Origin of the sequence: Carnobacterium sp. FSL W8-0810, assembly GCF_038007125.1 — a bacterium.
In the GTDB taxonomy this organism is placed as follows: Bacteria; Bacillota; Bacilli; order Lactobacillales; family Carnobacteriaceae; genus Carnobacterium_B; species Carnobacterium_B inhibens.
In genome coordinates this window covers 2,142,645-2,257,987 of sequence record NZ_JBBOWO010000001.1, presented here as the reverse complement: position 1 = coordinate 2,257,987, position 115,343 = coordinate 2,142,645, and the positions used below count along the sequence as shown (strand labels likewise).

The 115,343-nt window shown below is 34.2% G+C and carries 119 protein-coding genes, 1 tRNA gene, 1 other RNA gene, 2 pseudogenes and 4 other annotated features (2 of these 127 cut by a window edge); of the genes and pseudogenes, 99 read left to right on the top strand and 24 right to left on the bottom strand.

Features of this window, described 5'->3' with window-relative positions; genetic code table 11:
• The 14 genes from NST49_RS10910 to NST49_RS10845 all read left to right on the top strand — a co-directional run.
• Positions 1-861: the 3' portion of a cell division protein FtsQ/DivIB gene (locus NST49_RS10910; protein WP_023177389.1), read on the top strand. It extends 102 nt beyond the left edge of the window; only the last 861 of its 963 coding nucleotides appear in the window; its start codon lies beyond the left edge, outside the window; it ends in the stop codon at positions 859-861.
• Positions 862-994: 133 nt separating this feature from the next.
• Positions 995-2,326 (top strand): cell division protein FtsA, encoded by a 1,332-nt coding sequence (ftsA, locus tag NST49_RS10905; protein ID WP_023177391.1) that lies wholly within the window; start codon positions 995-997, stop codon positions 2,324-2,326.
• 36 nt (positions 2,327-2,362) lie between these two features.
• Positions 2,363-3,622, top strand: coding sequence for a cell division protein FtsZ (ftsZ, locus tag NST49_RS10900; RefSeq protein ID WP_023177393.1), 1,260 nt, complete (start codon positions 2,363-2,365; stop codon positions 3,620-3,622).
• A gap of 2 nt (positions 3,623-3,624) precedes the next feature.
• Positions 3,625-4,299, top strand: a complete 675-nt coding sequence (locus NST49_RS10895) for a YggS family pyridoxal phosphate-dependent enzyme (protein WP_023177395.1) — start codon at positions 3,625-3,627, stop codon at positions 4,297-4,299.
• A gap of 47 nt (positions 4,300-4,346) precedes the next feature.
• On the top strand, positions 4,347-4,835 hold the full coding sequence (locus NST49_RS10890; protein WP_341048547.1) for a cell division protein SepF: 489 nt from the start codon (positions 4,347-4,349) through the stop codon (positions 4,833-4,835).
• A 20-nt stretch (positions 4,836-4,855) separates the two neighbouring features.
• A complete protein-coding gene (locus NST49_RS10885; protein ID WP_023177398.1) occupies positions 4,856-5,143 on the top strand; it encodes a YggT family protein in 288 nt (95 codons plus the stop codon).
• A 20-nt stretch (positions 5,144-5,163) separates the two neighbouring features.
• Positions 5,164-5,946: a YlmH family RNA-binding protein gene (locus tag NST49_RS10880; RefSeq protein WP_034536419.1), complete on the top strand. Its 783-nt coding sequence runs from the start codon at positions 5,164-5,166 to the stop codon at positions 5,944-5,946.
• 82 nt (positions 5,947-6,028) lie between these two features.
• Positions 6,029-6,715, top strand: a complete 687-nt coding sequence (locus NST49_RS10875; RefSeq protein WP_341048543.1) for a DivIVA domain-containing protein — start codon at positions 6,029-6,031, stop codon at positions 6,713-6,715.
• Positions 6,716-6,720: 5 nt separating this feature from the next.
• Positions 6,721-6,944 (top strand) — a binding site (T-box leader).
• A gap of 122 nt (positions 6,945-7,066) precedes the next feature.
• Complete coding sequence (gene ileS, locus NST49_RS10870) at positions 7,067-9,850, top strand: isoleucine--tRNA ligase (RefSeq protein ID WP_341048540.1); 2,784 nt, start codon at positions 7,067-7,069, stop codon at positions 9,848-9,850.
• A 109-nt stretch (positions 9,851-9,959) separates the two neighbouring features.
• Positions 9,960-10,949, top strand: a complete 990-nt coding sequence (dapF, locus tag NST49_RS10865) for a diaminopimelate epimerase (protein WP_023177404.1) — start codon at positions 9,960-9,962, stop codon at positions 10,947-10,949.
• 156 nt (positions 10,950-11,105) lie between these two features.
• Entirely contained in the window at positions 11,106-11,306 is a 201-nt protein-coding gene (gene cspD, locus NST49_RS10860) for a cold-shock protein CspD (RefSeq protein ID WP_023177406.1), read from the top strand.
• Positions 11,307-11,601: 295 nt separating this feature from the next.
• Complete coding sequence (locus NST49_RS10855; protein WP_051932611.1) at positions 11,602-12,042, top strand: MarR family winged helix-turn-helix transcriptional regulator; 441 nt, start codon at positions 11,602-11,604, stop codon at positions 12,040-12,042.
• A gap of 28 nt (positions 12,043-12,070) precedes the next feature.
• Positions 12,071-13,849 (top strand): ABC transporter ATP-binding protein, encoded by a 1,779-nt coding sequence (locus NST49_RS10850; RefSeq protein ID WP_301425825.1) that lies wholly within the window; start codon positions 12,071-12,073, stop codon positions 13,847-13,849.
• 37 nt (positions 13,850-13,886) lie between these two features.
• On the top strand, positions 13,887-15,653 hold the full coding sequence (locus tag NST49_RS10845; RefSeq protein ID WP_034538566.1) for an ABC transporter ATP-binding protein: 1,767 nt from the start codon (positions 13,887-13,889) through the stop codon (positions 15,651-15,653).
• Positions 15,654-15,725: 72 nt separating this feature from the next.
• On the opposite strand, the gene NST49_RS10840 is transcribed toward NST49_RS10845, so the two are convergent.
• From NST49_RS10840 to NST49_RS10830, 3 genes are all read right to left on the bottom strand, one after another.
• On the bottom strand, positions 15,726-15,974 hold the full coding sequence (locus tag NST49_RS10840; protein ID WP_007724863.1) for a GlsB/YeaQ/YmgE family stress response membrane protein: 249 nt from the start codon (positions 15,972-15,974) through the stop codon (positions 15,726-15,728).
• A 165-nt stretch (positions 15,975-16,139) separates the two neighbouring features.
• Positions 16,140-17,360 carry a toxic anion resistance protein gene (locus NST49_RS10835; protein WP_023177412.1) on the bottom strand — a complete coding sequence of 407 codons (1,221 nt, stop codon included), beginning with the start codon at positions 17,358-17,360 and terminating at the stop codon, positions 16,140-16,142.
• A 19-nt stretch (positions 17,361-17,379) separates the two neighbouring features.
• Positions 17,380-18,084 carry a 5-bromo-4-chloroindolyl phosphate hydrolysis family protein gene (locus tag NST49_RS10830; RefSeq protein WP_052326507.1) on the bottom strand — a complete coding sequence of 235 codons (705 nt, stop codon included), beginning with the start codon at positions 18,082-18,084 and terminating at the stop codon, positions 17,380-17,382.
• 269 nt (positions 18,085-18,353) lie between these two features.
• Between NST49_RS10830 and NST49_RS10825 the strand changes: the two genes are divergently transcribed.
• Genes NST49_RS10825 through NST49_RS10815 form a run of 3 tightly spaced genes read left to right on the top strand, consistent with a single transcriptional unit; the run spans position 18,354 to position 19,904 of the window.
• Positions 18,354-18,902, top strand: a complete 549-nt coding sequence (locus NST49_RS10825; protein ID WP_034536422.1) for an NUDIX hydrolase — start codon at positions 18,354-18,356, stop codon at positions 18,900-18,902.
• Between the two features lie 22 nt (positions 18,903-18,924).
• Complete coding sequence (gene macP / locus NST49_RS10820; protein WP_023177419.1) at positions 18,925-19,176, top strand: cell wall synthase accessory phosphoprotein MacP; 252 nt, start codon at positions 18,925-18,927, stop codon at positions 19,174-19,176.
• A gap of 35 nt (positions 19,177-19,211) precedes the next feature.
• Positions 19,212-19,904, top strand: a complete 693-nt coding sequence (locus NST49_RS10815) for a 5'-methylthioadenosine/adenosylhomocysteine nucleosidase (protein WP_034536423.1) — start codon at positions 19,212-19,214, stop codon at positions 19,902-19,904.
• A gap of 72 nt (positions 19,905-19,976) precedes the next feature.
• On the opposite strand, the gene NST49_RS10810 is transcribed toward NST49_RS10815, so the two are convergent.
• Positions 19,977-20,456: a GNAT family N-acetyltransferase gene (locus tag NST49_RS10810; protein WP_023177423.1), complete on the bottom strand. Its 480-nt coding sequence runs from the start codon at positions 20,454-20,456 to the stop codon at positions 19,977-19,979.
• A gap of 223 nt (positions 20,457-20,679) precedes the next feature.
• Here NST49_RS10810 and NST49_RS10805 point away from each other — a divergent pair, with 223 nt between their 5' ends.
• Entirely contained in the window at positions 20,680-21,240 is a 561-nt protein-coding gene (locus NST49_RS10805; RefSeq protein WP_341048522.1) for a GNAT family N-acetyltransferase, read from the top strand.
• A gap of 22 nt (positions 21,241-21,262) precedes the next feature.
• Here NST49_RS10805 and NST49_RS10800 read toward each other — a convergent pair whose 3' ends face one another.
• The gene (locus NST49_RS10800) at positions 21,263-21,706 is read right to left on the bottom strand and encodes a YueI family protein (protein ID WP_251166147.1); all 444 of its coding nucleotides are present in this window, start codon (positions 21,704-21,706) and stop codon (positions 21,263-21,265) included.
• Between the two features lie 625 nt (positions 21,707-22,331).
• On the opposite strand from NST49_RS10800, the gene NST49_RS10795 reads away from it, so the two are divergent.
• Entirely contained in the window at positions 22,332-22,988 is a 657-nt protein-coding gene (locus tag NST49_RS10795) for a YktB family protein (RefSeq protein WP_341048520.1), read from the top strand.
• A gap of 38 nt (positions 22,989-23,026) precedes the next feature.
• Here the strand turns inward: NST49_RS10795 and NST49_RS10790 are convergent, their stop codons facing one another.
• From NST49_RS10790 to NST49_RS10765, 6 genes are all read right to left on the bottom strand, one after another.
• Positions 23,027-23,491, bottom strand: coding sequence for an S-ribosylhomocysteine lyase (locus NST49_RS10790; protein WP_023177430.1), 465 nt, complete (start codon positions 23,489-23,491; stop codon positions 23,027-23,029).
• A gap of 125 nt (positions 23,492-23,616) precedes the next feature.
• Entirely contained in the window at positions 23,617-23,787 is a 171-nt protein-coding gene (locus NST49_RS10785) for a hypothetical protein (RefSeq protein WP_156098836.1), read from the bottom strand.
• A 715-nt stretch (positions 23,788-24,502) separates the two neighbouring features.
• The gene (locus NST49_RS10780; protein WP_023177434.1) at positions 24,503-24,724 is read right to left on the bottom strand and encodes a glycine zipper family protein; all 222 of its coding nucleotides are present in this window, start codon (positions 24,722-24,724) and stop codon (positions 24,503-24,505) included.
• Positions 24,725-24,803: 79 nt separating this feature from the next.
• On the bottom strand, positions 24,804-24,983 hold the full coding sequence (locus NST49_RS10775) for a hypothetical protein (protein WP_023177436.1): 180 nt from the start codon (positions 24,981-24,983) through the stop codon (positions 24,804-24,806).
• Between the two features lie 418 nt (positions 24,984-25,401).
• Positions 25,402-26,007 carry a 30S ribosomal protein S4 gene (rpsD, locus tag NST49_RS10770; RefSeq protein ID WP_023177437.1) on the bottom strand — a complete coding sequence of 202 codons (606 nt, stop codon included), beginning with the start codon at positions 26,005-26,007 and terminating at the stop codon, positions 25,402-25,404.
• 220 nt (positions 26,008-26,227) lie between these two features.
• A complete protein-coding gene (locus NST49_RS10765; RefSeq protein WP_023177439.1) occupies positions 26,228-26,695 on the bottom strand; it encodes a GAF domain-containing protein in 468 nt (155 codons plus the stop codon).
• Between the two features lie 225 nt (positions 26,696-26,920).
• Between NST49_RS10765 and NST49_RS10760 the strand changes: the two genes are divergently transcribed.
• From NST49_RS10760 to NST49_RS10625, 28 genes are all read left to right on the top strand, one after another.
• The gene (locus NST49_RS10760) at positions 26,921-28,642 is read left to right on the top strand and encodes a septation ring formation regulator EzrA (RefSeq protein WP_341048513.1); all 1,722 of its coding nucleotides are present in this window, start codon (positions 26,921-26,923) and stop codon (positions 28,640-28,642) included.
• Between the two features lie 167 nt (positions 28,643-28,809).
• Positions 28,810-29,949, top strand: coding sequence for a cysteine desulfurase family protein (locus NST49_RS10755; RefSeq protein WP_023177442.1), 1,140 nt, complete (start codon positions 28,810-28,812; stop codon positions 29,947-29,949).
• Positions 29,950-29,981: 32 nt separating this feature from the next.
• Entirely contained in the window at positions 29,982-31,199 is a 1,218-nt protein-coding gene (thiI, locus tag NST49_RS10750) for a tRNA uracil 4-sulfurtransferase ThiI (protein WP_034536428.1), read from the top strand.
• An 87-nt stretch (positions 31,200-31,286) separates the two neighbouring features.
• Positions 31,287-32,882: an amidohydrolase gene (locus NST49_RS10745; RefSeq protein ID WP_341048510.1), complete on the top strand. Its 1,596-nt coding sequence runs from the start codon at positions 31,287-31,289 to the stop codon at positions 32,880-32,882.
• A 166-nt stretch (positions 32,883-33,048) separates the two neighbouring features.
• The gene (locus NST49_RS10740; RefSeq protein ID WP_043945596.1) at positions 33,049-33,708 is read left to right on the top strand and encodes a redox-sensing transcriptional repressor Rex; all 660 of its coding nucleotides are present in this window, start codon (positions 33,049-33,051) and stop codon (positions 33,706-33,708) included.
• A 126-nt stretch (positions 33,709-33,834) separates the two neighbouring features.
• Positions 33,835-34,326, top strand: a complete 492-nt coding sequence (gene tpx, locus NST49_RS10735) for a thiol peroxidase (RefSeq protein ID WP_023177449.1) — start codon at positions 33,835-33,837, stop codon at positions 34,324-34,326.
• 52 nt (positions 34,327-34,378) lie between these two features.
• Positions 34,379-34,615 (top strand) — a binding site (T-box leader).
• A gap of 73 nt (positions 34,616-34,688) precedes the next feature.
• Positions 34,689-37,334 carry a valine--tRNA ligase gene (locus NST49_RS10730; protein ID WP_341048509.1) on the top strand — a complete coding sequence of 882 codons (2,646 nt, stop codon included), beginning with the start codon at positions 34,689-34,691 and terminating at the stop codon, positions 37,332-37,334.
• A 196-nt stretch (positions 37,335-37,530) separates the two neighbouring features.
• On the top strand, positions 37,531-38,835 hold the full coding sequence (locus NST49_RS10725; protein WP_301425830.1) for a bifunctional folylpolyglutamate synthase/dihydrofolate synthase: 1,305 nt from the start codon (positions 37,531-37,533) through the stop codon (positions 38,833-38,835).
• An 18-nt stretch (positions 38,836-38,853) separates the two neighbouring features.
• On the top strand, positions 38,854-39,522 hold the full coding sequence (locus NST49_RS10720) for an HAD family hydrolase (RefSeq protein ID WP_023177453.1): 669 nt from the start codon (positions 38,854-38,856) through the stop codon (positions 39,520-39,522).
• A gap of 64 nt (positions 39,523-39,586) precedes the next feature.
• Positions 39,587-40,279 (top strand): RadC family protein, encoded by a 693-nt coding sequence (gene radC, locus NST49_RS10715; RefSeq protein WP_023177454.1) that lies wholly within the window; start codon positions 39,587-39,589, stop codon positions 40,277-40,279.
• 158 nt (positions 40,280-40,437) lie between these two features.
• Positions 40,438-40,638: a cold-shock protein gene (locus NST49_RS10710; protein WP_013710476.1), complete on the top strand. Its 201-nt coding sequence runs from the start codon at positions 40,438-40,440 to the stop codon at positions 40,636-40,638.
• Between the two features lie 356 nt (positions 40,639-40,994).
• On the top strand, positions 40,995-41,195 hold the full coding sequence (locus tag NST49_RS10705; protein ID WP_013710476.1) for a cold-shock protein: 201 nt from the start codon (positions 40,995-40,997) through the stop codon (positions 41,193-41,195).
• A gap of 252 nt (positions 41,196-41,447) precedes the next feature.
• Positions 41,448-41,648 carry a cold-shock protein gene (locus NST49_RS10700; protein WP_013710476.1) on the top strand — a complete coding sequence of 67 codons (201 nt, stop codon included), beginning with the start codon at positions 41,448-41,450 and terminating at the stop codon, positions 41,646-41,648.
• Positions 41,649-41,863: 215 nt separating this feature from the next.
• Positions 41,864-42,064: a cold-shock protein gene (locus tag NST49_RS10695; protein WP_023177456.1), complete on the top strand. Its 201-nt coding sequence runs from the start codon at positions 41,864-41,866 to the stop codon at positions 42,062-42,064.
• A gap of 351 nt (positions 42,065-42,415) precedes the next feature.
• Positions 42,416-43,429, top strand: coding sequence for a rod shape-determining protein (locus NST49_RS10690; protein ID WP_023177457.1), 1,014 nt, complete (start codon positions 42,416-42,418; stop codon positions 43,427-43,429).
• Positions 43,430-43,575: 146 nt separating this feature from the next.
• A complete protein-coding gene (gene mreC, locus NST49_RS10685) occupies positions 43,576-44,427 on the top strand; it encodes a rod shape-determining protein MreC (protein ID WP_023177458.1) in 852 nt (283 codons plus the stop codon).
• On the top strand, positions 44,428-44,949 hold the full coding sequence (gene mreD, locus NST49_RS10680; RefSeq protein WP_034536432.1) for a rod shape-determining protein MreD: 522 nt from the start codon (positions 44,428-44,430) through the stop codon (positions 44,947-44,949).
• Positions 44,950-44,990: 41 nt separating this feature from the next.
• Entirely contained in the window at positions 44,991-45,689 is a 699-nt protein-coding gene (locus NST49_RS10675) for a septum site-determining protein MinC (protein ID WP_023177460.1), read from the top strand.
• Positions 45,680-46,474: a septum site-determining protein MinD gene (gene minD / locus NST49_RS10670; protein WP_023177461.1), complete on the top strand. Its 795-nt coding sequence runs from the start codon at positions 45,680-45,682 to the stop codon at positions 46,472-46,474. The genes NST49_RS10675 and minD overlap by 10 nt, the downstream gene beginning before the upstream one ends.
• Before the next feature lie 24 nt (positions 46,475-46,498).
• Positions 46,499-46,744 (top strand) — a binding site (T-box leader).
• A 98-nt stretch (positions 46,745-46,842) separates the two neighbouring features.
• Positions 46,843-47,640 (top strand): amino acid ABC transporter substrate-binding protein, encoded by a 798-nt coding sequence (locus NST49_RS10665; RefSeq protein ID WP_023177462.1) that lies wholly within the window; start codon positions 46,843-46,845, stop codon positions 47,638-47,640.
• 60 nt (positions 47,641-47,700) lie between these two features.
• Positions 47,701-48,492, top strand: a complete 792-nt coding sequence (locus tag NST49_RS10660; RefSeq protein ID WP_034536435.1) for an amino acid ABC transporter substrate-binding protein — start codon at positions 47,701-47,703, stop codon at positions 48,490-48,492.
• A gap of 29 nt (positions 48,493-48,521) precedes the next feature.
• A complete protein-coding gene (locus NST49_RS10655) occupies positions 48,522-49,157 on the top strand; it encodes an amino acid ABC transporter permease (protein ID WP_211251475.1) in 636 nt (211 codons plus the stop codon).
• A 14-nt stretch (positions 49,158-49,171) separates the two neighbouring features.
• On the top strand, positions 49,172-49,846 hold the full coding sequence (locus NST49_RS10650) for an amino acid ABC transporter ATP-binding protein (protein WP_023177463.1): 675 nt from the start codon (positions 49,172-49,174) through the stop codon (positions 49,844-49,846).
• Between the two features lie 108 nt (positions 49,847-49,954).
• Positions 49,955-50,026, top strand: a sequence feature (ribosomal protein L21 leader region).
• Between the two features lie 15 nt (positions 50,027-50,041).
• Complete coding sequence (rplU, locus tag NST49_RS10645) at positions 50,042-50,350, top strand: 50S ribosomal protein L21 (protein ID WP_013710487.1); 309 nt, start codon at positions 50,042-50,044, stop codon at positions 50,348-50,350.
• Between the two features lie 17 nt (positions 50,351-50,367).
• Positions 50,368-50,703: a ribosomal-processing cysteine protease Prp gene (locus tag NST49_RS10640; protein WP_013710488.1), complete on the top strand. Its 336-nt coding sequence runs from the start codon at positions 50,368-50,370 to the stop codon at positions 50,701-50,703.
• 28 nt (positions 50,704-50,731) lie between these two features.
• A complete protein-coding gene (gene rpmA / locus NST49_RS10635) occupies positions 50,732-51,016 on the top strand; it encodes a 50S ribosomal protein L27 (RefSeq protein ID WP_023177465.1) in 285 nt (94 codons plus the stop codon).
• Between the two features lie 280 nt (positions 51,017-51,296).
• Positions 51,297-52,304: a class I SAM-dependent methyltransferase gene (locus NST49_RS10630; protein WP_023177467.1), complete on the top strand. Its 1,008-nt coding sequence runs from the start codon at positions 51,297-51,299 to the stop codon at positions 52,302-52,304.
• Positions 52,305-52,329: 25 nt separating this feature from the next.
• Positions 52,330-53,520 (top strand): acetate kinase, encoded by a 1,191-nt coding sequence (locus tag NST49_RS10625; protein ID WP_023177468.1) that lies wholly within the window; start codon positions 52,330-52,332, stop codon positions 53,518-53,520.
• 67 nt (positions 53,521-53,587) lie between these two features.
• Here the strand turns inward: NST49_RS10625 and NST49_RS10620 are convergent, their stop codons facing one another.
• The 4 genes from NST49_RS10620 to NST49_RS10605 all read right to left on the bottom strand — a co-directional run bounded on the left by NST49_RS10620 (position 53,588) and on the right by NST49_RS10605 (position 56,161).
• Entirely contained in the window at positions 53,588-54,046 is a 459-nt protein-coding gene (locus NST49_RS10620; protein WP_023177470.1) for a universal stress protein, read from the bottom strand.
• A gap of 133 nt (positions 54,047-54,179) precedes the next feature.
• Complete coding sequence (locus tag NST49_RS10615; RefSeq protein WP_341048494.1) at positions 54,180-54,461, bottom strand: hypothetical protein; 282 nt, start codon at positions 54,459-54,461, stop codon at positions 54,180-54,182.
• Positions 54,462-54,596: 135 nt separating this feature from the next.
• A non-coding RNA gene (ssrS, locus tag NST49_RS10610) (6S RNA) lies at positions 54,597-54,784 on the bottom strand.
• A 90-nt stretch (positions 54,785-54,874) separates the two neighbouring features.
• Positions 54,875-56,161, bottom strand: a complete 1,287-nt coding sequence (locus tag NST49_RS10605; protein WP_341048493.1) for a replication-associated recombination protein A — start codon at positions 56,159-56,161, stop codon at positions 54,875-54,877.
• 229 nt (positions 56,162-56,390) lie between these two features.
• Between NST49_RS10605 and NST49_RS10600 the strand changes: the two genes are divergently transcribed.
• The 8 genes from NST49_RS10600 to recD2 all read left to right on the top strand — a co-directional run bounded on the left by NST49_RS10600 (position 56,391) and on the right by recD2 (position 66,812).
• Entirely contained in the window at positions 56,391-57,524 is a 1,134-nt protein-coding gene (locus NST49_RS10600; protein WP_341048490.1) for a hypothetical protein, read from the top strand.
• A 41-nt stretch (positions 57,525-57,565) separates the two neighbouring features.
• On the top strand, positions 57,566-58,090 hold the full coding sequence (locus NST49_RS10595) for a haloacid dehalogenase (protein ID WP_034536444.1): 525 nt from the start codon (positions 57,566-57,568) through the stop codon (positions 58,088-58,090).
• Positions 58,091-58,092: 2 nt separating this feature from the next.
• Positions 58,093-60,393 (top strand): bifunctional glutamate--cysteine ligase GshA/glutathione synthetase GshB, encoded by a 2,301-nt coding sequence (gene gshAB, locus NST49_RS10590; RefSeq protein ID WP_341048487.1) that lies wholly within the window; start codon positions 58,093-58,095, stop codon positions 60,391-60,393.
• 88 nt (positions 60,394-60,481) lie between these two features.
• Complete coding sequence (locus NST49_RS10585) at positions 60,482-61,630, top strand: cysteine desulfurase family protein (RefSeq protein ID WP_034536446.1); 1,149 nt, start codon at positions 60,482-60,484, stop codon at positions 61,628-61,630.
• A 180-nt stretch (positions 61,631-61,810) separates the two neighbouring features.
• The gene (locus tag NST49_RS10580; protein WP_034536447.1) at positions 61,811-62,152 is read left to right on the top strand and encodes a cysteine desulfurase; all 342 of its coding nucleotides are present in this window, start codon (positions 61,811-61,813) and stop codon (positions 62,150-62,152) included.
• Between the two features lie 181 nt (positions 62,153-62,333).
• Positions 62,334-63,458, top strand: a complete 1,125-nt coding sequence (gene mnmA, locus NST49_RS10575; protein ID WP_034536448.1) for a tRNA 2-thiouridine(34) synthase MnmA — start codon at positions 62,334-62,336, stop codon at positions 63,456-63,458.
• A gap of 145 nt (positions 63,459-63,603) precedes the next feature.
• Entirely contained in the window at positions 63,604-64,290 is a 687-nt protein-coding gene (locus NST49_RS10570; RefSeq protein WP_341048484.1) for a tetratricopeptide repeat protein, read from the top strand.
• Between the two features lie 62 nt (positions 64,291-64,352).
• Entirely contained in the window at positions 64,353-66,812 is a 2,460-nt protein-coding gene (gene recD2, locus NST49_RS10565; RefSeq protein WP_341048725.1) for an SF1B family DNA helicase RecD2, read from the top strand.
• Positions 66,813-66,865: 53 nt separating this feature from the next.
• Here the strand turns inward: recD2 and NST49_RS10560 are convergent, their stop codons facing one another.
• Complete coding sequence (locus NST49_RS10560; protein ID WP_251166121.1) at positions 66,866-67,816, bottom strand: diacylglycerol/lipid kinase family protein; 951 nt, start codon at positions 67,814-67,816, stop codon at positions 66,866-66,868.
• A gap of 172 nt (positions 67,817-67,988) precedes the next feature.
• Between NST49_RS10560 and NST49_RS10555 the strand changes: the two genes are divergently transcribed.
• From NST49_RS10555 to NST49_RS10495, 13 genes are all read left to right on the top strand, one after another.
• Complete coding sequence (locus NST49_RS10555; protein ID WP_023177491.1) at positions 67,989-68,864, top strand: YitT family protein; 876 nt, start codon at positions 67,989-67,991, stop codon at positions 68,862-68,864.
• Between the two features lie 352 nt (positions 68,865-69,216).
• Positions 69,217-71,865, top strand: a complete 2,649-nt coding sequence (gene alaS / locus NST49_RS10550) for an alanine--tRNA ligase (RefSeq protein ID WP_341048479.1) — start codon at positions 69,217-69,219, stop codon at positions 71,863-71,865.
• A gap of 179 nt (positions 71,866-72,044) precedes the next feature.
• A complete protein-coding gene (locus NST49_RS10545) occupies positions 72,045-72,311 on the top strand; it encodes an IreB family regulatory phosphoprotein (protein ID WP_023177495.1) in 267 nt (88 codons plus the stop codon).
• A complete protein-coding gene (gene ruvX / locus NST49_RS10540) occupies positions 72,311-72,733 on the top strand; it encodes a Holliday junction resolvase RuvX (RefSeq protein ID WP_341048477.1) in 423 nt (140 codons plus the stop codon). Before NST49_RS10545 ends, ruvX begins: the two co-directional genes overlap by 1 nt.
• 67 nt (positions 72,734-72,800) lie before the next feature.
• Entirely contained in the window at positions 72,801-73,115 is a 315-nt protein-coding gene (locus tag NST49_RS10535) for a DUF1292 domain-containing protein (protein ID WP_023177498.1), read from the top strand.
• 175 nt (positions 73,116-73,290) lie between these two features.
• On the top strand, positions 73,291-74,442 hold the full coding sequence (gene mltG, locus NST49_RS10530) for an endolytic transglycosylase MltG (protein WP_034536454.1): 1,152 nt from the start codon (positions 73,291-73,293) through the stop codon (positions 74,440-74,442).
• An 86-nt stretch (positions 74,443-74,528) separates the two neighbouring features.
• The gene (gene udk, locus NST49_RS10525; protein ID WP_023177502.1) at positions 74,529-75,179 is read left to right on the top strand and encodes a uridine kinase; all 651 of its coding nucleotides are present in this window, start codon (positions 74,529-74,531) and stop codon (positions 75,177-75,179) included.
• Positions 75,180-75,382: 203 nt separating this feature from the next.
• Positions 75,383-75,856, top strand: coding sequence for a transcription elongation factor GreA (gene greA / locus NST49_RS10520; protein ID WP_023177504.1), 474 nt, complete (start codon positions 75,383-75,385; stop codon positions 75,854-75,856).
• Positions 75,857-76,020: 164 nt separating this feature from the next.
• Positions 76,021-76,755 carry a cell wall-active antibiotics response protein LiaF gene (gene liaF / locus NST49_RS10515; protein ID WP_034538572.1) on the top strand — a complete coding sequence of 245 codons (735 nt, stop codon included), beginning with the start codon at positions 76,021-76,023 and terminating at the stop codon, positions 76,753-76,755.
• Positions 76,752-77,837, top strand: coding sequence for a sensor histidine kinase (locus tag NST49_RS10510; protein ID WP_341048475.1), 1,086 nt, complete (start codon positions 76,752-76,754; stop codon positions 77,835-77,837). The genes liaF and NST49_RS10510 overlap by 4 nt, the downstream gene beginning before the upstream one ends.
• Positions 77,830-78,462 (top strand): response regulator transcription factor, encoded by a 633-nt coding sequence (locus NST49_RS10505; RefSeq protein ID WP_023177510.1) that lies wholly within the window; start codon positions 77,830-77,832, stop codon positions 78,460-78,462. Before NST49_RS10510 ends, NST49_RS10505 begins: the two co-directional genes overlap by 8 nt.
• 70 nt (positions 78,463-78,532) lie before the next feature.
• On the top strand, positions 78,533-79,192 hold the full coding sequence (locus NST49_RS10500) for a potassium channel family protein (protein ID WP_023177511.1): 660 nt from the start codon (positions 78,533-78,535) through the stop codon (positions 79,190-79,192).
• Between the two features lie 119 nt (positions 79,193-79,311).
• Positions 79,312-79,608 carry a HesB/YadR/YfhF family protein gene (locus NST49_RS10495; protein WP_034538573.1) on the top strand — a complete coding sequence of 99 codons (297 nt, stop codon included), beginning with the start codon at positions 79,312-79,314 and terminating at the stop codon, positions 79,606-79,608.
• Positions 79,609-79,658: 50 nt separating this feature from the next.
• On the opposite strand, the gene rnjA is transcribed toward NST49_RS10495, so the two are convergent.
• Complete coding sequence (gene rnjA, locus NST49_RS10490; protein WP_023177515.1) at positions 79,659-81,329, bottom strand: ribonuclease J1; 1,671 nt, start codon at positions 81,327-81,329, stop codon at positions 79,659-79,661.
• Positions 81,329-81,544 (bottom strand): DNA-directed RNA polymerase subunit epsilon, encoded by a 216-nt coding sequence (locus NST49_RS10485; RefSeq protein ID WP_023177516.1) that lies wholly within the window; start codon positions 81,542-81,544, stop codon positions 81,329-81,331. Before NST49_RS10485 ends, rnjA begins: the two co-directional genes overlap by 1 nt.
• A gap of 500 nt (positions 81,545-82,044) precedes the next feature.
• Between NST49_RS10485 and NST49_RS10480 the strand changes: the two genes are divergently transcribed.
• The 4 genes from NST49_RS10480 to NST49_RS10465 all read left to right on the top strand — a co-directional run bounded on the left by NST49_RS10480 (position 82,045) and on the right by NST49_RS10465 (position 86,887).
• Entirely contained in the window at positions 82,045-83,775 is a 1,731-nt protein-coding gene (locus tag NST49_RS10480) for an ABC transporter ATP-binding protein (protein ID WP_023177517.1), read from the top strand.
• Positions 83,772-85,547 (top strand): ABC transporter ATP-binding protein, encoded by a 1,776-nt coding sequence (locus NST49_RS10475; protein WP_341048472.1) that lies wholly within the window; start codon positions 83,772-83,774, stop codon positions 85,545-85,547. Before NST49_RS10480 ends, NST49_RS10475 begins: the two co-directional genes overlap by 4 nt.
• 405 nt (positions 85,548-85,952) lie before the next feature.
• The gene (locus NST49_RS10470; protein WP_341048471.1) at positions 85,953-86,732 is read left to right on the top strand and encodes a Cof-type HAD-IIB family hydrolase; all 780 of its coding nucleotides are present in this window, start codon (positions 85,953-85,955) and stop codon (positions 86,730-86,732) included.
• A gap of 84 nt (positions 86,733-86,816) precedes the next feature.
• A tRNA-Ala gene (locus tag NST49_RS10465) sits at positions 86,817-86,887 on the top strand.
• Positions 86,888-86,989: 102 nt separating this feature from the next.
• On the opposite strand, the gene NST49_RS10460 is transcribed toward NST49_RS10465, so the two are convergent.
• On the bottom strand, positions 86,990-88,138 hold the full coding sequence (locus tag NST49_RS10460) for a tyrosine-type recombinase/integrase (protein ID WP_341048469.1): 1,149 nt from the start codon (positions 88,136-88,138) through the stop codon (positions 86,990-86,992).
• Positions 88,139-88,214: 76 nt separating this feature from the next.
• Positions 88,215-89,093: a helix-turn-helix domain-containing protein gene (locus NST49_RS10455; protein WP_341048468.1), complete on the bottom strand. Its 879-nt coding sequence runs from the start codon at positions 89,091-89,093 to the stop codon at positions 88,215-88,217.
• Positions 89,094-89,222: 129 nt separating this feature from the next.
• Between NST49_RS10455 and NST49_RS10450 the strand changes: the two genes are divergently transcribed.
• The 21 genes and pseudogenes from NST49_RS10450 (at position 89,223) to NST49_RS10350 (ending at position 104,707) form a co-directional block, all read left to right on the top strand.
• Positions 89,223-89,426 (top strand): helix-turn-helix transcriptional regulator, encoded by a 204-nt coding sequence (locus NST49_RS10450; protein ID WP_341048464.1) that lies wholly within the window; start codon positions 89,223-89,225, stop codon positions 89,424-89,426.
• Positions 89,427-89,467: 41 nt separating this feature from the next.
• Positions 89,468-89,746, top strand: a complete 279-nt coding sequence (locus NST49_RS10445) for a helix-turn-helix domain-containing protein (protein ID WP_341048462.1) — start codon at positions 89,468-89,470, stop codon at positions 89,744-89,746.
• A gap of 45 nt (positions 89,747-89,791) precedes the next feature.
• Complete coding sequence (locus NST49_RS10440) at positions 89,792-89,953, top strand: hypothetical protein (protein WP_341048460.1); 162 nt, start codon at positions 89,792-89,794, stop codon at positions 89,951-89,953.
• Positions 89,954-90,042: 89 nt separating this feature from the next.
• Positions 90,043-90,330 carry a hypothetical protein gene (locus NST49_RS10435; protein ID WP_301426698.1) on the top strand — a complete coding sequence of 96 codons (288 nt, stop codon included), beginning with the start codon at positions 90,043-90,045 and terminating at the stop codon, positions 90,328-90,330.
• A 9-nt stretch (positions 90,331-90,339) separates the two neighbouring features.
• Entirely contained in the window at positions 90,340-91,239 is a 900-nt protein-coding gene (locus NST49_RS10430; RefSeq protein WP_341048458.1) for a primase alpha helix C-terminal domain-containing protein, read from the top strand.
• A complete protein-coding gene (locus NST49_RS10425) occupies positions 91,236-92,723 on the top strand; it encodes a DNA primase family protein (protein WP_341048456.1) in 1,488 nt (495 codons plus the stop codon). Before NST49_RS10430 ends, NST49_RS10425 begins: the two co-directional genes overlap by 4 nt.
• A 282-nt stretch (positions 92,724-93,005) precedes the next feature.
• On the top strand, positions 93,006-93,194 hold the full coding sequence (locus NST49_RS10420; protein WP_341048454.1) for a hypothetical protein: 189 nt from the start codon (positions 93,006-93,008) through the stop codon (positions 93,192-93,194).
• Between the two features lie 19 nt (positions 93,195-93,213).
• Positions 93,214-93,609 (top strand): hypothetical protein, encoded by a 396-nt coding sequence (locus NST49_RS10415; RefSeq protein WP_341048453.1) that lies wholly within the window; start codon positions 93,214-93,216, stop codon positions 93,607-93,609.
• 33 nt (positions 93,610-93,642) lie between these two features.
• Positions 93,643-94,170 carry a hypothetical protein gene (locus NST49_RS10410; RefSeq protein WP_341048452.1) on the top strand — a complete coding sequence of 176 codons (528 nt, stop codon included), beginning with the start codon at positions 93,643-93,645 and terminating at the stop codon, positions 94,168-94,170.
• Positions 94,167-94,454 (top strand): hypothetical protein, encoded by a 288-nt coding sequence (locus NST49_RS10405; protein ID WP_341048451.1) that lies wholly within the window; start codon positions 94,167-94,169, stop codon positions 94,452-94,454. The genes NST49_RS10410 and NST49_RS10405 overlap by 4 nt, the downstream gene beginning before the upstream one ends.
• Before the next feature lie 23 nt (positions 94,455-94,477).
• Entirely contained in the window at positions 94,478-95,092 is a 615-nt protein-coding gene (locus NST49_RS10400) for a hypothetical protein (RefSeq protein WP_341048450.1), read from the top strand.
• Positions 95,092-95,484 (top strand): hypothetical protein, encoded by a 393-nt coding sequence (locus NST49_RS10395; RefSeq protein WP_341048449.1) that lies wholly within the window; start codon positions 95,092-95,094, stop codon positions 95,482-95,484. The genes NST49_RS10400 and NST49_RS10395 overlap by 1 nt, the downstream gene beginning before the upstream one ends.
• 280 nt (positions 95,485-95,764) lie before the next feature.
• The gene (locus NST49_RS10390; protein ID WP_341048447.1) at positions 95,765-96,286 is read left to right on the top strand and encodes a hypothetical protein; all 522 of its coding nucleotides are present in this window, start codon (positions 95,765-95,767) and stop codon (positions 96,284-96,286) included.
• Between the two features lie 281 nt (positions 96,287-96,567).
• Positions 96,568-97,020: a hypothetical protein gene (locus tag NST49_RS10385; RefSeq protein WP_341048445.1), complete on the top strand. Its 453-nt coding sequence runs from the start codon at positions 96,568-96,570 to the stop codon at positions 97,018-97,020.
• Positions 97,021-97,395: 375 nt separating this feature from the next.
• Positions 97,396-97,758, top strand: coding sequence for a hypothetical protein (locus NST49_RS10380; RefSeq protein ID WP_341048444.1), 363 nt, complete (start codon positions 97,396-97,398; stop codon positions 97,756-97,758).
• A 277-nt stretch (positions 97,759-98,035) separates the two neighbouring features.
• Positions 98,036-98,374 (top strand): helix-turn-helix domain-containing protein, encoded by a 339-nt coding sequence (locus NST49_RS10375; RefSeq protein ID WP_341048442.1) that lies wholly within the window; start codon positions 98,036-98,038, stop codon positions 98,372-98,374.
• 324 nt (positions 98,375-98,698) lie between these two features.
• On the top strand, positions 98,699-98,872 hold the full coding sequence (locus tag NST49_RS10370; RefSeq protein ID WP_341048440.1) for a hypothetical protein: 174 nt from the start codon (positions 98,699-98,701) through the stop codon (positions 98,870-98,872).
• Between the two features lie 8 nt (positions 98,873-98,880).
• Positions 98,881-99,492 carry a GNAT family acetyltransferase gene (locus NST49_RS10365; protein ID WP_341048438.1) on the top strand — a complete coding sequence of 204 codons (612 nt, stop codon included), beginning with the start codon at positions 98,881-98,883 and terminating at the stop codon, positions 99,490-99,492.
• 548 nt (positions 99,493-100,040) lie between these two features.
• Positions 100,041-101,836: pseudogene (gene spxB / locus NST49_RS10360) on the top strand (pyruvate oxidase).
• 758 nt (positions 101,837-102,594) lie between these two features.
• Entirely contained in the window at positions 102,595-104,358 is a 1,764-nt protein-coding gene (locus NST49_RS10355) for a DUF2075 domain-containing protein (RefSeq protein WP_341048436.1), read from the top strand.
• 7 nt (positions 104,359-104,365) lie between these two features.
• Entirely contained in the window at positions 104,366-104,707 is a 342-nt protein-coding gene (locus NST49_RS10350; protein WP_034536461.1) for a nucleotide pyrophosphohydrolase, read from the top strand.
• A 63-nt stretch (positions 104,708-104,770) separates the two neighbouring features.
• Here NST49_RS10350 and NST49_RS12690 read toward each other — a convergent pair.
• Both NST49_RS12690 and NST49_RS10340 read right to left on the bottom strand, forming a co-directional pair.
• Positions 104,771-104,878: pseudogene (locus NST49_RS12690) on the bottom strand (SEC-C metal-binding domain-containing protein); the annotation flags it as partial.
• A gap of 1,140 nt (positions 104,879-106,018) precedes the next feature.
• Positions 106,019-106,723, bottom strand: coding sequence for a GntR family transcriptional regulator (locus NST49_RS10340; RefSeq protein ID WP_034536464.1), 705 nt, complete (start codon positions 106,721-106,723; stop codon positions 106,019-106,021).
• Between the two features lie 224 nt (positions 106,724-106,947).
• Between NST49_RS10340 and NST49_RS10335 the strand changes: the two genes are divergently transcribed.
• A complete protein-coding gene (locus NST49_RS10335; RefSeq protein WP_034536465.1) occupies positions 106,948-108,390 on the top strand; it encodes a 6-phospho-beta-glucosidase in 1,443 nt (480 codons plus the stop codon).
• A 134-nt stretch (positions 108,391-108,524) separates the two neighbouring features.
• Here NST49_RS10335 and NST49_RS10330 read toward each other — a convergent pair whose 3' ends face one another.
• Complete coding sequence (locus NST49_RS10330) at positions 108,525-108,665, bottom strand: hypothetical protein (protein WP_156098838.1); 141 nt, start codon at positions 108,663-108,665, stop codon at positions 108,525-108,527.
• 88 nt (positions 108,666-108,753) lie between these two features.
• Complete coding sequence (gene def / locus NST49_RS10325; protein WP_034536466.1) at positions 108,754-109,317, bottom strand: peptide deformylase; 564 nt, start codon at positions 109,315-109,317, stop codon at positions 108,754-108,756.
• Positions 109,318-109,530: 213 nt separating this feature from the next.
• Between def and gdhA the strand changes: the two genes are divergently transcribed.
• The 5 genes from gdhA to lpdA all read left to right on the top strand — a co-directional run.
• The gene (gene gdhA / locus NST49_RS10320) at positions 109,531-110,877 is read left to right on the top strand and encodes an NADP-specific glutamate dehydrogenase (RefSeq protein ID WP_341048433.1); all 1,347 of its coding nucleotides are present in this window, start codon (positions 109,531-109,533) and stop codon (positions 110,875-110,877) included.
• A gap of 552 nt (positions 110,878-111,429) precedes the next feature.
• Positions 111,430-112,539 carry a pyruvate dehydrogenase (acetyl-transferring) E1 component subunit alpha gene (pdhA, locus tag NST49_RS10315; protein ID WP_023177533.1) on the top strand — a complete coding sequence of 370 codons (1,110 nt, stop codon included), beginning with the start codon at positions 111,430-111,432 and terminating at the stop codon, positions 112,537-112,539.
• A 2-nt stretch (positions 112,540-112,541) separates the two neighbouring features.
• Positions 112,542-113,519: an alpha-ketoacid dehydrogenase subunit beta gene (locus NST49_RS10310; RefSeq protein WP_023177535.1), complete on the top strand. Its 978-nt coding sequence runs from the start codon at positions 112,542-112,544 to the stop codon at positions 113,517-113,519.
• A gap of 126 nt (positions 113,520-113,645) precedes the next feature.
• Positions 113,646-115,250 (top strand): 2-oxo acid dehydrogenase subunit E2, encoded by a 1,605-nt coding sequence (locus tag NST49_RS10305; RefSeq protein ID WP_341048432.1) that lies wholly within the window; start codon positions 113,646-113,648, stop codon positions 115,248-115,250.
• A 12-nt stretch (positions 115,251-115,262) separates the two neighbouring features.
• Positions 115,263-115,343, top strand: partial view of a dihydrolipoyl dehydrogenase gene (gene lpdA / locus NST49_RS10300; RefSeq protein WP_023177539.1) — the 5' end (the start) only. The gene runs 1,326 nt beyond the window's last position; 81 of the gene's 1,407 nt are visible here — the first part of the coding sequence; the start codon lies at positions 115,263-115,265; its stop codon lies beyond the right edge, outside the window.

Here is a 115,343-nt window from a genome sequence, read left to right as displayed (position 1 = left end):
TCTGTTAACAAAAAGAAAGAGCAAGTAAGTAAAAAGCCTCAATCATTAGAGCACACGTTACCAAAATTAAAAAAGCAACGTCAAAAAAATCTTCTTACACGGTTGATTACGCTTATTTTATTATTTTCATTTGCAATTTTAATAGTTGTATATTTTATAAGTCCTTTAAGTAAGGTAGACATGGTATCTGTTAGTGGTACAAAAGAAGTAGCAGATCAAGAAATAATTGATGTCAGCCAGATTAAATCCGGGAAAAATCTATGGGGAATTTTCTTCGAAAGAAAAAATATCTCTAAAATGGTCTTAGCTGATTTGCCACAAGTAAAAGCTATGGAGATTTCTTTGAGTGGATTAAATGACTACACTATAAAAGTTGAAGAATATAAAACAGTGGCTTATTTAGCTGAAGACAATAAGTATTACAATATTCTAGAAAATGGCAAAATTGTAAATGAAAGTAGAAAAGTATCAATAGGAAATCCTCCAATATTCAAGAACTTTGAAGAAAATAAAGCTTTAATTTTAATGATTGATCAATATAAAGCGATTAATGAAACGACTCAAAATAGTATTTCAGAAATTGAGTATACTCCTGACGATATTGATGACTATCTTATTAAAATCTACATGAACGATGGAAATGAAGTAATTGCTTCTATTCCTTCTTTTGCTGAAAAAATGGTTTATTATCCTGATATGGTGAAAAAAATTGGGGATCAAAAAGGAACTTTTAATATAGAAGTAGGCGCATATTTTTCTCCTTTTCAATACAATGACAAGAAAAAAGATGAAGAGAATGCTCAAAAAACAACTCCTGAAGAAAATAGCGTTGAAATCGATTTAGAAGAAGCAGGAGAGTAGCATTAAATAACGAAATTTCTTTTGTATAATTACAAAAAAATACTGAAATACTTCGTAAATTGAGAATGCATATGGTAAAATTAGTATTAATTATAGTTTTTAATAAAAAAGATGATACAGGAGGTTTCAATGAATGGGAAATACTGAAATGTATGTAAGTCTAGATATTGGAACCACTTCAATAAAAGTAGTTGTAGCTGAATACATCAATGGACAAATGAATATTATTGGAGTAGGAAATGAAAAATCAGAAGGCTTAAATCGCGGAATTATCGTAGACATCGATAAAACTGTACAATCAATTAATAAAGCTATTAAACAAGCTGAACAAAAAGCTAATGTGGATATTTATAATGTTATTGTTGGAATTCCAAGTAATTCTGTTGAAATAGAAGCTTGTCACGGAATGATAGCAGTATCAGGAGAAAATCGTGAAATCACTGAAACAGATGTCCAAAATGTTTTGGCAGCTGCAATGGTCAAATCGGTTCCTCCAGAAAGAGAAATTTTGACTATATTACCAGAAGAATTTATTGTTGACGGATTTGATGGAATCAAAGATCCAAGAGGAATGATTGGCGTTCGATTAGAAATGCATGCTATCATGATCACTGGACCAAAGACCATTTTACATAACACAAAACGTTGTGTTGAAAAAGCTGGTTTAAACATTCAAAATATTGTCTTACAACCTTTAGCTGCTAGTAGTATAACAATGTCTAGCGGAGAAAGAGATTTTGGTACCATCCTTGTTGATATGGGAGGCGGTCAAACAACTGCTTCAGTTATGCATGATCACCAATTGAAATACACTTATGTAGATCAAGAAGGCGGAGATTACGTAACAAAAGACATATCCGTTGTATTAAATACTACTGTTGAAAACGCAGAAAGAATCAAGCGTGATTATGGATACGCTTTGCCAGAAGAAACTTCTCAAGAAGAAAAATTTCCAGTAGAAGTGATTGGCAAGAACCAACCAGTAAAAATTGACGAACGCTACTTATCAGAAATTATTGAAGCTCGGTTGGTTCAGATTTTTGAAAAAATCAAGACTGAGTTAGATAAAGTAGGAGCAAGAGAATTGCCAGGGGGACTTATTATAACTGGTGGAGCTGCTGCTTTGCCTGGTATAGTAGAACTGGCTGAGGATATTTTTGAAATCCCAGTGAAATTATATATACCAAATCAAATGGGTATGCGTTACCCTACATTTACTACAGGAATAGGCTTGATTCAACACGAAGCTAATTTAGATGAAATTCATCAGATAGTGAAAGAATATCAATTAGGAATTGCTAAAAATGAAGATACATCTCATCATACTAAATTAGAGTATCCTTCAGACCATATTGAAGATAGTTCTTTAGAATTTGAAAAAGTAAAACCTATCAAAAAAGAAAAGAAAAGTGAAGACAAATGGAGTTCTAAAGCTAAAAGCTTTATCTCAAATTTCTTTGATTAAATAAATGCATTCAAATTGTAGTAGGAGGAAAACGGAATGGACTTAGAATTTGATACAAACCCAGCTAATGGAGCAATCATTAAAGTAATAGGTGTTGGTGGAGCTGGTAATAATGCTGTAAACCGCATGATAGATGAAAATGTACAAGGTGTAGAATTTATCGTAGCAAATACTGACCTACAAGCTTTAGCAGGTTCAAATGCTGAAGTTAAAATCCAACTTGGGCCTAAATTGACTCGTGGATTAGGAGCTGGTGCAAATCCTGAAATCGGACGTAAAGCAGCTGAAGAGAGCGAAGAACAAATTGCTGAATCATTGCGTGGAGCTGATATGATTTTTGTAACTGCTGGTATGGGCGGCGGTACTGGTACTGGTGCTGCGCCAATCGTGGCTCGAATTGCTAAAGAACAAGGGGCTTTAACAGTTGGGGTCATTACTAGACCATTTACTTTTGAAGGACCAAAACGTGGACGTTTTGCTGCAGAAGGTGTAGCACAAATGAAAGAACACGTAGACACTCTAGTGATTATTTCTAATAATCGCTTATTAGAAATCGTTGACAAGAAAACGCCGATGCTTGAGGCTTTCCATGAAGCGGATAATGTTTTACGACAAGGTGTACAAGGAATTTCAGATTTAATTACTGCACCTGGATATGTAAACTTAGATTTTGCCGATGTAAAAACGGTTATGGAAAACCAAGGTTCAGCATTGATGGGAATCGGTATGGCTAGTGGTGAAAATCGTACAGTTGAAGCGACTAAAAAAGCTATTTCTTCTCCTTTATTAGAAGTTTCAATCGATGGAGCAGAATCTGTATTGTTAAATATCACTGGGGGATCTGATTTAACATTATTCGAAGCTCAAGATGCTTCAGACATCGTTTCAGCAGCCTCTACGACAGAAGTAAATATTATTTTTGGTACTTCTATTAATGAAAACTTAGGTGATGATGTTATCGTAACCGTTATTGCGACTGGGATCGATACAACTAAAGCAAAAGAAGTAAAACCACAAACAAGTGATAGAAACAGAAATGCTTCTACACAAAGAATTGTGCCTGAAACATCAGCTACACAATCTGACCAAACAAAAGATCCATTTGGCGACTGGGATATTCGCCGTGAACCTAGTTTGCGTGAGCAAAGAGCCAAAGCTCCATCAGATGACCTAACTCAGCAAAATGAAAAACCTGAATTTGATATTTTTAAACGTGAAGAAAAGCAAGAACAAGATAATCACTCTGAAGAAGATAATCTTGATACTCCACCATTCTTTAGAAGACGCCGTAAATAAAAATGAATTCTGTTAAAGAAAATTGTGGTGAAATCGAACGCAAGTTAGGTTTATCATTAAAAAGAGTTGGTCGCGAACGTTCTAGTGTACAAGTTATAGCAGTAACTAAGAGCGTCTCCAGTAAACAAACAAGAGCTGTAATTGAAGAAGGGTATATTCATCTTGCAGAAAATCGTCCTGAGGGCTTAGCATTGAAGCAAGAAGAAATCGACGATGACTGTCTGATCTGGCATTATATTGGGAACCTTCAGACCAGAAAAGTAAAAAAAGTAATCAATTCTATTGATTACTTTCATGCTCTTGATCGTTTGTCGTTAGCAAAAGAAATTGAAAAAAGAGCTCAAAAGACAATTTTTTGTTTTGTTCAAGTAAATGTGACGGGCGAAGATTCTAAAAGTGGGGTAAGCCCAGATGAATTGACTGAATTTATTGTCAGCCTTTCACAGTATACTAAGATAAAAGTAGTCGGCTTAATGACTATGGCACCGTTGGATGCTAGTGAGACAATTATCCGATCAGCTTTTATTCAATTAAGAGAATTACAGGAAATGATTAAAAAAAAGAATCTTTCGTATGCACCTTGTACTGAACTTAGTATGGGAATGAGTAAAGATTACACAATTGCTGTTGAAGAAGGAGCAACTTTTGTTCGAATTGGAACGTCTTTTTTTGACTAATAATCGATTTCGATAAAATTGGAATTGATTTAAAAGGAGGACTTTGAATGGGTATGTTAACTAATTTTTCTCAGTTTTTTGGCTTAAACGATGAGGAAGAATTCGAGTTAGAACCAGTAGCTGATCATCAGCAAGAAAAAGTATTAAATAAAGCAAAGAAAAATGAATTAAAGCAAGAAGTAAAGAATCAAAAAGCATTTAATACTCGACGTGAACCAGCAGCAACAAATAAAGTTATTTCAATGAAAAATCCGGATATTTCACATCAATCAAAAATTGTTGTTTTTGAACCAAGAGTGTATTCTGAAGTTCAAGAAATTGCTGACTTATTGCTTGCTAATCAATCCGTTGTATTAAATTTCACTCGTATTGAAGAAGACCAAGCTAAAAGAATCGTTGACTTTTTGACAGGTACGATTTATGCCATTAATGGAGACATTCAACGTATCGGAGACGAAATTTTCCTTTGTACACCTAAGAATGTTGAAATCGATGGAATGCTATCGGATATTACGCAAGAAAAAGATTTTTATTAAAGAAAAGAGGAAAAAGAATAGTGGTTGATTTTATTTCATTACTTTATGTTGTGCTTGTAAAAGCAATAGATATTTATTCTACCCTCATTGTTGTTTATATCTTAATGTCTTGGTTACCTGGAGCTTATCAATCAAAATTTGGCCGTTTATTAGGAACGATATGTGAACCTTATTTAGGCTTTTTTAGAAGGTATATTCCACCAATTGGAATGTTCAGTATTTCAGGAATCGTTGCACTGGTGGTTTTAAATCTAGCTAAAGGTGGATTATTTTCACTCTTTAGACTAATTTTGAATGTTCTATATTAAATGAAGGAGGTGTTTTTCTTATGATTGAAAATGTTTATCAACATTTTAGAAAAGAAGAGCAACCCTTTATTGATACAGTCATTGGTTGGATAAGAAGCGTAGAAGATCAGTATACTCCTTATTTAACAAATTTTTTAGATCCTCGTCAATTGCATATCGTTAAGACAATAGTTGGAAAAAATAATGAGATTACAATTCATTCTTTTGGTGGATATGAAGCGGCAGAGAGAGTAAGAGCTTTTATCTGTCCTGCATATTTCACACCAACACAAGATGATTTCGAAATTAGTATTTCTGAAATACGGTATCCTACAAAATTTGCAACGTTATCACATGGCAAAGTATTAGGTACCTTACTTTCAACGGGACTAAAAAGAGATTACTTTGGTGATATTGTTTCAGATGGGGTACGTTGGCAAGTATTTGTTGAAAAAACTACTATTAATTATGTAGAACAACAAGTTATCAGTATTGGTAAGGTTTCGGTCCGAATGGAAGAAAAAAAATACACGGATATTTTAATACCGATAGATAATTGGACTATTGAAAGTGAAACAGTATCATCCATGCGTTTGGATACGGTCGTTTCTAGTGTGTTTAAGATTTCTCGACAACGAGCAAAACAAATGATTGAATCTGGTAAAGTAAAATTAAATTGGGTAGAATTAAGTCGTCCCGATTTTGAGATTGGTTTATTAGATATTGTTTCAGTTCGCGGGTATGGACGATTACAGGTACAAGAAATTGAAGGTAAAACTAAAAAAGATAAATGGCGTCTTCAATTAGGCGTTTTGCATAAATAAGGATGAACTCATTTACTTGTAATAGAGTTTATGATAATTTAGTAGTAAAGCACGTTAAATTAAAAAAATGGAGGTGTCTTATATGGTGTTGACTCCCTTAGATATACATAACAAAGAGTTCCCTGTCAAGATGCGAGGCTACGATCAAGATCAAGTAAACGATTATTTAGATCAAATCATTAAGGACTACGAAATGGTTTTAAAAGAAAAACGTGAGTTAGAAAAAAGTTTGCAATTTTCTGAAGAAAAAGTAGGACACTTCAATAATTTGCAAGATGCCTTAAACAAATCAATTATCGTCGCACAAGATGCAGCGGATAGATTGAAAGAAAATGCAGCTAAAGAAGCGAATATTATTCGTCTTGAAGCAGAAAAAAATGCGGATCGTTTATTAGATGAAGCTGTTTCGAAAGCTAGAAAAATCACATCTGAAACAGATGAATTGAAAAAACAAAGCCGAGTCTTTAAACAACGATTACAAATTATGATAGAATCACAATTAGAAATGGTCAAAAATTCTGAATGGGATGATCTATTAAGACCTACTGAAGAAGAGACCCTTAATATTCCTACCTTGAAAGAAATATTATCTAGTGTGAATCAGGCTGAAACTCAATCAACAGCTACGGATACTGAACCAAGTAATGAAGTAAATGATGAGTCATCTGAAGTGGTAAAAGTAGTTAGCACTGATGGAACAGAAGACAATAACGATGCACAAGAATCTTCAATTGAAGGAACATTGCCAGCAATTGAATTACCTAAATAAATAAAACTAAAGCAGAGAATGGAACAGAAAAACGATAGAATACTAAACTAAGCGAGTTAGCGAATAGTGAAAGCCTAACAGTCCCTTCTATTTGTAAGATCCTCCATGAGTGTCAATTTGAATTAAAGTAAAGTTGACCGTTTAATTGGCGTTACACAATTACTTAAGAGAAGAAAAACTTATTTTTTCTTCTGAATTTGGGTGGTACCACGAAGATTTCGTCCCTCTGGGGAAGGAGTCTTTTTTTTGTGGAATGAAGAAAAGTTGCAATTGGCCCATCTCAGCTGTATGATGAGCTTGATATTTTTTTAGGACAGATATAAATTATAAAGAATAAGGGGTAGATCTTTGATGAAAATGAAAGAAACATTACAATTAGGCAAAACAAAATTCCCAATGCGTGGAAATTTACCAGTACGCGAGTTAGAATGGCAAAAAAACTGGGAAGAATTAGATATTTATGGACAACGTCAAAAAATAAACGAAGGCAAACCAACATTCGTCTTACATGATGGCCCACCTTATGCAAACGGGAACATTCATATCGGACATGCGTTAAATAAAATCAGCAAGGACATTATAGTTCGTTATAAATCAATGTCTGGATTCCGCTCTCCTTACGTTCCTGGTTGGGATACTCATGGTCTGCCAATTGAACAAGCATTAACAAATAAAGGTGTAAAACGTAAAGAAATGAGTATTTTTGAATTCCGTAAACTATGTGAAGAATATGCATGGGAACAAGTGAATAAACAAAAAGAAGATTTTAAACGCTTAGGGGTTGCTGGCGAGTGGGATCATCCATACGTAACACTTACTAAAGAATATGAAGAAGCACAAATTCGAGTATTTGGAAAAATGGCTGAAAAAGGTTATATCTATAAAGGTTTGAAACCCATTTATTGGTCACCATCTAGTGAATCTGCTCTTGCAGAAGCCGAAATCGAATATAAAGATGTTAAATCAGCTAGTATCTATGTAGCATTTAAGGTAGTTGACGGCAAAGGTCTAATTGATGAAGACACTTCTTTTGTGATTTGGACAACGACTCCATGGACTATTCCATCAAATCTTGCCATTACTGTTCATCCTGAATACGATTATTCAGTTGTTGTAGCTGACGGGAAGAAATATGTTGTAGCAAAAGATTTGATTGAAACAGTGACACAAGAAATTGGTTGGAATCAAGTTGAGACGATTCAAGAATTAAAAGGAAAAGAATTGGAATATATGACAGCTCAACACCCAATGTATGATCGTACTTCTTTAGTGATCCTTGGAGATCATGTGACGCTCGAAGCTGGTACAGGACTTGTTCACACAGCTCCAGGACATGGGGACGATGACTTTATCGTTGGACAAAAATATAAATTAAGTGTATTGTCTCCAGTTGATAATAAAGGATGCTTTACAGATGAAGCACCAGGATTAGAAGGTATTTTCTACGATGATGGTAATAAAGTAATCACAGAGTGGTTGAAAAAAGAAGGGGCATTATTAAAATTAAACTTCTTTACTCATAGTTACCCGCATGACTGGAGAACTAAGAAACCGGTTATTTTCCGTGCTACACCGCAATGGTTTGCTTCTATTGATAAGTTCCGTGGAGACATCTTAGAAGCTGTTGAAGGGGTCGAATGGGTTCAAAAATGGGGTATGCAACGCTTGTATAACATGGTTCGTGATCGTGGAGATTGGGTTATTTCGCGTCAACGTGCTTGGGGAGTACCGTTACCAATTTTTTATGGTGAAAATGGCGAAGCCATCATTACGCCTGAAACGATTGAACATGTAGCTTCTTTATTTGGAGAATTTGGTTCAAATGTTTGGTTTGAACGTGAAGCAAAAGACTTATTGCCAGAAGGTTTCACTCATCCTTCAAGTCCAAACAATATTTTCACAAAAGAAACAGACATTATGGATGTTTGGTTTGACTCTGGATCATCCCATGAAGCTGTCTTAAGAGCAAGAGAGAATTTAACTTTCCCAGCAGATATGTATCTTGAAGGATCAGATCAATACCGTGGATGGTTCAATTCAAGCATTACAACCAGTGTTGCCATCAATGGAGAAGCTCCTTATAAAACAGTTCTCTCTCAAGGAATGGTTTTAGATGGTGACGGCCGTAAAATGAGTAAATCTATTGGCAATACGATTGCACCAAGCAAAGTTATCAAACAAATGGGAGCTGACATTATTCGCTTGTGGGTCTCTAGTGTAGATACTCAAGCAGACGTGCGTGTCAGTGATGAAATTTTGAAACAAGTATCTGAAGTGTACCGTAAGATTCGTAATACAATGCGTTTCTTATTAGCAAATACAGCTGATTACACACCTTCAGAAAATAGTGTTGTTTTTGAAGATTTGCGTTCAGTAGATAAATATATGATGATTCGTTTAAATCAATTGGTTGAAAAAGTAGAAGGACATTATGAAAAATATGAATTTTCTTCTATCTATCAATTAATCAATAACTTCTGTACAGTTGATTTATCTCAGTTCTACTTGGACTTTGCTAAAGATGTGGTTTATATCGAAGCTGAAGATGCTTACGAACGTCGTGCAATGCAAACTGTCTTCTATGAAGTATTGGTAAAATTAACAAAATTATTAACACCAATCTTACCTCATACAGCTGAAGAAATTTGGTCATTTTTAAGTGAATCAGAAGAGTTTGTTCAATTAGCTGATGTGCCTGCTATTGACAGCTATGAGAATGAAGCTGAATTAATGGATATGTGGAATGCATTTATGGATGTTCGTGATGTGGTTCAAAAAGCACTTGAAGAAGCACGTAATGAAAAAATCATAGGGAAATCTTTTGAAGCAAAAGTGACCCTTTATCCTACAGAACAAACAAAAGATCTATTTGTTTCATTGAATAGTAATTTAGCTCAATTATTGATTGTTTCAGATTTAGAAATAGCAGAATCGATTGATAAAGCACCAAGTTATGCTACCCGTTCTGAATCTGTCGCAGTAGTTGTAGAACATGCCCACGGCGAAACTTGTGAAAGATGTCGTGCAATTAAAGAAGATGTGGGTTCTAATCCAAATGCTCCTACACTTTGTGCTCGTTGTGCAGCAATCGTTGAAGAACATTTTCCAGAAGCATTAGTTCCAGAAGCTGAATAAAATTTATATGAAAAATGTGTATTCAAGAGATTGTCCTTGAATACACATTTTTTATTGTATTTTAAAATGAGGATGGGTAAAATAAGAAAAAAGCAGGAGGTACAGTTAAATGGAATTAGAGTTGATCAAGGTACATGGATCAGAAAACGAATTTTTTATTTTAGATGAAACAGTATTAGAAAGAACATTGAGCGAAGATGAGCTGGTTTCTTTAACTAAAATTATTACAGATCGCAATGAAGGACTTTTAAATGGAGCAGATGGTGTTCTTTTAGTCGGGGCTGCAAAGCATAAAGCAACTGGCGAAAGCATGAGAGTTATCAATTATGACGGCAGCGAAGCCAGCATGTGCGGCAATGGATTAAGAACTGTTGCTCGTTATCTTTCTGAAAAACACAACCAAGATGAGTTGGTGGTTGAGACGATGCATGCAGATCTCCATGTAAAAAAAGCAGAAGACTTAGGAAAAGATATTCAAACTTTTCAAGTAGAGATTTCCCCGGTATCTTTTAATGTAGATGCATTGCCTTTTAATTGGGCAGATGAAACTTTTATTGATCAAGAACTGCCTGAATTAGCACCTGGGCTGCGTTTTTCTGCCGTAGCAGTACCAAACCCTCATTTAATTAGTTTTGTCGATCATAAAACAATGGAAAGCTCACAGCTTAAAGAACTAGCGACTTATTTAAATGGAGCAAATCCTTATTTTCCTGATGGAGTTAATGTTAGTTTCGTCGAAGAACTAGGCAATCAAAAAATATTTGTTCGTACATTTGAAAGAGGAGTAGGTTTTACAAATGCTTGTGGTACAGCAATGGCAGCCAGCAGTTTAATGTATGTATTATTAAAAAGCGGTAAATTAGAAGAAAAAGTTCAAGTGACTAATCCGGGTGGCATGGTTCAAACAATCGTTCATCAAAAAGAGGATGGAACTTATTGGATGGATCTAATTGGCAATGCAACGTATCTTAGCAAGATTTCTATTTCACTAAAAGATATTTTAAATCATCAGCTAGCCAACAATAAACAAATAAGGTTAGATGAAAATAAAAATTACCATGATTTTATAAAGCATATTTCCGATATTAATATAAAGTGATTCATTTCTGAAAATGTCTCTGTTAAAGCAAAGTAAACCCTTGCAAAAAGAAAAACCCTGAGTTATAATAATTTTGTAATCGATTTTATTACTTTAAGAAAATAAGTAGTCAAAAAAGAATCAATTGCAAAATGAATTAGCGGAGGTACAGGAATTATGGAAAAAGGTACAGTTAAATGGTTTAATAGTGAAAAAGGTTTTGGATTTATTGAAGTTGAAGGCGGAGACGATATATTTGTACATTTCAGTGCAATTACAGGCGACGGCTTTAAATCATTAGAAGAAGGCCAAGCAGTTGAATTTGACATTGTTGAAGGAAACCGTGGAGCTCAAGCTGCAAACGTTGTAAAACTATAAGTCAGCTAATGATAATTCTTTGTTATAAGTGTAAACGATAAAAAAATTGTTTTTAAATAATAGAGAGTATATTAAAGCACCAACAGATTTTTAATCTGTTGGTGCTTTTTTTTATAAGATAAAGTGTTGAAAGGGTAATCATTTTCAGAAATTGCACAAAGTTATTGACATTATATTTGAATACATTTATTATTGTTAGCGTGCTAACAATTTTGGGTCGCTGTTATTGAGTCAATAGAAGATAGAGGTGAGATAGATTTTTACTAATGATAATAGTAAAAAAAGGGAAATAGGAATGGAAATGCGGAAGTTAATGAATTTCATCCATCGCAGAATAGAGTCGAGTAAGCCAATAGGCAATGAACAATGTACTAAGGTACAAGGGATGATCATTGCTTTTTTAGGTAGTCATAAAGAGAAAGATGTTTTTCAAAAAGATATTGAAACAAAATTTTCAATGCGACGCTCAACTACTTCAACAATGCTGAAAAGTATGGAAGAAAAAGGATTTATTGAACGCATTTCTAGTGAAAAAGATGCACGAGTCAAAAAATTACAGCTATCAGAAACAGGGAAAAGTATGGTTGAAGAAGTAAACAGTGAAATACAAAGGATCGAAAAATTGTTAACAAATGGTTTAACTGAAGAAGAGATGGATCAGTTTTTTGAAATTATCCAAAAAATGCAACAAAATATGTCTGAAGCTCAAGTTAAAGCTGAAACTGAAGATAAATGATTATTTAAAGATATGAAGGAGAACGACTATGCTGAAAATACTAAAGTATTTAAAACGAAAAGAATGGCTAATGATTTTATGTAGTGTCATCTTTATCGTTGCTCAAGTTTATTTAGATTTGGAATTACCCGAATACATGTCTAAAATTACTGAGCTTATTCAAATTCCAGGATCAAAAATGGAAGATATATTCAAAAATGGTGGATTTATGATGTTATGTGCTTTAGGTAGTTTACTAGCATCTTTTGTAACAGTGTTTTTTGTTTCAAAAGTAGCAGCAGGGCTATCACGCACAGTAAGAAAAGAAGTATTTACAAAAGTTGAAGGATTTTCAATGGAAGAAATCAATCATTTTTCTACTGCAAGTTTGATTACTCGTTCTTCAAATGATGTAACACAAATACAAATGGCTATGTCGCTAGGATTGCAAGTATTGATCAAAGCACCTATTATGGCTGTTTGGGCCATTACAAAAATAATGGATAAATCTTGGGAGTGGACTCTTTCAACAGCTGGTGCAGTAGGAGTATTATTACTTATCATCAGTATCATAGTAATATTCGCTTTACCTAAGTTTAAAATTATTCAAAATTTAACGGATAATCTTAACCGGGTTACTCGCGAAAACTTAACTGGATTACGTGTGATTCGTGCATACAATGCAGAAGCTTTTGAAGAAGAAAAATTTGGAGAAGCTAATAATAAATTAACAAAAACAAACTTATTTATTACTAGAATTATGGCCATTATGGGGCCTGGGATGTCATTGATCATGAGCGGATTAAGTTTAGCTATTTATTGGATAGGTGCATACTTAATCAATGATGTTCAACTAGTGAATCAATCAAGTGCTCTAGAACGTATCAGTTTATTTAGTGATATGGTTGTATTCTCTTCATATGCTGTTCAAGTTGTTATGTCATTCATGATGTTAACGATTGTATTCATTATTGTACCGCGTGCTGCAGTATCAGCTGGACGTATTTTAGAGGTCTTAAATACAAAAGAAACTATCAAAGATGGAAACTTAACACAATCTGATAGTGATCAAAAAGGAACAATCGTATTTGACAACGTAACCTTCCAATATCCAGATGCTACTGAGGCCATATTAGAAAATATTTCCTTTACAGCAAATAAAGGTGAAACGGTTGCTTTTATCGGTTCTACGGGTAGCGGAAAGAGTACACTCGTTAACTTAGTACCCCGCTTCTTTGACGTAACAAGTGGAGCAATCAAAATCAATGGCCATGATATTAAAGAATATACGCAAAAACACTTGCATTCTCTAGTTGGTTTTGTTCCGCAAAAAGCGTTCTTATTTAGTGGGACGGTTCGTTCAAATGTGAGTTATGGAGATGCTGGTCATGAAGTTACAGATACTGACATGAAAAAAGCAATTGAAATAGCGCAAAGTAGTGATTTCGTTGAGAAAATGGAAGGCGGATATGATGCTTCTATTGCTCAATCAGGTAGCAATGTATCTGGTGGACAACGTCAACGTTTAGCCATTTCACGTGCTATTTCACGCAAACCAGAAATCTTAGTGTTTGATGATTCATTTTCAGCATTAGATTACAAAACTGACCGTATTTTACGTGCAGCACTAAATACAGAGTTAGCAGATACAACAAAATTAATTGTTGCTCAACGTATTGGTACGATTCGTGATGCAGATAAGATCATTGTTTTAGAAGAAGGAAAAATTGTTGGAATTGGTACACATCAAGAATTGATGCAAACATGCGAAGTCTATCAAGACATTGCTTATTCTCAACTTTCTAAGGAGGAATTAGCAGGTGAGTAAAAAAACAGCAACTCCAGCAAGAGGACTTAAGGGACCTATGGCAGGAGGAAAACCAGATAATTTCAAAGAATCTATCGGTAAATTAGCCAATTATTGTAAAACATATATGTGGTATATTATCATCGCATTTATTTTTGCTATTATCGGTACAGTATTCAATTTAGTGGGTCCTGATCGTCTTAGTGAAATTACAGATGTGATCACTGAAGGTATCACAGGTGAAATCGATTTAGAAAAAATTAAAAATATTGCTTTGTTATTAGTTACATTGTACATTCTTGGAGTTGTTTTATCTTATTTCCAAGGTTTTATTATGGCAACTGTAACTCAAAATGTAACCAAAAAATTGCGTACAGACATTTCATCAAAGATTAATCGTCTGCCATTACGTTATTTTGACAGTAATAATCATGGAGATATTTTAAGCCGTGTAACAAATGATGTCGATACGATCGGTCAAACATTAAACCAAAGTTTAGGTCAATTAGTGACGGCTATCAGCTTGTTTGTTGGTTCATTGATCATGATGTTTTATACAAATGTACCTATGGCTATTGCTGCTATTTTATCAACTGTTCTAGGTTTTGCGTTAATGCTCACGATTATTAAACAATCTCAAAAATTCTTTAGCCAACAACAAAAAAGTTTAGGAGAACTAAATGGTCATGTAGAAGAAATCTATACTGGACATAATATTGTAAAAGCTTTTAATGGTGAAGAATCTGCTATTAAAGAATTTAATGAAATCAATGATACATTATTCGATAGTGCATGGAAATCGCAATATATTTCTGGTCTAATGATGCCTTTAATGAATTTCATTGGGAACTTTGGATATGTAGTTGTGTGTGTAGTAGGAGCTTATTTAGCGTTTAATGACCACATTACTTTTGGTGTGATTGTTGCCTTTATGATGTATATCCGTTTCTTTACGCAACCTCTTTCTCAGATCGCACAAGCTTTTACAAGTTTACAATCAGCTGCAGCTGCTAGTGAACGTGTTTTTAACTTCTTAGAAGAAGAAGAATTAGAAGTTGAAACAGGAAAACCAACTTCATTAGGTACGGTCAAAGGAAATGTAACATTTGATCACGTTAAGTTTGGTTACAATCCTGATCGCTTAATTATTAATGACTTTTCTCTAGAAGCTAAAGCAGGGCAAAAAATTGCAATCGTAGGTCCTACAGGTGCTGGTAAAACGACATTAGTAAACTTATTGATGCGTTTTTACGAAGTGAATAGTGGAGAAATCTACATTGACGGAACACCGATTTCTAGTGTGACACGTGGAGCTTTACATGAACAATTCTGTATGGTATTGCAAGATACATGGTTATTTGAAGGAACAGTAAGAGAAAATATCGTCTACAGCAAACAAGGAGTAAGCGATGAAGCAGTTATCAATGCTTGTAAAGCAGTCGGTGTTCATCACTTTATTCAAACCTTGCCGCACGGTTACGATACGATTTTAGATGATACAACAAGTTTGTCAGCTGGACAAAAACAATTAATGACGATCGCTCGTGCTATGGTAGCAGACGCACCATTATTGATTTTGGATGAAGCAACAAGCTCAGTTGATACACGTACTGAAATCATTATTCAAAATGCGATGGATCACTTGATGAATGGAAGAACTTCATTTGTTATTGCACATCGTCTATCTACAATCAAAAATGCAGATTTAATTATTGTGATGAAAGACGGAGATGTAGTAGAAAGCGGAAACCATGAAGTGTTATTGGAACAAAATGGTTTTTATGCTGATCTTTACAACAGTCAATTCGACCAAGAAGAAGAATAAAACACAAAAAAGCCGTTCAAGAAAAATTTCTTGAACGGCTCTTTTTTTGCTTCTTTATTAAGTTAGTTATTTTTAACCTTTACGTCTTCCAACGATAAGAGAAAAAATAAAGATTAAAATAATTGCTCCAATTAATGCTGGAATAATTGCGAAACCACCAATTATTGGACCAAAGTCGCTCAATAATGAACTACCAATCCATGAACCGATAAACCCAACGATAATGTTTCCGATAATACCTCCTGGTACATCTTTACCAACTATCATACCAGCGATAGCTCCTAAAATTCCACCTACAATTAATGACCAAATAAATCCCATGTTCTTGTCCTCCTTCAAAAAATGTTTTTCTTTATTACACTTATTAGTATAGTCACATTCTGTACACATATCAAATGATATGCACTTCACACAAATATGCATGTAGAAAAACACGAGGAACAAAAAAGTAATAGCTGTTACTTTTTGTTCCTCGTGCTTTAATTTTTAGCTTTTATCTGTAGTAAGTTCCAACAATTTATCTCGTAAAGAGGTTTCCATAACAGAAAGTTCACGTTCTGCTTCTTTTCGTTTAACACGACCGTCTTGTTGAATTTGCAGTGTCTCTTGTAAGGTCTCAATCAAATCATTTTGTGTTTGTTGTAACGTCTCAATATCAATGATACCACGTTCGTTTTCTTTTGCAGTTTCAATAGAAGAAATTTTCAGCATCTCGGAGTTCTTTTTCATCAAATCATTCGTCGTCTCAGATACTTGTCGTTGAGCAGTAACTGCATCTTTTTGACGAAGAAGAGTAAGAGCAATCGCAATTTGGTTTTTCCATAGAGGAATAGCCATATTGATAGAAGATTGAATTTTTTCTGCTAACGCTTGATTGGTATTTTGAATCAAACGAATTTGAGGAGCTTGTTGGATTGTCATTTGACGCGCTAACTTCAAATCATGTGTCCGTTTTTCTAATCGATCTAAAAATTGATTTAAATCATTAACTGTTTGTACATCCATTTGGTTAGTGCTTGTTTCAGCTTTTTTAACAGCTTCTGGAATAAGAGTGTTAAGTAATTCGTCAATTTTCAATTCCCCAGCAGCAATATAAATATTTAAGGCATCAAAATAATCTTTATTCTTTGTGTAAAGTTGTTCTAGCATTAAATTATCATTTAATAGACCAGCTTTTTCTTTATCTAATTTCACGGAAATTTTATCAATTTGAGCACCAATTTTTTGGTATTTAGCTGTCATTTCATAAATCGACTTTTTTACACGACCAAAGATTTTTTTGAATACATTGCTGTCTTCAGCTCGTAAATCTTCTGGATTAGCTTCATTCAAGCGATACATTAAATCATTTAAGGTATCGCCAATTTCTCCCGTATCTTGGTTTTGAACGTGGTTCAACATAGAATGCGAAAATTCTCCAAGTTTTTGTTGAGCAGCTGATCCATACATCATGACGGATTGAGCGTTTGTTACATCAATTTGTTCCGCTAGTGAACGAGCTTGCTCTTGACGTTCTTTAGGTAAACTATCAATTAAACGAGGTACTTGCTCTGTTTGAACCATTTCTTTTTCAATTTGTTCTTGCTTTTGTAATACAGGAGCATTTGTCGATACATCTCCAAATGGATTAGCTAATAAACTTTCTAATTCAGAATCAACTTCTTTAACTGTAGAAGGTTGATTTAGTGCTTCTTTCTCTTTGTCCATCTTACCATCTCCTTAAAGATTATAATTCTTCTGACTCAATTGATTGTGTATGTCCATTATCGCGTTCAATAGCTTTCTTTGCAAGTTCTACCTCTATGGCCATATCTTCAAAATCATCAGATTTGAAAAGAACATAATCTTCCGCAATCAATTGGCACATTTCATCAATTGTAGAGGCACTTTCGTCAAGAATATCAAATGTTGATTTATTTTTTACTTCATGTTGGCTGATTTCTAAATATTTATCTGTCAAATCTGTTAAAGAAGGAAGATGAACGTATAAAAATTTATCTACTTCATGCAAACGATTCGGTTCTTCAGTGATGCCTTTAAATAAAGACTTAGCTAATTTGATGGTATTGTTGCGTTTTTCAATTGCTTCAAGTTTTGAGACACTGTGGAGGTTTTTTTCTAAGCTTAACAATTTTAGTTTGGCAGTATGCATGGTTTCTCTAAAAAATTGAATTTCTTCTTTAGACATTCCTTTAGATTTGTAAAAAGCTTCCTTTTCAGGGGATAAACGATTTAGTTTTTTTGAAGACTTAGAATCCTCATTGACGGATTGCTTATAAATAAAGAACGCTCCTATAGCCATACTGATAACCAATGACAAGAATAAATCAAAATCGAACAGAACGTAAACAACAACGAAAATTAAAATGGTTGATAAACTGGTCAAGGTGTAATAAAAAATGTCCCCTAAATTTTTGATGTTTTTATTCATACTATTCACTCCATTAGTTTATTTTTTGTTTTTTTAAGTTTTATTTTCTTATTCTTATTTTAGCATAAATAGTTGTAAAACTCCTATCGGACCTAAGGACGATTTCTTGCTACAACTAATGCAGTGGGAAGGATCACGAAAGATCATTAGATTCATAGTAAATTGGAAGATGAGTGAGGATAAATAGCTATTAGCTTTAGACTTAATTGAAAAAAAAGCGTGAGGAAGGTATGATAAGACATAGAAAAGCTTATAAGGAGGAATGTTAAGTGGAATTTGAAGAAAAGACACTGTCCAGTCAAAGTATCTATAAAGGAAATTTAATTGACTTTGCAGTAGAGACTGTTCAATTGCCTAATGGAAAAACAGCTAAAAGAGAATTGGTCAAACATCCAGGTGCAGTAGCTATTATGGCTATTACGGATGATGAGAAAATGATATTTGTCAAACAATACCGAAAAGCTGTTGATCAAGTATTACTGGAAATACCTGCTGGGAAAATTGATTCCACAGATAAAAGCCCTTTAGAAACTGGTAAAAGAGAACTTGAGGAAGAAACAGGTTTAAGTGCTGAGATATTCGAATTGGAAACGTCATTCTTTACGTCACCAGGTTTTGCCAATGAACTAATTTATATTTATACAGCTCGTGAATTGACACAAGTTGAAACACCACGCGCACAAGATGAAGATGAATTTATTGAATTAGTCTATTTAACTTTTGATGAAGCTTGGGATGCTTACGAAAAACACTTGATTTACGATGCTAAAACAGTATATGCTCTTATTGCTTGGAAATTAAAAAAAGCAGCTGAGTAATAGAAAGGATGATTTTTGTTAGATGAATCCAAAAACGAGAGCAGAAATCAAAAAAGAAAATCAACTAAAAGAAAAAGAAAGAAAAAAAAGAGATAAAGAACGAGAACGAGTTGAACGTGAGTACCAAAAGCAAATGGAAAAAGAAGGTGTCGTGACCAAAAGTCGTAAAAGTGAAAATGAAAAAATTCGCGATAGAGGACGTAAGCTAGACAGAATCATTCTTGTAGTGGCGGCATTATTGATTATTGTTTTAGCTATTGTATGGTTTTGGTAAAGAAGTAATCATTTAGACTAGAGAGGAAATAAATAATGAGAATTGGAATTATTGGTGCAATGCAAGAGGAAGTAGCTGTATTAAAAACGAATATGAAAGACAAAAAAGAATGGACAGAGGCGAATGCCTCATTCACATCTGGGATGATAGAACAGACTGAAGTGGTTTTAGTGCAATCTGGAATTGGAAAAGTTAATTCTGCAATTGCTGCAACTTTATTATTCGCTAAACATGAAGTTGATGCTATTGTGAATACAGGTTCTGCAGGAGGGATTGGAGCAGGTCTAGCCGTAGGAGATGTTGTTATTTCAACAGAACTTGCTTACCATGACGTGGATGCTACTGTATTCGATTACGTCATCGGACAAGTTCCTCAAATGCCTGCTCGGTACCCAGCAGATCAAACTCTTGTAAAGCAAACCGTTGAGGCAGCTGAAAAAGTTGGGTTAAAAGCAAAACAGGGATTAATTCTTACAAGTGATTCTTTTGTAGCGGATAAAAAAATTGTGGATCAGATCAAACTACATTTTCCAGAAGCTCTGGCTTCTGAGATGGAAGGGGCAGCGATTGCTCAAGTTTGCTACCAATTCAATAAACCATTCGTTATTGTAAGAGCTATGTCAGATGTAGCTGACGAAGAAGCGGGTATAAGTTTTGATGAATTTATTATTGAAGCAGGTAAAAAATCTGGTGAAATGGTAATAGAATTAATCAAAAATTTAGCTTAAATCAAAAAAACGAAGAATCATGAGTTTGACGCTCATCATTTTTCGTTTTTTTTTTGAGCTATAAAATAATCATTAAGTGGTGATTGTTTTATAGGCGATTTCTGTATAAACCTCATAACCAAACTGATGATACAATTTTTTAGCAATTTCATTATTAGGCCAATAATGGAGTTCAATCTGGGGAATACCCTGTTCTTTTGCAAAGTTATCTGCAAATGCCAAAAGTTCTTTACCTAAACCATTTCCTTGGTAGGTAGGCATAATTAGAATATGGTGTAAATAAAGCCTGGTGTATCCATAACGATAAACTGTTTCAGGAACAACTTCTTCTTCCAACCAAAGATATGCAGCAATTTGTTCAGGTTCTTTTTGATCATCTACCCAAAGAAAAACCTGTTGTTTTGGATTTTTAAATAATTCCTGAAAATAGTAAACTAATTCTTTTTCATTGTAAGGTTTAAAAAAATCAGGATACATTTCTCTATGTTTGTCTTGCATCACATAGCCTAATTCTGCTAGTAGTTTTGCGTCTCTTGTTTCTATTATTTTCATTTAAAAGTCCTCACTTACATTCATTCTTTTTACTTTACATTAACAGTTTATCACGAGTAGTGAAAAAATAAAAAGGTTCTTTGCTAAATTATTAATCAAATAGAAAGAATGCGGTTGCTATAAAAATGCAAAAAAATTAAAATAAGAGAGTAGAAGAAGCAGGAAAAAAATAAAAATAGTTAGAATGAATTTAGTAGATAAATAAGCAGGAAAGAGGTTAGTTGTGGTGGATATTCTAGAGACGGAGCGGTTAGTACTTATACCCTATGAGTTATCATTTATTGAGGCTACACTAATTGGAGACGACAGATTAAGTGAGTTATCTGGCTATAGCGTGGCAAAAGAATGGCCAGGAGTAGAATTTTTCTTTTATTTACCTTATGTACTAGAATCAGTAAAAGAAGACCCAAATAAAGCAAAATGGACACACCTCATAATACTGAAAGCTGAAAATAAAATCATTGGAGAAGTAAGTGCACAAGGAAACCCTGAAATAACTGGTGAAGCGGAGTTAGGATATGGAATAGTAGAGGCCTATGCAGGAAATGGCTATGCTACGGAAGGTGCACAAGCTTTTTTAGATTGGCTTGTCTCTGAAAAAATCAAAACGATAAGAGCTAAAACTTATTTGTACCATAAAAAGTCACAACATATTTTACAAAAATTAGGATTTATTAAAACGGGTGAAGGTCTTTTTGTAGGAGATGAGCGAGTAGCCTATTTTGAATGGAAACCAAAGCAATTGACATACAATGAAAATAGACTAAACAAAAAAGCTAAATAGTTTAGCTTTTTTGTTTAGTCTATTAAGAAAAAAATTTTTTGAAAAAAGAAGGCTTTTCATTATCTTTTTCCTGATTAGGTAGTGAAGTAGGGTATTTAACTGCTACATCAACCACTTCTTCATTGACGGCATGTGCTGACACATAGATAAGACCAAATGGACTATGTTGAGCCCCTTCATCAGAGACAATACGAAACGAGCAGTCTGTGTCTTGGCTTATTTTTATATAAGGACTCAATTTACTCATGTCAATTTGACCATTTAATAGTAGTTGTTGCTGGGGATGAAGTCGGATTTCTTTTTTTAATGCATCAAGATACTCATTGGACATGAGTTGTTCAATAGTCATAGATAAATAAACACGTTCTCTTAAACTACCAAAATATTTATTTCTTTCATCGGGGTTTGTTTTTTTATTTCCATAAATGCCTTTTGATAAATAGTCTTGAGTTTCTCTGTCAGCCATGTGTAAGCCCCCTTCTTTTAGTGGAAATGAGATAAAGCTTATCCTTATAAATAAGCTTATATTAAAAATTAGTATAGCATGAACAATTGAGAATGAAAACTTTTATCAATTTGCTCATTTTCACACAAAAACAATCAAAAACGATTGCTTTTTTTAAAGATAATCTATAAAATCAGCATTAGAAATATATTTTTTTCACTGTAAGATTGCCTCAGGCAGTGAATTTACTATTAACTTGGGCACTCATCAGTTGTTGCAGGCTTATCATGAAACCATTCACGTTTTGGGTTAGTGAATGATGTTTTTGGATTTAAGTCTAGTGAGGTTACAATCGAACCTCCAATACATAGACAATCTATTTCGCCTGAATGTGTAGTTAATGAAAACCCGGATTTATTATTTGTTATCAATCGTACTTCAACGATTGGTGGAGATAAAGCAACTAATAATTTAGTATCTAATGAGTTGATCCAAAAAACTAAGTCCTTTAAAAATGATAAAATCGTTTATTTAACACCAGATATTTAGTATTTATTTGGTGGAGGAATTAAAGCTACTCAGCTAATGAACGAAGAAATTTCAATGGTTATCCAATAAAAAATAGTAGGATATCGGGAGTGAATGGATGAATAATAACACCTTTACAAAAGAAGACTTTGACGTATTTAAAATAGAAGGTTTAGAACAAAGAATGACAGCTATTCGAAATCAATTACAACCAAAATTTCGCGCATTAGGTCAAGACTTTGCTAAAGAAATAGCTGTTGAATTGAATCAAGAGATTCTTCCAGTTCATATTGCACAACACTTAAGAAGAACTAAAAATGCACCAAAAGATACTTGGTTGGCAATAGGAGGAGATAAAAGAGGGTACAAAAAATATCCGCATTTCCAACTAGGATTGTATGAGACACATCTGTTTATTTGGCTGGCTTTTATTGATAACCCTTTGCATGAAGAAAAGATGGCCTTACAAATAATCGAAGATCCATTATTACTATTTAAGATTCCTGATGACTATGTTGTTTCATGGGATCATACAAAAGAAACCGTCATACCCCTAACTGAAGCAGATTTGTTGAATGGATTGATACGTTGGCAAACGGTGAAAAAAGGCGAGTTTTTAATCGGGAGACAACTATTAGCAGAGGATCCGATTTTAAAGGATCCAAAAGCCATGCAAGAATATATACTCAATACATTTATACAACTCGTTCCTTTATATAAACAAGCTTACAGTGTATATGACTTGCAAGAGCCTGCAAATTCGTATGCAACTTAATAAAAAATTCCTTACGAATATTCGTAAGGAATTTTTTATTAAGCAAACACAATATGCCATTCATCGCGTTTTGCTAAAAAATCTTTTGCTAATTTTTGAGCACCTTCTAAGGTATGGTGAGCTGCCCATCCACATTGAGTTTCGTTGCTTGCGGGAACTTCTGTTGCCACTAAAACATCTTCCATAGTTTTTTGTAAAACTTCTAAAATCTCGTCATAGTTTTCATGATTGATGACAGTTAGATAAAAGCCGGTTTGGCATCCCATAGGTCCAAAATCAATAATATAATCAGCATGATTACGAATCAATTCAGCTGTTAAATGTTCTAATGAATGAACACTCATCATGTCCATATGTTCTTTATTAGGTTGAGAGAAGCGGACATCGTATTTCAAAATTTTATCGCCATTCAATCCCATCTTTTTATCTGCTAATCTAACATAAGGTGCTTTAACTTTAGTATGATCTAAGTTGAAACTTTCTACATTCATTTTACTTGTCATAAATGAAACACTCCTAATTCTTTTAAACATATTTAAGTCCTTATGGTTTAGTGTACCATTTTTATTACAAGACTAAAAATAGTTATTTTTAGTTATAGTAGAAAAAAACGCTGAGTGTAAAAATCTCAGCGTTCGTCATCCTTATCTTCTTCTTTTTTTTCATTGAATTTACGGACAATAAACTCATAATGTATTAGTGCATTAAAATCATCTTGATAATGGATGACTATTTTTGATTTGTTGCTTTTTAATTTGACAGCAGGACCAGTAACTTCGATTACTGTATTATTAGACACAGTATACACTCCTTCTTAGTAAAAACAATTTAGTATAAAATGATAATAGTGGATAAATATATAAGGGCAAAAACAACTAACTAACTTATTAATTAACAAAGCTTACCACAAAAAAGTGTAGATGAAAATACACTTGAACTACTTTTTTTGTTTTCTCATCAAATTCATATAAACGCCCGTAAATACCTATTGGAAACGGTTGTTAACTAAAAAAATAAACAGGTTTTTCTCTTTAAAAATGCCTGTAATAGGGAGTGGAATAGGAAAAAAGGACTTCTAACTTTAGAAGTTAGAAAATTAGAGTTGTTACAGAATAAGCCGTTTTAGCTATGCGAATAATGGAAGAGAAAAAACCCACAAACAATGAAAATGTTTGTGGGTTTAAAATGATTCTTTGTATTACAATCGGATTAACGAGAGAAGTACAATGAATCGTTTTGCAAAGCTTGCACTGTAAGTCTGTTTAAGGTGTTTTATAAAAACTTCCCCAAGAGTTTCCCCAGCTTATAAACTTTGAAAGTTAAACAATTAGTTTGGAAATTAGCTTATTTTTATTAAATTAAATAAAGAAGGTTGCAGACATGCTGGAAACACAAGCATTGCGAAACAAGATCATTATTCATCCATATGGATTTTTATGTTTAGTTAAGTATAATAATACCAATTTATATACACGAAAAGCCACTTCTTAATTGAGGCGGCTTTTTTTTGGGGTTTATTTTGATTTATTTTTAGAATTTTGACTATCCACACCTGCACCAACTGCAACACCAAGAGCAATACCTATAGCGATTCCAATAGCCAAATTATCAAACACTAGCCCTAAAGCAGCTCCAAACGCAAGACCCAAAGACATACCTAAAGCAAGATAAGATGTTTTGTCCGTCTTCTTTTCATCATTTTTCTGTTTACTATCTTTATTATTTAAGTCTCCCATAAGTAACTTCCTCCTTATGATTTAATTTTATCATATAAGGTAAGAGAGTCTATTAATCTAGTCTATAAGATAAAACTTTTTATCCAATGTTAGGATTTACAGGTCCCGTCGATTCTTCAATCCGAGTTAAAGATAACTTAATTAATTCTATATCGCCTTTAGAAGATGTAGAAGTTTCCTCAATTACATCTAGTTTTTCTGCAATATAATCAAGCTTATCATAAATTTTTTCTAATATTTTTAATGCTTTATCGTCCATACCCAACACTCCTTTATAATTTTATCTATATTGTAACCCTTATCATTTAAAAAATATATAGTTGCGTTAAAACATAACTTTATTATGTAGTAAAAGTCTATTCTTATAGTCTTAAATCTAACCAATACTCACAGGTTGCATTTTACTTCTCATAAATAAATAAGAGCTTTTTTGTGGGAAATATTTACTTATAAAGTAGTAAAAAAACCTATCTCTTAATTGAGGTAGAGTTATTTTTTTTGCGTTAAAACATAGTTTTCTTAAATGACAGTCGTCTTCCTTTATAACCCCAGAGTTCCCCAGATAAACTATTTATTACGAGTTATTCCACGTTTTGGATAAAAAAAGAAAAAACCCACAAACGTTTGTATATAAACGTTTGTGGGTTTTTAAAAGTGTTTTTCGCATTACTCAAGAATTAACGAGAGTAGTATTCAACGATGATTGTTTCGTCGATTTCAGAAGATAATTCGTCTCTTAATGGAAGACGGTTGTATGAACCTTCTAATTTTTCAACATCGAAAGTTACGTAATCAGGACGGCCAAATAATGATTCAGCAGCCGATTTAATAATTTCCATGTTTTTAGATTTTTCACGAACAGTGATAACTTGTCCAACTGAAACGCTGTATGATGGAATATCAACGCGTTTGCCATCAACAAGGATGTGGCCATGGTTTACTAATTGACGTGCTTGACGACGAGTAGTAGCTAAACCTAAACGGTAAACAACATTATCTAAACGTTGTTCTAAAAGGATCATGAAATTTTCACCATGTTTACCTTCTTTAATTTTACCAGCTTTTAAGAATAAGTTACTAAATTGACGTTCGTTCATACCAAACATGTGACGCAATTTTTGTTTTTCTTGTAATTGAAGACCGTATTCTGTTAATTTTTTACGGCTGTTCGGACCATGAGGACCTGGAGCGTAAGGACGGCGTTCGATTTCTTTACCTGTGCCAGAAAGTGAAATGCCTAGACGACGAGAAACTTTCCAACTTGGACCTGTATAACGTGACATAATGTAATTCCTCCAATAAATGTTTTTTTGGAGTAAAATAATAAGTTGAAGTTCAGTATTTCGTGCAGTCCATTTTTCAATCTTCACCTTTGCAGCCGTAGGTTACGCAATTGCACCATTACTGGCAATGAACTGTTGACGTGAATACCACTCTCACGCTGCATTATTTTACACAAACGCAATTATACGCTATAAATCATTAGTAAGTCAAGTCATTCTATTATATAATTGAGGGATCTAAAAGAATTTGGACGAATTCTTCTAAATAGTTTTGGTCAATTTCGTCAAAGCGATTAGTAATTGGAGCATCAATATCTAGCACACCAATGATACGGCCATCTTTTATCAGGGGAACAACGATTTCAGATTGGCTCGCTGCATCACAAGCAATGTGACCTGGGAATTGATTAACATCTTCTACAAAGATACTTTCTTTCTTTGCATAAGCCGATCCGCAGACACCTTTACCATTTTGGATTCTGATACAAGCTACTCTACCTTGGAAAGGTCCTAAAACAAGTTCATCTGAATTGGAATCATATAAATAAAAACCAGCCCAATTAATAGTAGGCAAATTTTCAAATAATAAAGCTGCTGCATTGCTCAAGTTAGCTATAAAATTAGGTTCGTCACCAATAACGGCACTAAGTTGTTTGTTGGTTAACGAGTAAGTAGATTCTTTTGTCATATGAACACTCCTTTAAATGCGATTAAAACTAACCTAAGTAAATAATAATATTTTCTTAGATTGAGGTGTGAGAATATTTCCTTCTATGCTATAATATACAATAGGAGTTTTTATAAGTAAATACTTATTGAAAATCGAACCCAATGAAACATTTCTACATAGATAAAAGAGTCATCTTTTGTATACGTAAAAGAAATTAGCAGTAATTCAATCGGAGGTTTTAGAATGAAACTAGAAACTGTTTTAATTGTTATAGTCGTATTAGCTATTATAGCTTACGTAACAAGTTACATTATGAAAAAGAAGCATTACCAAACAATTAATAAGTTAGAACAACAAAAATTTGAATTAATGGATATACCAATTGCTGATATTATTCACAATGTTAAAACGTTATCTTTAACTGGGCAAACAAAGAAAAGTTTTGAACAATGGAAAGACAGATGGAAACAAATTGAAATGACGGCCTTTCCAGATATAGAAAATCTTCTATTTGATGCTGAACAAGCGACTGATCGTTTACAACTAATCAAAGCTAGTAAAGCCGAAACTAAAGCCGGTGAATTGATCAAGAGCACTAATGAGAAAACAAAAGAGATTCAATTAGCTTTAAATGAATTATTAAAGAGTGAAGAAAAAAATAATCAAGCTATTAAAAAAGTTCAAGAAATGTATCAAGGTATACGAAAAAAATTGTTAACACAAAGTTTTTCTTTTGGGTTAGCACTTGATAAGCTAGAAAAACAACTGACATTTTTGGAATTGAGCTTTGCTGATTTTTCTGAGTTAACGTCTTCTGGAGATCATATTGAAGCGGAAGAAGTATTGGGGAAAGTGAGTCAAGAAACCAAAGAATTGAATGATGCAGTTACGATTATTCCAAGTTTAGTGAAAGAAATCAGTCATGAATTTCCAGCACAAATTCAAGAATTAAAAGAAGGGTATCATGAACTAAAAGATGTGCAAAAATTTATCTTTTTAGAAGATACCATGACAACGGATATTGCTGAAGTTGAAAAAGATATCAAACAAGTTGAGAAACTTCTTGAACAGTGTGAAATCGAAGAGGTTCAAAAGTTGGATGTTATCATTCAAGAAAAAATTAATCACTTATATGACATAATGGAAGCTGAAATAAATGCGAAACAACTAGTAGCAAAAGAACAACCCGTTTTAGCTGAATTTATTGCATTCGTAAACAAACGAAATAAACAATTATTGATTGAGATCGATCGTGTATCACAAAGTTATAAACTTGAAGATACAATTTTTGAACAAATAAAAGAGATCCAAGAACAAATCGATGAGAGTCAACAAAATTTTGAAACATTCACTAATGGTATGGAAAAAAACCAGGCTGTTTATACAGTTGTAGCAGAGAGTTTCGCTGAAGACGGTGAAAAATTAACTCGAATTGAGGAAAAACAAGAAGCGTTGATCACTCAATTGACGGACTTGCGTAAGGAAGAAACCGAAGTTAAAGAAAAAATTGACGATTTTGAGTTTAATATGCGAGGAATCAAGCGGTATATTGAAAAGCAACATTTACCAGGTCTGCCTGAAGAATATTTAGATTTGTTTTTTGTTACGACAGAACGCATTGAAAAATTAGCCAAAGAATTAAATAAGTTGAAGATTGATATGACTGAAATCAAAAAAATGTGTGACATGTGTGAAGATGATGTTGAACTACTGATTGATAAAACTGAAGAAATTGTGGATAGTGCATTATTGACTGAATATATGATGCAGTATGCTAATCGTTACCGCAATGATCATCCTGAAATAGGAGAGGTTATTTTAGAAAGTAACACTTTGTTCAATAAGGAGTTTCAATACAAAGAGTCGCTTGAAGTGATCTCAACTGCATTAGAAATCGTAGAACCGGGATCATTCAAAAAAGTCGAATCTCAATATTATGAAGAAAAAAGTAGAAATGCTAAATAATACCCAATAATTTAAATTAACGGCAACGGATGAAACAGAGCAGTGAGATAAGCTGCTCTGTTTCATTTTGTGAAAAAAGAGATGCCTTGTATTCAAAAGAGTTTTTGTTATAATAAGTAAGTAATTTTTTAGTACGGAACAACCTAAAAAGAAAGTGTGACGATCCAATGATCTATTTTGATAATAGTGCAACAACTAGTATTGACAAAAGCGTATTACAAACATTTGAAAAAGTAAGCCAGAGCATAAGCGGCAATCCTTCTAGTCTACACCAATTGGGTGATTATGCAGATGGGCTGCTTCAACAATCTAGAAAACAAATAGCTGATTTACTGCATGTTATGCCAGAAGAAATTTATTTTACAAGTGGTGGAACAGAAGGCGATAACTGGGCTATAAAAGGGACAGCCATTGAAAAACGACAATTTGGAAAACACATAATCACTACTGCTGTCGAACATCCTGCTGTTAAAGAATCTGTAGAGCAGTTAAAAATGTTAGGATTTGATGTAACGATTTTACCAGTTGATTCCAGTGGGAAAATTTCAGTTTCTGATTTGAAAGAGGCGTTGAGGCCTGATACGATACTTGTTTCGGTCATGGCAGTAAATAATGAAGTTGGCAGTATCCAACCATTAACAGAAATTGAAGAAATTTTAAAAGACTATCCGACTGTTCACTTTCATGTAGATGCTGTTCAGGCAATTGGAAAAATCCCTTTCTCGTTAGGGAACAGTTCAAGGATCGATTTAGCAACTTTTTCTGCTCATAAATTTCATGGTCCCAAAGGTATAGGATTTATGTATATAAAAAAAGGCAAGAAGATAGCTCCGATTCTAAGTGGCGGAGGACAAGAATCTGGCAAACGTAGTGGAACGGAAAATGTAGCAGGTGTAGCTGCTATGGCAAAAGCTTTGCGTTTGGTATTGGAAAAAGAAAAAGAGAAACAAAAGAATCAAAAAGAAATAAAAAATTACCTTATGGAACAGTTAGAGGGTTATAAAAAAGTTTCAGTGTTCTCCCAAAAAGAAGGCGCTCCGCATATCTTATGTTTTGCTTTAAAAGGGATAAGAGGTGAAGTAATGGTGCATGCTTTCGAGAAAAAAGACATTTACATTTCAACAACAAGTGCCTGTTCTAGTCGCAAGGGTACGACATCCAGTACTTTAGTAGCAATGAATGTTCCAGAAAAGATCGCTACTAGCGCAATACGGGTGAGTTTAACAGATACTAATACATTAGAAGAAGCAAAAGTCTTTATGAAAGAATTTGATTTCTTGTATCAACAATTTAAAGATATAAAATAAATCTAGATTGACAGAGAGGAAGTAAGCAACACATGCAATACGATGAAGTAATGATACGCTATGGTGAACTGTCAACAAAAGGTAAAAACAAACGGATTTTTATCAGTCAATTGGCTCAAAATGTTAAATTTGCTTTAAGCGATTTTGAAGAGCTGAAAGTACATGGCGAACGTGACCGCATGCATTTAGAATTAAATGGTGCCGATAGCGATGCTGTATTGGAAAGATTACGTTCTATTTTTGGAATTCAAACGTATTCTCCAGTTAGACGTTTGGAAAGAGATATTGAACTTGTAAAAAAAGTTGCAGTAGAAATGATAAAAGAACTTTATTCAGAAGGAAAAACATTTAAAATTGCTACTAGACGTTCAGATCATGATTATGAGTTAGATACGAATGATATGAATCAATTGCTTGGGGCAGAGATCTTTAGCCAAATCGAAGGCATAAAAGTTCATATGAAAAAGCCTGATATTACCTTACGCGTGGAAATTCGTAAAGAAGGATTCTTTCTTTCTAGCAAGACGATTTTGGGGGCAGGTGGTTTGCCAGTAGGCTCAAGTGGGAAAGGTATGTTGATGTTATCTGGAGGAATCGATTCACCAGTAGCTGGCTATTTGACTATGAAACGCGGCGTAACTGTTGAAGCTGTTCATTTCCACAGCCCGCCATATACTAGTCCGCGTGCTCTTCAAAAAGCGAAAGATCTAGCTGCTAAATTAGCTGCTTTTTCAGGCAGTGTTCAATTTATCGAAGTACCTTTTACTGAAATCCAAGAAGAAATAAAGAAAATTGTTCCAGAAGGCTATTTAATGACGGTTACACGTCGGTTGATGATGAGATTGACTGATCGTATACGTGAAGAACGAAAAGGTTTAGCGATCATCAATGGAGAATCATTAGGGCAAGTAGCTTCACAAACATTGCACAGCATGATAGCTATTAATGATGTAACAGCAACGCCTATTATTCGACCAGTTGTTTCAATGGATAAAAATGAAATTATTGAGATTGCTCAAAAAATTGATACATTTGAATTATCTATTCAACCATTTGAAGACTGCTGTACCATTTTTGCTCCACCAGCACCTAAAACACAACCTAAGTTGGAAAAAGCTCGTGAATACGAAAGCCGACTTGATGTTGAGGGATTAATAGAAAGAGCCATGAATGGTTTAGTAATTACTAAAATCACAGTGGGAGATACGTTAGAAGCACAGCAAAAAGCTGACTTTTCAAGTTTGTTATAAAAGTGTTTGTACTTTGAAAAGACTAATACACAACTTGTGGTTAGTCTTTTTTTCTATAAAAGCATATAAAAGACAGGAGGATGTAAAGTGAAGTTATGGAAAAAAGGTATTTTTTTTACAATGGAAAGAGAAAACGACACAGTTTCAGCCGTTATAACTGATGGGGAATTTATTGTAGCTACGGGCGAAGAAGAAGAATTGAGAAACCAATATCATTTAGAAATAACCGAGGAAATTGATTTAAAAGGGGAGATAGTATTTCCAGGTTTTGTAGATAGTCATTTACATTTATTATGGTATGGACAAAGTCTTGCTCGGTTAAATTTAAATCAAGCAAAAAGTAAGCAAGAAAGTTTGCGTAAGATACGAGAAAAAATTAACCAACTATCACCTGAAGAATGGTTGTTTGTTGAAGGATACAATGAAAATGAATGGCAAGATGATTCGACACCTATTACAAAAACAGAGTTGGACACTCTTACGACACAACACCCCTTGTTGGTTCGTCGAATTGATTATCATAATGTAGTCATTAATACTGCATTGATCGACAAAATTGGTCTTAAAGATGGACAAATTTATGATGGTGGTGGAGAGATACAATTAGATCTTGATGGAAATCTAACAGGAATTTTAAAAGATGAAGCGACAAATTTAGCTATAAATGCTTTTCCGGCTGCTACATCCGAAGAGCAAGAAAAGTATTTAGAATTAGCTATTGAGGATTTGTGGTCAAAAGGAGTAACTGGCGGACATTCTGAAGATTTGCATTACTTTAATGGTTTTGAAGGAACATTGCAGACGTACCACGATGTAATTGAAGGAAAAGAGATGCTCTTTCGTGTTCATTTATTGATTCATCATGAAGAACTCCATGCGTATAATCGTTCTAATGGAATCTTTTTAGATGGCAATCCTTATATCGAATTAGGCGCAATGAAAATCTTTTATGATGGAACAGTTGGTTCGCAAACAGCATTGATGAGTCAACCTTATGCCGGAACAAATCATTACGGCCTTCAAGTTCAAAAGGATGAGGTTTTTTTAAACTTAATAAAAGCAGCTCGTAAAGCGAAGTTGCCAGTAGCTATTCATATATTAGGAGATAGAGCTTTCGGAAAAGTAATTGAAACACTCAATGAATACCCTCCATTACCGGGTCAACTTGACCGTATGATTCACACTCCATGGCTAAATGAAGAATTACTAAAGAAAGCTAAAAGTTTACCATTAGTTTTTGACCTACAGCCTCAATTTATGAGTAGTGACTTGCCTTGGGCATTAGATGTTTTAGGCGAGAACCATCCGCCTTTGGTATTTGCTTGGAAGAGTATAAAGGAATCCGGTTTTCCGGTTGCAGGCGGCAGTGATGCGCCAGTTGAAATCCCAAACCCTTTTTATGGCATCCATGCAGCTGTTACTAGGACTGTGAGAGAAGGTAAAACAGCTGAACGTTATTTTCCTGAAGAAGAACTTTCTGTATATGAAGCAATTTCTTTGTACACCACTGGAAGTGCAATTGCTGGCTACAAAGAAGATTCTAGAGGAAAAATAAAACCTGGCTATATAAGTGATTTTACTATTCTAAAACAAAATCCTTTTAAAGTGAAACCAGAATATTTAAGTAAAGTGGAAGTTTCAAAAACAGTGATTAATGGAAAAATTGTTTACCAAAAAAAATAAAGTAGGCTTTAAAATTGAATACAAAGAAAAAGAAGATGAAGTTCAAATACGTATCTTCTTTTTTTGTTCAATATAATTGTGATTAATATCACAATTATATTGAGTTAAGGATAAAAAGATGATATGATAATAAAGAAATTAAAGCTTGGGAGGCAGAAATGTGGAGATGAATACGAAGATACATCAAATTCCGAATGCAACAGCACAAAGATTACCCATTTATTACCGTTCATTAAAAAAGTTAAATGAATCTGGTGTAGAGCGTGTTAAATCAAAAGAATTAAGCCAGATGACACAGATTCCTTCTGCAACGATCCGACGTGATTTTTCTCATTTTGGTGAATTAGGCAGAAGTGGATACGGCTATGAAGTTACTTATGTAACGGAAGTTTTTCGTGAGTTATTAAATGTGAATAATATCATTAACGTTGTACTTGTTGGAGCAGGAAACCTTGGGAAAGCGATATTAAGAAATAATTTTAAAAAAGAAAAAAATATCACCATCAAAGGTGCTTTTGATATTGAGTCAAGTTATTTTGGAAAGGAAATTTCAGGAGTGCCAATTTTGCCTATGGAACAGATGAAGAATTTTATTATAAAAGAACAAATTCGTACAGCCATTTGTGCCGTACCTAGTGAAGTGTCTCAAAAAGTAGTGGAACAATTAATTGATGCAGGTATCACTTCTATTTTAAACTTTGCCCCAGGTAGAATAAGAGTGCCGGATAATATTCAAATGAAGTATATTGATTTTTCTAGCGAAATTTTTACTATGGTTTATCAAAATGAAGCTCTTTATCCAGCCAGTTTAGGTGAAGAAGAGTAGGATTACAGGTAAAAAAAGTAAGCTAGCGTAATTTGCCGGGGCATTTGTTTTGTGCTGGAATGTTGCTTTAAAAAAGGATTCTTCGTATACTATTTTAAGAGGAAGCATAGAATAGGGAGTGTTCATATGGAAATAACGAAAAAAGGTACACCGTATAAGTTAAAAGGGATCCAACCAAAAGTTGGAGATAAAGCACCTGATTTTAAAGTTGAAAATTTAGCAGATGAACTAGTTAAATTAAGTGACTTTTCTGGAAAAGTTGTGTTAATCAGTGTAATCCCGGATATCGATACGCGAGTATGTGCGTTGCAAGCTAAAGAGTTTAATAAAATTGCCAGCGAACTAGATGGTGTCCAGTTGATCACTATTTCTAATAACTCGAAAGAAGAACAAGCTGAATGGTGTGCTGGAAAAGATATCTCAATGGAAATGCTGCATGACAGTAACTTGGAATTTGGGGAGGCCTATGGTTTGGTTATGGAAGAGCTTGAAAAGTTAGCTCGTTCAGTTTTTGTGATCAACCCTAGAGGTGAGATCGTTTATCAAGAGATCGTTCCTGAAATGTCTAGTGAGCCAGATTATGATCAAGCTATCAAAGCGACAAGAGCTGCACGTTGATTAAAAAAGATGCATATTGAAAAGTAGCATTTTTAATGCTACTATATAAAAATAAAAGGCAATGAACAAGAGGAGTAATTTTATTTGCTGACTTTGAGAGAATAGAACAGATGCTGAGAGTTCTTAGTCACAGTAAAATGAAGGTAGCTTGGGAGCTGACAAAGTGAAAGTAAAGTAACTTTGTTCGGAGTAACGATCCGTTAAAAATGGAACTAAGAGGTATACTTTTGAAGATAGCAGAAGTATGCAATATAGGTGGTACCGCGAGTGAACAGCATTCGTCCTAATAATAATTTATTATTAGGATGGATGCTTTTTTTGTTTTTCAGATTTATTAAGTGATATTGTAAAGGAGAGATAAAATGACAGATGAATTGAAAATGTCTACTAAATATCAACCAAATGAAGTAGAAGCTGGTCGTTATGAAAAATGGGTAGAAAAAGGACTATTTAAACCAAGTGGAGATAAAACGAAAGAAGCTTATTCTGTTGTTATTCCGCCTCCCAATGTAACAGGGAAATTGCATTTAGGTCATGCTTGGGATACGACTCTGCAAGATATTATCGTTAGACAAAAAAGAATGCAAGGATACGATACATTATGGTTGCCGGGAATGGATCATGCTGGAATCGCAACTCAAGCAAAAGTAGAAGCAAAACTTGCTGAGGATGGAATTTCACGCTATGATCTTGGACGCGATAAATTTATTGATACGGTATGGGATTGGAAAGAGGAATACGCAAGTGTGATTCGTGAGCAATGGGCAAAAGTGGGTATTTCAGTTGATTATAGCCGTGAACGTTTTACATTAGATGAAGGATTATCTGAAGCGGTTCGTAAAGTATTTGTAACAATGTACAATAAAAAATTGATTTACCGTGGAGAATACATTATCAACTGGGACCCAAAAGCTAAAACGGCTTTATCAGATATTGAAGTGATCCATAAAGATGTTGAAGGTGCTTTTTATCATATGAGTTATCCTTTAACAGATGGTAGTGGAGTAGTTGAAATCGCTACGACGCGACCTGAAACGATGTTGGGTGATACAGCGATTGCAGTTCATCCTGAAGATGAACGGTACCAACATTTAATTGGTAAAACAGTTATGTTGCCACTAATGAATCGTGAAATTCCGATTGTTGCAGATGACTACGTTGAGATGGATTTTGGTACGGGTGTAGTGAAAATTACTCCTGCTCATGATCCTAATGACTTTGAAGTTGGGAAACGCCATGACTTGCCGCAGATCAATGTGATGAACGATGATGGTTCAATGAATGAACTAGCTGGTAAATATGAAGCGATGGACCGTTTTGAAGCTCGTAAAGCTGTTATAAAAGATTTAGAAGCAGAAGGACGACTTATCAAAATTGAAAAAATGATACACAGTGTTGGTCATTCAGAGCGTACAGGCGTTGTAGTAGAACCAAGATTATCTACACAATGGTTTGTAAATATGGCTCCATTGGCTAAAGAAGCTATTGAAAGCCAAGGCACAGAAGAGAAAGTGAACTTTGTGCCAGAACGTTTTGAAAATACGTATATGCGTTGGATGGAAAATGTTCATGATTGGGTAATTTCACGTCAATTATGGTGGGGTCACCGTATCCCAGCTTGGTACCATAAAACAAGTGGTGAACTATACGTAGGAATGGAAGCTCCTGAAGATAGCGAAAACTGGGTGCAAGATCCAGATGTTTTGGACACTTGGTTTAGTTCAGCATTATGGCCGTTTTCTACAATGGGATGGCCTGATGAAGAATCTGAAGATTTTAAACGTTATTTCCCTACAAACACACTTGTAACGGGATACGACATTATTTTCTTCTGGGTTAGCCGTATGATGTTCCAAAGTCTAGAATTCACTGGGAAACGTCCTTTCAACAACGTGTTGATTCATGGTCTTATCCGTGATACTGAAGGTCGGAAAATGAGTAAATCTCTAGGTAACGGAATTGACCCAATGGATGTTATTGAAAAATACGGAGCTGATGCACTACGTTGGTTCTTGTCAAACGGTTCTGCTCCAGGGCAAGATGTTCGTTTCAGCTATGACAAAATGGATGCTGCTTGGAATTTTATTAATAAAATTTGGAACGCTAGTCGTTTTGCCTTGATGAATATGGAAAACTTTACTGTCGATCAAATTGATTTATCAGGTGAAAAAACAGTTGCTGACCGTTGGATTTTGACAAAATTAAATGAAACAGTTGAAAAAGTAACAGACTTATTTGAACGGTTTGAATTTGGTGAAGCAGGCCGTCATTTGTACCACTTTATCTGGGATGATTTTTGTGACTGGTACATCGAAATGAGTAAAGAAGTATTGTTTGGAGAAGATGAAAAAGCGAAACAAATGACCAGAAGTATTTTAGCTTATGTATTGGATCAAACATTACGTTTATTGCACCCAATTATGCCTTTTGTTACAGAAGAGATCTGGGAAAATATTCCTCATGAAGGGGAATCATTGGTAGTAGCGGATTACCCAGTTGTACACCCTGAATTATCTGATGAAGCAGCAACTAAAGGTATGGATGTGCTGATGGAACTGATTCGTTCGGTCCGTAATAGTCGTTCTGAAGTAAATACACCGCTGTCTAAAAAAATCGAATTATTGATCAAAACAAATGATCAAACCATTGAACAATTTTTGAAAGACAATACTTCTTATATTGAACGATTCTGTAATCCTGAAACATTGACGATTTCAAGTGATATAGAAGCTCCTGAAACAGCTATGGCTTCTGTGATTACAGGTGCTGAAATCTACTTGCCGTTGGCTGGTCTGATCAACTTGGAAGAAGAAATCACTCGTCTTGAAAAAGAATTAGACAAGTGGAGTAAAGAAGTTAAACGGGTTGAAGGGAAATTAGCAAACAAAAGATTTGTAGAAAATGCTCCTGATGCAGTAGTTGAAGCTGAAAAGGCTAAACAAGTCGATTATCTTGAAAAACAAGTTGCAGTAACAGAACGTATAAAAGTATTGAAAGATCAACTTTAATTTTTTTTAGAGCTATATAACTTTAAAGCGAGTAAAACCTAAGATGATTCTTAGCTTTTGCTCGCTTTATTATTGGGCAGCAATTGAAAAAACAGAATCGAAATTTAAATGAGCCCCTTTATTTTCATGGTTGAAATGACTAAGGTAGTTTATAATTAAATAATATAGGGAATAGAAAAATAGGTGGAGGTAAATGATGTTCACTACGTATGAAGAAGCACTAAACTGGATTCATGCAACTAGAACTTTTGGGAAGAAGCCAGGATTAAAACGAATGGAATGGATGTTAAGTCAAGTAAATCATCCCGAAAGAAAATTTAAATCAATACACATTGCAGGAACAAACGGAAAAGGTTCTACACTAGCTTTCTTAAGAAACATGTTGGAAGCAAATGGACAAATAGTTGGAACGTATACATCTCCATATATAGAAACGTTTAATGAACGTATCAGTGTAAATGGAGAACCTTTACCAGATAATGAAATTTTACGTTTAGCTAATAGTGTTTACCCACTTGCAAAAGGATTAGAAAAAACAGCATTAGGCGGGCCTAGCGAATTTGAAATTATAACGATGATGATGTTGATTTACTTTGGTGAAGGACGAGCAGATGTAGTTCTTGTAGAAGTGGGAATAGGGGGATTAGTTGATTCAACAAATGTCATTACCCCCATTGTTTCGGTCATTACTACGATCGGTATGGATCACATGCAGTTGCTTGGCGATACATTGCCTGAAATTGCTTTAAATAAAGCTGGCATTATTAAAGTTGGTGTTCCAGTGGTGACGGGAAAAATTAAGGATGAGGCTTTAAAAGTAATAGAAAGAAAAGCCGAAGAGCAGAATAGTTTATTATTAAAGTATGACCAAGATTTTTTTGTTACAAAATGGCAAACATTGCCTACATGGGGAGAACAATTTGTATTTGAAGATGATTTTATCCGGCTTAGTCCTATACAAATTGGAATGTTAGGCTATCATCAAGTAGAAAATGCTGCTGTAGCGATTGAAGCGCTAAGAGTTTATAGTCATGAAACAGGATTAGCAGTGAATCATGAAAAGATACTCAGCGGCTTGAAACAAACTTTTTGGCCTGGCAGAATGGAAAAAATAAATGATCAACCGCTTCTTGTGTTAGATGGTGCTCATAATGAACATGCAATGGATACGTTAGCGAAAACGATAAAAAAGAATTTTGCTCAACAAGATATTTATATCATTATGGCTGTTATGCAGGATAAAAATAGCCAAGAGATGATTGATATATTGGAGACTATACCTAATAGTTACTTGATTCTTACAAGCTTTGATTATCCTAGAGCAGCTACACCGGAAGAGTTAAAAAAATTAACAGTGAGAAATGGAATCGTGATCGATCATTGGCAAGAAGCACTAGTAGCCTCCATTAACGAATCGGATGGGAACGGTGTAGTGATCGTAACAGGTTCTTTATATTTTATCTCTGAAGTTAGAGAATTTTTTAAAGCAGCAAATAGATAATTGAAGTGGGGGAGAAGTATGCATAAAGTAGAAGCAGTCATTTTTGATATGGATGGATTGATGTTTGATACAGAAACGCTATATTATGAGGCGAATCGAACAGTAGCAAAGAAAGTAGGGTTGGAATATACTTGGGAGTTTCACGAGAAGTATATTGGGGTTTCTGATGAGGATTTTCATAAAGAACTTTATTTACACTATGAAAATAAACAAGAACAAGTTGAGTCTCTAATCCATAAAGGTGGACAAGCGTTATTGGAGTATGTAGAAGACAATGGTTTGCGTAAGAAAAAAGGATTAATTGAATTATTGGATTATTTGGATAGTAAAAAGATAAAGAAAATAGTTGCTTCAAGTAGTATAAGATCAACTGTCTCTTTGTTTTTAGAAAAAGAGCAACTTACTAGTTATTTTGATGTGATTATAGGTGGAGATGAAGTATCAAAGGCAAAACCTAGTCCTGAAATATACGAAAAAGCTTGGTTAAAGACGGCTGTTTCAAAAGAAAACACTCTTGTTTTAGAAGATTCGCTTAATGGCATCCGTGCAAGTCACGAAGCTGGGGTCCCAGTGATCATGATACCAGACTTAATAAAACCAACTAATGAGGCCAAAGAAAAAACAGTAGCTATTTTTGATGATTTACTAGAAGTTAAAAGGTTTATCGAACAGCAAAATCAACACTAAAAAAATAAAATCGGATCCTCCATTTTCACGGATAGTACTAGTGTGAAAAAGGGAGGATCTCTTTATGACTATAAAAACTATGAATTTAATCAATGAAGTTCCTATTCAGTCGAGGCCTAGAGAACGATTAGAACATTATGGAGAAAAGGCGCTATCCAATCATGAATTACTGGCTATTTTACTGAGAACAGGAACGAAAGGAACGAATGTGCTCTCTTTAGCTTTGTCGATGCTCAATCATTTTGGAAATCTTTATCATTTGAAAACGGCTTCCTGCCAAGAATTAATGGCAGTTTCTGGGATTGGAAGGATAAAAGCTATTGAATTAAAAGCCGCTATTGAATTGGGCATGCGTATTTCTCAGGCTTCCCAAATAAAGATAGGCCAGATTACTTCTAGTACCAAAGCAGGCGAGATGCTATTAGTAGAGATGAAAGGTCTGCAACAAGAACATGTGGTTGTTTTATTTTTAAATACAAAAAATGAAATTATAAAAAAAGAAACGATCTTTATTGGAGGGCTTAATTCTAGCGTTGCCCATCCTCGAGAAATTTTTAGAGGAGCTGTGAGGTATTCAGCAGCGAGAATTATTGTTGGTCACAATCATCCATCAGGCAATCCTGATCCATCTGAAGCAGATATTCAATTTACAAGAAGAATGTCTGAATGCGGAGAATTGATGGGGATTGAATTGTTAGATCATATTATCGTTGGAGAAAGTGAATTTGTAAGTTTAAAAGAAATAGGTATTTGTTAAAAGTTCTGTACATAAAGGTTGCTTAATAAAAATACCCATGCTATACTTACCTTGAGTTTTTGTTAGGTAGAACAAAGAAATGTTTCAGAACATTCCGATTCGCACCGTAAGCAAGAATATCACTATATGTGCTATAAGGCACGAGGAGGAATTTCATTATGGAACAAGGTACAGTAAAATGGTTTAACGCAGAAAAAGGTTTTGGATTTATCGAACGTGAAGGAGCAGACGATGTATTCGTACATTTCTCAGCTATCCAATCTGAAGGATTCAAATCTTTAGAAGAAGGACAAGCAGTAACTTTCGACGTTGAAGAAGGAAACCGTGGACCTCAAGCAGCAAACGTAAACAAAGCTTAATTAAAAATTAAAATTGTTTAAGGAGTCGACTTAGGTTGACTCCTTTTTTGTGTAGTTCGATAACTATTCGTAGGAATAGACTAGGTTAAATAAATATAACTGATTTTCCTATAAGAAAGTTCATTTGAAATAATTTGATTTTTGCCATCTAACTTTATTATCAGATTAATAAGATCATACAGATGATACCGAATAAAAAATGTTTTGAAGATAAGGTTGCTTAATAAAAATACCCATGCTATACTTACGTTGAGTTTTTGTTAGGTAGAAAATAGAATTGTTTCAAAACATTCCGATTCGCACCGCAAGCAAGAATATCACTATATGTGCTATAAGGCACGAGGAGGAATTTCATTATGGAACAAGGTACAGTAAAATGGTTTAACGCAGAAAAAGGTTTTGGATTTATCGAACGTGAAGGAGCAGACGATGTATTCGTACATTTCTCAGCTATCCAATCTGAAGGATTCAAATCTTTAGAAGAAGGACAAGCAGTAACTTTCGACGTTGAAGAAGGAAACCGTGGACCTCAAGCAGCAAACGTAAACAAAGCTTAATTAAAATTAAAATTGTTTAAGGAGTCAGCCTTAGGTTGGCTCCTTTTTTGTATTGTATTTGATTAGAAGATTAATTAATTATGTAATGAAAAAAATAGTTTTAGAGATAAGGTTGCTTAATAAAAATACCCATGCTATACTTACCTTGAGTTTTTGTTAGGTAGAACAAAGAAATGTTTCAGAACATTCCAATTCGCACCGTAAGCAAGAATATCACTATATGTGCTATAAGGCACGAGGAGGAATTTCATTATGGAACAAGGTACAGTAAAATGGTTTAACGCAGAAAAAGGTTTTGGATTTATCGAACGTGAAGGAGCAGACGATGTATTCGTACATTTCTCAGCTATCCAATCTGAAGGATTCAAATCTTTAGAAGAAGGACAAGCAGTAACTTTCGACGTTGAAGAAGGAAACCGTGGACCTCAAGCAGCAAACGTAAACAAAGCTTAATTAAAAATTAAAATTGTTTAAGGAGTCAACTTAGGTTGATTCCTTTTTTTTGTATAAAATAATATGCGTTTCTCTTGAAATATTAATAAATGGATGCTACAATTACTATAATGTTTTTGTTAAGGATCACGTAGAATTGTTTTACAACAGTCTGATTCGTACCGTTAGCAAGAATATCATTATATGTGCTATAAGGCACGAGGAGGAATTTCATTATGGAACAAGGTACAGTAAAATGGTTTAACGCAGAAAAAGGTTTTGGATTCATCGAACGTGAAGGAGCAGACGATGTATTCGTACATTTCTCAGCTATCCAAGGTGAAGGATTCAAATCTTTAGAAGAAGGACAAACAGTAACTTTCGACGTTGAAGAAGGAAACCGTGGACCTCAAGCAGCAAACGTAAACAAAGCGTAAGCTAATGTTTAAAAGCCTAGTGATTTTTCACTAGGCTTTTTTTGTGCACTAAAATATACTATTAAATTGGCTAAAGTGTATAAAGAAAAGTGCTGAATCATTTAGGGTCTATTTCATTTTCTTTACTTATATATGGAATTACTTAAATTTGTGTTAAAATATAAAAAATAAAGATGTCATAACTTAAAAAATACAGTATGATGGTTTCGGTTAGAGCATTCTATTCTGTTTTTTGCTATACTGTTTAAGTGTCTACCTTTCAGTGTTAGATGTTAAAGATACAATTACTGTGAATCTGAGAAATAGAACGATAAATATAAAGTTTAGGTAGATTTGAGAGGATGAAATCATTTGTTTAGATTTGGAAATAAAGATATAGGAATTGATTTAGGTACTGCAAATACGAATGTGTATGTTGCAGGAAAAGGAATCGTTTTAAGAGAGCCTTCAGTAGTCGCAAAAGATACTGTAACGGGAGAAATCGTCGCAGTTGGTGAAGATGCAAGAAACATGATCGGGAGAACACCTGGTTCCATTATTGCTATTCGTCCTATGAAAAATGGCGTTATTGCGGATTATGATACAACAGCAGCTATGATGAAATATTACATCGAAAAAGCAATAGGAAAATCAACCTCTAAACCGTTTGTCATGATTTGTGTACCAAGTGGTGTAACGGAAGTAGAAAAAAGAGCCGTTATTGATGCTACAAGAATGGCAGGAGCAAAAGATGCTTTTATTATTGAAGAACCCTTTGCTGCGGCAATTGGAGCAGGTTTACCAGTAATGGATCCTACAGGAAGTATGGTCGTTGATATTGGTGGTGGAACAACAGATGTAGCTACAATAGCATTAGGCGGAATTGTAAGCAGCCGCTCGATTCGTTTAGCTGGAGACCGTATGGATGACGTGATTATTCACTATGTCCGTAAAAAATATAATCTTCTTATAGGAGAACGCACTGCTGAACAAATTAAGATCCAAATCGGTTGTGCTTCTGTTGAAAAAGCAACAGAATACGGTGTTATGGATATTCGTGGTCGTGATTTATTGACAGGACTGCCGCAAACGATTGAAATTTCAGCTGTTGATATTGCTGAAGCGATTCAAGAAGTTGTTGAAGGAATCATTGTTGCAGTTAGAGAAACACTTGAAGAAACATCTCCCGAAATTTCAGCAGATGTTATAGATCATGGGATTGTTTTAACAGGTGGCGGAGCTTTATTGAAAAATATGGGAGACGTTATTGCTGAAGAAACGGATGTTCCAGTTTTCATCGCTAATGAACCATTAGACTGTGTCGCACTAGGGACAGGCGAGTCATTAAAACACATTGATATTTATAAAAAAAGAGCAAATAGATAAGCTAGCCTAAATAAGGTTACAAGAAGGTGCGGGAAGTTTATTTTCTTCCCGCATATTTTCATGTGAAAAAGAATGAAGTTAGACAAGTTATTTGGGTTGACTTATGTTAAAATAAAGAAAGCCTGTAAAATTAATGAGGTGATATTTTGAATCAGTTTTTTTCAAATAAAAAACTAATCATTTTATTAGTAAGTATGATTGTTTCTTTAGGTCTGATAGCCTTTTCAATCACTGGGAGTGGGAACATTCCAATTTTCCAACAGCTTACTAATGATATTACAGCAGTTGTATCTCGGGTAGTAGCAAAACCGATGAATGCAGTTGTTGATTTTTTGGAATCAGTAGATGGTCTAAAAAATACGTATGAAGAAAATCAATTGTTAAAATCAAAAATTGATAAATTGTATGAAACAGAAGTCGAAATTGCAGACTTAAAACAAAATAATGAAAAATTAAAAGAACAATTAGCCTTAACAGATACATTATCTGATTATGAATCCATTAACGGTGCGGTACTTAGCCGTAATCCTGACAGTTGGGTTGATCAAATAGTTGTAGATAAAGGAAGCCAAAGTGGTATTGAACTGAACATGTCAGTAATGTCAGGTAATGGATTAATAGGTCGAGTTGTTGAAGTAAGTCCTACTAGTTCTAAGGTTCAATTAGTCACTACTTTAGATCAAAATAACAATCGAGTTGCAGCTTCTGTTCAAACGGATGATGGAGTTGTACATGGTATTATCAATGGATATGATGCTGAAAAAAACCGATTAGTAATGAAACAAATTACAACAGATGCTGAATTAAAAGAAGGCGATCAAGTCATGACATCCGGCTTAGGAGGAGTATCTCCTAGTGCGCTATTGATTGGAACGATAGAGGAAGTTAAATTAGATTCTTTTGGTTTATCACAGGAAGCTTATATTGTACCTGCAGCAGATACGAATGATATTCGTTATGTGACATTTATTAAACGATCCGCTGAAAGTGGTGAGTAAATGAGAGAGAATTGGAAAACCGCTACTTTAATTCCATTATTGCTTGCTTTTTTCTTTTTATTAGATGGTGTATTGACTGTAGTCTTTTCAGAGTACTTTCTTGAAGGAACAAAAGTTATGACTCCTAGATTGATCATATTAGTGCTTATTTTGATGTCCTTTTATATACCAAGAAGTAAAATGCTTGTGTACAGTCTTCTATTTGGCTTAATTTATGATAGCTACTATGTTGGGATTTTAGGAGTATATGTTCTTTTATTTCCTTTAATTATTTACTTAACGGAAAAACTGAAAAAGGTTCTCAATCCTAATCCTATTGTAATTGGTATGATGGTGATCATAAATTTAAGTTTGATTGAAACTTACTTATACCTGTTTTATCAAGTATTAGGGTATACCAAAATTAATTGGACGACATTTTTGGCAGATCGTTTAGGGCCAACTTTACTCTTGAATTTAGTGTTATTTATTATTGTATTTTATCCTTTGAAAAAAATAATTGAACATATTCAGGGAGAGTAAACAACATCAATGGTGAAATCTCGGTTGAGGGAGTTGTTAAAGTGAAACAAAGTGTGACATTAAAAGGAACTAAGGGTAGCTTTGTATTGAGCTTAGATGAATCAGCTTCTTTTGTATCCGTAATGAAAGAACTAGATGAATTATTAGAACATTTGAATGGAGAACAAAAAAGATCTAAAGAAATACAAAAAGAGATCTATTTAGAGATAAAAACTGGTAATCGATTATTGTCTCAAGAACAACAATCGATATTGACTGAAGAAATAGAATCAAAAAGTACTTTCTTAATCAAAAAAATCACTTCTGATGTTGTCTCAGTTGATAAAGCTATTGAGTGGCAACAAGCAGTTAGTTTACAAATGGAAGTTCAAACGATTAGAAGCGGACAAGTTTTAGCAGCACCAGGTAATCTTCTATTTGTAGGAAAGGTTCATCCTGGCGGAATGCTTCGAGCTAATGGAAGTATCTTTATTATTGGAGAGTTGATGGGAATAGCACATGCTGGATTCGAAGGAGACACGAATGCAGTTATTGTTGCAGATTTTCATACAGAGGCTCAAATTAGAATTGCAGACAATGTACAAATCATTGAAAAAAAGAATAACCAAGATAACATTAGGAAAAACGAATTTGCTTATATAAATGATTTACATATTTTAGATTTTAATTCATTAGAGCAATTACGAAAAGCACGTCCAAATTTGGGCAAAGTGATAGGGGGATTAAACGAATGGGTATAGCAATCGTTATTACATCTGGTAAAGGTGGTGTAGGGAAAACAACTTCTACTGCAAATCTAGGTACAGCTCTTGCTCTTCAAGGAAAAAGAGTCTGTCTTATAGATATGGATATTGGATTGAGAAATTTAGATGTTATTCTTGGTCTAGAAAATCGAATCATTTATGATATTATCGATGTAGTGGAAGGTCGTACAAAACTGCATCAAGCTATCATAAAAGATAAACGATTTAATGATAATTTGTACTTGCTTCCTGCAGCACAAAATGCAGATAAAAATGATGTGAATGGTGAACAAATGATTGAAATCGTTTCTGAATTGAAAAAAGAATACGACTATATCTTAATCGATTGCCCTGCCGGTATTGAACAAGGTTTCCAAAATTCGATTGCAGCAGCAGACCAAGCAATTCTGGTAACCACTCCTGAAATATCGGCTATACGCGATGCAGATCGTATTATTGGTCTTTTAGAGCAAACGGAACTTGAACCTCCGCGTTTAATCATCAATCGTATTCGTAAACGTATGATGCAAGATGGAGAAGTAATGGATATCGATGAGATCACTAGACATTTGTCGATTGATCTATTAGGAATTGTTTTTGATGATGATGATGTCGTTCGTTCTTCTAATAAAGGAGATCCGATTGTTTTAAATCCAAAGAATCCTGCTTCTCAAGGGTACCGTAATATTGCTCGTCGTATTTTAGGTGAAACAGTTCCCTTAATGACGCTAACCAAAGAAAAACCAAATTTTTGGCAGAAAATATTTGGCAAACGAAAATAACTGTGCTATAGTATTAAAAAATGATTAAAAGCTTTGAAGAGAAAAAGTAAGTTTAGAAACTTTTAAGAGAGATTGCGGTGCTGAAAGCAATCAAGGGTCTATTCCGAACACACATCTCTGAGCTGACAGTTGAATGCTTATAAGTAAACTGATCCGGGAGTACCCGTTATAGTACTAGCGTTTAGTAGTTTTGAACGTGATGAGGTAGTTTTCTGCGAAGAAGCTACGAATAAAGGTGGAACCACGATATTGATATCAATCGTCCTTTGATTTTCTTACTAATAGAAAATCAAAGGACTTTTTTTGTTTTTAAGGACTGCAGCCTGAAGGCAAAATAAAATACAATAAAATTAAAAGGGGCGTTAAAAATGAAAAATACAATGATAAAATTAATTTTAGGATTAGGATTCACAGCACTTTTAGCAGGTTGCAGCACGAATAAAGCCAATGTAGACTCATATGAACAAATTAAAGATGAAGGAAAATTAGTAGTGGGTTTAGACGATACATTTGCTCCTATGGGTTTTCGTGATAGTAATGGAGACATTGTAGGATTTGATGTGGATTTAGCAAATGAAGTAGGTAAAAAATTAGACATAGATGTTGAGTTTCAAGCTATCGATTGGGCGCTAAAAGAAACCGAATTAAAGAGTGGGAATATTGATGTGATTTGGAATGGTTATACCATTACTGATGAAAGAAAAAAACAAGTTGACTTTAGTTCGTCTTATTTAGAAAATAGTCAAATTATTATTGTATTAGAAGACAGTAAAATCCAAACAAAAGAAGATTTAAATGGAAAAGTAGTGGCAGCTCAACAATCCTCAAGTGCGGTAGATGCTATTAATGCTGATGAATCGAATATAGTAGATTCCTTTGCAAATCAAGAAGTGGTTCTGTATCCTTCAAATAATGATGTGTTCAATGACTTAGCATCAGGTAGAAGTGAAGCTATTGTAGTTGATGAAACATTAGGACGTTATTACATGAAACAAAATGCAGATGTTAGCTATCGTGTACTAGAAGATAACTTTGGAGAAGAAGAATATGCGGTAGGCATGCGTAAAGAAGATGATCAATTAGCTGAAGCTATTGATAAAGCGTTAGAAGAATTAAAAGCAGATGGTACTTTTGATAAAATTTATGAAAAATGGTTTGCTGAATAAAACGAGAAAATCAAATAACTAAAAAAAGAAAGTTTATAGAGTTTTAGGAGGAGTAAAACCATGAAAAAAATAATGATTAGTTTACTAGCTGTTTCATTCTTTATGATGGCTTGTGGCAACTCTAAAAAAAATGCAGCTGAAGAGATATTTTTAGGAGAACCTGGGGATACTTTTGTAGTGGGACTAGATGACACATTTGTACCAATGGGTTTTCGAGATAATGCAGGAAACTTAGTAGGATTAGATATTGATCTAGCCACAGAAGTTGCTAAAAGATTAGAATTGAAAATTGAATTCCAGCCGATTGATTGGGCGATGAAAGAAACCGAATTAAATTCAGGAAATATTGATGCTATTTGGAATGGGTATTCTATAACGGAAGAACGCAAAGAAAAAGTTGCTTTTAGTACACCTTATACAAGTGGAGGACAAATATTTGTTGTTTTAGAAGATAGCCCTATAAAAACTTGGGAGGATCTAAAAGGAAAAGTAGTAGCAGGTCAACAAGCTTCTAGTACTGTTAGTTTATTGGAAACTCATGAAAGTGGCATTATGAAAACTTTTGCTAATGGGGAAATTATTCAGTATCCATCTTATAATGATGTATTTAATGACCTTGATAGTAAAAGAAGCGATGCAATTGCAGTCAGTGAATTGTATGCCCGTTATACGATGAAACAAAAAGGGGCAGAAAAGTATCGCATTTTGGATGAACGTTTCGCATATGAGGATACTGCTGTGGGTGTAAGAAAAACAGATACTCAATTTTCAGAAAAGTTAAATACTACGTTAGCTGAAATGGAAAAAGACGGAACATTAGATGAAATCAAAGATAAATGGATCACAGAATAAACTAATAGTAGGAAAAGGATGAGTATAAAATGGATTTGATTGCTGAAATAACGCCTAGTTTATTAGATGGGTTAAAAACAACATTGTTATTATTTTTAATCATAGTTATTGTAACTATCCCATTGGGGTTTTTAGTCGCTTGTGTACGAGTGTATGCTCCAAAATGGATATCTTGGATCATACAAGTTTATGTTTACATCATGAGAGGTACCCCATTGTTGCTGCAATTAATGGTCGTATTTTTCGGCTTACCACTTGTTGGAATAACTTTTGATCGCTTTTCAGCTGCCGTTTTCACATTCATCATAAATTATACAGCTTATTATGCAGAAATTTTCCGCGGTGGTATTTTGTCTATTCCAAAAGGACAGTTTGAAGCAATTAAAGTGTTGGGTATCGGGAAAATAAATGGGTTTAGAAAAATTATTATCCCACAAGTTATACGTGTTGTGCTGCCTTCTGTAGGGAATGAAGTGATTGCGTTAGTAAAAGATACCTCTCTTATCTATATCTTAGGGTTAGGAGAGTTATTGCGCGCTGGTCAAATTGCAGCTAACACATATGCATCTTTGATTCCATATGCAGCAGTTGGAGTAATTTATTTACTGGTGACAGGTATAGTGACTTTAGCATTGAATGCTATTGAGAAGAAGTCTAATTATTAAAGGAGAAGGTTAAAATGGGATTGAAAGCAACGAACCTAACGAAAAAATTTAATGGAATAGACGTGATCAGAAATTTTGACTTCACTATTGAAGCTGGAGAAATTGTGACACTTGTTGGTGAATCAGGCACTGGAAAGACTACGTTAATGAGATTGTTGAACCAACTTGAACAAGCAGACAATGGAACAATCACCATTGATGATCACTATTTATGTCGTGAAACTCCAGGAGGCAAAATAGAGTATGCCTCAAAAAAAGAACGCGTATCTTATAGCAATCAAATAGGTATGGTATTTCAAGATTATCAATTATTTCCTAATTTAACGGTTATGAAGAACTGTATCGAAGCACCATTAGATCAAAAATTGATGACAAAGGAACAAGCCATTAAAAAAGCAGAATTACTACTTAAACAAATGAACATTTTAGATAAAAAAGATGTTTACCCAAGTACATTATCTGGAGGACAGCAACAGCGTGCAGCGATTGCCAGATCGATGATGCTCAATCCTAAAATTATCTGTTTTGATGAACCAACCTCAGCATTGGATCGTGATTCAGCAAACGAAGTAGGTAAAATGATTCAATCGATTGCTTCATCTGGTACAGGTATTTTGATTGTCACTCACGACATAGAATTTGCTGAAAAATTTGGAACAAGGGTAGTATCGTCAGATACATTTTTGTAATAGGTAAAATTAAAAGACAATTGTTTTAGTAATGTGATGTTTAGCTAAAGTATTTATTGACGCAGGCAATACAATTTGGTATGATGTTAATGTTGTAAATGTGTAGCACCACAACTACAACCGCACTGGAATGAGTTTAAGTCCATAACGGCACTCATGATGGCGAGTCTAAGTCTAATAAGGAGGTGCGAAAGAATGTACGCAATTATCAAAACAGGTGGGAAACAAATTAAAGTTGAGGTTGGCCAAGAAATCTACATTGAAAAATTGAATGTTGAAGCTGGTGAAACTGTAGTCTTTGAAGAAGTTGTCTTAATTGGTGGAGAAGAAACAAAAGTTGGAGCTCCAACTATTGTGGGAGCTACTGTTGAAGGTACTGTTGAAAAACATGGTCTTCAAAAGAAAGTTACGACTTTTATCTACAAACCTAAAAAACATAGTCACCGTAAACAAGGTCACCGTCAACCATATACAAAAGTTATTATCAACGCAATCAACGCATAAGAAAGTGGTGTTCCAATATGATTCAAGCATTCTTTAAACGTAATAACAAAGAAGACATCGTTTCCTTTGAAGTTACAGGACATGCAGAGTCTGGACCCTACGGCAGCGATATCGTATGTGCAGCTGTTTCAGCATTAGTGATAGGAACAACAAATAGCATTTCTGCTTTATCAGGCGTTTCTCCATTAGTAGAAACAAATGAAGAGGTAGAAGGCGGCTATTTATATGTTGAGCTTTTAAGCGAATTAACTGAAGAACAGTCGAAAATTTCACAAATTCTTCTCGAGAGTCTACTTCTTTCCTTAACGGGAATTGTTGAAGAGTATCCAGAATATGTCAAACTTGCACAGTAAAAAAATTATAATAGGAGGTGCAACTCATATGTTAAAAATGAATTTACAATTCTTCGCCCATAAAAAAGGTGGCGGTTCTACAACTAACGGACGTGACTCAAACTCTAAACGTTTAGGCGCTAAACGTGCAGATGGACAAACTGTTTCAGGTGGTTCAATTTTATTCCGTCAACGCGGAACTAAAATTTATCCAGGTGTTAACGTTGGAATCGGTGGAGACGATACTTTGTTTGCTAAATGTGACGGAGTTGTTCGTTTCGAACGCAAAGGCCGCGACAAAAAACAAGTTTCAGTTTATCCAGCAGCTCAATAATTTAAAATGAAAAGCTCTTCTACTATTAGAAGAGCTTTTTTGACTGTTATGGTTTCACTTATCTTTAAGAAACGGAATCATAACCATTTTAATTCACACAACACGATAAAATTGTCAAAAAATAGGTGCGAAGTTCTTGAAATTAAAGTGAGCTCTTGCTTGAAACCTGGCCGTTTATTCGTTAGAATGAAAGAGTAGTGTTTTTAACTTATGACTCATTTCAATTCTTATAAACACCATCACTCAAGGGTGTAAGTAAAAAAGAAAGAGGTTGAAATTATTGTCTCAAAAAGAAATTGAACAGCTATTTAATCAATTGGATACTTCAGTCCAACTCTTGCAAAAAGAATTAGACGTTTCTTATTTAGAGGCTCTTTCGGAAACAGGAGAAAATATTCTGGCCAATAAACAACCTCATCAAATAGATGGTTTGCCTTCAGATGAAACTGTTGGAAAGTTAACTCAACTCTATCAAGATATTAAACTAGATAGTATGGAACCAGAAGAAATTCGAAAGGCTATACAGTTAGCTCTTTTGAAAGGTTCGAAAATGGATGTATTGCAACCAAACCACCAAATGACACCAGATGCTATTGGTTTCATTTTCAACTATTTGATTGAGAAATTGATCAGTGAAAAAGATAAAACGATTCGCTTACTGGATCCCGCTGTGGGGATGGGTAATCTTTTATCAACTGTTTATAATGGGTTATTATCAAAAAGTATCTCGGTAGAGGCTGAAGGAATCGATAATGATGATTTATTGATAACGCTAGCTTCTGTTAATACAGTAATGCAAAGACAAAGCGTAACATTGACCCATCAAGATGCAATACAAGATTTGCTTATAGATCCAGTTGATGTTATTGTGAGTGACTTGCCTGTCGGATATTATCCACTGGATGAAAAAGCTAGTAAATTTAAAACGGCAGCAAAAAATGGTCATTCTTATGCTCATCATCTATTCATTGAACAAAGTTTATATTACTTAAAAAATGGTGGATTTGGTATCTTTTTAGTTCCAGCTCAGTTATTTGAAACGGATGAAACACCAGCATTATTGAAAATGATTCAAGAAGAGGCTTTCTTACAAGGAATGTTAAATCTGCCAAACGAATTATTTAAGACCAAGAATTCACGTAAATCAATTCTCTTGATTCAAAAAAAAGGGGATAATGCCAAACAAGCTAAACAAGTCTTGTTAGCGCAAATTCCAGACTTTAAAAATCAAAAAGCTATGCTTCAATTTATGAAAGAAGTAGATAGCTGGAAAAAAGAGAACATTTAAAAACTTAAATTAGGAGATGGAAAATATGTCAAAAACAATTGCAATTAACGCAGGTAGTTCAAGTTTAAAATTTACATTGTATGAAATGCCAGCTGAAGAAGAAATCGCTTCAGGGATTATCGAAAGAATCGGTTTAAACAATTCAATCTTCACTACAAAATATGCAGGTGAAAAATATAAAGTTGTCGAAGATATTGAAAACCACGAAATTGCTATTCAAATGGTATTAGATAAATTAATTGAACTAAAAGTTATTGCAAACTACGAAGAAATTACTGGTGTAGGACACCGTGTAGTAGCTGGTGGAGAATTATTTAAAGATTCAGCATTAATTACGGATGAAGTATTAGCACAAATCGAAAGTTTAGCTGAATTTGCTCCACTACACAATCCAGCTAATGCTACAGGAATTAAAGCTTTCAAAAAATTATTGCCAAATATTACAAGTGTAGCTGTTTTTGACACATCATTCCATACAACAATGCCTAAAGAAAACTACTTGTACAGTCTTCCAATGGAATACTACACTGACTTTGCAGCACGTAAATACGGAGCTCATGGTACTTCACATAGATATGTTTCTGAGCGTGCAGCTGAGATGTTAGGAAAACCACTTGAAGAAACAAAAATTATTACTTGTCATTTAGGTAACGGTGGATCTATTACAGCTGTAAAAGGTGGAAAATCACTTGATACATCTATGGGATTCACTCCTTTAGCAGGTATCACAATGGGAACTCGTACTGGAGACATTGACGCATCATTGTTGCCTTTCTTAATGGATAAATTAAACATTACTGATATCAATGACATGATCTATATTTTAAATAATAAATCTGGCTTACTTGGTCTTTCTCATGTTTCAAGCGATATGCGTGATGTCGAAGAAGAAGCAGAAAAAGGAAACGAAGATGCACAAACAGCATTAGATATTTTTTACAATCGTGTTCAAAAATATATTGGACAATACTTTGCTATCTTAAATGGTGCAGATGCAATTGTCTTTACTGCAGGAATTGGAGAAAATTCTCCAGAAACCCGCCAAATTATTATTGATGGCATGAACTGGTTTGGTGCTGAAATCGATGCAGAAGCTAACAATGTACGTGGAAAAGAACGCATTATTTCTACTCCAGAATCAAAAGTTAAAGTACTATTGATTCCTACAGATGAAGAAATTATGATTGCTCGCGATGTTGAAAGATTACGTGCATAATAATAACTAAAGTAAATAAAAAAACAACCAATTGATTTGGTTGTTTTTTTATTTTGCTTTTTACTTGTTAATCTCTTTTATTTTCTAAATCAGTACGGACAATTAATACATCACAATTGGCATGTCGTATAACATATTCTGAAACGGAGCCTATAAAAATACGTTCTACAGCATTTAAACCGGTCGCGCCCAACATGATCAAGTCGATATTTTGGTCTTCTGGTATCTGTTTTGCAATCAATACTTTTGGAGAACCGTATTCGATAGAGTAAGTAATATCTTGAACACGATGATTTTTTGCATAACGTACATACTCTTCTAATGTGTTTTTAGCTTGTTCGCTTGCTTTATCAGCCATAGCTCCATCAAAAGTAGAGATGCTTTGAAATGCGCGAGTGTCAATAACATGAGCAAGAACTAACGTTGCAGAGTTTCTTACAGCAACTTGTACAGCTTTCTTAAAAGCTAACTCAGCTTCTGTTGAACCATCTACAGCTACTAAGATACGATTGTATTGTTGTAACATATGTGATCACTCCATTCCTTATAATAAAATAAATGAATTCTTCTTTCTAAGCTCATTGTACTCCAAATGTATCCATTTTCATAGAAATATGAAAGAGAGTTAGTGGTTTGCCTTTATAACAGAATAATAAAAATTACATTCGCTTGTTTAATCCAATGATAAACAAAAGCATTGTAAACACTACAAAAACTAAAACAGTGAAAGCCAACCAATTTGGATGAAAAAAAATAAGTACAAGTGAGGCAAGACCTTCAATGAAAAAGAGTACTCCATATACTTTGAAAAATGTTGCAGCTTCCATAGGAAGTTTTTTATCAGTAGTGGTTAATAATACGGCAGCTTTTCCTGTATAAAAAAAATAACCTGCATACATCAAGAGTAAGGCAAAAATAAAGAATAGTACAGATAATAGCATGACACACATCCTTCTTTCAATTATAGTATAGATTAAGAATACCATATATTTTAATTAAATTAAGTGTAAATGCGTATATGGAAAAGAAAAAAGCCATTCAATTAAGAATGACTTTAAAAGTTTTAAACTTTAAATGAGAAATCCGATGATGCCGTTATTATGCTCAGTTAGTATTGAACCCGCAGTTAGCAGGTGGGCTCCGCTGTCAAGCTTCTAACTACCAAGTGAAAAGGCATGTTATCCGTTTGAATCAGGTTGGATCCCAAGGTAATATTAATTGTTCGGTCAACACATGTTGAGCAAGACGAACATCTCAGAAATCTTATCCTTATATTAGCATAGGGAAGTATTATTGTCAATAAATAGGCTGCTCGTTTACTGATGAAAGCTAGTCAACAACGCAAAGAAAGCGGTTAATACTTATTGATGTGTTTCTTTTTTGAATTGATTGAGTCGTATTGTTTTGCTAGCGTATCTTCATATTTCCCAGTATGGTTTGGTGTATAATAAGAAGCATTTTTTATTTTTGCTGGTAAATATTGTTGATCTACCCAAGCACCTGGATAACTATGCGGATAAAGGTAATCTACGCCGCGACCTAATTTTTTAGCTCCACTATAATGAGAATCCCTTAAGTGATCTGGTACATCTCCACTTTTTCCAGCTCGTACATCTTGTAAAGCTGCATCAATCGCTACGTAAGACGAATTTGATTTTGGAGAAAGGCAGAGATCTACAACTACATTTGCTAAAGGGATCCTGGCTTCCGGAAAGCCTAATTTTTCAGCAGCCTGAACAGCGGTAACCGTTCTAGAAGCTGCTGAAGGATTTGCTAATCCAATATCTTCATAAGCAATAACCATTAGGCGTCTTGAAATAATAGGAAGATCACCTGCTTCAACCAATCGAGCAAGATAATGAAGTGCTGCATTTACATCACTTCCACGAATGGATTTTTGCAGCGCTGAGATGACATCGTAGTGAGCATCGCCATCTTTATCATGAGTTAAAGCTTTTCTTTGAACACATTCTTCAGCAATTTCTAAAGTAATCGTAATGATACCTTGTTGGTCAGGAGAAGTAGACTTGATAGCGAGTTCTAAACCATTCAAAGAACTTCTTAGATCTCCATTTGTTGCTCGTGAAAAATGCAATAAGGCTTCGTCTGTAATTGTAACTTTGTCATTGCCAAATCCTCTCTCAGCGTCATGAACTGCGTTCCATAATGCTTGTTGAATCTCTTCATTAGAAAGAGGTTTTAGTTCGAAAATTTGTGTTCTGCTCCGAATGGCTGGATTGATAGTAATATAAGGATTTTCAGTTGTAGCTCCAATCATAATGATTCGGCCGTTTTCCAAATGAGGCAATAGAAAATCTTGTTTAGGTTTATCTAGACGATGGACTTCATCTAAAAGCAAGATGACCGTTCCGCTCATTTTTGCTTCTTCCACAACAATTTGTAAATCTTTTTTTGTATCACTAGCAGCATTTAAAATTCTAAAAGCATATTTGGTAGTGCCCGCAATGGCGCTCGCAATACTTGTTTTACCAATTCCTGGAGGGCCGTATAAAATCATGGAAGAGAGCATTTTAGCTTCTACCATTCGTCGGATGATTCGGCCTTTCCCGACTAAATGTTGTTGTCCAACGATATTATCGATATGAGTGGGTCTCATTCGATAAGCTAAAGGTTGATTCATAAAGAGTATCCTCCCATCTTGATCTTACCGATAGTATACCATTGTCATTGAATGGATTCTACAAAAAGGAACGTTTGTTTGATGGTTCTGACTTACAATTGCAAAGTAATGTTATCTTTGGATTGGCTTTTCTAGGATTATTTGCGATAATGTGTAAGAAGTCATTTATTTTTGAGTTGATTCTATTCATCAAATAGAATAGTAAAGATAGAAGAAAGGAACTTTTTTAATGAGTGAAAGAAAAGTGACTGAAGTTTTAAAAAATTGTATACAAATGAAAAAGAACCATCGTAGTGCTTTAAAAAATAAATCAAAGTTGGTGTTGCATTCTTTAGCAAAAAATAAAAAAAGACAACAACAAATTTTAGATTTGAATCAGGAAGTGGCAAACGAAATGAAATCAAATGAAGTCAAGAAAATAGAAGAAGAACTTCTTCAACAAGCCAAACAAGAAGCGCAGGATCTTTTGACATTTACATTTCATGAATCAGAGAAAATGTATCAGGAGGTTCAAAGAGAAATTGTAACAGTCAAAGAAGAAATTTTAGTAGAAAAAAAACAAGCTATTGATCAATTGAATGAAGAAAAACAAAAAGCTGAAAAAATTACGCAACTAGCTGAAAATAATGCAGATGAACTAATTACTTCAGCAAACAAGAAATTGAATCAAATAGAAGAGGAACTCTCAGTGAAAAAAGTGACTTATCAAATAGAAATAGACAGAGAATTAGAGAAACTTGTAAAAGAAAAAGAATGGTTTGAACAGTATCAGAAACAAGTACAAGATTCCATTGAAAGAAAAGAAAAAGAGCTGTTTTATAAAAATCGAAAAAAAATTGAACAAGAACAAGCAGAAAAAGCAACCTTGCAGAATAAAATCGATTATTTAAAAGCCTTAAATACCAAACGCAAAATAAAATCTTATCGTATAGGCCTTATTATTTTTGGGTGTACCGTAGTCATGAGTGTCTTGATTTCAATGTTTAGGTATTCTACGCCAATAATACCTTTTATTATTGCATGTTTAGCTTTTCTATTGGTTTATATCAACTTAGTAGATGGAAAAAATGAACAAGAAATTAAAGAAATCGGATTTCAAAACGCTTCTTTAATTGAAAAAAATAAAATGCTGACCGAAACAATAGAAGACTTGGAAAAAGATATAAAAAAATTGACTGAAGAAAAGATAGAAATTGAACGAACGAAGCGTCAATCACAAGATAATATTGAGTTTTTAAAAATCATGCAAGCTGATTTGAAAGAATCTGAAATTCATCGTAGAATATTGGAATCTGAGAATGCAGCATTAAGAAAATATTTGGTTAGTGAAGAACCAGGTACTCAATTTAATGACTTCGTCTAAAAAAGAAGTGAGATGATTTTTGATAGGAGGAAAGCTAAAAAATGATTAAGTTATCACCTTTTGAACAAGTTCAAGAATTTCATGAAGTTTTTGATAAGCCCGGGAAAAGTAAACCACAAGCTTTAACTCCAGAAGAGGCGATTAAACGAGCAAATTTTACAACAGAAGAAGTAATAGAATTTTTATATGCCAGTGTAAAAGGCGATATAACGCAATTTGATGAAGTAATTTTAGAATGGAAAAATGCTGCGGAAGAATCAATAGTCAAAATAAAAAATGAACAAAAAGAAGTTCAAAGCCGATTAATTGGACAAGTAGATGCATTAACGGATGCGAATTATTTTAACTATGGTTCTTTTGTACTGATGGGGATCGATCCTGATCCTATTTTTTCAATTGTTCATCAAGCAAATATGGGAAAGCTTTTTCCAGATGGCAAACCACGATATAGAAAAACAGATGGAAAAGTAATGAAACCAGCTAATTGGGAAAATGATTTTGCTCCCGAACCCAAGATTCATGCAGAAATAGAGCGACAAATAAATAAGGCAAATGAGGAATGTTAAAAATGAAAACCGTTAAACAAATGATACAAGAAACAGAAATGAGTAAAGCTTATTATCAAGCCGTTTTTGGGATTGAGAAAGAAGGATTGAGAGTAAACGATAGCGGTCAACTAGCTGTAACAGACCATTCAAAAAAATTTGGGAATAGAACTTATCACCCTTACATTCAAACAGACTACAGTGAATCGCAATTAGAATTAATTACTCCTCCGTTAAATTCTATCCAAGAGAGTTACAATTGGTTAACGGCTCTACATGATGTTGTACTCCAAACGTTACCTGAAGATGAAGCCATATGGCCGATAAGCATGCCCATGGTTTTGCCAGATGAAAAAGATATTTCTGTTGCTAAATTAGACAATAAAGCTGATGTTCTCTATAGAGAAACATTGACTCGCAAATATGGTAAAAAGAAACAAATGATTAGCGGAGTGCATTACAATTTTGAATTGGATAGTCAATTGATTCTCCGATTATATGAAAGCCAAACAGAATATACAACTCTAACGTCGTTTAAATCAATGATATATCTAAAATTAGCAAAAAATTTCCTTCGTTATAGATGGTTATTAACGTATTTATTGGGAGCATCTCCTATAGTAGATGAATCCTTTTTTACAAGTCAGGAGCTTCCAAAGAAATATGTAAGAAGTATTCGAAGCAGTCATTACGGATACGTTAACCAATCAGAAGTCTCTGTCTCATTTGAAACGATTGAAGATTATGTTCAAAGTTTACAAAATATGGTAGCAAAAGGTTTCTTATCTGAAGAAAAAGAATTTTACTCAGCTGTTCGTTTTAGAGGAACCAAAGATGCTGAAGAATTGTTAACAAAAGGGATTTCGTATCTTGAATTAAGAAGTTTTGACTTGGATCCTTTTGATTCAGCCGGTATGTCAAAAGGAACGATGGAATTTGTACATCTTTTTTGTTTGTATATGATATGGATGGATGAAACTGCTACTATGAAAGAAATTGAAATTGGGGAAGAAATGAGCCAATTGACAGCTATGGAAAATCCAGTATCCGTTTCTCAATTTCAAGAAGAAGGATTAGAGCTTTTGAAACAAATGGAAAACATGATTCATTTGACTACTGATTCTGAAGCAGCCTCTCGTTGTCTTCAAGAAGTTAGAAACCAATTAAAGAATCCTACTCTAACAATAGCTGCGCGTATGGTGCAGGAAATAGAAGAAAAAGGATCATATATTGAATTTGCATTAGAATTAGCTAAGCAGTATAAAGATGAAGCGACTAAAAGGCCGTATAATTTAAGAGGATTTGATTATTTAGAAATGTCCACTCAGTTATTAATTTTTGATGCTTTACAAAAAGGAGTCCAAGTAGAAGTTTTAGATAGTCAAGATCAATTTTTAAAACTAACCATGGGACAACATGTTGAATTTGTTAAGAATGGAAATATGACAGCAAAAGATTCTTATATTGCTCCTCTTATTATGGAGAATAAAACCGTTACGAAAAAGATACTAGACTCTGCAGGTTTTCATGTTCCGGCAGGCGAAGAGTATACGACAATCGATGAAGCAAAAGCAGCATTTTGGCGTTATAAAAATAAGTCTGTTGTTGTTAAGCCTAAGTCGACTAATTATGGTTTAGGAATTTCTATTTTTAAACAAGCACCTGTAAAAAATGATTATGAACAAGCAATTGAAATAGCCTTTAAGGAAGATATTGCTGTACTTGTTGAAGAGTATATTTCGGGAACGGAATACCGTTTCTTTGTGTTAGATGGTAAAGTTCCGGCCATTTTATTGCGAATACCTGCTAATGTTGTGGGGGATGGACAAAAAACGATCAAAGAATTAGTCCAAGATAAAAATAAAGATCCATTACGTGGTGAAGAAAAGCACCGTTCGCCACTTGAGAAAATCGCTTTAGGAGAAATAGAACAATTGATGTTAAAAGGACAAGGATACACAATTGAAAGCATACCTGAAAAAGATAAAAGGGTTTATTTAAGAGAAAATTCTAATATCAGTACTGGTGGAGACTCAATTGATGTAACCGATGAGATTGATGAAAGTTATAAAAAAGCAGCGATTCATATGACTGAAACGATTGGAGCTAAAATTAGCGGAATAGATTTAATTATTCCAGATCCGACTATTCCAAGTGAAAATGAACAGCATGGATACACAGTGATAGAAGCGAATTTCAATCCGGCTATGCATATGCATGCCTATGTATATAAAGGAAAAGGTCGACGGTTAACGATGGATGTACTAAACATGCTGTTTCCAGAATTAAACGAAGATGTTTCTAGTACAGGTAAGACTCATTAACAAAAAATAAGAGTCTTGTTGAATAGATAAAAAAGTGATAAAATTTAGTAATTGTTAGTTTGAACAAATAAGGGAGGACTACATTAGAATGGAAAAAATGTATTTTGATCATGCTGCAACTAGTCCTGTTCACCCAGAAGCTATTGAAGTGGTTTATGAAGCAATGAAAAATCATTATGGTAATGCATCAAGCATTCATAATTATGGAAGAGACAGCCGTCGCATTGTAGATAATGCTCGGGTTGTTTTTGCTAAAAGTATAGGTGCTAAACCAAATGAAATTATTATTACTAGCGGTGGTACAGAATCAGATAATACAGCAATTATTGAAACAGCCTTAAAAAGACAACAAGAGGGTAAACATATTATTACGTCAATGGTAGAGCATCATGCTGTTTTGAGACCAATGGAATATTTAGAAACACTTGGATTTGAAGTGACTTATTTGCCGGTTGATGAAAAAGGGCAAGTTGATCCCAATCTGGTTAGAGCAAATTTAAGACCAGACACCATTTTAGTCTCAATCATGTATGCAAATAACGAGGTAGGAACTGTAATGGATATAGCTGAAATTGGCGCTGTCATTGATGAAAATGAATCAACAGCATACTTTCACACAGATGCTGTTCAAGCTTATGGAACAGAAGATATCGATGTTAAAAGAGACCATATTGATTTACTTTCTGTTTCAGGACATAAAATCAATGGTCCTAAAGGAATTGGCTTTCTTTATGTCAATGAAACGATTCATTTACCAAGTTTTATGCTAGGTGGAGAACAAGAAAAAAAACACCGAGCTGGAACAGAAAATATTCCTGCCATTTCCGGTTTACAAAAAGCAGTTGAAATCAGTCAGCTTAACCGAGAAGAACGCAAAGTGCAGTATCATGAGTTACGCACTCAATTGATTGAACAATTAACTCAATCAGGTATAGAATTTGAACTAAATGGAAATAAAGAAAACCAATTAGAACATATCATGAGTCTATGGATCAAGCATGTTTCTTCAGAGCAGTTATTAATGAGTTTAGATTTAGCCGGCATAGCTGTTTCAGCCGGTTCAGCATGTACGGCTGGAAATATTGACCCAAGTCATGTCTTACTTGCTATGTATGGAGAAAAAAGTCCTATTGTTGGAGAAACGATCCGTGTGAGCTTTGGGCTTGGAACTACATCTGAACAAATCACTTATTTAGCTGAACAACTGATAAAAATTAGTTTAAGGTTGAAGAGATAAAATAGAAAAAAAGAGCTTGAGTTAGATAGGTTCCTTTTAGAGTAGACCAACTATTTTTAGAGTCTGCTTAACAGGTTTACTTCAGCTATCTAGCTCTTTTTTTATAGATAAGGATATAGAGACTATGTTATAGTAGAAAATGAAAAGGGTTACGATTAAGAAGAGAAGCGAGGGAACGGTATGGCATTTGAAAAGAAAGCAACTTTACAAGGATCAACTGAATCGTTTAAAGTGAATCCCAATGCAAAAAAATATACATTAAGAGATAATGGATTTGAAGAAACGACTAAAGGGAATTTTCAATTTACTCGAACGATGGATGCTGATCCAACGAATAAACAAAGTGTAAAATTAAAAATTGTAGTTACTGATGATTTAGCACAACTAAAAATTTCGACAACAACAGGTAATGGATTGCGAACAGTTAACATCTACAATGGAGCTGCCTATGCAGCTATTCGCGAAAAAGTAGATTTCACTTTTCATGACCTTATTGAATGTGGAGTATTAGAAAAAGTATAAAAATGATAAAATTTTAAATTAATTAGCAATAGGAGAGGTACTTCATGAAGATGAATTCGTCTCCTATTTGGGTTGAGCGACTTGATTTCTGACTAAAAGTTAGTATAATGATAAAGACTGGAAAAATGCGACCTTCAAATCGTAAAGATTTTCAGAATCTATTTGAAATGATGGTGATGTAATGAAAGACAATAGCAAGACTCGTGTTGTAGTCGGCATGAGTGGAGGCGTTGATTCATCCGTTACAGCTTTATTGTTAAAACAACAAGGCTATGATGTGGTGGGTATTTTTATGAAAAACTGGGATGATACAGATGAGTTTGGTATGTGTACAGCGACGGAAGATTATAATGATGTTGCGCTAGTAGCTAATCAAATTGGAATTCCATATTATTCTATTAACTTTGAAAAACAATATTGGGATAAAGTTTTTACCTACTTTTTAGAAGAGTATAAAAAAGGCCGTACGCCTAACCCAGATGTTATGTGTAATAAAGAAATCAAATTTAAAGCTTTCTTAGATTACGCTATCGAACTAGGCGCAGATTATGTGGCTACTGGACATTACGCTCAAGTAGAACGAGATGAAAATGGCGTTACTCATATGTTAAGAGGCGTAGATAACAATAAAGATCAAACTTACTTCTTAAATCAATTATCGCAAGAACAATTGGCTAAAACGTTATTTCCTCTTGGCGGCATGCAAAAGCCAGAAGTACGTAGAATCGCTGAAGAAGCAGGATTAGCTACTGCTAAGAAAAAAGACTCTACAGGTGTTTGCTTTATTGGAGAACGTGATTTCAAAAAATTCTTAATGACTTATTTACCGGCACAACCAGGTAAAATGATGACAGTAGATGGGGAAATAAAAGGGCAACATGATGGATTGATGTATTACACTATCGGCCAACGTCAAGGGTTAGGTATTGGCGGCGGAGGCAAATCAAGTGATCCTTGGTTTGTTATTGGGAAAGATCTAGAAACCAATACGTTGTATGTAGGACAAGGTTTTAATCATGAATGGCTGCTTGCTACTCATTTAGAAGCTTCTGACCTTCATTTTACAATAAATGAAGAAAAACCTCGTTCATTTAAATGTACAGCTAAATTCCGTTACCGCCAAGCTGATACCGGTGTTACGGTTCACTTGAACGAAGATGGAACAGCAGCTACTGTTGAATTTGACGAACCAGTACGCGCAATCACTCCTGGACAAGCAGTTGTTTTTTATGACGGCATGGAATGTTTAGGCGGCGGTACGATTGATGCAGCTTACAACGAAACAAGAGAATTGCAATACGTTTAAAAAAATCATTGATTTCAAAAAAGCTAGGGCTTGCCCTAGCTTTTTTGTTGTACATAGGAAAGAAATAAAACAAAGGCATCAATCAGTAGAATCCAATGGGATTTTGGTGTAAAATAATAGAAGTTGCAAAAAGGAGGAAGTAAGTATGGAACGAAACCATAAAGCTTTTCAGTTATGGGAACAAGGCGAATTTAATCAAGCCATTCAATTACTTATGGAAGAAATCAATGATAATCCTGACAATAGTGACAGTTATTATAATTTAGCAACCATGTTTATTTTAGGTCATAAATATGATGATGCAAAAGCAATACTAGAAACGGCAATTGAAAAGTATCCTAACGATTCCATTTTCATTTATGCGTTTGGAAACCTTTATTATGAATTAGAGAACTATCAAGTTTCATTAAACTATTTTGAACAAGTAACCCAATTCCAAGAGACTCCGTTAAAAAAAGACGCTATGGTGATGATTGGACAAAATTATTTAGCCTTAGATCAATCAAAGAAAGCCTTGGTTTATTTTTTGAGTGCGTATGAAGAAGATAAATTGGATATGACGTTAATTTTATTAATAGGCAATACATTGATGCAAGTCGGCTCATTCCAAGAAGCCAAAAAGTACTTTGAGTTAATCTTGGAACAAGCTCCGAAAAATGATGAAGCTTGGTTTAAAAGAGGAGTAGTCGGAATGGTTTTAGAAGAAGATCTCAATAGTTTTCAACCATTCTTTAATAAATCAAAAGAGTTGAATCCAAGTAGATATGAAGAACGGATCAAACAGCTAACAGCTATAGAAAGTATAGTAAAGAACCAAAAAGATGTCGAATAGTTAAAAACCAATTAAGATAGAAAGGATGGATGAGAAAATTGGCTTTACAAGAGAATTTAGATTTGTTTGAAAAAGAACCACCATATTTTGTAGGGCAAGTTGTTGCAATTTTCTATCAGAATCCGACAAATTTTTATAAAGTATTGCTGACACGAGTCATTGAGACAAATAGTCCTTTTACAGAAAAAGAAATTGTCATTACAGGTAACTTTGGACAAATCCAAGAAGAAGAAAACTATCGCTTTTTTGGTCAATTGATTGAACATCCTAAATTCGGTATGCAGTTTAATGCAGAACGTTATCGACAAGAAAAACCAACTTCTGCTGAAGGTGTGATTGCTTATCTTTCAAGTGATAAATTTCCAGGGATTGGAAAAAAAACAGCTGAAACGATCGTTGATCTTCTAGGGGAAGATGCGATTGATCAAATTAATGCAGACGAGACCGTCTTAGCTAAAATACCTGGATTAAATAGTAAGAAGAGAGAAGTAATCGTTGATACTATCCGTTCAAGTAATGGAATGGAGAAAATAATTATTGGTTTAAATGATTTTGGCTTCGGAAGTCGATTAGCTTATACGATCTACCAAACGTATCAAGAAGAGACTTTAGAAGTTATCCAAGAGAATCCTTATCGTTTAATAGAAGATGTTGAAAATGTAGGATTTAAAAAAGCAGATGCGATCGCAGAGAACCTTGGTTTTGCAGCAGATTCTCCAGGACGTATTCAGGCTGGAATCTTATTTTCATTAAATGAGTTGTGTCTTAGTGAAGGCAATACGTATACATTAGCAGAGCCTTTATTAAGAGAAACGATAAAAGTATTAGAAGAAAGCCGGTCATTTATTATTGAACCGGATCTAGTAGCAAAAGAATTACTAAAATTGATTGAAGAAAATAAACTGATTGAAGATAATCATAAGTTGTATATCAATTCATTGTATGCTGCAGAATGGGGTATCGCCACTTCTGTCAAACGTTTGATGGAAAATAATGAAAAAATTCAATATTCTGGTCATAATATCAAAAAAGAAATACGTAAAATGGAAAAAAGATTGGGAATCCAATATGGGCAATCACAAGTAGAAGCCATTGAAGAAGCTCTCATTTCGCCTTTATTCATTTTAACTGGTGGCCCAGGAACCGGAAAAACAACCGTATTGAATGGAATCGTAAATTTATTTGCAGAACTAAACGGTTTGTCTCTAGAAATTGAAGATTACCACGATAAGATTTTTCCTATTCTTTTAGCTGCACCAACAGGGCGTGCAGCTAAAAGAATGAATGAGTCTACTGGACTGCCCAGCAGCACGATCCATCGACTCCTTGGGTTGAATGGTCAAGAAAAACCAAGCGTTGAACTTTCTGATCGTGAACTAGAGGGTGGATTGTTGATCGTTGATGAAATGTCAATGGTTGATACGTGGTTAGCTAATCAATTGTTAAGAGCTGTACCACAAAATATGCAAGTTATATTTGTTGGGGATAAAGATCAATTGCCTTCTGTGGGACCAGGACAGGTTTTGCATGATCTTATTCATGCAAAACAAATTCCTAGCAGAGAATTAACCGAAATCTATCGTCAAGATGATGGTTCGTCAATTATTTCTTTAGCTCATGCAATAAAAGAAGGTAAACTACCTGCAGATTTTACTAAGAATAAAAAGGATCGTTCTTTTTTTCAATGCAATACTTATCAAATTGAACCTGTCATCCGCCAAGTAGTGGAAAGAGCTAAGGATAAAGGGTTCACTGCTCAAGACATTCAAGTTTTAGCACCGATGTATAGAGGACCAGCTGGAATAGATGCCTTGAATAAAATGATGCAAGAAATATTTAATCCAAATCCTTCAGGCAGACGAAAAGAAGTCAAATTTAATGACAAAAATTATCGGATTGGAGATAAAGTCTTACAATTGGTGAATTATCCAGAGATGAATGTCTTTAATGGCGACATGGGAGAAATCACTGGTATCAATTTAGCGAAAGAAACCGAAGACAAAGTGGATGAGATCGTTATTCAATTTGATGCAAATGAAGTCGTCTATAAACGAAATGAATGGATAAAAATCACGTTAGCCTATTGTTGTTCAATTCATAAATCGCAAGGTTCGGAGTTCAAAATGGTTATCTTACCAATGGTACAAAACTATCATCGGATGTTAAGACGTGACTTGCTATACACTGCCATTACAAGAAGTAGTGAGTTGCTTATTCTATGTGGTGAACCGAACGCTTTTGAAGAAAGTGTAAGCAAATCATCTGCTACTAGACTAACAACATTAGCAGAGCGGTTACTAGGTGATGAGCTGCTACCTAGAGAAAGTAATGCAGAACCTGTTGGTATTAAAGAAGCTACGGCAATAGAAACAAAGACGTCTACTAATGACGTTGATTCTACCCAGTTGTCTTTGATAGAAGATAAAAAAGAACCAAAAAATTACAAACTAACAATTGAAATGATCCAATCTAATGCTATCGACCCAATGATCGGCATGGAAGGAATCGTACCGCATAACTAAAAAAACGTTCCAGAAGAATTCACTTCTGAAACGTTTTTTTAATGGTGGTCGGCTTAATGCCAAAAATAACGAGAACTGGTGTGAAGGGTAAAATCGATTGACTGATACGTCAATTCTTCGCCATCTGCATTTGAATCAATTGTTCGAGTTGTTTTAAGTGAGAGTGTTTTTGATTGTGAGTAATAAACATCTTTATGATTGAGGTGTTTTTCTCCAGTAATCATCAAACTGAATAGATAAAGAATTTTCAAAAATGGAAGTTTGGGTAAAATAATCAAATCTAATTTACCATCTACTTGAGATGCTTTAGGTGAAACAGGAATACCTCCGCCAAAATAAGGGTGATTGTTTACAATAACTAAAAAAGCATCCTCAAATTGTTTCTTTTTGCCATCAATTATAATAGTCAGGGGAAAAGAAGCTTGTTTGAAAAAAACTTGAATGAAACAAGCAAGGTAAACAAGTGAATTCAATCCAATTTTATTTAAAAATGGTTTAGAAGGAGAGTGATTAGCTTTTTTGACAATTGCCGCATCAAAACCGATCCCAACATTGTTTACGGCATAGCCTGTACTATTTTGATGATGATCAAGGTATTGAAGGACATCTATTTTCTTTGGCTGATCAGCAGCTAAAATTTGCTCTAGCGCTTTTACAGGATTTTTTGGTATGCCGTTGCCACGTGCAAAATCGTTTCCGGAACCCGAAGGAATATAGCCCAATGGAAGATGAGCAAATTCTTCTCCTAAACCTAAGAAGGCTTCGTGTAAAGTACCATCTCCTCCGATTATAATGATTAATTGGGACAAGGCGGGATTTTGAGTTATTTTTTGTGCTAAAGAATGAACTAATTTAATGGTATGCCCAGGATAAGCTGACTTATATAATTCAATTGAGAGGCGTTTATTTGTTAACGTTTGGATCACTTGTTGACTGATTTTTTTTCCTCTTCCTGAACCTGAACATTCGTTTATAACAAGGTGATAGTGTTCTATTGTAGACATGAGTACTCCTTTGAATGGCATTTGTATTATTTGGGTCACTTTCCATTATAAACCAAATAAAAATTAAATTTTCAGAAAATTTATGAGAAAATAGTAAAAGTCTGCTATAACGTAGCTTGAAGTGTTAGAATAAACAAGGATTTTGTTTCATGTTGTAGGAAGGATGAACGTTTTGAAGAAAAAATTAATGTCAAATAAATATACATTAGGTGCAATTGATATTTTGTACATAGTCGTAGGCTCTTTCATTGCTGCTGTTTCTTTTAACGCGTTCTTGTTGCCTAATTTAATTGTTTCGGGCGGCATCAGTGGAGTAAGTACGATTACAAGCAATGTGTTCAATTGGGATCCTTCTATTGTCCAGTTAGCTTTTAATATTCCTTTGCTTTTGATTTGTTTCATTTTCTTAGGAAAAGAAGCTGGCTACAAAACAATTTTAGGAAGTTTGATTTTGCCAGCTTTTATAGGCATGCTTGATTTTATGGAACCATGGACCGATACGCCTTTGTTGGCTGCTTTATTTGGAGGGATTATTACAGGAATTGGATTAGGTATAGTCTTCAGAGCTAAAGCTTCAACTGGAGGCACTAGTATTGTGGCTCAAGTGATACATGAGTATCTAAAATTGCCATTAGGTATGAGTGTGGCATTGATTGATGGTTTAGTCATTGTAGGTGCATTACTTGTTTTTGATGGAGAAGTTGTTATGTATTCTATCATTTCACTTTTTGTGATCAGTCGTACGATTGACGTTGTTCAAGTTGGGTTTAATCATTCTAAGAATGTTATGATTATTTCTGAATACCCTTCTGAAGTAAAACAAGCCATATTTGACACGGTGAATCGTGGAGTGACCAACTTGGGTATTAAAGGCGGCTATGGAAATTCAGATAAAGAAATGTTGATGTGTGTCGTTGCTGAACAAGAATTTACTCTTTTAAAAGACACGATTTTAGACGTAGATGAAAATGCCTTCGTGGTTGCTATGAGTGCAAGTGAAGTATGGGGTCGTGGTTTTACACTTGCTAAAGAGAAGCCAATTGTTTAAAAGTTTCCAGAGGAAATATTCGTTTAATAGATTGACAATTTAGACAACTTCTCCTATACTTTAAACGTACTAAGGATAAATTCATTTGATCTCTTGTTTAAAGAAAAGTTTTCCTAGGCTGAAAGAAAACTAACAATATTAAATCAATGCTCCCTTATTGAAATAGTAGAAATACTATCGTTTCTCACGTTATCGAGACTTAAGAGGTAATGAACGGTCGAATGACATCATTGCAAACAAGGTGGTACCGCGATTATTTTCGTCCTTGTCTGGCAATGTTGTTGTTGGACTTTTTTTGTACTTATTTTTTTTAAAAATATAAGCTTTTAAATTTGAAGGGAAGAATAAATTAATGAAAAAATTAGCAAGTAACGAAGTTCGTCAATTGTTTTTAGATTTTTTTGAATCAAAAGGTCATAAAGTAGAACCTAGTGCATCACTAGTGCCTTTTGAAGATCCAACACTGTTATGGATCAATTCTGGTGTTGCTACCTTAAAAAAATATTTTGATGGATCAGTTGTACCAGAAAATCCAAGAATTACAAATGCACAAAAAAGTATTCGTACAAATGATATTGAGAATGTAGGGAAAACGGCTCGTCATCATACGCTATTTGAAATGCTTGGAAATTTCTCAATTGGAGATTATTTCAAAGAAGAAGCTATTGAGTGGGCATGGGAATTTTTAACAGAAGAAAAATGGTTAGGCTTAGATCCAGATAAATTGTATGTGACAGTTTATCCAGAAGATACAGATACTAAAAAAATCTGGAAAGAAAAAGTCGGATTAACAGATGATCATATCGTAGATGTAGCAGATAATTTTTGGGATATTGGTGCTGGCCCAAGTGGTCCCGATTCAGAAATATTCTATGACCGTGGAGAAGCGTTCAATGACCTAGCTGAAGATGACCCAGAAAACTATCCTGGTGGAGAAAATGAACGCTGGTTAGAAATTTGGAATTTAGTATTTTCAGAATTCAATCATAAACCAGATGATACGTATGAACCATTACCAAATAAAAATATTGATACAGGTATGGGATTAGAACGTGTTGTGTCTATTTTGCAAGATGCACCGACAAACTTTGAAACAGATTTATTTATGCCAATCATTGAAAAAGTAGAAGTATTGAGCAAAGTTAAAAAATATGGTGAAGATTCAATAGACGATATTTCTTTTAAAGTTATTGCAGATCATGTTCGTGCGGTAAGTTTTGCTATCGGAGATGGTGCATTACCATCTAATGAAGGACGTGGGTATGTATTGCGTCGCTTGTTGCGTCGTGCAGTTATGCACGGGAAAAAATTGGGTATTGATGAAGCTTTCTTATTTAAGCTAGTTCCTATTGTAGGTTCTATTATGAACAGCCATTATCCAGAAATAGTGGAACAAGAAGAATTCATTGTTAAAGTGATTAAAAATGAAGAAGAACGATTCCATGAAACCATTAATGATGGTTTAACAATCTTAAATGAACGAATGAGTGAACTAAAAGAAAAAGACGAAAAAAGAATCGCCGGCGCTGATATTTTTAAGTTATATGACACTTACGGATTCCCAGTTGAATTAACAGAAGAGTTTGCTCAAGATGAAGGTTTTGAAGTAGACCATGAAGGTTTTGAGAAGGAAATGACTGCTCAAAGAGAACGTGCACGTGCAGCACGAAGCGATGAAAAATCAATGGGTGTGCAAACGAAACTATTCAATGATTTGAAAGAAGAAAGTCTATTTGTTGGATACAATAAAACAAAAGAATTGGGTAGATTAGAAGTTATTGCGACAGATGATGAGATTAAATCAACAATAGAAGCTGGTCAAAAAGCTCGATTAATTTTTGATAAAACGCCTTTTTATGCTGAAATGGGTGGTCAAGTTGCCGATAAAGGAGTTATTAAAAATGATTCAGGTAAGACAGTTGCAAAAGTTGTAGATGTTAAAAAAGCTCCAGCAGGACAACCGTTACACACAGTAGAAGTAATGGAAGTTCTTACTGTAGGAGAAACATATGAGTTGGCTGTCGATGAAGCATTAAGAAATAGAATCACTAGAAACCACACAGCAACACATTTACTGCACCAAGCATTAAAAGATATTTTAGGGGAGCATGCGAACCAAGCTGGTTCCTTAGTAACAGCTGGTCATTTACGTTTTGACTTTACTCATTTTGGTCAAATCACTCAAAAAGAATTAGATGAGATGGAACAAATCGTAAATGAAAAAATATGGGAATCCATCCCAGTTGTAACAGTAGAAACAGATATTGCAAAAGCGAAAGAAATGGGTGCAATGGCATTATTCGGTGAAAAATATGGGGATAAGGTCCGCGTTGTAAATGTTGGCGACTATTCTATTGAATTATGCGGTGGAGTACATGTCGGCAATACGAGTGAAATTGGTATCTTTAAAATTACTTCTGAATCAGGAATAGGTGCCGGTGTTCGTAGAATTGAAGCTGTAACAAGTGAAGCTGCATATAAATTAGTACAAACCGAACAAAAACAGTTGAATGAAGTAGCTGCATTAGTAAAAGCACAACAAACTCAAGATGTAATCACTAAAGTGCAACAATTGCAAAATGAATTAAAAGAAATTCAAAAAGAAAATGAATCCTTGCAAGCGAAATTAGCTAATGATCAAGCAGGCGACATTTTTAAAGATGTAAAAGAAGTAAATGGGATTACTGTTGTTGCTGCTAAAGTTGATGTGAAAGATATGAACCAATTACGTCAATTAGCAGATCAGTGGAAACAACAAGCTGTATCAAATGTTTTAGCATTAGGTTTTGCTAAAGATGGAAAAGTTAACTTGCTAACAGCTATTGATGCTGAAACGATCAAAAAAGGATTTAAAGCAGGGGATCTTATTAAAACGATTGCTCCACTTGTTGGCGGAGGTGGCGGAGGTCGTCCTGATATGGCACAAGCTGGTGGTAAGAATCCAGCAGGTTTGCCTGAGGCTTTAGAAAAAGTTTCAGAATGGATCAAAGAAAAAGCATAAAACAGTATTCACTTTTCAAAAAAATGTTTATATAGAAAAAAATAGGACCTTGGCAATAGTCTTGGTCTTGTTTTTTTTGAAAACAAAGAATTTCTATAGTTCCTTTCTGATAATCATTGTAGTTTGAAGTGCTTTCTTGTAAAATAAGAATAGATGTTACAGAAATCGAGGTGTAGACCATGAGTTCAACAGATGAAACAGTACGTTTTAACGTGGGTGACAATAGTGAAAAAAGTGTAAAAGAAACTTTGAGCCTAGTATATGATGCTTTAGAAGAAAAGGGATACAATCCAATTAATCAAATTGTTGGCTACTTGCTATCAGGAGACCCTGCTTATATTCCACGTCATAAAGATGCTCGAAATTTAATTAGACGCCATGAACGTGACGAAATTGTTGAAGAAATCGTTAAGACCTATTTGAAAGAGAGTGGACCTAAAGCTTAATGAGAACAATGGGATTAGATGTTGGTTCCAAAACTGTTGGTGTAGCCGTTAGTGACCCTTTTGGCTGGACAGCACAAGGAATTGAGATCGTTAAAATAAATGAAGCACAAGAAGAATACGGAATTGATCGTATTGGTGAATTAATTAAAATTCACGAAGTAACAAAAGTGGTTATTGGACTGCCAAAGAATATGAATAACTCAATCGGTCCTCGAGCAGAAGCGTCTATTCATTATGCAAAATTGATTGAAGATACATTTGGACTGCCCGTTTTCTTACAAGACGAACGACTAACGACTGTTCAAGCTGAAAGAATGCTGATTGAAGAAGGAAATACTTCTAGAGCAAAAAGAAAGAAAGTTATTGATAAACTTGCTGCAGTGATGATTCTTCAAAATTATTTGAATCAAAATCAAAACTAGCAATTCAATGGATTGTACGCTAAAATAGAGAATGAAACTTATCACATAATTAAAGGAGTGTTGACCAATGTCACATGACCACAATCACGATCACGACCATGAGCACGATCATGATCATGAACATATTACTTTAGTAGACGAACAAGGTAATGAACAATTATATGAAATCTTATTTACTTTTGATTCAGATGACTATGGTAAATCATATGTCTTTGTTTATCCTGCTGGTGCAGCTGAAGGAGAAGAAGTAGAACTTGAAGTATACTCTTTCATCGAAACTGAAACAGGAGAACAAGGTGAATTAAAACCAATCGAAACTGAAGAAGAATGGGAAATGATTGAAGAAGTACTAAATACATTCTTAGCCGATGAAGAAGAATAATCATTAGTTTTGATAATGTCAATATGAGTAAAATGTGTGAAATTGCCAACAAATTTAATTTGTTGGCTTTTTTTTGTTCTCATAAACTAAGATATCATGTATAATGATACAAGTTAGTGTCAGTAGTAGAGTAGAAAATCAAGGGAAACCTTGGCATAGTTAGGAGGGTCGCTTCTTGTCAAAAAGAAATGACAACAATCAAATACAAAATCATAAAGAAGTCAAAATCCAGCCAACTGATAAAGTTACAGAAAGACAAAAAGAAAAAAAGTTAGTGAAAAGAATTGTACTTAGCATTACAGCGGCATTTATTATACTAGTCGTCCTTTTTGGACTAATCGGGTATCAATATGTTACAACTTCCTTAGAGCCATTAGACAAGAATGATCAAACAGAGAAAATAATTGAAATTCCTACGGGTTCTAGTTCGAAAGATATTGCCCAAATTTTACAAAATAATAACATCATAAAGAGTGCAATCGTATTTAGCTATTACGTTCGTATGAATAACGAAACAGGATTCCAAGCAGGAAATTATGAATTTTCACCATCGATGTCTCTTGATACAATCATTAGTCAACTTCAAGAAGGTGGTACTGTTGCTGAATATAAAGGGAATAAAGTATTGGTTAAAGAAGGTATTACAATTGATCAAATTGCTGATGCTATTGCTGCAACTACCGATTACAGTAAAGAAGATTTCTTAACTGTCATTAAGGATGAGGCTTTTTTAACTAAAATGAAAACAAACTATCCAGAATTATTAACCTCAGCTTTAGAAGCTGAAGATACTAGATATCGTTTAGAAGGATACTTATTTCCTGCTACTTATGATTTTCCAGAAGAGATGTCGTTGGAAGAGTTAGTAGAAAATATGATCAGTAAAATGGATGAAGTAATGCAAGAATATTATCCTAAAATTAAAGAATCAAATAGAAATGTACATGATGTTTTAACGATTGCATCATTAGTTGAGCGTGAAGGTTTTACATTAGAAGATCGAAAACTAATTGCTGGAGTTTTTAATAATCGCTTAGAAATTAATATGCCTTTACAAACAGATATAGCTGTTCTTTACGCACTAGATGAACATAAAGAATATGTATCGAATAATGATGTTGCAGTAGAGTCACCTTACAACCTGTATGTTCATCCTGGATTTGGTCCCGGCCCTGTCGATAGTCCAAGTGCTGATGCAATAAAAGCTACACTGGAGCCTACTGAATCAGAGTATTTATACTTTTTAGCAGATATGAGTACAGGGAAAATTTACTATGCGGAGACATACCAACAGCATCTTGAATACAAAGCTGAATATGTTGACTAAGAATAGGTTAAATGAATTGCAAAAATGAATTAGAAAAGCATTGGATCATTTGATTCAGTGCTTTTCATAAGGAAAGAGGAATAAGTATGACGGACAAAAAGAGACCAATAGTGATTGGGGTTACCGGAGGATCCGGTAGTGGGAAAACTAGTGTAAGTCGTGCAATCTATAATCAATTTGCAGGTCATTCTATTTTAATGTTAGAACAAGACTTTTATTATAAAGATCAAAGTGAATTATCGTTTGAAGAACGATTAAAAACAAATTACGATCATCCTTTTGCTTTTGATACGGATCTGCTGATCCAACACTTAAAAGATTTAATCAATTACAAAAAGATTCAAAAACCGGTTTATGATTATGCAGCGCATACGAGAAGTGAAGACATCATTATTCAAGAACCCAAAGAAGTTATCATTCTTGAAGGTATCTTAATTTTAGAAGATCCGCGATTAAGAGAGTTAATGGATATAAAAGTATACGTGGACACAAATGACGACATACGCATCATCAGACGTATTAAACGGGATATAGAAGAGCGTGGCAGGACATTAGATTCTGTTATTGAGCAGTACTTAACCGTAGTTAAACCGATGCACCATCAATTTGTAGAACCATCTAAAAAATACGCTGACATCATTATTCCTGAAGGTGGAAGCAACCAAGTGGCGATTGATTTGATGACCACTAAAATCAGAAGCATATTGGTACAAGAATTAAATTCTCCAACTAATTAGGTTAGAGTAGGAATTAAATAAAGCCTAAAAAAGATCACCTGAAAAGAATGATAAGCAAGTTAAAAGTTCGAATGAATTCGAATTTTTTGTTTACAAATAGAATACAACATGGTATCTTGTCAATATTGAAAAGATAATTACGCTTTCAACTAAAATAAAGAAAGCAAGAATCAGATATGATTCTAAAAAGGAGACCGTATTAAATGATTGAGAAAGTATATCCAATGACATTAGAAGGTAAAGCAAAGTTAGAAGAAGAATTAGAATTTCTTAAAACAGTAAAACGTAAAGAAATTGTAGAAAGAATCAAAATTGCACGTAGTTTTGGAGATTTATCAGAAAACTCTGAGTATGAATCAGCAAAAGATGAACAAGCTTTTGTTGAGGGAAGAGTAACAACTATCGAAAATATGTTGCGTTTTTCTGAAATTATCGACAATTCAAATACTGCAAGTGATGAAGTTGCTTTAGGTAGAAAAGTAACATTTATTGAATTACCTGATGGTGAAGAAGAAGAGTATTCAATCGTGGGTAGTGCGGAAGCAGACCCGTTTGAAGGATTGATTTCGAATGATTCACCTATTGCCAAAGCTTTAATTGGTAAAAAAGTAGGTAGTGAAGTTACTTTAGAAACTCCAGGTGGAGACATGTTAATTAAAATTGTAAACATTAGTTAAAGCGATTTATCTTTTTTAAAATAAAAGCTACTCATTGAGCAGCTTTTATTTTTTTTGAAGTCTACGTCTTTAGTCGTAGGTGCAGCTCATGCTAAAGAGCATTACATAACTACTCAAAAACAGTATACTAGAGAGAAAGAAAGACGCAAGGAGGCTTAATGGATATGAAAAATAATTGGAAATGGTTCTTATTGGTTGAATCACTATTAATGATCTTTACCTTATATCAACTCGTTAATAATGTGTTTATATTAGGCATTTTTGTTCTTGGCAGTTGGTTATTGTTTTTAGGGCGTAATCAACAAAAAAGAAAGAAAAGAACGTATTTATTGATTGGTGTGTTTTTAGCACTATTTGCATTATTGTCTCTGGGTGGAGTTTGGTATATGTTAATAGTAGCTGTTATCTTTTTTTATCTAACATATGGAAAGTCCGTATCAAAAATGGATACTTTTAATTTTCAACAAGCACCATGGAATGAAAAAGAAATGATCGTAGTAGAAACAACGGATAATCTACCCAAAAATGCTAAGCGTTTTAAAAGAAATTGGTTAGGAAATGAACGAATCGGTAGTACAGTATTTGAATGGGATGATATTAACTTTTCAATTTTTATGGGAGATACGATAGTTGATCTGGGAAATACCATTTTGCCAAAAAATGATAGCTATATTGTGATTCGAAAAGGTTTTGGGAAAACACGGATTTTGGTTCCAAGTGGAATGGGCATAATGATTGAGCATAGTGCGATCAAAGGGAAAATTTCTTTCGAGGAACAACATTATATTTTGGATAATGAATCGATTAAAATGTATAGTAAGCAGTATGAGAGCCAAGCTAGAACAATAAAAATCATAACGAATGTGTTGGTGGGAGATTTAGAGGTGATCGCTATATGAAACAAAAAAGAATAACCTCTCTTTTTTTTACCACTAGCATCATCATTTTCATTTTGTTATTTGTCATTACAGTAAGCTATAGTTATGCTGTGTCATCTGAAAGCTGGTATTTGGATGTTTTTACTGCCCGTTTCTTTTATATTCCATTTATATGGTACTTATTGGCTGCCTCAGTAGCGATTGGTCTAACTGTGTCAACCATTATTTACTATATAAATAAACGGCAGTGGCATCAAATTGAAGAAACGCTCCATCTTCTGATTGAAGCCAATTATTCAAAAGGTATATTTGAAGAAATGCTCATAAAAAATAAAGAAGACTATTATTTTACTGATGAATTAAATCAATCGCTAGTAGATATTCGAGAAAAATTAGTAACTTTAGCAAATGAGGTACAATTAAATAACAATACACCAAATTCTATTAATGGACAAACAAAGGAAGAAATATTAGTGTCAGAACGTCATAGACTGGCACGTGAGCTGCATGACTCAGTCAGTCAACAATTGTTTGCAGCTATGATGATGCTTTCCGCTCTAAATGAACAAATGGACGAATCAAAGGGCGCTCTGCAAAAACAAGTAAGACTAATAGAATCGATTGTAAATGAAGCACAATCAGAGATGCGCGCGCTATTACTTCATTTAAGACCGGTTAATTTAGAAGGAAAATCATTGAAAAAAGGAATTGAACAACTCTTAAATGAGCTTCGAACTAAAATACAAATTGAAATGAAATGGGATATCGAAGATGTTTGTTTAACCAATGGGATAGAAGACCATCTTTTCCGAATCGTTCAAGAATTACTTTCCAATACATTACGTCATTCAAAAGCAAAAGAGTTAGAAGTCTATTTACATGTTATTGACCAATCTGTATTGTTAAGAGTAATCGATGATGGAATTGGATTTAATACAGAAGAAAGTAAAGCTGGAAATTATGGCTTGCAGAATATTAAGGAACGTGTATTAGGTATGGGCGGAACATGTAAAATTATTAGTTTTAAAAATAAGGGAACAAGTATTGAAATTAAAATACCACTGATGAATAAAATTGAAAAAGTGGAGGTATACAATGATTAAGGTACTATTGATTGATGATCATGAAATGGTTCGATTAGGTGTTTCTTCTTACTTGTCTATCCAAAGTGATATAGAAGTCATAGGAGAAGCTGAAAACGGTAAAATTGGTTATGAAAAAGCAATAGAGCTGCGTCCAGATGTTATCTTGATGGATTTGGTTATGGATGTCATGGATGGAATCGAGTCAACAAAAGCTATTATGAAGGAATGGCCAGATGCTAAAATTGTTATCGTAACAAGCTTTATTGATGATGAGAAAGTCTATCCAGCATTAGAAGCGGGGGCATCAAGTTATATCTTGAAAACCTCTACAGCAAGCACCATTGCTAATGCCATTCGTTCTACATATAAAGGAGAAACGATTCTTGAACCTGAAGTTACAGGGAAAATGATGGAACGTTTGACTAAAAAACAAGTTCGTCAGTTACATGAAGATTTAACGAACCGTGAACAAGAAATTTTGATGTTGATCGCACAAGGAAATTCGAACCAAGAAATTGCAGATGCTCTTTTTATTACGCTTAAAACGGTTAAAACGCATGTGTCAAATATTTTGGCTAAGTTGGAAGTAGATGATCGCACACAAGCTGCTATTTATGCCTTTAAACATCATCTCATTGAATAAAAGTAAACGCTGGTTAGATTAGTTAAAGTAAATTAAAGTAAATTAAAGTAGAAGAAAAGTTGGTGAAGAGATGAAGAAGAATTTCGCAATTATCGGATTAGGTCGTTTTGGCAGCAGTATCTGTCGAACTCTCGTAGAAAGTGGACATGATGTATTGGCAATTGATTCTAATGAAGATAGGGTAAATGAGTACATGAATATAGCGACTCATGCAGTAGTGGCTAATGCTCAAGATGAAAGTGTGTTAAGGTCATTAGGAATTCGAAATTTTGATCACGTTATAATAGCGATAGGTGAAGATATTCAAGCCAGTATTTTAACAACGTTAATGATTAAAGAAATGGGTAATCCTTATATCACAGCTAAAGCACAAAATGAATATCACGGAAAAGTATTAGAAAAAATAGGGGCAGATTATGTCGTTCATCCTGAAAGAGATATGGGAATTCGGATTGGTCACCATTTGGTTTCAAATAATGTTGTGGATTACCTTGAATTATCGGATAAATACTCATTAGTTGAGTTAAAAGTAACCAATCCAAAGTTCTTCGATAAAACACTTCTTGAATTGGATTTCAGAAAACGATTTGGGTTAAATGTTATTGGTATTCGAAGAGGACAAGAGATGATTATATCTCCGGCTGCTGAGGCAATCATTCGAGTGGACGATACACTAATGGTTGTGGGTGGAAACAAAGAAATTGACTGGTTAGAAAACCAAATGCCTTAAGAAGACCGGTTTATTAGCGTCAAAATATGCCGTTGAATCGTTAAATATGTTAATATTAATAAGGATGATAAGTTCTTATGAGAGGAGGATTCACAGAACTGGTTTCTGTGAAACTTACTATGAAAATTGATATAACAGAAAGTGCAAGAGAATGGTTTGAAAATGAGGTTGGACTTAAAAAAGGCAGTGGAGTAAGGTTTTCAGGTAAAGTATATGGAAACACGGAAGTACACGAAGGCTTTTCAGTGGGTATGGAAGTAGGACAACCAAGTGATATTTTAGCTGAAACAACGATTAATGGAATCATTTATTTTATTGACAAGCATGATGAATGGTTTTTTAGTGGATATGATTTGCAAGTTAGTTTTGATAAAAAACGAGATGAACCGATTTATCACTTTATTGAACAAAAATAAAAAAAGCCGTTTACAACATCCTTAAGAGTGTTGTAAACGGCTTTTTTCGACTAAACCGGCATAATAACTGGTAAAATCATTGGGTGACGTTCAGTACGTTCATATAAGAAAGGTTTTAAGCTCTCAATAATCGTATTTTTTAATGATTGTTCGGTTACTTTATCATTTGCTAAACTTTTATTTAAACTTTTTGTCATCACTTGCTGTGCATCATTTATCAATTCTCCTGATTCACGCATATAGATAAATCCACGAGAAAGAATATCTGGACCAGCTAAGACTTCTTTTGATTTGTAATCGATCGTGACAACCACAACCACTAGACCTTCTTCAGATAAAAGTTTGCGATCTCGTAATACGACATTACCAATATCGCCGATCCCTTTACCATCTACATACACATCTCCAGCTTCGAAATGACCAGCTTCTCTAGCACTATCAGCTGTCAGAGCAATAACATCTCCATTATCTAAGATGAAAGAATTTTCTTTAGGTATTCCTACTAATTCAGCAAGCCCAGCATGAATTTTTTGCATTCTGTACTCACCGTGGACAGGAATAAAGTATTTAGGTTTCATTAAACGGAGCATCAATTTTTGTTCTTGTTGACCACCATGTCCAGAAGTATGAACATTATTTACTCGTCCATGAATAACATTTGCACCAGCTTCAGAAAGTAAATTAATCAGACGATTTACACTTGAAGTGTTTCCTGGAATAGGAGAGCTTGAAAAGATAACTGTATCTCCAGGCTGAATAGAGATTTGACGATGGGTACCGTTAGCAATACGGCTTAAAGCTGCCATCGGTTCTCCCTGAGATCCAGTACATAGAATAATGCTTTCCTTTGCAGGAAGACGATTAATTTCTCTAGGTTCAATAAATGTTTCTTCTGGAGCTGTAATATAGCCTAATTGACGGCCAGTTGTAACAGAAGATTCCATACTGCGACCAAAAACAGCTATTTTTCGTTCTGTTTTAATCGCTGCATTTGCAACTTGTTGCAAACGAGAAATGTTAGAAGCAAAAGTAGCAAAAATAATACGTCCTTCTACTTTTTGCATGATACTCGTAATGGATTCTCCAACAACTTGTTCAGATTTAGTGAAAGTAGGCACTTCAGCATTTGTACTATCTGAAAGTAAAGCTAATACACCTTCATCACCGATTTTAGCCATCCGATGCAAATTCGCAGGTTCTCCAACTGGAGTAAAGTCAAATTTATAATCACCAGTCAATACAATGTTGCCTGGTGGAGTTTTAACAACAATACCAAAAGCTTCGGGAATACTGTGTGTTGTTCTGAAGAAACTTACGCTTGTTTTACGGAACTTAATCACATCATCTTCACCAATCTCATGTAATTCAGTATCACGTAATAAACCGTGTTCAGTTAATTTATTGCGAATCAAAGCTGAAGCAAGTGGTCCAGCATAGATAGGAATATTAGCTTGTCTTAATAGGAAAGGAATACCGCCAATATGATCTTCATGTCCATGTGTGATCACTAAAGCTTTTACTTTATGGATATTTTGAACGATATAACTGTAATCTGGAATGACATAGTCGATACCTAATAAATCATCTTCAGGGAACTTAATACCTGCGTCAATAATAATGATCTCATCTTGAAATTGAACACCATAGGTATTTTTACCAATTTCCCCTAAACCCCCAATGGCAAAGACAGCAGCTTCATTATTTTTTATAGAAGGTTTCATTAGTTAAACTCCGTTAACTTGAAATCTGGACTATTTTGTTCATATTCAAGATACTTTCCATCAATTTGTTGAACAAATTCAATATTGTAGGGGGTATTTTGTTCAACTATTGCTCGTGCTGCAACAACTGTTTCAGCTTCCAAATAAAGAGTTTTAGTGTCTTCTCTTTTGGGGTTTCTTAATTTTGTTTCTTGATAATTAACTTTAAAAATCATTTAATTCTCTCCTCTTTATACGTTCGTTCTTTATTGAAGAACGTCAAATTATTTTTATGAAAAATTGGTGAAGTGTTTTGCATTACGAAAAATCAACCAGTGAAGGACTTTCAGTGGTGATTAAACGAAAACCACGTCAGTTTAATTCCTTAACATGAATGTAAAGCTGCTAGAAACAAATTCTGATCCATTCTTTTATTCAGTTTAGTATTTTTCCCGAACGAGTGGTTGTGGTAAGTACACAACAGCTATTATTATTTTAACATAATTCATTAATTAAGTATAGAAAGTTAGTTGTTTGGAGATTGACAGGTTAAATTTGCTAAACGATATAAAAAAATTAGAAGTTTGCCCTTCATTATAAAAAATATGCTATAGTAAAATAGATATTTTTTTGTGCGGTATATTAAATAAATAATTGAGTAATAAGATTCATTATATTTGATAGCTATAAACAAAAAAACTGTAAGGTATCTATTATATTTTAAGGAGATGAGAAAATGAATTTAATGTGGAGATATACTATGAAATATAAAAAATTAGTATTCTTAAATTTTTTATGTGTTTTTGGGTTTATCCTGATTGAATTAGGGCTGCCCACATTATTGGCTCAGCTGATCAATAAAGGGTTGATGTTTAATGACTTTGATGTCGTAACTTACTATGGAAAATGGATGCTTGTTATTTCTGTAATCGGGTTGTTTGGATTAATTGGCTTGGCATATACCGTTAGCAAAATTACAACAAGGATCGTTCGAGATATTCGTAATGATATCTTTGAAAAAGTTCAATCTTTTTCTCATAAAGAATACAATGAATTTGGCGTATCATCTTTAGTAACACGTACAACAAATGATGCTTTCCAGATAATGGTGTTTTTGCAGATGGTACTTCGGATAGGAATGATGACGCCACTTATGTTCATTTCTAGTTTTGTGATGATCGTGCGTACAAGTCCGTCATTATCTTACATCGTGTTGATTGCGGTTCCTTTTCTATTAGGAAGTGTTTATTTTATAGGAAAGTATTCAGGTCCGTTATCAAATAAACAACAAACGAATTTAGATGATATTAATTTAAACCTACGAGAAAATTTAACCGGATTAAGAGTTATCCGTGCGTTTGTAAAAGAAAAATTCCAAGAAAACAGATTTTATGAAGTAAATGAAAACTATATGACTGTTTCTAAAAAGCTGTTTAAACTGATGGCTTTAGCAATGCCGATTTTTTCAATAGTGTTTAACTGTATTTTTGCGATCGTGATCTGGCTAGGAGCTATCGAAATAAACGCTGGTGATTTACAAGTCGGAAGTTTAGTAGCCTTTATTGAGTATATCTTCCATGCACTTTTTTCATTTATGATGTTCGCTAATATCTTTACGATGTACCCAAGAGCAGCAGTTTCTGCAAGACGTATCCAAGAGATATTTGATACTAAACCTTCTATTACTGAAAATGAAAATGGAATAACAGAAACAAAAACACATGGATACCTGGCATTTGAAAATGTAACTTTTGCGTATCCAGGTAATACAGAAGAACCCGTGATCGAAAACATTAGTTTTACAGTTAGACCTGGAGAAACAACAGCTTTTATTGGAAGTACCGGTAGTGGTAAATCTAGTTTGATCCAACTGATTCCACGTTTTTATGATGTTACGAAAGGACGCATATTGGTAGATGGAGTAGACGTTAGAGATTATAAATTAAGTGCCTTACGTCAAAAAATCGGCTATATTCCTCAAAAAGCCTTGTTATTTACTGGAACGATTTCTGATAATATGCGTTATGGAAAATGGAATGCAAATAAAAAAGAAGTGGAAGAAGCTTCGGATATTTCACAGTCAAAAGACTTTATTTTAAAGAAACCTGATCAGTTTGATGAATTTTTATCTGAAGGTGGAAGCAATATGTCTGGTGGACAAAAGCAAAGATTATCAATAGCACGAGCTATTATAAAAAAACCGGATATCTATGTTTTTGATGATAGTTTTTCTGCATTAGATTACCAAACGGATGCAAAATTAAGAGCGCGTTTAAAATTAGAAACTAAAAATGCTGCTGTTTTGATTGTTGCTCAACGTGTAGGTACGATCATGCATGCAGATAATATTATTGTTTTAAATAAAGGTGTGGTTGTCGCTCAAGGAACACATGAAGAGCTTTTGAAGAAATCTGATGTCTATTATGATATTGCTTCATCACAATTGTCGAAGGAGGAATTAGCATGAGTCGTATGAAGGATTCTATTCGTCGAATTTGGCAGTACATTAAACCTTACAAAGTAGGATTTTTCTCTGCTATAGCACTTACAATTGTCTGTATGATTGTCAATGCTCTACAGCCTTTCATTATTGGATTAGCGATGACAGAATTAGGAAAGAACGTTGCAGACATGTTAAATGGTACTCCTGGTGCAACAGTTAATTTTCCTTACATTTTCAATATTGTCGTTATTATTTTAGGGATAGCAGCAATTTACCAAGTTACATTGTATTTATCTTCATATATCATGACAAATGTTGTCCAAAATACGATGCGAGATTTAAGAAATGAAATTGAACAAAAAATCAATCGTCTTCCAGTATCGTATTTTGATCGAAATCAACAAGGAAATATACTCAGTCGTGTAACGAATGATGTGGATTCTATCAGTAATGCCATGCAGCAAAGTCTGATTCAAATGGTCAATTCGTTTATGGGAATCTTATTTGCCATCGCTATGATGCTTTATATTTCTATACCATTAGCTTTAGTAATTATGGCCACTATCCCACTTTCTTTTGTCATTTCCAAAGCAGTAATCAAAAAATCTCAGCCTTACTTTAAAGGTCAACAAGAATCTTTAGGAGCTATGAATGGACATGTTCAAGAAAGCTTTAGTGGATTTACTGAAATCAAATTGTATGGGAAAGAAAAAGATAAACTAGAAGAGTTTAAAGAAATCAATGCGACGTTAAATAAAAATGGATTTAGAGCAGCATTTATTTCTGGGATCATGAGCCCATTAGTAGGATTTGTTTCCAATATGGCTTATTTTGGAATAGCTATAGGAGGAGGGTACTTAGTCATTATAGGTACGCTATCTCTAGGTAATCTGCAAGCTTTTACTCAATACATTTGGCAAGTTAATCAGCCTATTTCTCAAATTACACAACTTTCAGGTGTCATACAAAGTGCAGCAGCGGCCATTAACCGTGTTTTTGAGATTTTAGATGAACCAGAAGAAGTGATCAATGAAACTGAACATCCTCTACCGGCTGTAGTAGAAGGAAATGTTGACTTTGAACATGTAGCGTTTGGTTATGCTAAAGAGAAAACATTAATCAGTGATTTAAATGTGTCTGTAAAAAAAGGACAGACAGTAGCTGTTGTTGGACCTACAGGAGCAGGGAAAACGACGCTGATTAATTTATTGATGCGTTTCTACGACGTTGATAAAGGGGCCATCAAAATTGACGGTATCGATACAAAATCAATGTCCAGACAAGATGTTCGTTCGTTATTTGGAATGGTTTTACAAGATGCTTGGGTTTATAGTGGAACGATTGCTGAAAATATTCGTTTTGGTAAGTTAGATGCAACGGATGAAGAAGTTGTGGAAGCAGCAAAAACAGCAAATGTGGATCATTTTATACGAACTTTACCTGATGGATACAACATGAAACTAAACAAAGAAACGTCTAATGTATCTTTAGGTCAGAAGCAACTTTTAACCATTGCACGGGCTGTAATTTCTGATCCGAAAATTTTGATTCTAGATGAAGCGACTAGTTCAGTAGATACACGTTTAGAAAGTTTGATTCAAAAAGCGATGAAAAAAGTGATGGAAGGCAGAACAAGTTTCGTCATTGCCCATCGCTTGTCCACAATCCGAGATTCTGATTTAATTTTAGTCATGGATCAAGGTGAAATCATTGAACAAGGAACGCATGAAGAACTGCTTGAAAAAGGAGCTTTTTATGCAAATCTATACAACAGCCAATTTAGTGAAGAAGAATAAAAATAATTTTAAAAAACGGTTCTTTATTTTCTGGAGTTGATAAGGAAATTTCCTTCGGATTACGGGATAGCTTGCGGAAAGCCGTGGGACCATTTTGAGCCGAAGAACGCGTCTCAAAACTTGCAAGCGTCAAACTTAACGTAGCGGCTAAAGCCGAACGCTAAGTAATTCTCAATGCATCCTTTTTCATGGCTGCAAGCTTCTCCTATTCCTCCGAAAATTTCTGGAATGTGTTAAAAGAAACTCAATTAATTACTGACCAACGTCAAATGTTGAAGAACCAAAAAAAACATAGAAGTCCAGCGTGAATGGACTTCTATGTTTTTTTGTTTTTCAGTCTAGTAGTCTAGAAGAATAAAGGGTACAATTGTCTTATAAGCAGCAATAGAAAGGAAGAACCTAAACATGCAAAAGAAAATGATTTTTTTTGATATCGATGGAACTTTAGTTAATGATCAAAAAAACATTCCAGAGAGTACTAAATTAGCGATTAAAGAATTGAAAAAAAACGGTCATGAAGTTGCCATTGCGACTGGAAGAAACCTTTTTATGGCTCAAAATATAGTCGATGAATTAGAAATGGATCATTATATTGTGTGTAATGGTGCAGCAGGATACTTACATAATAAACTTGTTTATGAAAATCCATTGGATCATTCTCAATTAGAAAAATTGATTAAAGTAGCAGATTTGAATAATCATGACCTGATTTATGAAACACCAGAGACATTAAGAAGAAGAAATGAAGAAGCTGACGTTAGTATAACTACAGCTATGAAATCTGTAGGTTATGGCGTCCCAAAATACGATCGAGATTTTTACTTACACAACTCGTTAGTTCAATGTTTGCTGTTTTACCGCGAAGACGAGAAACAATTTTATGAGAGTGGACAGTTTTCAAAATTCCGGTTTGTACGCTGGCATGATTCTGGAGTAGATGTATTGCCGCATGATGGTTCAAAAGCAAATACGGTCATTAGAGTTGCTTTAGAAAATGGCTTTAACATAGAAGATACCATTGCGTTTGGAGATGGCTTGAATGATTTAGAAATGATCGAAAAAGTTGGAACTGGAGTAGCAATGGGCAATGCTTTAGAAAGTGTAAAGTTGAGAGCCGATAAAGTAACAAAAAGTTGCAATGAAGATGGAATTTATATTGCTTTAAAAGAACTGGGTTTGATATAATAAGTAGGCAGTCAATAGATAAATTTCGATTTATTTATATTGGGGGTATGGCTCAGTTATTTATTTGCTGAAGCATTCTACTCTGGGGTCTTGGTATAATGGGATTACGATTGGCTGGCAGCCAGTTAATACGGGTTCAATTCCCGTAGACTCCATCACACAATTTATAATAAGTCGTTAAAACGTTGATACAACAGTATCTTTAAGACGTTTTAACGACTATTTTTTTCATTTCACGACTAGTTCCACGTCTATTGTTAGAAATCTACATAGTTTGCGAACTTTTCAGCGGTATTTTCTTTAGCCTTTTTAGATACATGTGCGTATATGTTCATAGTGGTATGAATATCTGAATGACCTAGGCGATCTTGTACTTCTTTAATTGTTGCACCAGCTTCAAATAATATTGAGCAATGGCTGTGTCTAAGGCCGTGAGTTGTGATTCTCTTTAGTTCGTATTTTTCTATAATACGATCCAGATATTTCCCAACTTTAGGTGGCTGCATAATGGTATTTTTAGTACTTGGAAAAATTAATTGAGTAGGGCTTAATGTGTTGAACCCTAACTTCAAGTAATCTTCCTTTTGTGTTTTTTTCCATGATTTAAGAACGGCCATTGTTTGAGCGTCCATTGAGATAGTACGGACAGATGTTTTTGTTTTAGGAGTCTGTATGATTAAAACGTTATTTAAGCCGAATGTGACAGTTTTATTTATTTTAATGTAGTTATCTGTAAAATTAATATCACGCCATTGTAGGGCTAAAATTTCGCCTTTACGTGCACCAGAAAAGGCTAACGTTCTAAACAGTGCGAGTTGTACAGGGTCATCTTCTTTTTTTAAACAATCAAAGAATTGAGTTAGTTCTTCTTTATCGTAAAAATTCAAAATCTTATCTTCTTGCACGTTTACTTTCTTAGTAGGCATACTAATTTTTTTAACAGGGTTTTTCTCTAATATGCCAATTGTAATAGCATAATCGAATACCCGTGAAGCGTAGTTGCTTATAGCTTTAAATTTTTGAACACTTTTATACCATTTGTTTACAGCTTCTTGACAGAATACTACCGTGATCTTATCCATATATAAGTGGCCATATAAAGGCAGGATGTGATAATTGAAAATTTCAATAGTTTTGTTTAACGTGCTTTCTTTAACCGTGTTTCTGTATTGTTCTAGCCACAATTCATATACTTCATTAAACTTATACCGCTTATTCTTCTTATAGCCTTGCTCCTCAATCTCAATTTTTAAGCGAGATAGTGAGAGATTGGCTTCTTTTTTTGTGCTGAAACCTTGTCTGGTTACTCGTATACGTTTGCCCGTTGCTGAATCAGTACCTAGATAGGCTTGGAACATATATGCAGCAGTACCATCTTTTTTAATGTATTTTCTAATGTTTGCCATTTTAATTTCTCCTCTTTACCACGGGGAACGGGTATGTAAGAGAGGGTTGAATATTTGTAAATAGAATTTGTAGGAATTAGTTTATAGTCATAAAAATTGGATCAGTAATTAAACCCTTGTTGAATTCATGACTAAGTAAATACATAACTGGTTTTTCTATATTAAATTTAGTAGTGTATTTCTCTAAAAAATTCGAGAAACAAAATTTTTCAAATTCTTTAAAATTATTAAAATGAGCATCATGTGATTGAGAAATAGTTTCTTCCAAATTACCTGATACATCTTTTTTATCGATTGTATAATTAAAAGCTTTTATATCAGAAAAAAGAGATTTTTCAATAGTCAACTTAATAGGTAATGAAACCATTTCTTTAAAAGTATATTTAATTGTATCCATGCCTTTAAAAGTGATGATAATAATATTGTCTTGTAAATTATATGAGGGTTCAGGAAAACCAAAATACTCAATTTCTTTTAATAAATTATCAAACTGTTTTGCTGATTCTGCTTCACTATTAGGATATTTACTACAAAAATTATCGTAAATACCATAAACATGATCTCTGAATCTTTCGTCTTCATAATCAGAAATCGATAAATTATCTCTTTTCAATTCACGGTATTCTTCTCTAATAGTTTTAATAGTTTCGTTTAAAGCTTTTTCATTAACTACTTCATCATTTAATTCTTCGGTTTCTGTAATCAAGTCATAAACGTAGTCAACCATATTTGATAATAGTTCATCTCCATGTAATAACTCTTCAACGGTCATCTCGCCTAATTCAGCTATTCTTTTTAAACGTTCATTATTAGGTAGACTTTGACCTTTTTCCCACTTAGATACTAGGCTTTTGTGAGCCTTTTTTATTAGTAAGCCAAATTCTTCTTGCGACATGCCTTTTTCGCTTCTTATTTTCTTTATTCGGTTTCCTACCAATTCATTATTTATTTGCAAAATACAACACCTCCGTAAAATAATTATAGATAAAATAGCAAAAAGTAGCAAGTTTTACTTGCAATATTAAATCAAAAGGTTATAATAAGATTGTGGGTAGCAAAAAGTAGCGAGAAGGGAAGTGAGAACTTGACTAATAAAATTGCAGGATATCGTAAAATGCTTGGAACACAAAAAGATATGGCTAAGTTGTTTGGAATATCTGTCCAAGCATACTCAGCTAAAGAAAGAGGAAAAACTCAATTTAAAGATTCAGAAAAAGTAATTATAAGAAATAAACTACAAAAGCTATTCCCTGGTATTACAATAGATGAAATTTTTTTTGATCTATAAGTAGCAAAAAGTTTCGGTAAGGTAGTTAAGGAGGGTTGAATATGGCACAAGTTAGTTTTGATATTGAAGATAGTTTCCAAAAAGACTTTACAGCAATGCTTACTATTGCAGCAAGGGACGCAATTGCAACAGCTAAACAGTTAGAAGCTAGTTATGGTAAAGAGTGGCTGAAACAAAAAGAAGCGTGTGAATGGCTGAATATTTCCTATAACACGTTGCAAGGGTTTAGAGCTAAAGGGCTTCAAGTAGCAACGGTTTCCGGAATAACATTAATCTCTAAAACTGAGATCAATCGGTTCTTGAAAGAAAATCAAATATAAAAACCGTTGGGGAACGGGGATAGAAAGAATATTAGGAGGTAAAAAATGTTAGGTACATCGATTACTATTTCATTAATTATTGGGTGGTTTTTGGGGTTCATTTCGTACTTCAGTTTCAAAATAGCTTACAAAGAATGGATGAAAGTTTTAGAGGAAGAAAAAAGCACAAAAAAAGAGCCTTTAGCATACACCGGCAAAGTGGACTAAAGGCAAACGTATTAAACCACCAAAATAGGAGACTCTTGTACTTCCTATTATATCATAAAAAATACCATATAAAAGGGAGAGTTTTACTAATGACAAAAGAACAATTATTAAAAAACTTAGAAAAAAATGCTGAAGAAAATATTGATAAAAATGAGTTCTCAAAAGCAATTTTGGGATCTATCCGTGATACGTTCGACGAGGTTGTTAAATACAGCAAAGTTAAAGGCAGTGAAGAACTAGCTCTTTACGAGTTGGAACGTGTTTCTAACCGAACAGAGATTTTATTAAACCTTTTAAATGATTTCTTGCTAGATTCAACTGAACTAAACTATCAAACCGTTAAACAAATTATGGAATTGAAACGTGAAGAAAAGTAGGTGGTTTGAATGATTTACATTAATACGGTTCAAACAAAACAACCAATGCAAGCAGTAAAGGTAGAACGTGACTTTGAATTTTTTAAAGACTACCAGCCACAAACTTTTGAATATCCAATTAATGAGAATAAAGAGAAAGTTATTAAAATGAATCAAATGAAAATAGTAATCGCTGGGCAAATGATTGAAGGAAGTTCAAGAACTGATAAAAACGTACTATCACGATCATTACTTTTTTTAGATTTAGATGACATCAAGGGCGAAGAAGATGATTTCATTAATAAGATGGCGGACACGTTAAAGGATGAAAATTATTGTCTATATCCAACTTTGAAGCATAAAAAAAATGAAAGAATCAGATACCGGCTAGTATTGGAACTTAATAGAAACGTGAACAAAGATGAATATAAGACGTTACTATTTGGCATATATCACTCAATAGGCGTTGAATATGACTTTGATAACAGTAACTATACATGGTCACAAGGACAAGGGTTACCAGTCGTTACAGAACATTCTAAAGATAGCCCTATTGTGTATCAAGATGACAAAAAAACAATACCAGTTAATGAATTTTTACAAGCTACGATAGCGAGTAAACCGTATCAGCAAAAATTACAGTCAAAACAGAAAATTAAAGCTGAAAATTACAGACAAAAAGGCGTTAAATTTACAGGTAAGTTCTTGAACGAGTTAGTAGATGGCGTTGCAGAAACTGGACGAAATGTTTGGTTTACTTCAAAAATAGGGAGCTTCCTAAATTTAGGAATGACACCAGAAAATGCTTATAATTTAGCTTTTGTTGTAAATGAAAATTTTCTTGATTTTCCATTAGAACAATCGGAACTCAACAAGATATTTTCTAGTGTGCTGAAAGCAGAAATGAATAAGAGGGGAGGGATAAATTGAAAAGAAAAATTCCAGATGAAATCGCAGAAACAAAAGAGTTTGCTGAATTAAGCAAACAAACTAAAGAGCAGCTAGACATAAAAAGGTATTCAATGGACGATACAGGTAACGCAGACCGTTTTATAGATACGTGGGGATCCCTAACAAGATATTGTAACCCAGACCGAACTTTTTACCATTATGACGGTAAAGTTTGGAAAGAAGATGGCATGGCAGTTACAAGAAACCTACTCGATAAAACGATTGAAGCAATGGCTAAAGAACCTGTAATCTATCATGAAGGTGCAAAAGAAGAAGAAATAAAAAAACTTATTGAAGCAAAAGCGAAATTTGTTACACGTTCAAGAAATAACAATAGTAAAGAAGCTGTTATGCGTGAAATACGCCATAGAGTTCCGGTATTAATGCCACAGTTTGATGAAGATATATACGCTTTAAACGTCCAAAATGGGTGGATAGATTTAAATACTGGGGAATTAAAGCCACACGATCCAAATAAATTATTTTCAAAAATTGCTGGAGCTGAATACAACGAAGATCCTTGTGCTGAATGGATAGCTTTCTTGTATAAAATATTTGATGGCGATACAGAAATAATTAAATTCATGCAAACTTTAATAGGCTACTCAATGATTGGTAAAAACTTAGAACAAAAAATCATTTTCTTGTATGGTTCAAAAGGAAATAACGGAAAATCTGTACTTTTAAAAATACTAGAATCGTTGTTCGGTTCTTACAAAAGAACAGTTGCACCGGCTGATTTAATGAGAAAAAAAAGCGGTGGTAATACAGGGCATACAGACGCCATAGCAGCAATGGCGGGAGCGAGATTGGTAACCAGTAGCGAACCGGAAAAAGGGTACAGGTTATCAGAGGGAGTAATTAAGAGCATGACCGGCGATGATACTATTTCAGCCAGTTTTAAAGGAAAATCGGGCTTTGAGTTCCAGCCACAAAACACTATTTTTCTTGCATGCAACCATATCCCACAAATGAATGCTGGATCTACTGACAACCCTACTTGGAAGCGTGTTGTAATCGTGCCATTTGATGTGCAGATACCAGACGATGAAATAGATACGCATTTAGGCGAACGAATCATTAAAAATGAACTTTCTGGCGTTATGCGTTGGGCTATTGAGGGTTTAAAAAACTATCAAAAAAATGGTCTAGTGATTCCCAAAAAAGTTCAAGAAGCCAGCAAAAAAGAACGTGAAGAAATGGACGAAATAAACGACTTTATTCAAGAGGTATTACAGCCACGTCCAAACGGAGATATAGCAACTAGCGAAGTTCATAAGTTGTATGTTGAATGGACTAAAGATCATGGTAAAAATTGGGCAATGGAACAAACCGAATTAACCAAAGATTTAAAAGCCAGAAATTTATTAATCAAGCGAAAAAACAGTGGCAATCATTTAGTTGGATATGTTTCAAGAAAAGATAACAAATATTCTAGCGGTAGATACCAAAAATACAATTAAGTGTCACTCACTATCACGCTAGTATCACGCCTTAAACGTTGACGTAAAGGCATTAGTGTTATGAGTGATAGTGAGTGATACTACTTTTAAAATTATAGATAAAAAAATATAACTATCTTTATTGAGTAATTAAATAGATAAACCGCAGTAAGTGGTGTCACTATGTATCACTGTATCACTAACTCAATTACAGCAAGGGCTTATAGCATATTTAACTATCACACTGAGTGTCACGATTGGTGTCACGATTTAATTAAATAACCAAAAAAGGAGATAAAACAAATGGCTGAAAATATTGTAAAGATTAATTTTTTTAATGGTTTGGCATATCGCACGTATGAAGTTGGTAAAAACAATGTAATAAAAATAGAACTTGAAAATATTGCAAAAGTTACTATTAAGGACTACGAAGGCACAAGATGTATTTTTATCAAGTCGGAATATATGGAAGTCTTTACAAAAAACAGATAAAAAAGGAGGTATTTAAGTATTGAACACAGATCTATTAAATAACTACAAGGATATTGAAGTACCAGAAAAATGTTTATACCGCAAAGAATCGAACGCAAAAGAACTTTTTAGAGAATTTGATAGCCCGCTTGCTTTTCTTGATTTAGAAGAATGCAAACAGTCGGCTCTTTATGAATGGTGTAACTCAATAGAAAAAGTTCAAAATTTTAATAAGCACCACACATCATATGGCTTGAAGCATATCTTTGCTAGAACAGGAAAAGACTTTTACGTGTATAACGGAGCATTTAAAGGAGCAATGTTACTTGCTGGCTTCAAAGCAGCAGATGAAACAGAATTGAATTGGCGTTTTAACATTTCAGAAAAATCAGTCAAAGGTATATTAAACAAACAACGAAAATACGCACTACATTAAATTGAGCTTCACAGATTTTGGAGGTGGTGGTATTTGGCAAACATCGAAAATGAAGATCTTGTTTCTACTTATTTTTACCTACAAACGCGGATTGATAGAACTAAAGAACGTATTGAAGAATACGAACAAGACTTTAATAACAAAAACTTTTATACCTGCATTCAAGAAAGATATGAACAAATGACAACAGTCGCTTTTAGATTAGAAAAAGAAGTAACGGATCACGTTGCTGCTATTGAAATGGCTGAACAGCATATCGAAACGCTTCAGTTTAAATTAAAACATTTTGACAGGTTTTGGAGTGAGGTAAGTAGTTCGGATAAAGAATATTATTTAGACCGCTATAAGCGCCATAGAGAAACCATTAATGACAATCTTGATAACTTAATAGTTGATGAAATTAAGGAGATTGAAGAAGCTGTAACGCATTATTTCAAGCTGGAAAAAGCGAGTATATACCTTAAAGCACGCAAAGAAGTTATACCTATTGTAGATCCTAATAAATCAGATGAAGATAAACTTACAGATTTTTCTGAAATGTTGGAGGCATTAGGGATATGAAAAGAGAAAGAGTAAGCAATCACACCTTGATGGTATGGCGTAAAAGAGTTGAAGGAATGAGCGACTTAGATAAAAGACTATTAAAGCCGCTTTATGCAGGTCTAAAGCAACTGACAGCAGAAGAAAGAGAGTTCTTAATGCAGAAGTATTATTATCCTGATAAACCTTATACAGATAAAGAAATGGCAGAACAAACAGGGTTATCAGTTGGGCAGTATGGCTCTAAAAGAAGAAGAATAGAAGCTAAACTTGTTGTAGATAACGATGAAAAAATACCTTATTAAACTAAAAAAAGGAGATTATAAACATGACAAATAAAACTATGCAAGAACTAAACAAGATTGAGGAAGAATTACAAGCGATTTTAACGAATGGTAAAAAGAAAACAGAAGCATATCTTCAAGAAGTCGAAACAGCAGAGCAAAATGAGGAAGAAGCGAAAAGAGCCGTTATTGAAGCGAAACAAGTCGGTACAGCTACCGAGTACGCTAAAGCTAACCAGGATTTACGAACTGCGAAGGACGTTGCTCAATTCTATTCAGGTAAAATTGAAAAACTGAAAGATGATCCGTACATCACAGAAGCAGAATACAACAAATATTCAGAACAAATAAAGTCTAGTTTAGATAAAGTCAGAGATATTAAATTGCGACGAGCCGGAGAATTATTAAAAGAATTATCAGAAATAAGAGAAGATTTTCTACCAATGCTAGAAAAAGGAAATAGCTTATTAGGTACTTTACAACATGATTTATTAAAAGATGAAGGCAAAATATTATACAAAGGTGCAGCACCTATTTACGGTTTTGACCAGATAGATAGATACAAAGGTGCAGAAGGTTTTAGTTGGATAAAAGGTATCCTTGCACAATACGGAGCAAGCGACCTACTTAAACTTACAGAAAAAGGAGAGAATAAATAATGAGCGAAATCAAAGAACGTATCGAGAACAGCAACCGACTTACAGAACAGTTAGAAAGAACAGGCGACATCTTAGATGTTGGTGCACTATACGAGGGTGCACAACGTGAAGAAGAAGCGAGAGCAGAACGTCAACGTAAACTAAGAGAGAAGCAAGCAGCAGCACAAGCAGCAGAAGATAAGGAACTGACTGACTTGCTTAAAGCAACAGCCGAACATAGTAGTAAGGAAGCCGAAGTTAAAGCTGCAAAAGAAATTGAGAAAGCTAAAGCCAAAGCAGATAAGGAACTTGAAGCAACTATCAGAAAGCAAAACGGATTGTTGAGTGAAGAAGAAGAAGTGAGAAAGAACTCTTACAGTAGCATGTTAAGTAATATAAATAAAAATAAATAAATAAATAAATAAATAATAAATAAAATAAATAAACAAATAAAAATAAATAAAGTTAAGTGATAGTGAAAGCAAAGATAAGTTAGTAGACGAGATAAAAGTTAGGGGCCATAGGTCCCCCTTCTTGTCATTTCTCCGTCATTCAGCTGTTACTGAACAAATTTCCTCGTAGAATAACATACCAGCAAGCCACTAGAGGCTTAAAATGGACGTGTGAGGGGTTTTGGACATCTTTACTAACACTTATACTCTTATTTTATTAAAGAAAGGAGAGGGCTAAAGAATGATTTTAAACTGTGCTGTGTGTAACCAATCCTATGAAACAATCTTTCCAAATAAAAAATATTGTAGTGATGTATGCGCAAAACGTGGACGCATAAATAAGCGTAAACAGTGGGAAAAAGATACCAATTACAATGAAAAGCAACGTCTTGATAAATTAGTTAAAAGGCAACAAGAAAAAGAAGTAAGAACAGCCGAAGAAACAGAGCGTTTGCGATTAAAAAAAGAAGAAATCGACCATAAAAATGCTGAAAGAATTAAAAACGAGAAAGTTGAACTAGAGTTAAAGGCTAAGAATGGCGATCCAGAAGCCCGTATGAGTTTAGCAAAACCTAACAGTAAAGAATATTGGGAAGCGTACCAAGAAAGCGAAATTGACTACTACAATAAATGGAATACTAAATCAATAAGTGTGATTAACGAGATTAGTGTCTTTGATGATGATTTTGTAGCAAAAGTGCTAGAAAGCATTGAAGTAGAAGGTAGAATATACGGGCGCTTGATTTCAGAGAAACGTAAATAGATGGACTATTAATAAAATGATGGCTTAATTGTATCTCTTATTGTGTGTAGATGGCGTATTATAGAGCATTTAACGGGTAATCGTGCATGAAGCAAGTTGAAATGAGCTTAGAAACAACGTTTTATTTTTTAGAGGGCGGACAAAAAAGTCCAAGGTTAAAATGTGGTGTCGCTACTATCTAGGTTATACTAGATTGAATCTAGGCATACCCGACAAAGTCAATCGGCCTAAAATTATACTTATTACAAGTTAGAAATAGTTATAAAGAAGGAGGTTATAAAATGAGATTAACGCCGTATGAAGAAACCTACAAAGGTTTGGCACAGATAAGGGAAAAAATGAGTAAGTACGAGGTTAGCGAGCCGGACGGCATAAACATGCAAGAAGCCAAAAGGATAATAAGACCGCATAGGTGCTTTGAAATGGCGCAAAAGTTTGTTTACAACAGTAGTAAAGAAATACGTGATCGTTTAACTTATGTTTATGGCTTGTGGTCTAAAGGTCAACACGAACACGCATGGATCGAAATAGATAATAACGTAGTCTATGATGGCGTGTTAAATAGATACTATGAAAAAGAGGGGTATTATTTTTACAACGATATAGCCGTAATCAGAAAAAAAGATACCGATACAGTTATAAAAGAACACTTTGGGAATTATAGCGCAAGCGAAAACGACTTATTAGCATTAAAGGAATACACAGAAGCGCATTTTAAGCCCATTTCAGATTGATTAGCGGGTACTTATCCATTAAGAAGCCTTAGAATGCGCCATTTAGTAGGTATAACCATGATTGAATACATTAAAGGCATAGCTACAAACGAATTAAGCAACGATAACGCACATGATCTAAAAAAAGCAGGCGCAGAAGTAGGGCAATGATAAAGTAAAAGACATTGCGAACAACGTAGGCATATTAGACGATACGAATTATAAAACTATTTTTATCAGACGTGAAGAAACAACATTAAAAACAGGTATTCAAAATAGGGCATGTAGCTATTCTCCTTTCTACTGTAAGTCCCAACTTATGTGACTGTCCTTAAATGGACGGTCTTTTTTATTATTTTAAGGAATGGTTATTATATGATTAAAGGGGGTTAGGCCATGTTAAAGAGAGAGCTGAAAAAAGGAACGGTTATATTAATCGAAGAACTGCTATTTAATTATGAAGGCATAGAGGAGTATATAGCGGAGCACTTAAACCAAAAAGAATACTGGCCTAATAGATATGCTTTTACTATTTATGATGATTTAATGGTAACTAATTTAATACATGCTAGGGACACGATCCAATCAATATTAAATAGTACCGAGCCACTACCATATAAAGTTATTGAGTTGCATTATTTAAAAAACAGGCCACTAAAAGAAGTGGCAGAAACTCTTAATTGCACACTTAAAGAATGTAAAAACTATAAAGCCATCATTATTGCTGAAATAGCTAAACATCTAGGCTTGCTGATATAAAATAGGAATAGCCTAAGTGTATTTTCCCATCGGCTTAAATGAAGGTCTGGAATCGTGGTTTGCAGATACTAACCCGTATTATAATTTTAAATGAGCTTAGAATGCGTCTGGCAGACACTGTATTTAATGGTCTAAGTTCAATAATAGACGGGGTGGTGTTTTGCGACCCCTTTTTAATGGCAGCATAGTAAAACATGGGGGTTACCAAATTAGTAAGACCTATGTATTAGTTTGAAAAAGAAGTACAATTGAATAAAATTAATTTAGGAGGATAAAAATGAATTTATACGATAACGTAAAGTACCTATCAACAAAACAAGGAATCTCCCTACCAGATTTAGCAGAAAAGATGGGATTAGCAAGAACAGCTATTTACAAATGGAAAACTCAAACTCCCGGAATTGAAACAATTGAGAAACTTGCAAAATACTTTGATGTTTCTATTGAATACTTAATTGATAGCGAGAGTGCCTTAGATCAGGCTACCACTGAGGACATAATTGATATAGAATTTTTATTAAACAACTATATAAATCTAGGGTATGGCACAAAAAAATTAACAATCGCTGAAATAGAACGTGCTAAAATTATTTTAGATGCCATTTTTTTGGAATAAATAGTAACTACTTAGAAACTATCAAATAAGAAGTGGCTTTTTGCGTATTTATTTATTGTGTAACGGACATGAAGGATTCTTGTGGTAGTTGAACTGCTCTAGCAATTTATAATCATACATTATTGTAAAATGGTTGATTACAATTGGAAAATACTCAATAAAGGACGAGAAATGACGAAAAAGGACGAAAACAATACTATTTATTAAATAAAATGAGATAAAACACTTGAAACTTTGTATTACAATAGGTACTATGAAGATGTAAACGATGTGTACATTGTGTGTATAAAATTAAAGTTAAGAACAGTTAGAAAGGTGATTATTATGGCAACAAAAAGCTTTACTACAGAGTTTAAAATCAACAGAAAAGCAAGCCAGAAATTAGCTAACGCCTTGCAAAAATCCAAACGAGTAGATCATCAAATTAATCAAAGAGTAGAGACCGTAAATGAGAAGGAAAGAATCAATAGCATTATGGCTTCTTTCTTAGGAAAGTAGGCTGATTAATGGGATTGCAAATAGTACCACTTTTAAATTTATTAAAATCAGATTCTACAGAAGAGGAGATTAAAAGTCTTCTCTTTTCTTTTGAATGTAATTCTGTATTAAGTGGAGCAAGCGATGTAGAACACTTTTTACATAACAAAGCTGTTCAATTTGAAAAAATGGATTTAGCAAGAACATATCTAGTATTTGCTAATTATCAATCAAAACCGTATGTAGCGGGATATTTTTCTATTTCTAATAAACCTTTAGTCATTCCTAAAAAACAATTTAAAACATTTAGTACTAGTCTTAAAAAAAGTTTAATGGGATTAGGCCATAAAACTGAGCAAAATAATTATGAAATAAAGGGTTATTTAATAGGGCAGCTTGGTAAAAGTTATAGTGATATCTCTATTAAAGCTAAACAAGCTAGTGGAAAAGATATTTTAGCTTTAGCTTATGATAAGTTAAGAGAGGTATATGCAATTGCTGGTGGAAGAATTTTATTTGTTGAATGCGAAGATCATAAAAAGTTAAAAGACTTTTATAACCAAAATGGTTTTAGAGAATTAGAAGATTATGATTCTCCAAACAACCTATGCTTATTTGTAAAAATGTTGAAAGATATTTAATAAATATCCCGTCCCCCGTAGATATTTTCACGTCTACTTGCACGTCTAATTGTTTTAAATCATTTGATATTGTTTGATAGATTGAAATGTTTCTACTATATAATAGACAACATATTTGATAGTAGTTGAAATTGATTAAATAGCGACTTGCTAAACCCGTAGACTCCATACTTAAATTTAATAGTTGTTTGTGAAAGCATTGATATAATAGGTTTATATCAATGCTTTTTGCTTGTGATGCTTTTCAGGTTGGAGTTTAGGACTCTCTTAATAGATAAATTTGCTTTAATGATCAAATGAATCTTGAATTAGAATTCATTTGATTGATAAAACTATTTATTAGTCAAATTGAGCGATTTATTATTTTTAATTGTAAATATGTAGAATAAATGATGGAATTTTGAATGGTTCGTTAGATTAGGTTAAAAATCTGTACATTTTTTCACAGAATTGCATTTTATTGGAAAGTAAACCTTGATTCTTAATTTAAACGTGTTAAAATTGGACTGGCGTTTATTTTATGAAATTAATTTAGGAGGATTTTTAAAATGACAGATGGAAAAACTAAAGTTAGTACAGCTTCACTAAAAGTAATGGCTGGATGGGGAATAGATACAATTTATGGAATCCCTTCAGGAACTTTGGCTCCTTTAATGGAAGCTTTAGGCGAACAAGAAGAAACAGATATTAAATTTCTTCAAGTAAAACATGAAGAAGTTGGAGCAATGGCAGCCGTAATGCAATGGAAATTCGGTGGAAAATTAGGTGTGTGTGTTGGATCAGGTGGTCCTGGTGCATCTCACTTAATCAACGGTCTTTACGATGCAGCTATGGATAACACACCAGTTTTAGCTATCTTAGGATCTCGTCCTCAAAGAGAATTAAACATGGATGCATTCCAAGAATTGAACCAAAACCCAATGTTTGATCATATCGCAGTATACAACCGTCGTGTAGCTACCGCTGAACAATTGCCAAAATTGATCGACGATGCAATTCGTACGGCTATCGCTAAACGTGGGGTGGCTGTATTAGAAGTACCTGGTGATTTTGGTTACCATGAAATCGCTAATGACGCATTCTACTCTTCAGGTCACAGCTTCCGTGATTACGTTTCTTCTGCAATCAACGAAGCAGATATTGACGCAGCTGTTGAAGTATTGAACAAATCTAAACGTGCTGTTATTTATGCAGGTGTCGGAACTATGGGACACGGTCCAGCGGTTCAAGAATTATCTCGTAAACTTAAAGCTCCAGTTATTACAACTGGTAAAAACTTTGAAACTTTTGACTATGACTTTGAAGGATTGACTGGTTCAACATACCGTGTTGGTTGGAAACCAGCTAACGAAGCTGTTAAAGAAGCAGATACAGTTCTTTTCGTTGGTTCAAACTTCCCATTTGCTGAAGTAGAAAAAACTTTCGCAAACGTTGAAAACTTCATCCAAATCGACAACAACCCAGCAATGCTTGGCAAACGTCACAATGCAGATGTTGCTATTCTTGGAGATGCTGGTGCAGCAGTTCATTCATTACTTGAAAAAGTAGCACCTGTTGAAGAATCAGCTTGGTGGACTGCTAACTTGAAAAACATTCAAAACTGGCGTGACTACATGACTAAGTTGGAAACAAAAGAAAATGGTCCGTTACAACTTTATCAAGTATACAATGCTATCAACAAATACGCTGACGAAGATGCAATCTACTCAATTGACGTTGGGAACTCAACTCAAACATCTATCCGTCACTTACACATGACTCCTAAAAACATGTGGAGAACTTCTCCATTGTTTGCTTCTATGGGTATTGCACTTCCAGGTGGTATTGCGGCTAAGAACGTATATCCTGATCGTCAAGCATTTAATTTAATGGGTGACGGTGCGTTCTCTATGAACTATCAAGACGTTGTTACTAACGTACGTTACGAAATGCCTGTTATCAACGTAGTATTCACTAACACTGAGTATGGTTTCATCAAGAACAAATACGAAGATACAAATACGAAGATACAAATACAAATACTTTCGGTACTGAATTTACTGATGTAGACTACGCTAAAATTGGTGAGGCACAAGGTGCTGTTGGTTTCACAGTAAGCCGTATCGAAGACATGGATCAAGTAATGGCTGATGCTGTTAAAGCTAACAAAGAAGGCAAAACAGTTGTAATCGATGCTAAAATTACAAAAGATCGTCCAATTCCAGTAGAAACATTGAAATTAGACGCTACATTGTACAGCGCAGAAGAAATCAAAGCTTACAAAGAAAAATATGAAGCTGAAGAATTAGTACCATTTAGCGAGTACTTAAAAGCTGAAGGTCTAGAATCTAAAGTAGCTAAATAATTTTCTAATATATAACTTAATATTTAATAGAAAGTTGAGTCACCATGTTAAAGTTGGTGACTCAACTTTTTTTGTTAGGTAGATGTATAAAGAAGTTAGTACAGGATCAGGATGCTGTTAAGCAAGTTGCACAAAAAGGCTATAAAATAATCAAAGTGGGACAGAGAATTCTAGTTTAGGTCAACTAGTCTTATATCAAAAGTGTGGGTTTAGAATTACAGGAGTAGATAGTGATTTTTTTATTAAACACTACCCGGATGAGATTATTGAGAATGGGATTTAATGTAGAGATATGGTGCGACTAACACAGTATTTATAGAAAAAAATAAATAATCATATATTCTTAGTATTATTATAGTAAAATAGAAGCAACATACCTAAAAGGAGAGCGCGAAAGTGGATTTTAAAAGATTAATTCTAACTTCAAAGAATGAATTCTATAGATTTTCGAAAAACTACAACGACCTTGCGTATGTGTTATTAACTGATAATTTTAAAAAAGCTCCTAATAGTTTTGGTAAAAATCTCTATGATGATTTTATGTCTAGTGAAAATTAGCTTACTGTTCAGTATGCTGCTAGGAAAGAATTAGATAAAACTGAACGGCAAGAGATGCTATCTTTTGTTGATGGGTTATTGAGGTTTAAACCTAGTATCGATTATAAAGTAATATTAATTTAAATGCGGGCATAGAATTGGAATAAACTGAGAAAAGTTATCGTAGTAATAAATCTATGTTTTGAGAGGAAGGTGAAAAAATGAGTAAAATCTCTAATCCAGTTATCTATGAAATAGATTATAGCTACGAAGCAGTGGAAAGTTTAGAAGGTGGAATTCTTCAAGAAGAAGGATCTAATGCAAAATACCTATTGGATTATCCCACGGTTTACATCGTTCATGATGAGAAAAAGAATCGCGAATTTTCAGTTTACATCGGAGAAACTTCTGATATAAGACAAAGAACCAAACAACATCTTATTGAAGATCCCAAAAAACGGGAAGATTGGGAAAGCCTCGCAAACTCGGATGATTCAAAAATGTACATAATAGGCCATGATTATTTTAATAAATCATTGACTTTAGATATTGAAAATAAATTAATGATGTATATGTCTAGTATCGATTCGGTTCAATCTGTGTATAATCGAAGAACCAATCAACAAAAAGAGTATTATACGGTAGATAAATTAGATGAGATTTTTTCTAAGATTTGGAGAAAATTAAGAAATAAGAATAAAACTCTTTTCCCTGTTGAAAAAATAATCAAAGACTCTGCTCTATTTAAAGCTTCGCCATTTCATAAACTAAGTGATGAACAAATCCAAGCTAAGGATAAAGTTATCTTAAAAATTATGGAGGCGTTAACGAGAAACCAGTCTGGAGAATTGATTTTAGTAGCAGGAGAAGCTGGTTCAGGTAAAACAGTTTTAATGAGCAGTCTCTTTTACGAATTAAAACAGCTAGCTCAAGAAGAGTCAGAAAATATCGTCTTACAAGAAGCAAATAGTTATTTGTTGGTAAATCATGAGCAACAGTTGAAAGTTTATCAACAAATTGCAAACAAATTAGGTATTACGTCTAAGAAAGTGCCTAATTTAGTCAGTAAACCAACAACGTTTATCAATAATCATACTCCAGAGGAAAAAGCAGATGTTGTTATTGTAGATGAGGCTCATTTGTTATGGACACAAGGGAAGCAATCTTATAGAGGAAAGAATCAGCTGTATGATTTAATGGAGAGAGCAAAAGTAGTGGTAGCGGTATTTGATATCAATCAAGTTCTTACTACTGAACAATATTGGGAAGAAGAGGAACTGCTTACTTTAGAACATGTGGCGAATTTAAAAGGAAATTTTATCCGTTTAGAAAATCAAATGAGGATTAACGCGAGTCAGAGCACTATTAATTGGATAAGGTCGATGATTGATGATAGAAAAATCAATCCCATTCTCAAGGATATTAAAGGATATGATTTGAAAATTTTTAATCATCCTGAAGAGTTGTATCAAGCCATTAGAGAAAAAGCAAAAGATGAAAATTCAGGTATTTCCCGAATTACTGCAACATTTGATTGGGAGTACGTTGACAAGAGAAAACCAGAAAAAGATGATTATTGGAGAGTTAAGATAGGGAATTGGTCTCTACCTTGGAATCTGCAACTGCCTCAAATGAAGGAGCAAAAGAGAAAGAATAGAAACCTTTCTTGGGCAGAACAAGAACAAACTATTGATGAAGTAGGTTCTACATTTACTATTCAAGGATTTGACCTAAATTATGCAGGTGTGATTATCGGTCCTTCTGTAAAATATAGAAATGGAGAAATTGTATTCGATAGAAGTTCCAGTCAAAATAAAAAAGCTACTCGCCAAAGAACATTAAAGAACGGGAAAAAAGAACAGTTTTCTGATATGTTGTTAAAAAACGAATTAAATGTGCTTTTAACAAGAGGAGTAAATGGTTTATATATTTACGCGGTAGATGAGGAACTTCAAAAAGCGCTATTAAATGCAGCAAAGGGGTAAAAAAGCGATGGATAATGAGAAAAGCAGTATGGAAAAGGTGAATAAGTTCAGAGATGACAGAGATTGGCGTCAATTTCATAATGAAAAAGATTTAGCTATCTCTATTTCACTAGAAGCTTCAGAATTACTTGAATTATTTCAATGGAAATCAGCCGAAGAAGTAAAAGAATTCAACTTAGGACGAATCAAGGAAGAGTTAGCAGATGTATTGATTTATTCTCATATGTTAGCAGATAACCTCAATTTAAATATTGATTCGATCATTGATGAAAAACTAAAAAAAAACAATGAGAAATACCCGGTAAGTAAAAGCAAGGGGAATAATAATAAATACACTGACTTTGAATAGCATTAGTATTAGTATGTAAAAAGCCAACAAGCAGAAAATTGCTTGTTGGCTTTTTGTTAATAGTTATTTTCCGTGACAATGTTTGTATTTCTTTCCGCTACCACAAGGACAAGGCTCATTTCGGCCAATTTTTTTTACTTGGATAGGTTCTTGCTTTCCAGTGTTCTTATTCGTAAAAGGAATAACATTATTAGGAATCGAGGTTAATGTATTATTATGATGTTTAGTTAGTTCTTTTGGCGTATGACCTTTGTTAGACCATATGCGCGAATGGTTGTTTAAGTTTGAATACAGATAGCTGAATTCTTCTACGTCTTTCATACCATCAAAAACAATGCCAAACTGACGGTCTAGTTCTTCAACTAGACCCTGCGTGGCTAAATCCAGTTTAATATAAACCATAATCATATCCATGACAGCTACAAGTTTTTCTGAATTCAACTTCTTAGCGAAAAATCGACTCATTTTTTTGTATTGAGCAGTTCGCTCGTCAAATTCATGGTTAGCAAAATAGTTAATATCAGCTTTTGTTGGTTGATAATAATCGTGGTTTGAAGAACTTGATATGAAAAAGGGTACTTCATTTTCATCCATAGCATAATTATCAAAAATGTATTCTAGACTATCTGTAAACCTTAGTCGTTCATTAAACCAAGCTAACCCAATTAATTCAAACAATAATTCATTAAGTTCTAATGGGTATTGTTTGTTGTGTTGATTCCATACTTTTAAGAAAAAGTCCGTTTCAAAAGCGCCGTACAGGTTCATAAACGCCTCTACATATTCATGAAGTAGATTTTTTCTTTTATTTTCTTCTTTAAAATCAGGATTATCAATAAAGCTTTGCAGCATTTCTTTGGTCTCGTTTGGCAGTACTAGGGTGTAAGTATCCTCGTAATAAAATAAAAAGACCCAGCGTGAATAAAGCAAATCAAATAAACCCGGATTTTTGCGGGAGAAAGGAATGAAATTGATTTCTTTCGGTCCATTCATCAGTTCTTTTAAGAGTTGAATGGTTTCTTTTGATTGAAAAGATAATTGATGTTGACTTTTAAGCGATAGTTCTTTGAAAAAATCTTCGGCAATAACAGTTTTTGTTTTACTGCGGCGCACTTTATAACGAAGGTCAGTAGCTATTGCGATCATATCTTCTTTCGAATAAGTCGTTAGGCATTCCGTAAAAGAAAAGACCGGTTTATGCAAAACGATGATGTGACCATATAGTTCATCGAGCATTTCTTGAGTGAGTTCTTCTGACATTTAGTTTGTCTCCTTTAGAAAAGTATTTTTTTTTGATAGTTTGAAAATAATCTAAAAATTATTCCCCTGTACAAAGAATTGAGCTTCTTCGTGATGGTATTTGATGTTGGAATAATTGAATGGGCGACCACTGTTTAAATAATAGATGCTTTCGATCGTTAAAGAAGGATCGTGTGTTTCCAACTGTAAATATGCTGCTTCTTCTTGATTTAATTTTCCAATACGCATAAATAAATCTGAAAAACGAATGTTTATTTTTAAGTCTTCCGTTAAGTAGTTGAATATAGATTGGCTGGCAATTTCTTCATTCAAATAAGGCACGACCGTCTTGAGGTAATAGGATTCTTCCACACAAAAGGGACGTGATTCGATGTAGCGGACGCGTTTAATGTAATAGATTGTTTCTTGATCTGTAAGCTCAAGTATTTCTGCGACATTTGAAGGTGCTTCGATTTCTTTTAATTCAATGACTTCTGAAGACAAATTGAATTCTCTAAAAATACTGTGAAATCCTTGAACATCCGTTAAATTCACAAAGCCTTTGCGGTGACGACCACGTACATATGTACCGCTGCCTCTTACTTGGTAAATCACACCATTTGTTTCTAAAACTTCCAACGCTTTAATAATCGTGTTTTTACTGACTTTATATATACCTTCTAATTCAGTGAGAGTAGGCAATTTATGACCGCGTGTTAAATTATTTTCTTGAATAGACAGATTAATTTTATTTGCGACATCGTGGTATTTATTCATCAATTTGCTCCTTTTCATAAAATTATAACATATTTCGAATTATATGGGCATTGACAAGTTATATGGGTATAATTTATGATGTGATTATATCCACATAATTTTAATGGAAAATAGGGAAGACGAAAAAAATTGCAATTCTACGCACTGTGCGGCCTCGTCTGTTCTTAGTATCAAAAGAAGTAACAGGTACTATATTAACAATCAAAAAATAGGAGGTAATAAAAATGTCTAAATTTCCAAAAGGTTTCTTATGGGGCGGAGCGTTAGCAGCCCATCAATTCGAAGGTGGCTGGAATCAAGATGGTAAAGGACCTAGTGTCGCTGATGTAATGACTGCTGGTGCAGCTGGTAAGCCACGCGAAATTACCGAAACGGTTGAAGAAGGTAAATTTTATCCGAATCACGAAGCCATTGATTTTTACAATCGTTATAAAGAAGATGTGGCGTTGTTCGCTGAAATGGGATTGAACAGTTTACGTACATCTATCAACTGGACGCGTATTTTCCCGAAAGGCGACGAAGCTGAACCCAATGAAGCTGGACTTCAATTTTACGATGATTTATTTGATGAATTATTGAAAAATAGTATTGAGCCGGTCATTACGCTGACTCACTTTGAAATGCCGCTACACTTAGCGCAAAATTATGGTGGATTTAGAAACCGTAAAGTAGTCGATTTCTTTGTTAAATTTGCCGAGGTTGTTTTTGACCGGTACAAAAATAAAGTGAAATACTGGATGACGTTTAACGAAATCAACAATATGATGGATTACACCAACCCGATTTTCTTATGGACAAACGTGGGTGTTCAAGTTGAAGAAGGCGAGAACGCTAAAGAAGTGATGTACACTGCAGCTCACCATGTTTTACTAGCCAGTGCTCTATCAGTGAAAATTGGTCGCGAAATCAATCCTGATTTCCAAATTGGAGCGATGGTTTCACATGTACCGGTTTATCCGTTAACGGCTCATCCAGAAGATGTAATGTTAGCTGAAGAATCGATGCATCTGCGTTATTTCTTCCCGGATGTACAAGTACGTGGGTATTATCCAAACTATACACTGAAAGAATTTGAACTCGATGGCTTGAATATTCCTATTCAAGAAGAAGACGCTGAAATATTAACACAAGGTAAAGTGGATTATTTAGGGTTCAGTTACTATATGTCTAATGTGGTGGATCATAAAGATGAAAATAACGATGATGAAGCGGCTAACGTGCATGGAAAGATTCCTCATCAAGTAGACAATCCTTATCTAAAAGCTAGTGACTGGGGTTGGACGATTGATCCTGTAGGTTTACGTTATACGTTGAATCGTTTCTGGGATCGTTATCAAATACCACTGTTCATTGTGGAAAATGGATTTGGTGCGATTGATACTGTTGAAGAAGACGGCAGCATCCATGATGAAGCTCGTATCTCTTATTTGCGTGAACACATCAAACAAATGGGCATCGCGATAGATCATGACGGTGTTGAATTGATGGGTTATACACCTTGGGGCATCATTGATATCGTTTCGTTCACTACTGGAGAAATGAAAAAACGTTACGGCATGATTTATGTCGACCGTGATAACGAAGGTAATGGAACAATGGAACGCAGTAAGAAAGATTCTTTTGACTGGTACAAAAAAGTCATTGAATCGAATGGAAAAGACCTATAAGATAGTTAAAAAGGAAGCTTGAGACCTAATTTGAACTTCCCTCTGTCAAGTAGACAGGTAAATAAAAAAAGCCATGTATGATAAAAATCATGCATGGCTTTTTTATGGTGGAATGGATAAACCCATTTTTACCGTTACTCTCTTGGTACTATAAAACTTAATATAATGTATCTCTCAACGTTTTTTTCTAATCCTTTAAAACTAATTCCTTCATTGAGATACAGTTGAATAGATTGTTCTAGTTTTGTAACTGTATGTTTATTATTCGATTGCATAAAAAAATCCCCCTAAAGTAGTTTGCTTTTTTTACTGTCTACTTTAGGAAGAGCATATCAATAGGTTCCGACCTTTGCTTTTTGAATATTAAGAAATAACTTTTACGTCATCATCGATTTTAAAAGGCTGTTCTTTATTAATATGGTCATAAAACATGATTCCATTAATATGGTCGATCTCGTGTTGAACAACGATGGCTGGGTAGTTTTTTAAACGTATTTTGTGAGCTTCTCCTTCTAAATCGAAGTATGTTAATGTAATACGGCTGTGACGAGGAACATAACCGGGTACTTCTCGATCCACAGATAAGCAGCCTTCACCTTCAGTTAAACAGGCATTTTGAACAGAATGGCTGATAATTTTAGGGTTAATCATAACTGTACTAAGAATAGGCTCATCAATGCCTTCTTCAATTCCTGGAATGTGAACGGCAACCATTCGTTTTGAAATGTCTAATTGAGGTGCTGCAAGACCTACTCCAGCGCGCAAGTTATATTCTTCAGCAATTTCAGGGTCTTGGCTGTTTTTTAGAAATTGGAGCATGTCTTTACCTAATTGCTTTTCTTCTTCACTAAGGGGCAATGCTAATTCTTTAGCAACCAATCTTAGTGTGGGATGTCCTTCTTTAATAATATCTTTCATGGTAATCATAAATATTTCACTCCTAATATTAGTTCATAATAAGTATTTCCGTATGAGGAAAATACTTATTCATTTCATCCCTTTTATTTTATCAGTAATAGCCGCAATTTGCACGATGTATAAAAAGTTGAAAAAAAACTTTGCTTCATATATAGATTATGAGATAATGGTGAGCATGAAAAAGAAAGATTTTCTAAATTGATTGTCAGAGGAGATTAGAATATGGTAGATGCAAAAAATTATGTTAATGAGGTCTATACTAAAGTTTCAAAACGGGATCCAGATCAACCTGAATATTTACAAGCGGTTAAGGAATTTTTTGATACTATCGAACCAGTCTTCGCAGCACATCCAGAATTAATTGAAAAAAATATTTTAGAACGTTTAGTAGAACCAGAAAGAATCATTCAATTTAGAGTTCCTTGGGTCGACGATCAAGGAGAAGTGAATGTGAATCGAGGATTCAGGGTACAATACAATTCAGCAATTGGACCTTACAAAGGCGGTCTTCGCTTTCATCCATCTGTTACACAAAGCATCGTAAAATTTTTAGGATTTGAACAAATCTTTAAGAATAGTCTGACTGGACTTCCAATCGGTGGAGGAAAAGGTGGAAGTGACTTTGATCCAAAAGGAAAATCTGATGAAGAAGTTATGCGTTTTTGTCAAAGTTTTATGACCGAATTACAAAGACATATAGGTCCAGACATTGATGTGCCAGCTGGAGATATTGGTGTTGGAGCGCGTGAAATCGGCTTTTTATTTGGTCAATATAAAAAATTAAATGGGTTTCAAGCAGGTGTTTTAACTGGAAAACCACTTTTCTTAGGCGGTAGTTTAACAAGAACTGAAGCAACTGGTTATGGATTGGTTTATTTCACTAAAGAAATGTTAGATGATATTGGAAAATCTTTTGAAAATCAAAAGGTTGTGGTTTCGGGTAGTGGAAATGTTGCTGTCTATGCTATTGAAAAAGTACAAGAATTTGGAGGAACAGTTAGTGCTTGTTCAGATTCTGATGGGTACATTTTTGATCCAGAAGGAATTGATTTAGCAATCGTTAAAAAAATCAAAGAAGTAGAAAGAAAGAGAATTTCAGAATATGTTGTTGAACGCCCAAATGCACTATATAAAAAAGGGAATATCTGGGACTTAGAAGAAAAATATACTATTGCTCTTCCTTGTGCAACACAGAATGAAATTGATGGAACTACTGCTGAAAAAATGATTGGCCAAGGCGTAAGCGTTGTTGCTGAAGGTGCAAACATGCCATGTGATCTAGAAGCAGTTAAGGCATTCCAAAAGGCTGGAATCGTTTATGGTCCTGCAAAAGCTGCTAATGCAGGTGGAGTAGCTGTTTCAGCTTTAGAAATGAGTCAAAATAGTCAAAGATTAAATTGGACTTTTGAAGAAGTGGATGAAGAATTGAAAAGAATTATGAAGAACATCTACAATGAAATAAAAGATACAGCTAAATCTTATCATTTAGAAGGAGACTTCGTTGCTGGTGCTAATATTGCTGGTTTTGCAAAAGTTGCACAAGCAATGTTAAGTCAAGGAATTATTTAAATAGAACTAAAAGAAAACCCGTTAAAAAACGGGTTTTTTTTTAGTACAAATAAAACAATAGTGTTTTTATTTGTACTTATGGTTAAAATTTACGAAAAAAAATAGGTGAAAAATAAAAAAATGGCGAAAAAGTGAACATTTACTGGATACTAATCAAAAGAAAATCGTATTGTGAAAAAAGATGTATCCAAAAAAATAAAGAAGTTTTTTTTAGAAAGTAATACAGTTTCATAAAAATTATATAACAGTTTTAAAGAGGTAAGTATCCGCTTTTTTCAGAGTTTAATTTAAAGCTAATGTGCTATATAACAAGGGATAAACAATTTTAATAGTGAAAAATTTCACAATAAGGATTCCAGTATGACTGGAAATCTAGACTAAAGTAAGGTAGATAGATAGAATTCATAAGGTTTAACGTTTAGTTTACTTGCATCTAAGTTGAAAGCGTGTTAAATTTAAGTTGTGAAAAATTCTGAGTAATACAGTTTCTTTAACAGTATAAAACAGAATTTTGAAAAACAATATTGTAAACGAGAGAGGAATGGGTTATACATGGTTAACAAAAAACAACCAGTAGATTTTGAAGCATTGTTAAGCACAATTGATGCTGCTTTCCCAATGGTACAAATCTTAGATAAGGACGGTAAAGTTGTAAACAAAGACATCATGCCTGATTTATCTGACGATCAACTAGTTGAATTAATGGAACAAATGGTTTGGTCTAGAATCTTACACGAACGTTCAATGGCTTTAGCTCGTCAAGGACGCTTAGGTTTCTACGCTCCAACAGCTGGACAAGAAGCTTCTCAATTAGCAAGTCATTATGCATTTGAAAAAGAAGATGAATTATTCCCTGGTTACCGTGATATGCCTCAATTGATCCAACATGGATTACCAGTTTCAAAAGCCTTTTTATGGTCTCGCGGACATTCAGCAGGAAATGAATATCCTGAAGATTTACATGCTGTACCACCACAAATTATCATCGGTGCTCAAATCATCCAAGCTATGGGTGCGGGTGTTGGTCTTAAAATGCGTGGCAAACAAAATGTTGCATTTACTTATACAGGTGATGGCGGTTCATCTCAAGGAGATTTCTACGAAGGATTGAACTTTGCCGGTGCATATAAAGCTCCTGTAGTATTCTTTGTTCAAAACAACGGATATGCGATTTCAACACCTCGTCACAAACAAACTGCAGCTACAACATTGGCTCAAAAAGCTGTTGCAGCTGGAATCCCAGGAATCCAAGTAGATGGTATGGATCCATTAGCAGTTTACGCTGTTGCTAAACAAGCAAGAGAATGGGCTGTAGCTGGAAATGGTCCTGTTTTAATTGAAACAATCACTTCACGTTTTGGTCCTCACTCAACATCAGGAGATGACCCAACTCGTTACCGTGACAAAGACAGTTTTGATTACTGGGAACAACGCGATCCATTGATTCGTTTCCGTAATTTCTTAACTGAAAAAGGTTTATGGTCAGAAGAAAAAGAAAATGAATTAATTGAAAAAACTAAAGAAGAGATCAAAGCTTCTGTTAAAGAAGCAGACCAAGCACCAAAACAAAAAGTTTCTGATTTCTTGAAAAACATGTATGAAACACCAACTCAAGTTATCGCTGAACAAATTGCAACTTTCGAAGCAAAGGAGAGTAAATAATCATGGCACAATTAACAATGATTCAAGCGATTACTGAAGCGCTTGACCAAGAAATGGAACGCGATCAAGATATTTTGATTTTCGGTGAAGATGTAGGTAAAAATGGCGGAGTATTCCGTGCAACTGCTGGTCTTCAAGAAAAATATGGCGAAGAACGTGTTTCAGATACACCTCTTGCTGAATCAGGTATTGGTGGATTAGCTATTGGACTTGCTTTCCAAGGTTTCCGTCCAGTTCCAGAAATTCAATTTATTGGATTCTTATTTGAAGTATTAGATTCAATAGTAGGACAAGCTGCACGTACTCGTTACCGTATGAGCAGTACTCGTAACATGCCTATTACTATTCGTACACCATTTGGTGGCGGAGTTCATACTCCAGAAATGCACTCAGATAACCTTGAAGGTCTTCTTACTCAATCTCCTGGTATCAAAGTAGTTGTTCCATCAAATCCGTATGATGCAAAAGGTCTATTGACTTCTGCTTTACGTGACAATGATCCGGTTGTATTCATGGAACATATGAAATTATACCGTTCATTCCGTGATGAAGTTCCTGAAGAGTCTTACACTATTCCTCTTGGAAAAGCTGCAATCACTCGTGAAGGTAAAGATGTTTCTGTTATCACTTATGGTGCTATGGTTCGTGAAGCTATTAAAGCTGCTGATGAACTTGAAAAAGAAGGTATCTCTGTTGAAATCGTTGACTTAAGAACTATTTCTCCATTAGATATTGAAACAATCGTTGCTTCAGTTGAAAAAACTGGACGCGTTGTTGTTGTTCAAGAAGCACAACGTCAAGCAGGTGTTGGCGCAATGGTTATGTCTGAAATTTCTGAACGTGCTATCCTTTCATTACAAGCGCCAATTGGCCGTGTAGCTGCACCAGATACAGTTTTCCCATTTGGTTTAGCAGAAAATGCTTGGTTGCCAAATGCAACTGACATCGCTGATAAAGTAAAAGAAACGTACAATTTCTAATCTATTCATAAAATGAAATGACAGATGCAATAACCGTTAAAAGTCTATTGCATTTGTTTCTTCTAGTATAATACTTGAAAACTATTTCAAAAAAGAATAGCTAAATATAGAAGGGAAGAAAAACAAATGGCATTTAAATTTAAATTACCAGACGTTGGAGAAGGAATGGCAGAAGGCGAAATCGTAAAATGGTTAGTAGCTGAAGGCGATACAGTTGAAGAAGAAGATTCAATTGTAGAAATCCAAAACGACAAATCTGTAGAAGAAATTGCAACACCCGTTTCAGGTACAATCAAGAAAATTATGGTAGAAGAAGGAACTGTAGCAACAGTTGGGCAAGTTATTGTTGAAATTGATGCTCCAGGACATGAAGAAGATGAAGAAGCAGGATCTGTTCCAGCTACTTCACCAGAAGCTCCAGCAGCATCTGCTCCAGCACCTGCTTCATCAGGAACTGCTTTTTACCAATTCAAAATGCCAGACGTTGGAGAAGGAATGGCAGAAGGCGAAATCGTAAAATGGTTAGTAGCTGAAGGCGATACTGTTAACGAAGAAGATTCTGTTGCTGAAATCCAAAACGACAAATCTGTAGAAGAAATTGCGTCTCCAGTTTCTGGAACAATCAAAAAAATCTTGGTTGAAGAAGGAACAGTTGCTATGGTAGGTCAAGCATTATTAGAAATTGACTCTCCAGAACACAATACTGAGGGTGCAGCACCAGCGGCTCAAGAGACTCCAGCAGCATCAACAGCTACAGCTTCAACAGAAGCACCATCTTCAAACAAAAATGTTTTAGCAATGCCATCTGTTCGTCAATTCGCTCGCGAAAATGACGTAGATATCACTCAAGTTTCTGCTACTGGTAAAAACGGTCGCACAACTAAAGAAGATATCGAAAACTTCAAGAAAAATGGTGGAAAAGCACCTGAAGCTACAGCAGCACCAGCTGAAAAAGCTGCTGAAACAAAAGCACCAGCAGCTAAGAAAGAAGCAGCACCAGCTAAAGCATTCAAATCTAACCAAGCTGAACTTGAAACTCGTGAAGCAATGACTCCAATGCGTAAAGCAATCGCTAAAGCAATGGTAAACAGTAAAGCAACTGCTCCACATGTTACTTTGTTCGACGAAGTAGATTCAACTAAATTAATGGCTCACCGTAAACACTTTAAAGATATCGCAGCAAGCAAAGGTGTTAAATTAACATTCTTGCCTTACGTTGTTAAAGCTATCGTTTCAGTATTACGTAAATACCCAGCATTGAATGCATCAATTGATGATTCAACTAACGAAATTGTTTACAAACATTATTTCAACATTGGTATCGCTACTGATACTGATCGTGGATTATTTGTACCAGTTATCAAAGATGCTGACGCTAAGAGCATTTTCTCTATCGCAAGCGAAATTACTGAACTTTCTGGTAAAGCTACAGAAGGTAAATTAGCTGCTAACGAAATGAGTAATGGTTCAATCTCAATCAGCAATATCGGTTCGATCGGTGGAGGCTGGTTCACTCCAGTAATTAACTACCCTGAAGTTGCTATTTTAGGTGTAGGTCGTATCGCTAAAAAAGCTGTTGTTAACGCAGATGACGAAATTGTTGTAGCGCCAGTTATGCAATTGTCATTAAGTTTTGACCACCGTATCATTGATGGAGCAACTGCACAAAAAGCAATGAACGAATTAAAAACGTTGCTTGCTGATCCAGAATTATTGTTAATGGAAGGGTAAGGTGAAGGTTAAATGGTAGTAGGAGATTTCGCAATAGAGTTAGACACAGTTGTCATCGGTTCTGGTCCAGGAGGTTACGTAGCAGCCATTCGT

Bases quoted from the DNA above. Each gene is read 5' to 3' on its own strand.
- ftsA (WP_023177391.1), top strand. From the start codon at position 995: ATGGGAAATACTGAAATGTATGTAAGTCTAGATATTGGAACCACTTCA.
- ftsZ (WP_023177393.1), top strand. From the start codon at position 2,363: ATGGACTTAGAATTTGATACAAACCCAGCTAATGGAGCAATCATTAAA.
- NST49_RS10895 (WP_023177395.1), top strand. From the start codon at position 3,625: ATGAATTCTGTTAAAGAAAATTGTGGTGAAATCGAACGCAAGTTAGGT.
- NST49_RS10890 (WP_341048547.1), top strand. From the start codon at position 4,347: ATGGGTATGTTAACTAATTTTTCTCAGTTTTTTGGCTTAAACGATGAG.
- NST49_RS10880 (WP_034536419.1), top strand. From the start codon at position 5,164: ATGATTGAAAATGTTTATCAACATTTTAGAAAAGAAGAGCAACCCTTT.
- NST49_RS10875 (WP_341048543.1), top strand. From the start codon at position 6,029: ATGGTGTTGACTCCCTTAGATATACATAACAAAGAGTTCCCTGTCAAG.
- ileS (WP_341048540.1), top strand. From the start codon at position 7,067: ATGAAAATGAAAGAAACATTACAATTAGGCAAAACAAAATTCCCAATG.
- dapF (WP_023177404.1), top strand. From the start codon at position 9,960: ATGGAATTAGAGTTGATCAAGGTACATGGATCAGAAAACGAATTTTTT.
- cspD (WP_023177406.1), top strand. From the start codon at position 11,106: ATGGAAAAAGGTACAGTTAAATGGTTTAATAGTGAAAAAGGTTTTGGA.
- NST49_RS10855 (WP_051932611.1), top strand. From the start codon at position 11,602: ATGGAAATGCGGAAGTTAATGAATTTCATCCATCGCAGAATAGAGTCG.
- NST49_RS10850 (WP_301425825.1), top strand. From the start codon at position 12,071: ATGCTGAAAATACTAAAGTATTTAAAACGAAAAGAATGGCTAATGATT.
- NST49_RS10845 (WP_034538566.1), top strand. From the start codon at position 13,887: ATGGCAGGAGGAAAACCAGATAATTTCAAAGAATCTATCGGTAAATTA.
- NST49_RS10840 (WP_007724863.1), bottom strand. From the start codon at position 15,974: ATGGGATTTATTTGGTCATTAATTGTAGGTGGAATTTTAGGAGCTATC.
- NST49_RS10835 (WP_023177412.1), bottom strand. From the start codon at position 17,360: ATGGACAAAGAGAAAGAAGCACTAAATCAACCTTCTACAGTTAAAGAA.
- NST49_RS10830 (WP_052326507.1), bottom strand. From the start codon at position 18,084: ATGAATAAAAACATCAAAAATTTAGGGGACATTTTTTATTACACCTTG.
- macP (WP_023177419.1), top strand. From the start codon at position 18,925: ATGAATCCAAAAACGAGAGCAGAAATCAAAAAAGAAAATCAACTAAAA.
- NST49_RS10815 (WP_034536423.1), top strand. From the start codon at position 19,212: ATGAGAATTGGAATTATTGGTGCAATGCAAGAGGAAGTAGCTGTATTA.
- NST49_RS10810 (WP_023177423.1), bottom strand. From the start codon at position 20,456: ATGAAAATAATAGAAACAAGAGACGCAAAACTACTAGCAGAATTAGGC.
- NST49_RS10800 (WP_251166147.1), bottom strand. From the start codon at position 21,706: ATGGCTGACAGAGAAACTCAAGACTATTTATCAAAAGGCATTTATGGA.
- NST49_RS10795 (WP_341048520.1), top strand. From the start codon at position 22,332: ATGAATAATAACACCTTTACAAAAGAAGACTTTGACGTATTTAAAATA.
- NST49_RS10790 (WP_023177430.1), bottom strand. From the start codon at position 23,491: ATGACAAGTAAAATGAATGTAGAAAGTTTCAACTTAGATCATACTAAA.
- NST49_RS10780 (WP_023177434.1), bottom strand. From the start codon at position 24,724: ATGGGAGACTTAAATAATAAAGATAGTAAACAGAAAAATGATGAAAAG.
- NST49_RS10775 (WP_023177436.1), bottom strand. From the start codon at position 24,983: ATGGACGATAAAGCATTAAAAATATTAGAAAAAATTTATGATAAGCTT.
- rpsD (WP_023177437.1), bottom strand. From the start codon at position 26,007: ATGTCACGTTATACAGGTCCAAGTTGGAAAGTTTCTCGTCGTCTAGGC.
- NST49_RS10765 (WP_023177439.1), bottom strand. From the start codon at position 26,695: ATGACAAAAGAATCTACTTACTCGTTAACCAACAAACAACTTAGTGCC.
- NST49_RS10760 (WP_341048513.1), top strand. From the start codon at position 26,921: ATGAAACTAGAAACTGTTTTAATTGTTATAGTCGTATTAGCTATTATA.
- NST49_RS10755 (WP_023177442.1), top strand. From the start codon at position 28,810: ATGATCTATTTTGATAATAGTGCAACAACTAGTATTGACAAAAGCGTA.
- thiI (WP_034536428.1), top strand. From the start codon at position 29,982: ATGCAATACGATGAAGTAATGATACGCTATGGTGAACTGTCAACAAAA.
- NST49_RS10740 (WP_043945596.1), top strand. From the start codon at position 33,049: ATGAATACGAAGATACATCAAATTCCGAATGCAACAGCACAAAGATTA.
- tpx (WP_023177449.1), top strand. From the start codon at position 33,835: ATGGAAATAACGAAAAAAGGTACACCGTATAAGTTAAAAGGGATCCAA.
- NST49_RS10730 (WP_341048509.1), top strand. From the start codon at position 34,689: ATGACAGATGAATTGAAAATGTCTACTAAATATCAACCAAATGAAGTA.
- NST49_RS10725 (WP_301425830.1), top strand. From the start codon at position 37,531: ATGTTCACTACGTATGAAGAAGCACTAAACTGGATTCATGCAACTAGA.
- NST49_RS10720 (WP_023177453.1), top strand. From the start codon at position 38,854: ATGCATAAAGTAGAAGCAGTCATTTTTGATATGGATGGATTGATGTTT.
- radC (WP_023177454.1), top strand. From the start codon at position 39,587: ATGACTATAAAAACTATGAATTTAATCAATGAAGTTCCTATTCAGTCG.
- NST49_RS10710 (WP_013710476.1), top strand. From the start codon at position 40,438: ATGGAACAAGGTACAGTAAAATGGTTTAACGCAGAAAAAGGTTTTGGA.
- NST49_RS10705 (WP_013710476.1), top strand. From the start codon at position 40,995: ATGGAACAAGGTACAGTAAAATGGTTTAACGCAGAAAAAGGTTTTGGA.
- NST49_RS10700 (WP_013710476.1), top strand. From the start codon at position 41,448: ATGGAACAAGGTACAGTAAAATGGTTTAACGCAGAAAAAGGTTTTGGA.
- NST49_RS10695 (WP_023177456.1), top strand. From the start codon at position 41,864: ATGGAACAAGGTACAGTAAAATGGTTTAACGCAGAAAAAGGTTTTGGA.
- mreD (WP_034536432.1), top strand. From the start codon at position 44,428: ATGAGAGAGAATTGGAAAACCGCTACTTTAATTCCATTATTGCTTGCT.
- minD (WP_023177461.1), top strand. From the start codon at position 45,680: ATGGGTATAGCAATCGTTATTACATCTGGTAAAGGTGGTGTAGGGAAA.
- NST49_RS10665 (WP_023177462.1), top strand. From the start codon at position 46,843: ATGAAAAATACAATGATAAAATTAATTTTAGGATTAGGATTCACAGCA.
- NST49_RS10660 (WP_034536435.1), top strand. From the start codon at position 47,701: ATGAAAAAAATAATGATTAGTTTACTAGCTGTTTCATTCTTTATGATG.
- NST49_RS10655 (WP_211251475.1), top strand. From the start codon at position 48,522: ATGGATTTGATTGCTGAAATAACGCCTAGTTTATTAGATGGGTTAAAA.
- NST49_RS10650 (WP_023177463.1), top strand. From the start codon at position 49,172: ATGGGATTGAAAGCAACGAACCTAACGAAAAAATTTAATGGAATAGAC.
- rplU (WP_013710487.1), top strand. From the start codon at position 50,042: ATGTACGCAATTATCAAAACAGGTGGGAAACAAATTAAAGTTGAGGTT.
- NST49_RS10640 (WP_013710488.1), top strand. From the start codon at position 50,368: ATGATTCAAGCATTCTTTAAACGTAATAACAAAGAAGACATCGTTTCC.
- rpmA (WP_023177465.1), top strand. From the start codon at position 50,732: ATGTTAAAAATGAATTTACAATTCTTCGCCCATAAAAAAGGTGGCGGT.
- NST49_RS10625 (WP_023177468.1), top strand. From the start codon at position 52,330: ATGTCAAAAACAATTGCAATTAACGCAGGTAGTTCAAGTTTAAAATTT.
- NST49_RS10620 (WP_023177470.1), bottom strand. From the start codon at position 54,046: ATGTTACAACAATACAATCGTATCTTAGTAGCTGTAGATGGTTCAACA.
- NST49_RS10615 (WP_341048494.1), bottom strand. From the start codon at position 54,461: ATGCTATTATCTGTACTATTCTTTATTTTTGCCTTACTCTTGATGTAT.
- NST49_RS10605 (WP_341048493.1), bottom strand. From the start codon at position 56,161: ATGAATCAACCTTTAGCTTATCGAATGAGACCCACTCATATCGATAAT.
- NST49_RS10600 (WP_341048490.1), top strand. From the start codon at position 56,391: ATGAGTGAAAGAAAAGTGACTGAAGTTTTAAAAAATTGTATACAAATG.
- NST49_RS10595 (WP_034536444.1), top strand. From the start codon at position 57,566: ATGATTAAGTTATCACCTTTTGAACAAGTTCAAGAATTTCATGAAGTT.
- gshAB (WP_341048487.1), top strand. From the start codon at position 58,093: ATGAAAACCGTTAAACAAATGATACAAGAAACAGAAATGAGTAAAGCT.
- NST49_RS10585 (WP_034536446.1), top strand. From the start codon at position 60,482: ATGGAAAAAATGTATTTTGATCATGCTGCAACTAGTCCTGTTCACCCA.
- NST49_RS10580 (WP_034536447.1), top strand. From the start codon at position 61,811: ATGGCATTTGAAAAGAAAGCAACTTTACAAGGATCAACTGAATCGTTT.
- mnmA (WP_034536448.1), top strand. From the start codon at position 62,334: ATGAAAGACAATAGCAAGACTCGTGTTGTAGTCGGCATGAGTGGAGGC.
- NST49_RS10570 (WP_341048484.1), top strand. From the start codon at position 63,604: ATGGAACGAAACCATAAAGCTTTTCAGTTATGGGAACAAGGCGAATTT.
- NST49_RS10560 (WP_251166121.1), bottom strand. From the start codon at position 67,816: ATGTCTACAATAGAACACTATCACCTTGTTATAAACGAATGTTCAGGT.
- alaS (WP_341048479.1), top strand. From the start codon at position 69,217: ATGAAAAAATTAGCAAGTAACGAAGTTCGTCAATTGTTTTTAGATTTT.
- NST49_RS10545 (WP_023177495.1), top strand. From the start codon at position 72,045: ATGAGTTCAACAGATGAAACAGTACGTTTTAACGTGGGTGACAATAGT.
- ruvX (WP_341048477.1), top strand. From the start codon at position 72,311: ATGAGAACAATGGGATTAGATGTTGGTTCCAAAACTGTTGGTGTAGCC.
- NST49_RS10535 (WP_023177498.1), top strand. From the start codon at position 72,801: ATGTCACATGACCACAATCACGATCACGACCATGAGCACGATCATGAT.
- udk (WP_023177502.1), top strand. From the start codon at position 74,529: ATGACGGACAAAAAGAGACCAATAGTGATTGGGGTTACCGGAGGATCC.
- greA (WP_023177504.1), top strand. From the start codon at position 75,383: ATGATTGAGAAAGTATATCCAATGACATTAGAAGGTAAAGCAAAGTTA.
- liaF (WP_034538572.1), top strand. From the start codon at position 76,021: ATGAAAAATAATTGGAAATGGTTCTTATTGGTTGAATCACTATTAATG.
- NST49_RS10510 (WP_341048475.1), top strand. From the start codon at position 76,752: ATGAAACAAAAAAGAATAACCTCTCTTTTTTTTACCACTAGCATCATC.
- NST49_RS10505 (WP_023177510.1), top strand. From the start codon at position 77,830: ATGATTAAGGTACTATTGATTGATGATCATGAAATGGTTCGATTAGGT.
- NST49_RS10500 (WP_023177511.1), top strand. From the start codon at position 78,533: ATGAAGAAGAATTTCGCAATTATCGGATTAGGTCGTTTTGGCAGCAGT.
- NST49_RS10495 (WP_034538573.1), top strand. From the start codon at position 79,312: ATGAAAATTGATATAACAGAAAGTGCAAGAGAATGGTTTGAAAATGAG.
- rnjA (WP_023177515.1), bottom strand. From the start codon at position 81,329: ATGAAACCTTCTATAAAAAATAATGAAGCTGCTGTCTTTGCCATTGGG.
- NST49_RS10485 (WP_023177516.1), bottom strand. From the start codon at position 81,544: ATGATTTTTAAAGTTAATTATCAAGAAACAAAATTAAGAAACCCCAAA.
- NST49_RS10480 (WP_023177517.1), top strand. From the start codon at position 82,045: ATGAATTTAATGTGGAGATATACTATGAAATATAAAAAATTAGTATTC.
- NST49_RS10475 (WP_341048472.1), top strand. From the start codon at position 83,772: ATGAGTCGTATGAAGGATTCTATTCGTCGAATTTGGCAGTACATTAAA.
- NST49_RS10470 (WP_341048471.1), top strand. From the start codon at position 85,953: ATGCAAAAGAAAATGATTTTTTTTGATATCGATGGAACTTTAGTTAAT.
- NST49_RS10460 (WP_341048469.1), bottom strand. From the start codon at position 88,138: ATGGCAAACATTAGAAAATACATTAAAAAAGATGGTACTGCTGCATAT.
- NST49_RS10445 (WP_341048462.1), top strand. From the start codon at position 89,468: ATGGCACAAGTTAGTTTTGATATTGAAGATAGTTTCCAAAAAGACTTT.
- NST49_RS10440 (WP_341048460.1), top strand. From the start codon at position 89,792: ATGTTAGGTACATCGATTACTATTTCATTAATTATTGGGTGGTTTTTG.
- NST49_RS10435 (WP_301426698.1), top strand. From the start codon at position 90,043: ATGACAAAAGAACAATTATTAAAAAACTTAGAAAAAAATGCTGAAGAA.
- NST49_RS10430 (WP_341048458.1), top strand. From the start codon at position 90,340: ATGATTTACATTAATACGGTTCAAACAAAACAACCAATGCAAGCAGTA.
- NST49_RS10420 (WP_341048454.1), top strand. From the start codon at position 93,006: ATGGCTGAAAATATTGTAAAGATTAATTTTTTTAATGGTTTGGCATAT.
- NST49_RS10405 (WP_341048451.1), top strand. From the start codon at position 94,167: ATGAAAAGAGAAAGAGTAAGCAATCACACCTTGATGGTATGGCGTAAA.
- NST49_RS10400 (WP_341048450.1), top strand. From the start codon at position 94,478: ATGACAAATAAAACTATGCAAGAACTAAACAAGATTGAGGAAGAATTA.
- NST49_RS10395 (WP_341048449.1), top strand. From the start codon at position 95,092: ATGAGCGAAATCAAAGAACGTATCGAGAACAGCAACCGACTTACAGAA.
- NST49_RS10390 (WP_341048447.1), top strand. From the start codon at position 95,765: ATGATTTTAAACTGTGCTGTGTGTAACCAATCCTATGAAACAATCTTT.
- NST49_RS10385 (WP_341048445.1), top strand. From the start codon at position 96,568: ATGAGATTAACGCCGTATGAAGAAACCTACAAAGGTTTGGCACAGATA.
- NST49_RS10380 (WP_341048444.1), top strand. From the start codon at position 97,396: ATGTTAAAGAGAGAGCTGAAAAAAGGAACGGTTATATTAATCGAAGAA.
- NST49_RS10375 (WP_341048442.1), top strand. From the start codon at position 98,036: ATGAATTTATACGATAACGTAAAGTACCTATCAACAAAACAAGGAATC.
- NST49_RS10370 (WP_341048440.1), top strand. From the start codon at position 98,699: ATGGCAACAAAAAGCTTTACTACAGAGTTTAAAATCAACAGAAAAGCA.
- NST49_RS10365 (WP_341048438.1), top strand. From the start codon at position 98,881: ATGGGATTGCAAATAGTACCACTTTTAAATTTATTAAAATCAGATTCT.
- NST49_RS10355 (WP_341048436.1), top strand. From the start codon at position 102,595: ATGAGTAAAATCTCTAATCCAGTTATCTATGAAATAGATTATAGCTAC.
- NST49_RS10350 (WP_034536461.1), top strand. From the start codon at position 104,366: ATGGATAATGAGAAAAGCAGTATGGAAAAGGTGAATAAGTTCAGAGAT.
- NST49_RS10340 (WP_034536464.1), bottom strand. From the start codon at position 106,723: ATGAATAAATACCACGATGTCGCAAATAAAATTAATCTGTCTATTCAA.
- NST49_RS10335 (WP_034536465.1), top strand. From the start codon at position 106,948: ATGTCTAAATTTCCAAAAGGTTTCTTATGGGGCGGAGCGTTAGCAGCC.
- NST49_RS10330 (WP_156098838.1), bottom strand. From the start codon at position 108,665: ATGCAATCGAATAATAAACATACAGTTACAAAACTAGAACAATCTATT.
- def (WP_034536466.1), bottom strand. From the start codon at position 109,317: ATGATTACCATGAAAGATATTATTAAAGAAGGACATCCCACACTAAGA.
- gdhA (WP_341048433.1), top strand. From the start codon at position 109,531: ATGGTAGATGCAAAAAATTATGTTAATGAGGTCTATACTAAAGTTTCA.
- pdhA (WP_023177533.1), top strand. From the start codon at position 111,430: ATGGTTAACAAAAAACAACCAGTAGATTTTGAAGCATTGTTAAGCACA.
- NST49_RS10310 (WP_023177535.1), top strand. From the start codon at position 112,542: ATGGCACAATTAACAATGATTCAAGCGATTACTGAAGCGCTTGACCAA.
- NST49_RS10305 (WP_341048432.1), top strand. From the start codon at position 113,646: ATGGCATTTAAATTTAAATTACCAGACGTTGGAGAAGGAATGGCAGAA.